This is a genomic window from Citrobacter sp. L55 (genome assembly GCF_002850715.1).
Taxonomy (GTDB): Bacteria; Pseudomonadota; Gammaproteobacteria; order Enterobacterales; family Enterobacteriaceae; genus Citrobacter; species Citrobacter braakii.
In genome coordinates, this window is record NZ_KZ559412.1 from 1 (window position 1) to 110,788 (window position 110,788).

Annotated in this window: 106 protein-coding genes, 7 pseudogenes and 1 other annotated feature; of the genes and pseudogenes, 63 read left to right on the plus strand and 50 right to left on the minus strand. The window is 52.1% G+C overall.

Annotation, left to right across the window (positions count from 1 at the left end):
• The first annotated feature begins 506 nt into the window (after positions 1-506).
• Together B9P82_RS21295 and mdtD are read left to right on the plus strand one after the other, a co-directional pair.
• Positions 507-1,211 carry a FadR/GntR family transcriptional regulator gene (locus B9P82_RS21295; RefSeq protein WP_016157828.1) on the plus strand — a complete coding sequence of 235 codons (705 nt, stop codon included), beginning with the start codon at positions 507-509 and terminating at the stop codon, positions 1,209-1,211.
• Position 1,212: 1 nt separating this feature from the next.
• Positions 1,213-2,640, plus strand: coding sequence for a multidrug transporter subunit MdtD (gene mdtD, locus B9P82_RS21300; RefSeq protein WP_016157827.1), 1,428 nt, complete (start codon positions 1,213-1,215; stop codon positions 2,638-2,640).
• On the opposite strand, the gene rbsR is transcribed toward mdtD, so the two are convergent.
• The 7 genes from rbsR to kup form a co-directional block, all read right to left on the minus strand.
• Positions 2,606-3,598, minus strand: a complete 993-nt coding sequence (gene rbsR, locus B9P82_RS21305) for a ribose operon transcriptional repressor RbsR (RefSeq protein WP_016155093.1) — start codon at positions 3,596-3,598, stop codon at positions 2,606-2,608. The genes mdtD and rbsR overlap by 35 nt on opposite strands.
• Before the next feature lie 3 nt (positions 3,599-3,601).
• Positions 3,602-4,531 carry a ribokinase gene (gene rbsK, locus B9P82_RS21310; protein ID WP_101700888.1) on the minus strand — a complete coding sequence of 310 codons (930 nt, stop codon included), beginning with the start codon at positions 4,529-4,531 and terminating at the stop codon, positions 3,602-3,604.
• Positions 4,532-4,672: 141 nt separating this feature from the next.
• A complete protein-coding gene (rbsB, locus tag B9P82_RS21315; RefSeq protein WP_003023760.1) occupies positions 4,673-5,563 on the minus strand; it encodes a ribose ABC transporter substrate-binding protein RbsB in 891 nt (296 codons plus the stop codon).
• 24 nt (positions 5,564-5,587) lie between these two features.
• Complete coding sequence (rbsC, locus tag B9P82_RS21320; RefSeq protein ID WP_003023762.1) at positions 5,588-6,553, minus strand: ribose ABC transporter permease; 966 nt, start codon at positions 6,551-6,553, stop codon at positions 5,588-5,590.
• Positions 6,554-6,558: 5 nt separating this feature from the next.
• Positions 6,559-8,064: a ribose ABC transporter ATP-binding protein RbsA gene (gene rbsA / locus B9P82_RS21325; protein WP_003023764.1), complete on the minus strand. Its 1,506-nt coding sequence runs from the start codon at positions 8,062-8,064 to the stop codon at positions 6,559-6,561.
• Positions 8,065-8,071: 7 nt separating this feature from the next.
• A complete protein-coding gene (gene rbsD, locus B9P82_RS21330; protein ID WP_016155090.1) occupies positions 8,072-8,491 on the minus strand; it encodes a D-ribose pyranase in 420 nt (139 codons plus the stop codon).
• Between the two features lie 192 nt (positions 8,492-8,683).
• Positions 8,684-10,552 (minus strand): low affinity potassium transporter Kup, encoded by a 1,869-nt coding sequence (gene kup, locus B9P82_RS21335; protein ID WP_101700889.1) that lies wholly within the window; start codon positions 10,550-10,552, stop codon positions 8,684-8,686.
• Positions 10,553-10,882: 330 nt separating this feature from the next.
• Here kup and ravA point away from each other — a divergent pair, with 330 nt between their 5' ends.
• Both ravA and viaA read left to right on the plus strand, forming a co-directional pair.
• Positions 10,883-12,379 (plus strand): ATPase RavA, encoded by a 1,497-nt coding sequence (gene ravA, locus B9P82_RS21340; protein ID WP_016157823.1) that lies wholly within the window; start codon positions 10,883-10,885, stop codon positions 12,377-12,379.
• On the plus strand, positions 12,373-13,824 hold the full coding sequence (gene viaA, locus B9P82_RS21345) for an ATPase RavA stimulator ViaA (protein WP_101700890.1): 1,452 nt from the start codon (positions 12,373-12,375) through the stop codon (positions 13,822-13,824). The genes ravA and viaA overlap by 7 nt, the downstream gene beginning before the upstream one ends.
• A 3-nt stretch (positions 13,825-13,827) precedes the next feature.
• Here viaA and asnA read toward each other — a convergent pair whose 3' ends face one another.
• The gene (asnA, locus tag B9P82_RS21350) at positions 13,828-14,820 is read right to left on the minus strand and encodes an aspartate--ammonia ligase (RefSeq protein ID WP_016155087.1); all 993 of its coding nucleotides are present in this window, start codon (positions 14,818-14,820) and stop codon (positions 13,828-13,830) included.
• Between the two features lie 151 nt (positions 14,821-14,971).
• Here asnA and asnC point away from each other — a divergent pair, with 151 nt between their 5' ends.
• The 20 genes and pseudogenes from asnC (at position 14,972) to phoU (ending at position 35,587) form a co-directional block, all read left to right on the plus strand.
• A complete protein-coding gene (gene asnC / locus B9P82_RS21355) occupies positions 14,972-15,430 on the plus strand; it encodes a transcriptional regulator AsnC (protein ID WP_003023780.1) in 459 nt (152 codons plus the stop codon).
• A gap of 88 nt (positions 15,431-15,518) precedes the next feature.
• Positions 15,519-15,968, plus strand: coding sequence for an FMN-binding protein MioC (gene mioC, locus B9P82_RS21360; protein ID WP_101700891.1), 450 nt, complete (start codon positions 15,519-15,521; stop codon positions 15,966-15,968).
• A gap of 372 nt (positions 15,969-16,340) precedes the next feature.
• Complete coding sequence (gene mnmG / locus B9P82_RS21365) at positions 16,341-18,230, plus strand: tRNA uridine-5-carboxymethylaminomethyl(34) synthesis enzyme MnmG (protein WP_016155085.1); 1,890 nt, start codon at positions 16,341-16,343, stop codon at positions 18,228-18,230.
• A gap of 103 nt (positions 18,231-18,333) precedes the next feature.
• Complete coding sequence (gene rsmG / locus B9P82_RS21370; protein ID WP_049282857.1) at positions 18,334-18,957, plus strand: 16S rRNA (guanine(527)-N(7))-methyltransferase RsmG; 624 nt, start codon at positions 18,334-18,336, stop codon at positions 18,955-18,957.
• A 614-nt stretch (positions 18,958-19,571) separates the two neighbouring features.
• Positions 19,572-19,952 (plus strand): F0F1 ATP synthase subunit I, encoded by a 381-nt coding sequence (gene atpI / locus B9P82_RS21375; RefSeq protein WP_003023790.1) that lies wholly within the window; start codon positions 19,572-19,574, stop codon positions 19,950-19,952.
• 7 nt (positions 19,953-19,959) lie between these two features.
• Positions 19,960-20,775 carry a F0F1 ATP synthase subunit A gene (gene atpB, locus B9P82_RS21380; RefSeq protein ID WP_003023792.1) on the plus strand — a complete coding sequence of 272 codons (816 nt, stop codon included), beginning with the start codon at positions 19,960-19,962 and terminating at the stop codon, positions 20,773-20,775.
• Positions 20,776-20,821: 46 nt separating this feature from the next.
• Complete coding sequence (gene atpE, locus B9P82_RS21385) at positions 20,822-21,061, plus strand: F0F1 ATP synthase subunit C (RefSeq protein WP_003023794.1); 240 nt, start codon at positions 20,822-20,824, stop codon at positions 21,059-21,061.
• 59 nt (positions 21,062-21,120) lie between these two features.
• Positions 21,121-21,591 carry a F0F1 ATP synthase subunit B gene (gene atpF / locus B9P82_RS21390; RefSeq protein WP_003827022.1) on the plus strand — a complete coding sequence of 157 codons (471 nt, stop codon included), beginning with the start codon at positions 21,121-21,123 and terminating at the stop codon, positions 21,589-21,591.
• A gap of 14 nt (positions 21,592-21,605) precedes the next feature.
• Positions 21,606-22,139: a F0F1 ATP synthase subunit delta gene (gene atpH / locus B9P82_RS21395; protein ID WP_006687767.1), complete on the plus strand. Its 534-nt coding sequence runs from the start codon at positions 21,606-21,608 to the stop codon at positions 22,137-22,139.
• A gap of 12 nt (positions 22,140-22,151) precedes the next feature.
• Positions 22,152-23,693 (plus strand): F0F1 ATP synthase subunit alpha, encoded by a 1,542-nt coding sequence (gene atpA / locus B9P82_RS21400; RefSeq protein ID WP_003023802.1) that lies wholly within the window; start codon positions 22,152-22,154, stop codon positions 23,691-23,693.
• A gap of 50 nt (positions 23,694-23,743) precedes the next feature.
• Positions 23,744-24,607 (plus strand): F0F1 ATP synthase subunit gamma, encoded by an 864-nt coding sequence (gene atpG, locus B9P82_RS21405; protein ID WP_016155083.1) that lies wholly within the window; start codon positions 23,744-23,746, stop codon positions 24,605-24,607.
• 26 nt (positions 24,608-24,633) lie between these two features.
• Positions 24,634-26,016, plus strand: a complete 1,383-nt coding sequence (atpD, locus tag B9P82_RS21410; RefSeq protein ID WP_003023806.1) for a F0F1 ATP synthase subunit beta — start codon at positions 24,634-24,636, stop codon at positions 26,014-26,016.
• A 20-nt stretch (positions 26,017-26,036) separates the two neighbouring features.
• On the plus strand, positions 26,037-26,456 hold the full coding sequence (locus B9P82_RS21415) for a F0F1 ATP synthase subunit epsilon (RefSeq protein ID WP_003023809.1): 420 nt from the start codon (positions 26,037-26,039) through the stop codon (positions 26,454-26,456).
• 672 nt (positions 26,457-27,128) lie between these two features.
• Positions 27,129-28,499 carry a bifunctional UDP-N-acetylglucosamine diphosphorylase/glucosamine-1-phosphate N-acetyltransferase GlmU gene (gene glmU, locus B9P82_RS21420; protein WP_019077996.1) on the plus strand — a complete coding sequence of 457 codons (1,371 nt, stop codon included), beginning with the start codon at positions 27,129-27,131 and terminating at the stop codon, positions 28,497-28,499.
• 223 nt (positions 28,500-28,722) lie between these two features.
• Complete coding sequence (gene glmS / locus B9P82_RS21425; RefSeq protein ID WP_016155081.1) at positions 28,723-30,552, plus strand: glutamine--fructose-6-phosphate transaminase (isomerizing); 1,830 nt, start codon at positions 28,723-28,725, stop codon at positions 30,550-30,552.
• Between the two features lie 333 nt (positions 30,553-30,885).
• Complete coding sequence (pstS, locus tag B9P82_RS21430) at positions 30,886-31,926, plus strand: phosphate ABC transporter substrate-binding protein PstS (RefSeq protein WP_016155079.1); 1,041 nt, start codon at positions 30,886-30,888, stop codon at positions 31,924-31,926.
• A gap of 192 nt (positions 31,927-32,118) precedes the next feature.
• Positions 32,119-33,077, plus strand: a pseudogene (gene pstC / locus B9P82_RS21440) (phosphate ABC transporter permease PstC).
• Positions 33,077-33,967, plus strand: coding sequence for a phosphate ABC transporter permease PstA (gene pstA, locus B9P82_RS21445; RefSeq protein WP_016155077.1), 891 nt, complete (start codon positions 33,077-33,079; stop codon positions 33,965-33,967). Before pstC ends, pstA begins: the two are co-directional and overlap by 1 nt.
• Positions 33,968-34,073: 106 nt before the next feature.
• Positions 34,074-34,847 (plus strand): phosphate ABC transporter ATP-binding protein PstB, encoded by a 774-nt coding sequence (pstB, locus tag B9P82_RS21450; RefSeq protein WP_003023821.1) that lies wholly within the window; start codon positions 34,074-34,076, stop codon positions 34,845-34,847.
• A 14-nt stretch (positions 34,848-34,861) separates the two neighbouring features.
• Positions 34,862-35,587: a phosphate signaling complex protein PhoU gene (phoU, locus tag B9P82_RS21455; RefSeq protein WP_003023824.1), complete on the plus strand. Its 726-nt coding sequence runs from the start codon at positions 34,862-34,864 to the stop codon at positions 35,585-35,587.
• Positions 35,588-35,670: 83 nt separating this feature from the next.
• Here the strand turns inward: phoU and yieH are convergent, their stop codons facing one another.
• Positions 35,671-36,336, minus strand: a complete 666-nt coding sequence (gene yieH / locus B9P82_RS21460; protein WP_047358455.1) for a 6-phosphogluconate phosphatase — start codon at positions 36,334-36,336, stop codon at positions 35,671-35,673.
• A 167-nt stretch (positions 36,337-36,503) separates the two neighbouring features.
• On the opposite strand from yieH, the gene adeP reads away from it, so the two are divergent.
• Positions 36,504-37,841 carry an adenine permease AdeP gene (adeP, locus tag B9P82_RS21465; RefSeq protein WP_080859244.1) on the plus strand — a complete coding sequence of 446 codons (1,338 nt, stop codon included), beginning with the start codon at positions 36,504-36,506 and terminating at the stop codon, positions 37,839-37,841.
• 115 nt (positions 37,842-37,956) lie between these two features.
• Here adeP and B9P82_RS21470 read toward each other — a convergent pair whose 3' ends face one another.
• From B9P82_RS21470 to rpmH, 9 genes are all read right to left on the minus strand, one after another.
• Entirely contained in the window at positions 37,957-38,523 is a 567-nt protein-coding gene (locus tag B9P82_RS21470) for an NADPH-dependent FMN reductase (protein WP_003827046.1), read from the minus strand.
• Positions 38,524-38,553: 30 nt separating this feature from the next.
• Positions 38,554-39,300, minus strand: coding sequence for a 4'-phosphopantetheinyl transferase family protein (locus B9P82_RS21475; protein WP_101700893.1), 747 nt, complete (start codon positions 39,298-39,300; stop codon positions 38,554-38,556).
• Positions 39,301-39,466: 166 nt separating this feature from the next.
• Complete coding sequence (gene yidZ / locus B9P82_RS21480) at positions 39,467-40,426, minus strand: HTH-type transcriptional regulator YidZ (RefSeq protein ID WP_016155073.1); 960 nt, start codon at positions 40,424-40,426, stop codon at positions 39,467-39,469.
• Positions 40,395-41,576 (minus strand): MFS transporter, encoded by a 1,182-nt coding sequence (locus B9P82_RS21485; RefSeq protein WP_046276205.1) that lies wholly within the window; start codon positions 41,574-41,576, stop codon positions 40,395-40,397. Before B9P82_RS21485 ends, yidZ begins: the two co-directional genes overlap by 32 nt.
• A gap of 180 nt (positions 41,577-41,756) precedes the next feature.
• Positions 41,757-43,121 (minus strand): tRNA uridine-5-carboxymethylaminomethyl(34) synthesis GTPase MnmE, encoded by a 1,365-nt coding sequence (mnmE, locus tag B9P82_RS21490; protein WP_016157817.1) that lies wholly within the window; start codon positions 43,119-43,121, stop codon positions 41,757-41,759.
• A gap of 135 nt (positions 43,122-43,256) precedes the next feature.
• On the minus strand, positions 43,257-44,903 hold the full coding sequence (yidC, locus tag B9P82_RS21495; protein ID WP_003023844.1) for a membrane protein insertase YidC: 1,647 nt from the start codon (positions 44,901-44,903) through the stop codon (positions 43,257-43,259).
• A gap of 2 nt (positions 44,904-44,905) precedes the next feature.
• Entirely contained in the window at positions 44,906-45,163 is a 258-nt protein-coding gene (gene yidD / locus B9P82_RS21500; RefSeq protein ID WP_003023846.1) for a membrane protein insertion efficiency factor YidD, read from the minus strand.
• Positions 45,127-45,486, minus strand: a complete 360-nt coding sequence (gene rnpA / locus B9P82_RS21505; protein ID WP_003844432.1) for a ribonuclease P protein component — start codon at positions 45,484-45,486, stop codon at positions 45,127-45,129. Before rnpA ends, yidD begins: the two co-directional genes overlap by 37 nt.
• Before the next feature lie 17 nt (positions 45,487-45,503).
• Entirely contained in the window at positions 45,504-45,644 is a 141-nt protein-coding gene (gene rpmH, locus B9P82_RS21510) for a 50S ribosomal protein L34 (protein WP_003023858.1), read from the minus strand.
• Positions 45,645-46,250: 606 nt separating this feature from the next.
• Here rpmH and dnaA point away from each other — a divergent pair.
• The 5 genes from dnaA (at position 46,251) to yidA (ending at position 53,218) form a co-directional block, all read left to right on the plus strand.
• Positions 46,251-47,654, plus strand: a complete 1,404-nt coding sequence (gene dnaA / locus B9P82_RS21520; protein WP_016155069.1) for a chromosomal replication initiator protein DnaA — start codon at positions 46,251-46,253, stop codon at positions 47,652-47,654.
• A gap of 4 nt (positions 47,655-47,658) precedes the next feature.
• Positions 47,659-48,759, plus strand: a complete 1,101-nt coding sequence (dnaN, locus tag B9P82_RS21525; RefSeq protein ID WP_016155068.1) for a DNA polymerase III subunit beta — start codon at positions 47,659-47,661, stop codon at positions 48,757-48,759.
• Positions 48,759-49,832, plus strand: a complete 1,074-nt coding sequence (recF, locus tag B9P82_RS21530) for a DNA replication/repair protein RecF (protein WP_016155067.1) — start codon at positions 48,759-48,761, stop codon at positions 49,830-49,832. Before dnaN ends, recF begins: the two co-directional genes overlap by 1 nt.
• A 28-nt stretch (positions 49,833-49,860) precedes the next feature.
• Positions 49,861-52,275, plus strand: a complete 2,415-nt coding sequence (gene gyrB, locus B9P82_RS21535) for a DNA topoisomerase (ATP-hydrolyzing) subunit B (RefSeq protein WP_101700895.1) — start codon at positions 49,861-49,863, stop codon at positions 52,273-52,275.
• 130 nt (positions 52,276-52,405) lie between these two features.
• Positions 52,406-53,218, plus strand: a complete 813-nt coding sequence (gene yidA / locus B9P82_RS21540) for a sugar-phosphatase (RefSeq protein ID WP_016155065.1) — start codon at positions 52,406-52,408, stop codon at positions 53,216-53,218.
• Between the two features lie 4 nt (positions 53,219-53,222).
• On the opposite strand, the gene cbrA is transcribed toward yidA, so the two are convergent.
• Positions 53,223-54,341: a colicin M resistance lipid reductase CbrA gene (gene cbrA / locus B9P82_RS21545; RefSeq protein ID WP_049271669.1), complete on the minus strand. Its 1,119-nt coding sequence runs from the start codon at positions 54,339-54,341 to the stop codon at positions 53,223-53,225.
• A gap of 99 nt (positions 54,342-54,440) precedes the next feature.
• On the opposite strand from cbrA, the gene B9P82_RS21550 reads away from it, so the two are divergent.
• Positions 54,441-55,667: a DUF3748 domain-containing protein gene (locus B9P82_RS21550; RefSeq protein ID WP_101700896.1), complete on the plus strand. Its 1,227-nt coding sequence runs from the start codon at positions 54,441-54,443 to the stop codon at positions 55,665-55,667.
• Between the two features lies 1 nt (position 55,668).
• Here the strand turns inward: B9P82_RS21550 and B9P82_RS21555 are convergent, their stop codons facing one another.
• Entirely contained in the window at positions 55,669-56,001 is a 333-nt protein-coding gene (locus tag B9P82_RS21555) for a YceK/YidQ family lipoprotein (protein WP_165500175.1), read from the minus strand.
• 239 nt (positions 56,002-56,240) lie between these two features.
• Positions 56,241-56,313, plus strand: a sequence feature (ROSE (Repression Of Heat Shock gene Expression) occurs in the 5'-region of heat shock genes and acts as an RNA thermometer to modulate expression.).
• On the opposite strand from B9P82_RS21555, the gene ibpA reads away from it, so the two are divergent.
• The gene (ibpA, locus tag B9P82_RS21560) at positions 56,307-56,720 is read left to right on the plus strand and encodes a small heat shock chaperone IbpA (RefSeq protein WP_003023882.1); all 414 of its coding nucleotides are present in this window, start codon (positions 56,307-56,309) and stop codon (positions 56,718-56,720) included. (Overlaps the previous feature by 7 nt.)
• Positions 56,721-56,812: 92 nt before the next feature.
• Positions 56,813-57,241 (plus strand): small heat shock chaperone IbpB, encoded by a 429-nt coding sequence (ibpB, locus tag B9P82_RS21565; protein WP_003827096.1) that lies wholly within the window; start codon positions 56,813-56,815, stop codon positions 57,239-57,241.
• Here ibpB and B9P82_RS28325 read toward each other — a convergent pair.
• The gene (locus B9P82_RS28325; RefSeq protein ID WP_137352488.1) at positions 57,230-57,451 is read right to left on the minus strand and encodes a hypothetical protein; all 222 of its coding nucleotides are present in this window, start codon (positions 57,449-57,451) and stop codon (positions 57,230-57,232) included. The two genes, ibpB and B9P82_RS28325, sit on opposite strands and share 12 nt — an antisense overlap.
• Before the next feature lie 71 nt (positions 57,452-57,522).
• Here B9P82_RS28325 and B9P82_RS21570 point away from each other — a divergent pair, with 71 nt between their 5' ends.
• A complete protein-coding gene (locus tag B9P82_RS21570; protein WP_016155061.1) occupies positions 57,523-59,184 on the plus strand; it encodes a putative transporter in 1,662 nt (553 codons plus the stop codon).
• Here B9P82_RS21570 and B9P82_RS21575 read toward each other — a convergent pair whose 3' ends face one another.
• On the minus strand, positions 59,185-59,901 hold the full coding sequence (locus tag B9P82_RS21575; protein ID WP_046276201.1) for a GntR family transcriptional regulator: 717 nt from the start codon (positions 59,899-59,901) through the stop codon (positions 59,185-59,187).
• Positions 59,902-60,124: 223 nt separating this feature from the next.
• Here B9P82_RS21575 and B9P82_RS21580 point away from each other — a divergent pair, with 223 nt between their 5' ends.
• Positions 60,125-61,744 carry an alpha-glucoside-specific PTS transporter subunit IIBC gene (locus tag B9P82_RS21580; protein WP_101700897.1) on the plus strand — a complete coding sequence of 540 codons (1,620 nt, stop codon included), beginning with the start codon at positions 60,125-60,127 and terminating at the stop codon, positions 61,742-61,744.
• Positions 61,741-63,063, plus strand: a complete 1,323-nt coding sequence (locus tag B9P82_RS21585) for a 6-phospho-alpha-glucosidase (protein WP_101700898.1) — start codon at positions 61,741-61,743, stop codon at positions 63,061-63,063. Before B9P82_RS21580 ends, B9P82_RS21585 begins: the two co-directional genes overlap by 4 nt.
• Here B9P82_RS21585 and B9P82_RS21590 read toward each other — a convergent pair.
• Positions 63,060-63,953: an AraC family transcriptional regulator gene (locus B9P82_RS21590; protein ID WP_101700900.1), complete on the minus strand. Its 894-nt coding sequence runs from the start codon at positions 63,951-63,953 to the stop codon at positions 63,060-63,062. The genes B9P82_RS21585 and B9P82_RS21590 overlap by 4 nt on opposite strands.
• 167 nt (positions 63,954-64,120) lie before the next feature.
• Between B9P82_RS21590 and B9P82_RS21595 the strand changes: the two are divergent.
• The 5 genes and pseudogenes from B9P82_RS21595 (at position 64,121) to B9P82_RS21615 (ending at position 69,232) form a co-directional block, all read left to right on the plus strand.
• Positions 64,121-65,835: pseudogene (locus B9P82_RS21595) on the plus strand (solute:sodium symporter family transporter).
• Positions 65,832-67,325 (plus strand): sulfatase-like hydrolase/transferase, encoded by a 1,494-nt coding sequence (locus B9P82_RS21600; RefSeq protein WP_019078011.1) that lies wholly within the window; start codon positions 65,832-65,834, stop codon positions 67,323-67,325. Before B9P82_RS21595 ends, B9P82_RS21600 begins: the two are co-directional and overlap by 4 nt.
• 98 nt (positions 67,326-67,423) lie before the next feature.
• A complete protein-coding gene (locus B9P82_RS21605; RefSeq protein ID WP_016155059.1) occupies positions 67,424-67,771 on the plus strand; it encodes a YidH family protein in 348 nt (115 codons plus the stop codon).
• The gene (locus B9P82_RS21610; RefSeq protein ID WP_016155058.1) at positions 67,761-68,123 is read left to right on the plus strand and encodes a DUF202 domain-containing protein; all 363 of its coding nucleotides are present in this window, start codon (positions 67,761-67,763) and stop codon (positions 68,121-68,123) included. The genes B9P82_RS21605 and B9P82_RS21610 overlap by 11 nt, the downstream gene beginning before the upstream one ends.
• Positions 68,120-69,232: an anaerobic sulfatase maturase gene (locus tag B9P82_RS21615; protein WP_168188454.1), complete on the plus strand. Its 1,113-nt coding sequence runs from the start codon at positions 68,120-68,122 to the stop codon at positions 69,230-69,232. Before B9P82_RS21610 ends, B9P82_RS21615 begins: the two co-directional genes overlap by 4 nt.
• A 12-nt stretch (positions 69,233-69,244) precedes the next feature.
• On the opposite strand, the gene dsdA is transcribed toward B9P82_RS21615, so the two are convergent.
• Together dsdA and dsdX are read right to left on the minus strand one after the other, a co-directional pair.
• On the minus strand, positions 69,245-70,567 hold the full coding sequence (gene dsdA, locus B9P82_RS21620; protein ID WP_101700902.1) for a D-serine ammonia-lyase: 1,323 nt from the start codon (positions 70,565-70,567) through the stop codon (positions 69,245-69,247).
• Positions 70,568-70,584: 17 nt separating this feature from the next.
• Positions 70,585-71,922 (minus strand): D-serine transporter DsdX, encoded by a 1,338-nt coding sequence (dsdX, locus tag B9P82_RS21625; RefSeq protein WP_016157809.1) that lies wholly within the window; start codon positions 71,920-71,922, stop codon positions 70,585-70,587.
• A gap of 229 nt (positions 71,923-72,151) precedes the next feature.
• Between dsdX and dsdC the strand changes: the two genes are divergently transcribed.
• On the plus strand, positions 72,152-73,078 hold the full coding sequence (gene dsdC, locus B9P82_RS21630; protein WP_016155054.1) for a DNA-binding transcriptional regulator DsdC: 927 nt from the start codon (positions 72,152-72,154) through the stop codon (positions 73,076-73,078).
• Between the two features lie 78 nt (positions 73,079-73,156).
• The gene (locus B9P82_RS21635) at positions 73,157-74,239 is read left to right on the plus strand and encodes a cellulase family glycosylhydrolase (RefSeq protein ID WP_085055756.1); all 1,083 of its coding nucleotides are present in this window, start codon (positions 73,157-73,159) and stop codon (positions 74,237-74,239) included.
• On the opposite strand, the gene emrD is transcribed toward B9P82_RS21635, so the two are convergent.
• The 3 genes from emrD to tisB all read right to left on the minus strand — a co-directional run bounded on the left by emrD (position 74,166) and on the right by tisB (position 76,590).
• On the minus strand, positions 74,166-75,350 hold the full coding sequence (gene emrD / locus B9P82_RS21640) for a multidrug efflux MFS transporter EmrD (RefSeq protein WP_075848952.1): 1,185 nt from the start codon (positions 75,348-75,350) through the stop codon (positions 74,166-74,168). The genes B9P82_RS21635 and emrD overlap by 74 nt on opposite strands.
• Positions 75,351-75,543: 193 nt before the next feature.
• Positions 75,544-76,377, minus strand: coding sequence for a DMT family transporter (locus B9P82_RS21645; protein ID WP_016155051.1), 834 nt, complete (start codon positions 76,375-76,377; stop codon positions 75,544-75,546).
• A gap of 123 nt (positions 76,378-76,500) precedes the next feature.
• Positions 76,501-76,590, minus strand: a complete 90-nt coding sequence (gene tisB / locus B9P82_RS21650) for a type I toxin-antitoxin system toxin TisB (RefSeq protein WP_003023909.1) — start codon at positions 76,588-76,590, stop codon at positions 76,501-76,503.
• Positions 76,591-77,112: 522 nt separating this feature from the next.
• Here tisB and ivbL point away from each other — a divergent pair.
• From ivbL to ilvN, 3 genes are all read left to right on the plus strand, one after another.
• Positions 77,113-77,211: an ilvB operon leader peptide IvbL gene (gene ivbL / locus B9P82_RS21660; RefSeq protein WP_003827118.1), complete on the plus strand. Its 99-nt coding sequence runs from the start codon at positions 77,113-77,115 to the stop codon at positions 77,209-77,211.
• 107 nt (positions 77,212-77,318) lie between these two features.
• A complete protein-coding gene (gene ilvB, locus B9P82_RS21665; protein ID WP_016155049.1) occupies positions 77,319-79,007 on the plus strand; it encodes an acetolactate synthase large subunit in 1,689 nt (562 codons plus the stop codon).
• A 3-nt stretch (positions 79,008-79,010) separates the two neighbouring features.
• Positions 79,011-79,301 carry an acetolactate synthase small subunit gene (ilvN, locus tag B9P82_RS21670; RefSeq protein ID WP_003023914.1) on the plus strand — a complete coding sequence of 97 codons (291 nt, stop codon included), beginning with the start codon at positions 79,011-79,013 and terminating at the stop codon, positions 79,299-79,301.
• Between the two features lies 1 nt (position 79,302).
• Here the strand turns inward: ilvN and B9P82_RS21675 are convergent, their stop codons facing one another.
• Positions 79,303-80,088 (minus strand): DeoR family transcriptional regulator, encoded by a 786-nt coding sequence (locus B9P82_RS21675; RefSeq protein WP_016157805.1) that lies wholly within the window; start codon positions 80,086-80,088, stop codon positions 79,303-79,305.
• A 325-nt stretch (positions 80,089-80,413) separates the two neighbouring features.
• Here B9P82_RS21675 and rbsK (B9P82_RS21680) point away from each other — a divergent pair, with 325 nt between their 5' ends.
• The 11 genes from rbsK (B9P82_RS21680) (at position 80,414) to nepI (ending at position 91,518) form a co-directional block, all read left to right on the plus strand.
• Positions 80,414-81,334 carry a ribokinase gene (rbsK, locus tag B9P82_RS21680; protein ID WP_003827124.1) on the plus strand — a complete coding sequence of 307 codons (921 nt, stop codon included), beginning with the start codon at positions 80,414-80,416 and terminating at the stop codon, positions 81,332-81,334.
• A gap of 27 nt (positions 81,335-81,361) precedes the next feature.
• Complete coding sequence (fucP, locus tag B9P82_RS21685; protein ID WP_003023919.1) at positions 81,362-82,678, plus strand: L-fucose:H+ symporter permease; 1,317 nt, start codon at positions 81,362-81,364, stop codon at positions 82,676-82,678.
• Between the two features lie 11 nt (positions 82,679-82,689).
• Complete coding sequence (locus tag B9P82_RS21690; protein WP_101700903.1) at positions 82,690-83,703, plus strand: aldose 1-epimerase family protein; 1,014 nt, start codon at positions 82,690-82,692, stop codon at positions 83,701-83,703.
• Between the two features lie 195 nt (positions 83,704-83,898).
• Positions 83,899-84,492, plus strand: a complete 594-nt coding sequence (gene uhpA / locus B9P82_RS21700; protein ID WP_016155044.1) for a transcriptional regulator UhpA — start codon at positions 83,899-83,901, stop codon at positions 84,490-84,492.
• Positions 84,489-85,991, plus strand: coding sequence for a signal transduction histidine-protein kinase/phosphatase UhpB (gene uhpB, locus B9P82_RS21705; protein ID WP_016157802.1), 1,503 nt, complete (start codon positions 84,489-84,491; stop codon positions 85,989-85,991). The genes uhpA and uhpB overlap by 4 nt, the downstream gene beginning before the upstream one ends.
• A gap of 9 nt (positions 85,992-86,000) precedes the next feature.
• Positions 86,001-87,329: an MFS transporter gene (locus B9P82_RS21710; RefSeq protein ID WP_046276191.1), complete on the plus strand. Its 1,329-nt coding sequence runs from the start codon at positions 86,001-86,003 to the stop codon at positions 87,327-87,329.
• Positions 87,330-87,471: 142 nt separating this feature from the next.
• Positions 87,472-88,863 carry a hexose-6-phosphate:phosphate antiporter gene (uhpT, locus tag B9P82_RS21715; RefSeq protein ID WP_003023929.1) on the plus strand — a complete coding sequence of 464 codons (1,392 nt, stop codon included), beginning with the start codon at positions 87,472-87,474 and terminating at the stop codon, positions 88,861-88,863.
• A gap of 148 nt (positions 88,864-89,011) precedes the next feature.
• On the plus strand, positions 89,012-89,464 hold the full coding sequence (locus B9P82_RS21720) for a DUF1198 family protein (RefSeq protein WP_016157801.1): 453 nt from the start codon (positions 89,012-89,014) through the stop codon (positions 89,462-89,464).
• 100 nt (positions 89,465-89,564) lie between these two features.
• On the plus strand, positions 89,565-89,906 hold the full coding sequence (locus B9P82_RS21725; RefSeq protein ID WP_016157800.1) for a type II toxin-antitoxin system RelE/ParE family toxin: 342 nt from the start codon (positions 89,565-89,567) through the stop codon (positions 89,904-89,906).
• Between the two features lie 8 nt (positions 89,907-89,914).
• Complete coding sequence (locus B9P82_RS21730; RefSeq protein WP_016157799.1) at positions 89,915-90,214, plus strand: helix-turn-helix domain-containing protein; 300 nt, start codon at positions 89,915-89,917, stop codon at positions 90,212-90,214.
• Between the two features lie 119 nt (positions 90,215-90,333).
• Positions 90,334-91,518 (plus strand): purine ribonucleoside efflux pump NepI, encoded by a 1,185-nt coding sequence (gene nepI / locus B9P82_RS21735; RefSeq protein ID WP_047358472.1) that lies wholly within the window; start codon positions 90,334-90,336, stop codon positions 91,516-91,518.
• Positions 91,519-91,573: 55 nt separating this feature from the next.
• On the opposite strand, the gene B9P82_RS21740 is transcribed toward nepI, so the two are convergent.
• Both B9P82_RS21740 and B9P82_RS21745 read right to left on the minus strand, forming a co-directional pair.
• A complete protein-coding gene (locus B9P82_RS21740) occupies positions 91,574-92,956 on the minus strand; it encodes a glycoside hydrolase family 1 protein (RefSeq protein ID WP_016157797.1) in 1,383 nt (460 codons plus the stop codon).
• Between the two features lie 92 nt (positions 92,957-93,048).
• Positions 93,049-93,342 carry a YicS family protein gene (locus B9P82_RS21745; RefSeq protein WP_019078023.1) on the minus strand — a complete coding sequence of 98 codons (294 nt, stop codon included), beginning with the start codon at positions 93,340-93,342 and terminating at the stop codon, positions 93,049-93,051.
• 130 nt (positions 93,343-93,472) lie between these two features.
• Between B9P82_RS21745 and B9P82_RS21750 the strand changes: the two genes are divergently transcribed.
• Both B9P82_RS21750 and nlpA read left to right on the plus strand, forming a co-directional pair.
• The gene (locus B9P82_RS21750; RefSeq protein WP_016155037.1) at positions 93,473-93,889 is read left to right on the plus strand and encodes a GNAT family N-acetyltransferase; all 417 of its coding nucleotides are present in this window, start codon (positions 93,473-93,475) and stop codon (positions 93,887-93,889) included.
• A 171-nt stretch (positions 93,890-94,060) separates the two neighbouring features.
• On the plus strand, positions 94,061-94,879 hold the full coding sequence (nlpA, locus tag B9P82_RS21755) for a lipoprotein NlpA (protein ID WP_016157795.1): 819 nt from the start codon (positions 94,061-94,063) through the stop codon (positions 94,877-94,879).
• A 27-nt stretch (positions 94,880-94,906) separates the two neighbouring features.
• Here the strand turns inward: nlpA and B9P82_RS21760 are convergent, their stop codons facing one another.
• From B9P82_RS21760 to B9P82_RS21770, 3 genes are all read right to left on the minus strand, one after another.
• Positions 94,907-95,809, minus strand: coding sequence for a carboxylate/amino acid/amine transporter (locus B9P82_RS21760; RefSeq protein WP_016155035.1), 903 nt, complete (start codon positions 95,807-95,809; stop codon positions 94,907-94,909).
• Positions 95,810-95,927: 118 nt separating this feature from the next.
• Entirely contained in the window at positions 95,928-96,233 is a 306-nt protein-coding gene (locus tag B9P82_RS21765) for a putative quinol monooxygenase (protein WP_046276186.1), read from the minus strand.
• A gap of 1 nt (position 96,234) precedes the next feature.
• Positions 96,235-97,242, minus strand: coding sequence for a zinc-binding alcohol dehydrogenase family protein (locus B9P82_RS21770; RefSeq protein WP_101700904.1), 1,008 nt, complete (start codon positions 97,240-97,242; stop codon positions 96,235-96,237).
• A gap of 110 nt (positions 97,243-97,352) precedes the next feature.
• On the opposite strand from B9P82_RS21770, the gene B9P82_RS21775 reads away from it, so the two are divergent.
• Entirely contained in the window at positions 97,353-98,255 is a 903-nt protein-coding gene (locus B9P82_RS21775; protein ID WP_101700905.1) for a LysR family transcriptional regulator, read from the plus strand.
• A 35-nt stretch (positions 98,256-98,290) separates the two neighbouring features.
• Here the strand turns inward: B9P82_RS21775 and B9P82_RS21780 are convergent, their stop codons facing one another.
• The 3 genes from B9P82_RS21780 to B9P82_RS21790 form a co-directional block, all read right to left on the minus strand.
• Positions 98,291-99,787: a C69 family dipeptidase gene (locus tag B9P82_RS21780; RefSeq protein WP_101700906.1), complete on the minus strand. Its 1,497-nt coding sequence runs from the start codon at positions 99,785-99,787 to the stop codon at positions 98,291-98,293.
• Positions 99,788-100,130: 343 nt separating this feature from the next.
• Positions 100,131-100,595 (minus strand): hypothetical protein, encoded by a 465-nt coding sequence (locus B9P82_RS21785; protein WP_101700907.1) that lies wholly within the window; start codon positions 100,593-100,595, stop codon positions 100,131-100,133.
• The gene (locus B9P82_RS21790) at positions 100,592-101,365 is read right to left on the minus strand and encodes a winged helix-turn-helix domain-containing protein (protein ID WP_101700908.1); all 774 of its coding nucleotides are present in this window, start codon (positions 101,363-101,365) and stop codon (positions 100,592-100,594) included. The genes B9P82_RS21785 and B9P82_RS21790 overlap by 4 nt, the downstream gene beginning before the upstream one ends.
• 577 nt (positions 101,366-101,942) lie before the next feature.
• Here B9P82_RS21790 and B9P82_RS21795 point away from each other — a divergent pair.
• Positions 101,943-102,560, plus strand: coding sequence for a helix-turn-helix transcriptional regulator (locus tag B9P82_RS21795; protein WP_047358482.1), 618 nt, complete (start codon positions 101,943-101,945; stop codon positions 102,558-102,560).
• Positions 102,561-102,635: 75 nt separating this feature from the next.
• Positions 102,636-105,470 (plus strand): intestinal colonization autotransporter adhesin MisL, encoded by a 2,835-nt coding sequence (misL, locus tag B9P82_RS21800; protein WP_101700909.1) that lies wholly within the window; start codon positions 102,636-102,638, stop codon positions 105,468-105,470.
• Positions 105,471-105,567: 97 nt separating this feature from the next.
• Here the strand turns inward: misL and B9P82_RS21805 are convergent, their stop codons facing one another.
• The gene (locus B9P82_RS21805) at positions 105,568-105,900 is read right to left on the minus strand and encodes a DUF1493 family protein (RefSeq protein WP_075848930.1); all 333 of its coding nucleotides are present in this window, start codon (positions 105,898-105,900) and stop codon (positions 105,568-105,570) included.
• A 296-nt stretch (positions 105,901-106,196) separates the two neighbouring features.
• A complete protein-coding gene (locus B9P82_RS21810) occupies positions 106,197-106,487 on the minus strand; it encodes a SymE family type I addiction module toxin (RefSeq protein WP_047415746.1) in 291 nt (96 codons plus the stop codon).
• A 136-nt stretch (positions 106,488-106,623) separates the two neighbouring features.
• Here B9P82_RS21810 and B9P82_RS21815 point away from each other — a divergent pair, with 136 nt between their 5' ends.
• Positions 106,624-106,815, plus strand: a complete 192-nt coding sequence (locus B9P82_RS21815; RefSeq protein ID WP_003844491.1) for a toxin-antitoxin system HicB family antitoxin — start codon at positions 106,624-106,626, stop codon at positions 106,813-106,815.
• A gap of 70 nt (positions 106,816-106,885) precedes the next feature.
• Here the strand turns inward: B9P82_RS21815 and B9P82_RS29460 are convergent.
• From B9P82_RS29460 to B9P82_RS21855, 11 genes and pseudogenes are all read right to left on the minus strand, one after another.
• Positions 106,886-107,092 (minus strand): annotated as a pseudogene (locus B9P82_RS29460) (DUF6680 family protein); the annotation flags it as partial.
• A 321-nt stretch (positions 107,093-107,413) separates the two neighbouring features.
• Complete coding sequence (locus B9P82_RS21825) at positions 107,414-108,271, minus strand: DUF4942 domain-containing protein (RefSeq protein ID WP_101700910.1); 858 nt, start codon at positions 108,269-108,271, stop codon at positions 107,414-107,416.
• A 122-nt stretch (positions 108,272-108,393) separates the two neighbouring features.
• Entirely contained in the window at positions 108,394-108,555 is a 162-nt protein-coding gene (locus B9P82_RS21830) for a DUF957 domain-containing protein (RefSeq protein WP_101700911.1), read from the minus strand.
• Between the two features lie 29 nt (positions 108,556-108,584).
• Positions 108,585-108,725: a DUF5983 family protein gene (locus B9P82_RS29465; protein WP_371412086.1), complete on the minus strand. Its 141-nt coding sequence runs from the start codon at positions 108,723-108,725 to the stop codon at positions 108,585-108,587.
• A complete protein-coding gene (locus tag B9P82_RS29470; RefSeq protein ID WP_371412087.1) occupies positions 108,713-109,183 on the minus strand; it encodes a DUF5983 family protein in 471 nt (156 codons plus the stop codon). The genes B9P82_RS29465 and B9P82_RS29470 overlap by 13 nt, the downstream gene beginning before the upstream one ends.
• 153 nt (positions 109,184-109,336) lie before the next feature.
• A pseudogene (locus B9P82_RS29475) lies at positions 109,337-109,420 on the minus strand (DUF5983 family protein); the annotation flags it as partial.
• A pseudogene (locus tag B9P82_RS21845) lies at positions 109,417-109,716 on the minus strand (TA system toxin CbtA family protein); the annotation flags it as partial. The pseudogenes B9P82_RS21845 and B9P82_RS29475, both read right to left, overlap by 4 nt.
• A gap of 6 nt (positions 109,717-109,722) precedes the next feature.
• Positions 109,723-109,953, minus strand: a pseudogene (locus B9P82_RS29055) (TA system toxin CbtA family protein); the annotation flags it as partial.
• A 203-nt stretch (positions 109,954-110,156) separates the two neighbouring features.
• Complete coding sequence (locus B9P82_RS29060; RefSeq protein WP_101700913.1) at positions 110,157-110,339, minus strand: type IV toxin-antitoxin system YeeU family antitoxin; 183 nt, start codon at positions 110,337-110,339, stop codon at positions 110,157-110,159.
• A pseudogene (locus B9P82_RS29065) lies at positions 110,325-110,513 on the minus strand (type IV toxin-antitoxin system YeeU family antitoxin); the annotation flags it as partial. The gene B9P82_RS29060 and the pseudogene B9P82_RS29065, both read right to left, overlap by 15 nt.
• 87 nt (positions 110,514-110,600) lie before the next feature.
• Positions 110,601-110,788 (minus strand): transposase (locus tag B9P82_RS21855; protein ID WP_143704275.1); only part of this gene is annotated, 188 nt, incomplete at its 5' end.

Here is a 110,788-nt window from a genome sequence, read left to right on the forward strand (position 1 = left end):
GTTAGGCCTGCCGCCAGCGTTCAATCTGAGCCATGATCAAACTCTTCAATTTAAGTTTGATGCTCGTGAATTAAACTTCGTAATGAATTACGTGTTCACTCAGAGACTTGGTATTCATTTTTCGTCTTGCGACGTTAAGAATCCGTATCTTCGAGTGCCCACACAGATTGTCTGATAAATTGTTAAAGAGCAGTGCCGCTTCGCTTTTTCTCAGCGGCGCGGGGTGTGCATATTACGCCATCCCGCTGCAGAGTCAAGCGTTTATTTTCGCTTTTCTCCGCTGACCCGGCGGTATGTAATCCGTTGTTCCGTGTCAGTGGAGGCGCATTATAGGGAGTTATTTCAGGCTGACAAGGGGAAATTTAAAATAACTTTCCGAGTGCGTGTTTTTTCAGCAAAACCACCATTAACATGCCATAAAATAAGCAAATTGCCGTTTTTGCAGCCGCAATAACACTTCCAGGTGGCATACTAATGAATAAGAAATAAAGTAAGGAAAACCATTCATGCCGTTAAATGCCCAACAGCTAGCCGCACAGAAAAACCTGTCCTACGTTCTGGCCGAAAAGCTGGCTCAGCGAATATTAAAAGGTGAATACGCACCGGGCGCTATATTGCCTGGCGAAATAGAGCTGGGCGATCAGTTTGGCGTGAGTCGTACCGCGGTAAGAGAAGCGGTAAAGACGTTAACGGCAAAAGGTATGGTATTACCGCGCCCGCGTATTGGTACACGCGTCATGCCGCAGGCAAACTGGAACTTCCTCGACCAGGAGCTGCTCACCTGGTGGATGACAGAAGATAATTTCTCTCAGGTCATTAAACATTTTCTGGTGATGCGTATCAGCCTGGAGCCTCAGGCGTGTTTACTGGCGGCGACTATAGGTACGGCAGAACAGAAAGCGCATCTCAACACGCTGATGGAAGAAATGGTCGAGCTGAAAAGAAACTTCAGACGCGAGCGTTGGATTGAGGTTGATATCGCCTGGCATGAACACATCTATGAAATGAGTGCGAACCCGTTCCTTATCTCCTTCGCGTCACTCTTCCATTCCGTTTACCAGACCTACTTTACCTCTATTACCTATAACGACGTGGTCAAGCTGGATTTACACCAGGCCATTGTCGACGCAATAGATGAGAGCGATGGCGATCGCGCCTTCGCTGCCTGTCAGGCATTGCTGATAGCACCGAACGTGCTACCGGATAAATAATATGTCAGAAAAGAAATCACGCAGTATGGCCGGGCTACCGTGGATAGCAGCCATGGCCTTTTTTATGCAGGCACTAGACGCCACGATCCTCAATACCGCCTTACCCGCAATAGCACACAGCCTTAACCGCTCTCCGCTCGCCATGCAGTCAGCCATTATCAGTTACACCCTGACGGTCGCGATGCTGATCCCGGTGAGTGGATGGCTGGCAGACAGGTTTGGTACCCGGCGCGTCTTTATGATAGCTGTTAGCCTGTTTACGCTGGGTTCGCTGGCCTGTGCGCTGTCCAGCTCCCTAAGCGAACTGGTGATTTTCCGCATCATTCAGGGCATTGGCGGCGCTATGATGATGCCCGTTGCCCGTCTGGCATTATTGCGTGCTTACCCCCGCAGCGAACTGCTTCCCGTGCTTAACTTCGTAACCATGCCTGGACTTGTGGGGCCGATTTTAGGTCCGGTATTGGGCGGTGTACTGGTCACGTGGGCCAGTTGGCACTGGATCTTCCTGATTAATATTCCAATTGGGGTTGCCGGTATCTTCTATGCCCGCAAATATATGCCGAACTTCACCACGCCGCGCCGCGGTTTTGATATGACCGGTTTCTTTCTGTTTGGTTTGAGCCTGGTGTTGTTTTCCAGCGGGGTAGAGCTGTTCGGTGAGAAGCTTGTCGAGACCTGGATAGCGCTCAGCATTATTCTTGCCAGCATTCTGTTACTGCTCGCCTACATTCGCCACGCGCGTCGTCACCCAACGCCGCTAATATCGCTTCCTATATTTAAGACCCGAACTTTTTCCGTCGGGATCGCCGGAAACCTTGCCACTCGTCTGGGTACAGGGTGCGTGCCCTTCTTAATGCCGCTGATGTTGCAGGTAGGCTTTGGATACCCGGCGCTGATAGCCGGTTGCATGATGGCGCCAACGGCGCTGGGATCAATACTGGCGAAATCAATGGTGACGCAGGTGCTGCGCCGGCTCGGCTACAGAACCACACTGGTGGGTGTTACGGTATTTATCGGCCTGATGATTGCGCAGTTCGCATTGCAATCTCCCGCCATGCCGGTCTGGATGTTGATCCTGCCGTTGTTCATTTTGGGTATGGCGATGTCCACCCAGTTTACCTCCATGAATACCATCACTCTGGCGGACCTGACCGATGAAAACGCCAGCAGCGGCAACAGTGTGCTGGCCGTTACTCAGCAGTTATCAATCAGTTTAGGGGTCGCCATCAGCGCTGCCGTTCTGCGTATCTATGAAGGTATGGAAGGAACCAATACGGTCGAGCAGTTCCACTACACCTTTATGACGATGGGCGCTATCACGGTAGTGTCTGCGCTGATGTTCATGCTGCTAAAAGCAAAAGATGGACGTAATCTGATTAAAGAGCGACATAATCCTAAACCGACCCCCGCTCCATCAAAACAGGAGTAAGTTGCAGGCGCTGTTGCTGTAATGCGGGCTGCGCCATCCGGTGGATTAATACATCGATGGCCAGTTCGCCCAGTTCATCTTTTGGTTGATGGATGGTCGTCAGCGGCGGCGTCATATAGCGCGCCAGCTCGATATCATCATAACCCACCACCGCCATATCCTGCGGAATGCGCAATCCCGATTGGTACAGAGCCTGATACGCGCCAACCGCCATGGCATCATTGCCGGTAAAAACGGCCTGCGGTCGCTGTTTATGCGACAGCAACGTTTGCATAGCTTCAAAGCCGCCGCCGAACTCAAAGTCACCGGTAATCTCGTAACCTTCCGGGACCGGCAACCCCGCCCGCTTCATTGCCGCCCGATATCCTTCCAGACGTAAACGCGCTGGAGTTTTATCCAGCGGCCCGGTGATGCAGGCAATGCGCGTAAAACCTTTTTCGATAAGATGTTGAGTGGCTAAATCCCCGCCCAACAGGGAGTTATCCTGGATCAGATCGCTTTCACCATCAAAAGGCGACCAGTCCATCATGACGGTCGGTATAGAAGGATAGCGTTGCATGATCTCCCTGGAAGGTTGATGTGTTTCCGTGCAGAGCAGCAGCAAGCCGTCCACCCGTTTTTGCATTAACGTTTCCAGATTACGGTTCATGCGCTGTTCATCACCTTCAGTGTTGCACAGCACCAGGCTGTAGCCGCGTTCAAAACAACTACGTTCAACGCCGCGCACCAGCTCGGAATAAAAGGGGTTGGTACTGGCAGTGATTAACATGCCAATAGTGTGGGTCTGGTTTAACTTGAGACTACGCGCCAGCGCTGAGGGCGCGTAGTTAAGCTCTTTAATCGCCGCTTCAACTTTGTCAGTGACAGACTCACTGACAAAGCGATCTTTATTAATGACGTGAGAAACCGTCGACGTGGAAACCCCCGCCAGGCGGGCGACGTCCTTCATTGTAGCCAAGCGTTACCTCTGTTGACTTAAAAACGCTTCTATTTCTTCGCGCCATGGAACGGAAGGCTGTGCGCCCTTACGGGTGACCGCAATCGCCGCAGCGGCATGTGCAAATCGGATCGCTTCAGGCAGCGGGGTCTCTTCCAGTAACGCTGTAATTAACGCGCCGTTAAAGGTATCCCCAGCAGCGATGGTATCAACGGCGTCCACTTTAAACCCTGGCACACGCTGACCTTCACCATTTACGCTGGCCCACACCCCGCGACAGCCTAAGGTAATCAGTACAGTATGGATCCCCTTCGCGTGCAATGCCTGCGCAGCTTTGGCCGCGTCTTCATCGTTTTCAACCCGGATCCCCGTGAGCTTTTCAGCCTCGGTTTCATTCGGGGTAATAATATCCACCAGCGCCAGCAGTTCGTCAGAAAGTTCACGTGCCGGGGCCGGGTTAAGGGCTACCGTGGTCTTATTTTGATGTGCAATCTTTGCCGCAGCCAGTACGCTTTCGATCGGCGACTCTAACTGCATCAGTAAGGCAGACGCCTGGGCAATACGCTCATGCTGAGCTTCCACCAGCGCAGGCGAAAGTGCCGCGTTCGCACCAGCATGAATGCCGATGACGTTCTCACCTTCACCATTCACAAAAATCAACGCCACACCGGTCGACTCCCCCGAAATTACGCTAATCGGCCCAATATCGATATTATCTTTAGCTAACTGTTTACGAACACTTTCGCCAATATCATCATCACCCGTACAGGCAATAAATGCGATATTCGCGCCACTACGCCCCGCTGCAACAGCCTGATTCGCGCCTTTACCACCAAATGCGACCTGATAATGGTTACCGGTTACGGTTTCACCAGGTGTCGGGAAAGAGTTAAGGTTGAGGATGTGATCGGCATTGATACTGCCAAGAACAACGAGGTTGCCTGCGGTTTTCATATTTGGTGTTCCAAGTCAAAGTGCGCCACCGGATTAGGGTGGCGCGTGCCCTGCTTTTCTTTTTACGCCTTCATCCCCAAAACCCGATACGGGGATGGCGTCTTTATGTCTCCATCAGGCCGCGAGCGACCTGAATCGGTATTACTGCTTGATGACCAGCTTCAGGTCAACCGGATATTTAGCCTGAACCTTCTCGCCTTTCAGGACTTTATCCGCAGTCTCAACGCCTTTCGCGCCGATCTGATCCGGCAGTTGAGCAATGGTCGCAGCCAGTTTGCCATCATTTACTGCTTTTTCGCCATCTGGAGTACCGTCAAATCCAACCACCATCACATCAGATTTACCCGCAGTTTGCAGTGCGCGCAGCGCACCCAACGCCATTTCATCGTTCTGGGCAAATACGGCCTGCACGTCAGGATGCGCGGTAAGCAGGTTCTGCATGACGTTCAGACCTTTGGTGCGGTCGAAGTCGGCCGGCTGGCTGGCCAGTACGTTAAATTTGTGTGCCGCAACAGCCTGCTGGAAACCTTCGCCACGCTCACGCGCCGCTGAAGTACCGGCAATACCCTGCAGTTCGATAACTTTCGCGCCTTCACCCGCTTTCTTCGCGATGTAATCGCCCGCAATCTTGCCGCCCAGCACGTTATCAGATGCAATATGGCTTACCACTTCGCCTTTGGACGCAACGCGGTCCAGGGTGATAACCGGAATTTTCGCCTGGTTAGCCATCTTCACAGCGTTACCAACAGCATCGGAGTCTGTCGGGTTAATCAGCAGAATTTTAGTTCCACGAACCGTTAAATCCTGAACGTTAGCCAGCTCTTTCGCCGGGTTGTTCTGTGAGTCCAGAATCACCAGGTTGTAGCCCAGCTTATCGGCCTCTTTTTGCGCCCCGTCCTTCAAAGAAACAAAGAACGGATTGTTAAGGGTGGAGACCACCAGCGCAATGGTATCTTTCGCCATCGCATTCGCGCTCACGGTGGCGCTCAGCGCAACAGCAGAAACCAGGGTAGCCAGTTTTTTCATGTTCATATTTAAGATGTCCTGTAATCGTTGTTACTGCTTTTTGTTGTCTACCAGTACCGCCAGCAAAATCACCACCGCTTTGACGATCATCTGGTAATAGGAGGATACACCTAACAAATTCAAACCATTATTGAGGAAACCAAGAATCAATGCGCCGATCAGCGTCCCAACAATACGTCCTTTACCACCCGCCAGGCTGGTACCACCTAACACCACCGCGGCGATAGCATCCAGCTCATAGCCAGTACCTGCCGTCGGTTGCGCCGAGGAGAGGCGCGCTACTTCAATGATGCCCGCCAGCGATGCCAGCAGACCACACAGGGAATAAACGATAATTTTGATTTTACTTACGCTGATACCGGACAGGCGCGTTGCCGCTTCGTTACCGCCCAGCGCATAGATATAACGACCCAGACGAGTGTGGTGCAGCATGTACCACGCCGCGAGGAAGACAATCCCCATAATCCACACAGGCGTAGGGACGCCTAACGGACGACCAATACCAAACCAGCCAAACAGATCGGCATTGTCAGTAAACCCGGTATTAACCGGACTGCCGTTGGTGTATACCATGGTTACACCACGCAGCAGCAGCATCATCACCAGGGTCGCGATAAACGCCTGTACCCGGCCTTTCGCGACAATCACCCCGGTTACCGCGCCAATAGCAGCACCGAGCGCCAGGGCCGCAGCGACAGCCACCAGCGCATTGACTTCAATCCCTACAATGGAAGCCGCAACCGCACCGGTAAGCGCCAGCAAAGAACCGACAGACAGATCGATCCCCGACGTCAGGATAACCAGCGTCATGCCAACGGCCATGATGGCGTTCACCGACGTTTGCTGGAGAATGTTGAACAGGTTATTAACGGTAAAAAAGTTAGGGCTCATGGTGGAAACAATCGCGATCAGCACTAACAGAGCGATGAGCGACTTTTGCTCCAGAAGCCATGCTTTAGTGAAATAACGGCGACCAGAAACAGCCTGGGTAGTCATCTTTTTTACTCCTGATTCACGCGATTAAGCTTGCCCACAGCGGCAGCCATTAATACTTCCTGAGTGGCCTGCTCGCGAGTGAACTCACCGCCGAGATGCCCTTCATGCATAACGATAATTCGATCGCTCATGCCTAATACTTCTGGCATCTCAGAGGAGACCAGAATGATGCTCAGCCCATCGGCCTTAAACTGGTTGATAAGCTGATAGATTTCTTTCTTAGCCCCAACGTCAACGCCGCGCGTTGGTTCATCGAGGATCAGGACTTTTGGTCGGGTCATCAGACCGCGCGCAATCGCCACTTTCTGCTGATTACCACCAGAAAGCAGGCCGATAGCCTGTTCCATCGATGGCGTTTTAACATTGAACAGACGAATAAAATCACCTACCGCCTGCTGCTCGTCTTTATGTTTAAGGCTTCCACCAGCGCGACTGAAATAACGCAGCGCGGTTAGTGACATGTTCTCTTTCACCGACATGCCCAGCACTAAACCATCGCGTTTACGGTCTTCAGAAATATAGACGATGCCGTTAGCCAACCCATCCTGCGGCGAACGGGTGACCACTTCATGGCCATCAAGCGTGACGTAACCGCTGGTGCGCGGCAATGCGCCGTACAACACTTTCATCAGCTCGGTACGTCCGGCACCCATCAGCCCCGATACGCCAAGGATCTCGCCTTTACGCAGCGTGAATGAAACATCGTTTACGCCAGGGCCGCACAGGTTATCGACCTTCAGGCGAATATCACCCGGCGCTTTTTCCAGGCGCGGGTATTGATCTTCCAGCTTACGTCCCACCATCATTTCAATCAGCGAGTCTTCGGTCAGCGAGGCGACTTCACGCTCGGCAATAAACTGCCCGTCGCGAAAAACGGTCACGTCGTCGCAAATCTCGAAGATCTCTTTCATGCGGTGAGAAATATAGACAATGCCGCGTCCCTGAGATTTCAGTTCGCGAATGACGCGGAACAGGGATTCGGTTTCGGTATCGGTGAGCGCATCCGTCGGTTCATCCATAATGATGACCTTCGATTCAAAGCTCAGCACTTTGGCAATTTCAACCATCTGCTGATCGCCAATCGACAGTTCACCGACCAGTCTGTCGCTTTTAAAGCGCAGATTCAGTTTGGCAAGCAGCAAATCGGCTTCGGCGTACATCTTCTTCCAGTCAATTTTGCCAAAGCGATTAACGAACTCACGGCCAAGAAAAATGTTCTCGGCGATAGTGAGTTGCGGGATCAAATTCAGCTCCTGGTGGATGATACCGATTCCGGCTTCCTGGGAGGATTTAGGGCCGTTAAAGGTGGTCTCTTTTCCCAACCACAATAAAGAACCGGCATCACGGGTATAGATCCCGGTCAGCACTTTCATCATGGTGGATTTGCCCGCGCCGTTTTCGCCCACCAGCGCCATTACGCGGCCTGGGTAGACATTCAGCGCGGCGCCGGATAGCGCTTTTACGCCCGGGAACGCTTTATCGATCCCTTTGAGTTGCAGTAATGCGTTCATGATGGCCTCAGAACGTGACGCCAGCACAGAGAATGATATTCGCATACGGAGAACACTCTCCGCTGCGAATTACCGCCTGACTGTCTGCGGTTTGTTTTTTGAATTGTTCATGCGTGGTGTAACGAATTTCTATGGTGTTTCCCTGGTGTTGTTGCAGTTGCTCAATGTGGCTGAGCAACGTTTCGTGGAGTTGCGGATTATGTTGTTTAATTTCCGTCGCGAGAATGGCCGCCTCGACCTGCATTTCACGTGTCACCACATCCAGTACCTGCATAAAAGAAGGTACGCCCTGGGTTAATGCCATATCGATACGCGTTGTGCTATTCGGGATGGGTAAACCTGCATCACACACCACCAGCGTATCGGTATGCCCCAGACGGGAGATCACCGATGAAATTTCAGAGTTGAGTACCGTGCCTTTCTTCATTTTCTTTCCCCACTAGCGAAACGTTTCGCTGAAGATAAGTGTAGAGCGAAGAGTGGAGATAAAACCACCGCGAAGTTATGAAAATGTGATCGTCATCGAAACGTTTCGCAAGGATTATCATTCGATGAAATGAAAACTGGGAGGGACAAAACAAAACGCCCCCTTTCGCGATGAAAGAGGGCGTCGATGAGATTAAATCTCGACCTGAGTACCGAGCTCAATAACCCGGTTCGGTGGGATTTCAAACTGGTCCGGGGCGCGCAGCGCATTGCGTTGTAGTAGCAGATACAGCTTGCCGCGCAGACGCAGATACCATGGTCGTTTGCCAACAATCAACGACTCGTGCGACATGAAGAACGAGGTTTCCATCATCCGACAGCTTAAGCCTTCCAGACCGCAGCGATGGAACACTTCTTCAACGTTCGGCGTTTCGCGCCAACCGTAGCTGGCCACCACGCGCCAGAAGGTGGGCGATAACTGCTCAATCTGCACCCTACGCACATTGTGAACATATGGCGCATCTTCCGTGCGCAGCGTCAGCAGAATAACGCGTTCATGCAGGACCTTGTTATGTTTGAGGTTATGCAGTAGCGCAAACGGGATGACGTTCAATGCACGAGACATGTACACCGCCGTTCCCGGCACGCGTACCGGTGGTGATTTCTCCAGAGAGGCAATCATCGCCTCCAGAGAGTTGCCGTGCTCATGCATGCAACGCAGCAGACGGAAACGCTCGCTTTTCCAGGTGGTCATGATGGTGAACATCACCAGACCCAGCGTCAGAGGCAGCCAACCGCCGGAAATCAGTTTATCGAGGTTCGCGGAGAACAGCGGAACATCGACGCACAAGAACGCCACCAGGATCAGGAAGACGAAGTATTTATTCCAGTGCCAGTTTTTGCGCGCCACGGTGGTCGACAGAATTGAGGTCAGCACCATCGTCCCCGTCACCGCAATCCCGTACGCCGCAGCCAGATTGCTGGAGTGTTCAAAGCTCACAATCACAATAACCACTGCGAAATAGAGCATCCAGTTAACGAAAGGAATGTAGATCTGGCCCGATTCCATTTCCGAGGTATGGATGATACGCATCGGCGATAAATACCCCAGACGCACGGCCTGACGCGTCAGTGAGAAGACGCCGGAGATAACCGCCTGTGAAGCGATAACCGTTGCCAGCGCGGCGAGGATCAGGAGCGGTATCAACGCCCAGTCCGGCGCCAGCAGGAAGAACGGGTTTTTAATCGCTTCAGGATGCTTTAACAGCAACGCCCCCTGACCAAAATAGTTCAGTACCAGCGAAGGCAATACCACGGAGAACCATGCCAGGCGAATCGGCAACTTACCGAAGTGGCCCATATCCGCATACAGCGCTTCAACACCGGTAATCGACAACACCACCGCACCCAGCGCAATAAAGGACAACGTTTTGAATTCGAGGAAGAAATGCACCGCCCAATACGGATTGAGCGCCTGCAGCACTTCCGGATTGCCAATAATACTGCGCACGCCTAACACTGCCAGCGTCAGGAACCACAACAGCATAATCGGCGCAAACAGCTTACCGACCATGCCGGTACCGTGTTTTTGAATCAAAAACAGCAGGGTCAGTACGATTATCGAGAGCGGAACAATCCAGGTATCCAGTTGCGGGGCAATGATCTCCAGACCTTCAATCGCCGACATCACCGAGATAGCAGGCGTTATCACCACTTCTCCATAGAAGAAGCTGCCGCCAATCAACCCCATAATCACCAGCATGGAGGTTGTTCGTGCTGAAGTATTACGCCCGGCCAATGACATCAGCGTCAGGATCCCGCCTTCTCCGGCGTTATCCGCGCGCATGACAAACGTCAGGTATTTAATGGAGACAACAAAGATCAGCAGCCAGAAAATCAGCGAGAGAAAGCCAAATACGGCATCACGTTCAACGCCAAAACCAAACTGGCCGGACAAACATTCACGAAGCGTATAAAGTGGGCTGGTACCAATATCACCGTAGACAACCCCAATGGCCGCAAGGGTAATCGCAGACAATGATTGTTTATTATCAGTGCTCATAGACTCGTCTTTCGTTTATACACATCATCTTTCAAGCTACCTCCGCGTGAGCTGCATTCGTTATTCCCCCCATCCCAGAAGAAAACTCCATTGCCGCCTTGGTGCAGCTTGATTGATTTGGTGTATATATAAGAAATGTGTGCGTCGTCCCTTGGCCCACAAAAAGGCGCACAGTATGCACGATTAATCGCAAAATCGTACCCCTAAATGAGACCAGATTAATCTGGCTCAAAGAAAAATAAGCGCACCTTCAGTCTATTACTGCACTGGTGTGAAGCATCTATACTCGCTGTTTATGCAGTACATTTGGCGAAAGGACGCCACTTCATTATGGCTCACCCACATTTATTAGCGGAAAGAATTTCCCGTCTGAGCAATGCGCTGGAAAAGGGACTTTATGAACGTAGCCACGCCATTCGTCTGTGTCTGCTGGCTGCACTTAGCGGCGAGAGCGTTTTCTTATTAGGTCCTCCCGGGATCGCTAAAAGCTTAATTGCCCGCAGACTGAAATTTGCCTTTCAAAATGCTCGCGCCTTCGAATATCTGATGACGCGCTTCTCTACGCCGGAAGAGGTTTTCGGCCCGCTGTCCATTCAGGCGTTAAAAGACGAAGGTCGCTATGAACGCTTAACGGCAGGCTATCTCCCTGAAGCTGAAATCGTCTTTCTCGATGAAATCTGGAAGGCGGGACCGGCGATTCTTAACACCCTGCTGACCGCCATCAACGAACGCCACTTCCGCAACGGCGCGCATGAAGAGAAAATCCCGATGCGCCTGCTGGTGGCAGCCTCCAACGAACTGCCTGAAGCAGACAGCAGCCTGGAAGCGCTGTATGACCGTATGCTGATTCGTCTTTGGCTGGATAAAGTCCAGGACAAGGCCAACTTCCGCTCGATGCTGTTAAGTCAGCAGGATGAAAGCGACAATCCGGTCCCGGCATCGTTACAGGTAACGGATGAAGAGTATTACCAGTGGCAAAAGGACATTGGCGCCATCACGCTTCCCGATCGCGTGTTTGAGCTTATTTTCATGCTGCGCCAGCAACTGGACACGCTACCGAATGCCCCCTACGTGTCCGATCGTCGCTGGAAAAAAGCCATTCGCTTGCTCCAGGCCAGCGCCTTCTTTAGCGGACGAGATGCGGTAGTTCCCATCGACCTGATCCTGCTGAAAGATTGCCTGTGGTACGACGCACAAAGCCTGAATCTGATGCAGCAGCAGCTGGAAATATTGATGACCGGACACGCATGGCAACAGCAAGCCATGCTGACCCGTCTGGGCAGTATTGTGCAGCGCCGCATTCAGCTCCAGCAGCAGCAAAGCGATAAAACAGCATTCACCGTGATCCGTCAGGGCGGCATGTTCAGCCGTCGTCCTCATTATGATTTACCGCCGGAGGCCACGTCTTCCGTCGTGACATTACTACTGCAAAAACCCTTAAAGCTGCATGATATGGAAGTAATCCATATTGCTTTCGAACGTAGTGCGCTGGAACTGTGGTTAACCAAAGGCGGTGAGATCCGCGGAAAATTAAACGGCATCGGTTTTGCCCAGACGCTGAACATGGAAGTGGATAGCGCGCAGCACCTGGTTGTACGCGACATCAGCTTACAAGGCTCTCGCCTGGCATTGCCCGGTACATCACAAGAGAGTATGCCCGCTGAAATAAAACAGGAGCTTGAAGCGCTCGATAACGAGTGGCATCAGCAGCACAGCGCATTTAGCGAGCAGCAAAAATGTCTGTTTATTCATAGCGACTGGTTAGGCCGCATTGAGGCCAGTCTGCAGGATGTCGGGGCACAAATCCGCCAGGCGCAACAATGCTGACCCTTGATACGCTCAACATCATGCTGGCAGTCAGTGAAGAAGCGATGATCGAAGAGATGATCGTCGCCCTGCTGGCTTCTCCAAAGATGGTGGTATTTTTTAACAAATTCCCTCGCCTTAAAAAAGCGATCACTGACGATATTCCCCGCTGGCGTGAATCTTTGCGTAGCCGCCTCAAAGATACCCATGTACCGCCGGAGTTAGCGGAAGAGGTTATATGCTATCAACAAAGCCAGCTCCTCTCTCATGCGCAGTTTATCGTCCAGCTACCGCAAATATTGTCGCTATTGCACCACCTCCATTCGCCATGGGCCGGACAAGCGCAGCAACTGGTCAATGACAACAGCGCGTTTACGCCTGCCCTACATACGCTTTTTCTCCAGCGCTGGCGCCTGAGCCTGGTGGTGCAAACCACAACGCTGAATCAGCAACTGCTGGAAGAAGAGCGCGAGCATTTGCTCAGTGAAGTACAGGAACGGATGACCCTCAGCGGGCAACTGGAACCCGTACTGGCAGAAAATGACAACGCCGCAGGCCGGTTGTGGGATATGAGCGCAGGTCAAATCAAGCGCGGTGATTATCAGTTGATGGTGAAATATGGCGAATTCCTGACGCAACAACCTGAACTCCAGCGTCTGGCTGAGCAGTTAGGCCGTTCCAGAGAAGCGAAATCCATACCGCGTAAAGATGCGCCAATGGAAACCTTCCGCACCCTGGTGCGCGAACCGGCAACCGTCCCGGAGCAAGTAGATGGCATCCAGCAAAGCGACGATATCCTGCGCCTGCTGCCGCCGGAACTGGCCACGCTGGGCATTACCGAACTGGAATACGAGTTCTACCGACGACTGGTGGAAAAGCAGTTGTTGACCTATCGCCTGCACGGCGAAGCATGGCGTGAGAAAGTCACGGAACGCCCCGTGGTGCATCAGGATTTTGACGAGCAACCGCGCGGACCTTTTATCGTCTGCGTTGATACTTCGGGATCGATGGGTGGGTTTAATGAGCAGTGTGCGAAAGCCTTTTGCCTGGCGCTAATGCGCGTCGCCCTTGCCGATAACCGACGCTGTTTCATCATGCTGTTTTCAACAGAAGTAGTGCGCTATGAGCTATCCGGCCCGGAGGGCATCGAACAGGCGATCCGTTTTTTAAGTCAGCGCTTTCGCGGTGGTACCGATATTGCCAGCTGTTTTCGCGCCATTACTGAGCGCATGCAGGGTCGGGAATGGTTTGATGCTGATGCGGTGGTGATCTCAGATTTTATCGCACAGCGATTGCCCGATGAGGTTGTCAGCAAAGTGGAGGAATTACAGCGGGTGCACCAGCACCGTTTTCACGCGGTGGCGATGTCAGCACATGGTAAACCCGGCATCATGCGCATTTTCGATCATATCTGGCGCTTTGATACCGGGATGCGAAGCCGCCTGCTCAGACGCTGGCGGCGTTAATTCTTACAACAGAGAGGCGACGCTTTCACGTACCTGTGCCGGCCATACGCCACACTGAACCTGACCAATGTGTGGTAATTGCAGCAACAGCATGGTCAGACGCGACTGCCCAATTCCTCCACCAATCGTCTGTGGCATTTCACCGCGCAGCAGCGCCTGGTGCCATTCCAGACTCAGACGATCTTCATCTCCGGTCAGAGACAGCTGATGTTTCAGAGCGTCAGCATCCACACGGATCCCCATAGAAGACAGCTCAAACGCATCCTCCAGTACCGGGTTCCAGACCAAAATATCACCGTTCAGACCGGCGTGACCCAACTCGGATGCTGAACTCCAGTCATCATAATCCGGCGCACGTACATCATGGCGGTGACCGTCGCTGAGCTTGCCGCCGATCCCCACCAGGAATACCGCGCCCAGTTCTTTAGCAATCGCACGTTCACGACCTTTTGCGTCAAGACCAGGATAACGAGATAACAGTTCCTGGCTATGAACAAAGTGGATCTGCTCTGGCAGGAACGGTGCCAGACCAAACTCTTTGCTCACCGCAGCTTCGGTAGCCTTAATTCCCGCCCAGATAGCCTCTACCGTGCTTTTCAGAGTGGAGAATTGACGCTCGCCGTCGCCCATCACGCGCTCCCAGTCCCACTGGTCAACATACACTGAGTGCAGCGGGGAAAGGCGATCTTCATCGGGACGCAGGGCCTTCATATGCGTGTACAGCCCTTCGCCTGCGCTAAAGTCGTGTTGTCCTAATGTTTGACGCTTCCACTTCGCCAGTGAATGAACCACTTCGAATTGAGCGTCTGGCAATGCTTTAACCTTCACCTGCACCGCTTTTTCACAGCCCGACAAGTTATCTTGCGTGCCATCTCCTACGCGGCTGAGGATCGGAGCCTGAACTTCGATCAGACCTAAACGCTCTTCCAGCTGACGAGAAAAATGAGATTTTACGAAGCTAATTTGACGTTGTTTGGCAATGTAAGCGGTTTTCATTATGTGTACTCCTGTGTCCTGTTGCCTATGATTAAGCAACAGAATGTAGGTAATATTCAATAATCAACAAACAAAAAGCCGACTTCGATTTTGATTCGTTAAAATTAACGTCTAAAATAGAGGGAATCATTAATCTACATAAGAAAAACCTATGGAAAATTATCAGATCGACAATCTGGACCGCGGCATTCTTGACGCCCTGATGGAAAATGCCCGAACGGCCTATGCCGAATTGGCCAAACAGTTCGGCGTGAGCCCGGGGACAATTCACGTTCGCGTAGAGAAGATGAAGCAGGCCGGGATTATTACCGGCGCGCGGATTGATGTTAGTCCCAAACAGTTGGGCTATGACGTCGGTTGCTTTATCGGCATCATCCTGAAAAGTGCGAAAGACTATCCGTCAGCGTTGGCCAGACTGGAAAGCCTCGATGAGGTGACCGAAGCGTATTACACCACCGGGCACTACAGCATCTTTATAAAGGTGATGTGCAAGTCGATCGACGCGTTACAGCAGGTACTTATCAACAAGATCCAAACAATTGATGAAATTCAGTCCACGGAGACCCTGATCGTCCTGCAAAACCCGATCATGCGTACCATCAAGCCATGATCGCTTTTTTTAATCCCCTATTTTTCCACAGGTAGATCCCAGCTCGCTCACAGCGTACAATACGCCCTCTTTATAAAGGTGGGCGATCATGGCAGAAATCACTCTTATCAGCGGCAGCACGCTTGGCAGTGCGGAATATGTAGCAGAGCATCTGGCTGAAAAACTGGACGACGCGGGTTTTTCCAGCGAAATACTGCATGGGCCAATGCTTGAAGAGGTCCCGACTGATGGGATCTGGCTGATTATTAGCTCCACGCACGGTGCGGGAGACATTCCTGACAACCTGCAGCCTTTATATGATGCCTTATGCGAGCAAAAACCGGACCTTTCACAAGTGCACTTTGGTGCAATCGGGATCGGCAGTCGTGAATATGACACCTTTTGCGGCGCAATCGACAAGCTGGAAGCCGAACTGAAAGCCTGCGGGGCAAAACAGATCGGCGAAACGCTCAGGATCAACGTACTGGAACATGAAATTCCGGAAGATCCGGCTGAAATTTGGCTGGGATCCTGGCATCCATTGCTCAGATATTTGTAAAGATCGTACTTTTTTATGTGGATAACTCTGGTTAAAAGCTTGGATCAACCGGTAGTTATCCCAAGAACAACCGTTGTTCAGTTTTTGAGTTGTGTATAACCCTTCATTCTGCTCCCAGCTTATACGGGCCAGGATCACCGATCATTCACAGCTAATGATCCTCAACAACCTGTTGATCTTATTCAAAGGATCGCCCTTATCCACAGAAAGTTGCGATCCTAATAAGAGATCACAATAAAACAGATCTCTAAATAAAAAGATCTTCTTTTTAATACCCAGGATCCCAGGGCTTTCTCGATCGACTAAAGTTGAGTAGAATCCACGGCCCGGGCTTCAATCCACTTTCACACCGCGTTATGCGAGGCAATTACCATGTTTTATCAGGATCCTTTTGACGTCATCATCATTGGCGGGGGTCATGCAGGCACCGAGGCCGCAATGGCCGCGGCGCGAATGGGTCAACAGACTCTGCTTTTGACACACAATATCGACACTCTGGGACAGATGAGCTGCAACCCGGCGATCGGCGGTATTGGGAAGGGACACCTGGTAAAAGAAGTGGATGCGCTTGGTGGGTTGATGGCAAAAGCGATCGACCATGCAGGTATCCAGTTTAGGATACTAAACGCCAGCAAAGGGCCAGCCGTTCGTGCTACCCGAGCTCAGGCCGACCGTGTGCTCTATCGCCAGGCTGTACGCACCGCACTCGAGAATCAACCCAATCTGATGATCTTCCAACAGGCAGTTGAAGATCTGATTGTTGAAAACGATCGTGTTGTGGGTGCAGTGACCCAAATGGGACTGAAGTTCCGTGCCAAAGCGGTTGTGTTAACCGTAGGGACTTTTCTTGACGGCAAAATTCATATTGGTCTGGACAACTACAGCGGCGGCCGTGCTGGCGATCCGCCGTCTATCCCGCTGTCACGCCGTCTGCGTGAACTGCCGTTACGCGTCAGCCGCCTGAAAACCGGTACGCCGCCGCGTATCGATGCACGCACTATTGATTTCAGCGTGCTCGGCCAACAAAACAGCGATAACCCGATGCCGGTCTTCTCATTCTTGGGCGATGCTTCTCAACATCCGCGTCAGATGCCGTGTTACATCACGCATACCAATGAGAGAACCCATGACGTGATCCGCAATAACCTCGATCGTAGCCCGATGTACGCAGGCGTGATCGAAGGTATCGGTCCGCGCTACTGCCCGTCGATCGAAGACAAAGTGATGCGCTTTGCCGATCGTAATCAGCATCAGATCTTCCTCGAGCCGGAAGGACTGACGTCTAACGAAATTTATCCGAATGGTATCTCCACCAGCTTGCCGTTCGATGTGCAGATGCAAATTGTCCGCTCCATGCAGGGAATGGAAAATGCCAGAATCGTCCGTCCTGGCTACGCGATTGAGTATGATTTCTTCGATCCGCGCGACCTGAAACCCACTCTGGAAAGTAAATTCATCCAGGGTCTGTTCTTTGCGGGCCAGATTAACGGTACTACCGGTTACGAAGAAGCTGCCGCGCAAGGGATGCTGGCGGGTCTGAACGCCGCGCGCTTGTCTGCTGAGAAAGACGGCTGGGCGCCGCGTCGCGATCAGGCTTATCTTGGTGTACTGGTGGACGATCTGTGTACGCTTGGCACCAAAGAACCGTACCGCATGTTCACCTCACGCGCAGAATACCGTTTGATGCTGCGCGAAGATAACGCCGACCTGCGTCTGACCGAAATTGGTCGTGAACTGGGTCTGGTGGACGACGAGCGCTGGGCTCGTTTCAACGAGAAGCTGGAGCGTATCGAACAGGAACGTCAGCGTCTCAAATCAACCTGGGTAAATCCGTTAGCGGAATCTGCAGCAGAAGTGAATGCTCACCTGGCTACGCCTTTGTCACGTGAAGCCAGCGGTGAAGATCTTCTGCGCCGCCCGGATATGACCTATGCTCAGTTGACCTCTTTATCTGCGTTCGCACCAGCGCTCGACGATGCTCAGGCCGCGGAACAGGTTGAGATTCAGGTGAAATACGAAGGGTATATCGCCCGTCAGCAGGAAGAAATCGAAAGACAACAGCGTAATGAGAACACCCTGTTGCCTGCAACGCTGGATTATCGTCAGGTCTCAGGCTTGTCGAATGAAGTTATCGCCAAGCTGAACGATCACAAACCGGTATCGATCGGCCAGGCATCGCGTATTTCTGGCGTAACGCCTGCCGCCATTTCCATTCTGCTGGTATGGTTGAAGAAACAAGGTATGCTGCGCCGCAGCGCTTGATAACACTATTTTGGCGGCGGGCGCTTCGCCTGCCCGCCCTACAAATTTGTAGTCCCGATAAGCTATAGCGCATCGGGAAATTGATTATGAACAGGTAACGACCGTGCTCAACAAACTCTCTCGTCTGCTGGCTGATGCTGGTATTTCTCTTACCGATCACCAGAAAAATCAGCTGATTGCGTATGTCGATATGCTGCACAAATGGAACAAAGCGTACAACTTGACGTCGGTACGGGATCCCAACGAAATGCTGGTGCGCCATATTCTGGACAGTATTGTCGTCGCGCCGTATCTGAAGGGGGAGCGTTTTATCGACGTGGGTACGGGACCGGGCCTGCCGGGTATTCCTCTCTCTATCGTGCGCCCAGAAGCGCATTTCACACTGCTGGATAGTCTGGGAAAACGCGTCCGTTTCTTGCGTCAGGTGCAGCATGAGCTTGCGCTTACTAACATCACTCCTGTGCAAAGTCGCGTTGAAGAATTCCCTTCAGAGCCGCCGTTCGATGGGGTCATTAGCCGTGCGTTCGCGTCGCTTACTGATATGGTGAGTTGGTGCCATCATTTGCCTGGCCTGGATGGGCGTTTTTATGCGCTAAAAGGGCAGTTGCCAGAAGATGAAATTGCTACGTTGCCTGCGGAATTCAGCGTCGAGTCGGTCGAAAAATTACGCGTTCCGCAACTGGATGGTGAACGTCATCTGGTGGTTATTAAGCCAAACAAAATTTAATTTTTATCAAAAAAAATAGAAAAAAAACGGCTATTCAGGTGTTAAAAGCCATAGGGAATAGTGTGGTTAAATGTCGTTACAATTCACTAGCGCCTTACGGTTTTGCATCATAACTATAACGTACCGTTTTTTGTTAAAAGCGAAACAAGTCAGCTGTGAAAATATCAGTCTGCTAAAAATAGAACGTAAGAACCACCCGTTGTGTTAATTTTTTATTATAAATGTCAATGCGTGGTTTTTTTGTTGTTAGCTGTTGTTTTTGAAAAAGTGGCTATTTTTACGCTTAAATATCAAAAAGATGAAAAGGCATCATTTGCCACGTAAATAAATTATGCGAAGGTGAATATGTTCAATATGTGATCTGGTGCACGCTTTGCCGCCAGTATTTACGCGGCATTTGCAGTTTTGCATGATCGTTCACAGTTTGCTTAAAAGTGATAAATGTGGGGTAGCGAAAAATATTTAAACATTTATTCACTTTTTAGCTACTTATTGTTTGAAATCACGAAGGCGCACCGTATAATTTGACCGCTTTTTGATGCTTGACTCTAAGCCATAAAGAACGTTTTATACGACACGCGGCATACCTCGAAGGGAGCAGGAGTAAAAACGTGATGTCTATGTCGCTCTTGAGTCGAAACGTTGCTCGTAAGCTTTTGCTCACACAGTTTCTGGCGGTAATAGCAAGTGGATTGCTGTTTAGCCTCAAAGACCCTTTCTGGGGCATCTCCGCATTGTGCGGTGGATTGGCAGTGTTGCTGCCTAATGTGTTGTTTATGATATTTGCCTGGCGTCACCAGGCGCATACACCAGCTAAAGGCCGAGTAGCCTGGACGTTCGCCTTCGGCGAAGCCTTCAAGGTGTTAGCTATGCTGGTTTTGCTGGTGGTGGCGTTGGCTGTTTTGAAAGCGGTATTCATGCCGCTGATCGTTACGTGGGTTTTGGTGCTGGTGGTTCAGATACTGGCGCCGGCTGTAATTAACAACAAAGGGTAAAGGCATCATGGCTTCAGAAAATATGACGCCGCAGGATTACATAGGACACCATCTGAATAACCTTCAGTTGGACCTACGTACATTCTCGCTGGTGGATCCGCACAACCCCCCAGCCACCTTCTGGACGCTCAATATTGACTCCATTTTCTTCTCGGTGGTTCTGGGTCTGTTGTTCCTGCTTATGTTCCGTAGCGTAGCTAAAAAGGCGACCAGCGGCGTACCAGGTAAATTTCAGACCGCGATTGAGCTGGTAATCGGCTTTGTGCATGGTAGCGTGAAAGACATGTACCATGGCAAAAGCAAGCTGATTGCTCCGCTGGCCCTGACGATTTTCGTCTGGGTATTCCTGATGAACTTGATGGATTTACTGCCTATCGACCTGCTGCCGTACATCGGTGAGCATATCTTTGGCCTGCCGGCTCTGCGTGTGGTTCCGTCTGCTGACGTAAACATCACCCTGTCGATGGCGCTGGGCGTATTTATCCTCATTCTGTTCTACAGCATCAAAATGAAAGGCATCGGCGGCTTCGCGAAAGAGTTGACGCTGCAGCCGTTCAATCACTGGGCGTTCATCCCTGTCAACTTAATCCTTGAAGGGGTAAGCCTGCTGTCCAAACCAATTTCTCTTGGTCTGCGACTGTTCGGCAACATGTATGCCGGTGAGCTGATTTTCATTCTGATTGCTGGTCTGTTGCCGTGGTGGTCACAGTGGATCCTGAATGTGCCATGGGCCATTTTCCACATACTGATTATCACGCTGCAAGCCTTCATATTTATGGTTCTGACGATTGTCTATCTGTCGATGGCATCTGAAGAGCATTAATTTACCAACACTACTACGTTTTAACTGAAACAAACTGGAGACTGTCATGGAAAACCTGAATATGGATCTGCTGTACATTGCTGCCGCTGTGATGATGGGTCTGGCGGCAATCGGTGCTGCGATCGGTATCGGCATCCTCGGGGGTAAATTCCTGGAAGGCGCAGCGCGTCAACCGGATCTGATTCCTCTGCTGCGTACTCAGTTCTTTATCGTTATGGGTCTGGTGGATGCAATCCCAATGATCGCTGTAGGTCTGGGTCTGTACGTGATGTTTGCTGTCGCGTAGTAAGCGTTGCTTGAATTAAGAGCAATATCAGAACGTTAACTAGATAGAGGCATTGTGCTGTGAATCTTAACGCAACAATCCTCGGCCAGGCCATCGCGTTTGTCCTGTTCGTTCTGTTCTGCATGAAGTACGTATGGCCGCCTTTAATGGCTGCCATCGAAAAACGTCAAAAAGAAATTGCTGACGGCCTTGCTTCTGCAGAACGAGCACATAAGGATCTTGACCTTGCAAAGGCCAGCGCGACCGACCAGCTGAAAAAAGCGAAAGCGGAAGCTCAGGTAATCATCGAGCAGGCGAACAAACGCCGTGCTCAGATCCTGGACGAAGCTAAAACTGAAGCAGAGCAGGAACGTACTAAAATCGTGGCACAGGCGCAGGCGGAAATTGACGCCGAGCGTAAACGTGCTCGCGAAGAGCTGCGTAAGCAAGTTGCTATCCTGGCTGTTGCTGGCGCCGAGAAGATCATCGAACGTTCCGTGGATGAAGCTGCTAATAGCGACATCGTGGACAAACTTGTCGCTGAACTGTAAGGAGGGAGGGGCTGATGTCTGAATTTATTACGGTAGCTCGCCCCTACGCCAAAGCAGCTTTTGACTTTGCCGTTGAGCACCAAAGCGTTGACCGTTGGCAGGATATGCTGACGTTTGCCGCTGAGGTGACGAAAAACGAACAAATGGCAGAGCTTCTCTCTGGCGCGCTGGCGCCGGAAACGCTCGCTGAGTCGTTTATCGCCGTGTGCGGTGAGCAGCTGGACGAAAGCGGCCAAAACCTGATTAGGGTAATGGCTGAAAATAACCGTCTGAATGCGCTCCCGGATGTTCTTGAGCAGTTTATTCATCTGCGTGCAGCCAGTGAGGCTATCTCTGAGGTAGAAGTCACTTCTGCCAATGCACTGAGTGATGAACAGCTTACGAAGATTAGTGCAGCGATGGAAAAACGTCTGTCACGCAAAGTTAAGCTGAATTGCAAAATCGATAAGTCTGTAATGGCTGGCGTAATCATCCGAGCGGGTGATATGGTCATTGATGGCAGCGTACGCGGCCGTCTTGAGCGCCTTGCAGACGTCTTGCAGTCTTAAGGGGACTGGAGCATGCAACTGAATTCCACCGAAATCAGCGAACTGATCAAGCAGCGCATTGCTCAGTTCAATGTTGTGAGCGAAGCTCACAACGAAGGTACTATTGTTTCTGTAAGTGACGGTGTTATCCGCATTCACGGCCTGGCCGATTGTATGCAGGGTGAGATGATTTCCCTGCCGGGTAACCGTTACGCTATCGCACTGAACCTGGAGCGCGACTCCGTAGGTGCCGTTGTGATGGGTCCATACGCTGACCTCGCCGAAGGCATGAAGGTTAAGTGTACGGGTCGTATTCTGGAAGTTCCGGTTGGCCGTGGCCTGCTGGGTCGTGTGGTGAATACTCTGGGTTCCCCAATTGACGGTAAAGGTCCGGTTGATAACGATGGCTTCTCGCCAATCGAAGTTATCGCACCAGGCGTAATCGAACGTCAGTCCGTCGACCAGCCAGTACAGACAGGTTATAAATCTGTTGATGCCATGATCCCAATCGGTCGTGGCCAGCGTGAGCTGATCATCGGTGACCGTCAGACAGGTAAAACTGCGATGGCAATCGATGCCATCATCAACCAGCGTGATTCCGGTATCAAATGTGTGTACGTGGCTATCGGCCAGAAAGCGTCCACCATTTCTAACGTGGTTCGTAAACTGGAAGAACACGGCGCACTGTCCAACACCATCGTTGTTGTGGCGACCGCGTCTGAATCTGCTGCTCTGCAATACCTGGCGCCATATGCCGGTTGCGCAATGGGCGAATACTTCCGTGACCGCGGTGAAGACGCGCTGATCGTTTACGATGACCTGTCTAAACAGGCTGTTGCTTACCGTCAGGTTTCCCTGCTGCTCCGTCGTCCACCAGGACGTGAAGCATTCCCGGGCGACGTATTTTACCTCCACTCCCGTCTGCTGGAGCGCGCATCCCGCGTAAACGCGGAATACGTTGAGAAGTTCACCAATGGTGAAGTTAAAGGTAAAACCGGCTCCCTGACCGCTCTGCCGATTATCGAAACCCAGGCGGGTGACGTTTCTGCGTTCGTTCCGACCAACGTAATTTCCATTACAGATGGTCAGATCTTCCTGGAAACCAACCTGTTCAACTCCGGTATTCGTCCGGCAGTTAACCCGGGTATCTCTGTATCTCGTGTAGGTGGCGCAGCGCAGACCAAGATCATCAAGAAACTGTCCGGTGGTATTCGTACCGCACTGGCGCAGTATCGTGAATTGGCAGCGTTTTCTCAGTTCGCTTCCGACCTGGATGAAGCTACTCGTAAGCAGCTGAGCCACGGTCAGAAAGTAACTGAACTGCTGAAGCAGAAACAGTATGCCCCAATGTCTGTAGCACAGCAGGGTGTGGTGCTGTTTGCGGCTGAACGCGGTTACCTCGAAGATGTGGAACTGGCGAAAATCGGTAGCTTCGAAGCCGCTCTGCTGGCTTACGTTGACCGTGACCACGCTCCGCTGATGCAAGAGATCAACCAGTCCGGTGGCTATAACGATGAAATCGAAGGCAAGCTGAAAGCTATCCTCGATTCCTTCAAGGCAACCCAGTCCTGGTAACGTCTGGCGGTCTGCTTTAGGGCGGACCGCAAGGCATTGAGGAGAAGCTCATGGCCGGCGCAAAAGAGATACGTAGTAAGATCGCAAGCGTCCAGAACACGCAGAAGATCACTAAAGCGATGGAGATGGTCGCCGCTTCCAAAATGCGTAAATCGCAGGATCGCATGGCGGCCAGCCGTCCTTATGCAGAGACCATGCGCAAAGTGATTGGTCACCTTGCGAATGGTAATCTGGAATATAAGCACCCTTACCTGGAAGAACGCGACGTTAAGCGCGTGGGCTACCTGGTGGTGTCGACCGACCGTGGTCTGTGCGGTGGCTTGAACATTAACCTGTTCAAAAAGCTGCTGGCGGATATGAAAGCATGGTCCGATAAAGGCGTTCAGTGCGATATCGCAATGATCGGCTCTAAGGGCGTGTCTTTCTTTAACTCCGTTGGCGGTAATGTGATTGCTCAGGTAACCGGTATGGGGGATAACCCTTCCCTGTCCGAACTGATCGGTCCGGTTAAAGTGATGCTGCAGGCCTACGATGAAGGTCGTCTGGACAGACTGTACGTTGTCAGCAACAAATTTATTAACACCATGTCTCAGACGCCAACCATCACCCAACTGCTGCCTCTGCCGGCATCAGATGATGATGAATTGAAGCGTAAATCCTGGGATTACCTGTATGAGCCAGACCCGAAAGCGCTGCTGGATACCCTGCTGCGTCGTTATGTCGAGTCTCAGGTTTATCAGGGCGTGGTAGAAAACCTGGCCAGCGAGCAGGCCGCACGTATGGTGGCGATGAAAGCCGCGACCGACAATGGCGGCAGCCTGATTAAAGAGCTGCAGTTGGTATACAACAAAGCTCGTCAGGCCAGCATTACTCAGGAACTCACCGAAATCGTCGGTGGTGCATCCGCGGTATAACCAGGTTAATTCGTAGAGGATTCAAGATGGCTACTGGAAAAATTGTCCAGGTAATCGGCGCCGTGGTTGACGTCGAATTCCCTCAGGATGCCGTACCGCGCGTGTACGATGCTCTTGAGGTTATGAATGGTAAAGAGAGCCTGGTGCTGGAAGTTCAGCAGCAGCTCGGCGGCGGTATCGTACGTACCATCGCCATGGGTTCTTCCGACGGTCTGCGTCGTGGTCTGGAAGTTAAAGATCTCGAGCACCCGATCGAAGTCCCGGTAGGTAAAGCAACTCTGGGTCGTATCATGAACGTCCTGGGTCACCCGATCGACATGAAAGGCGATATCGGTGAAGAAGAGCGTTGGGCTATCCACCGCGCGGCACCTTCCTATGAAGAGCTGTCCAGCTCTCAGGAACTGCTGGAAACCGGCATCAAAGTTATCGACCTGATGTGTCCGTTCGCTAAGGGCGGTAAAGTTGGTCTGTTCGGTGGTGCGGGTGTAGGTAAAACCGTAAACATGATGGAGCTGATCCGTAACATCGCGATCGAACACTCCGGTTACTCCGTGTTTGCGGGCGTGGGTGAACGTACTCGTGAGGGTAACGACTTCTACCACGAAATGACCGACTCCAACGTTCTGGACAAAGTATCCCTGGTATATGGCCAGATGAACGAGCCGCCGGGAAACCGTCTGCGCGTTGCTCTGACCGGTCTGACCATGGCAGAGAAGTTCCGTGACGAAGGTCGTGACGTTCTGCTGTTCGTTGATAACATCTATCGTTACACCCTGGCCGGTACAGAAGTATCCGCACTGCTGGGTCGTATGCCATCAGCGGTAGGCTATCAGCCGACTCTGGCGGAAGAGATGGGTGTTCTTCAGGAACGTATCACCTCTACCAAAACCGGTTCTATCACCTCCGTTCAGGCGGTATACGTACCTGCGGATGACTTGACTGACCCATCCCCAGCAACCACCTTTGCTCACTTAGATGCAACCGTGGTACTGAGCCGTCAGATCGCATCTCTGGGTATCTACCCGGCAGTTGACCCGCTGGACTCCACCAGCCGTCAGCTGGATCCGCTGGTTGTTGGTCAGGAACACTACGACACCGCGCGTGGCGTACAGTCTCTGCTGCAGCGTTATCAGGAACTGAAAGACATCATCGCCATCCTGGGTATGGATGAACTGTCTGAAGAAGACAAGCTGGTGGTAGCACGCGCACGTAAAATTCAGCGCTTCCTGTCCCAGCCGTTCTTCGTTGCGGAAGTATTCACCGGTTCTCCAGGTAAATACGTATCCCTGAAAGACACCATCCGTGGCTTTAAAGGCATCATGGAAGGCGAATACGACCACCTGCCAGAGCAGGCGTTCTACATGGTTGGTTCTATCGACGAAGCCGTGGAAAAAGCCAAAAAACTTTAACGCCTTAATCGGAGGGTGATATGGCAATGACTTACCACCTGGACGTCGTCAGCGCAGAGCAGCAAATGTTCTCTGGTCTGGTCGAAAAAATCCAGGTAACGGGTAGTGAAGGTGAACTGGGTATTTTCCCGGGTCACGCACCGCTGCTCACCGCCATTAAGCCTGGTATGATCCGCATCGTTAAACAGTTCGGTCATGAAGAGTTTATCTATCTGTCTGGCGGCATTCTCGAAGTGCAGCCTGGCAGCGTGACCGTTCTGGCTGATACCGCGATTCGCGGACAGGATCTCGATGAAGCGAGAGCCCTGGAAGCGAAGCGTAAGGCTGAAGAGCACATTAAGAGCTCTCATGGTGACGTGGATTACGCTCAGGCATCTGCGGAACTGGCCAAAGCGATCGCGAAACTGCGCGTTATCGAGTTGACCAAAAAAGCGATGTAACACCGGCTTGAAAAGCACAAAAGCCAGTCTGGTTGCCAGGCTGGCTTTTTTTATGGTTTTGTTTCAGTGAAAGTGGAACTAAAAAGCTGTTTTATTATTTTGTGATTTGTGTCACAAAAATATTGATCGGTTAAAAAATGAGGCGTAGACTCTTTTTTGTGTGATGTGTGTCACATAATTAACTCAGATAAAAACAGGATACCAACATGAAACTGATTAATAAAATCATCGCCCTTTTCAGCAGCATGGAAGTTTAGTCTTCCCGACATGCTCTGTGGCGCGATGCTTCATACGGTTATCAGCACGCGCCAGCTGTTATTAAATCCCACTCCTCCGCTTTATCGTTTGTCCTCTTCCCTTTTAAAACTCTATTTTCCCTGTCTGTTTTTTCTGCTTCTCGCTGAATCACATTAATAAAATTATACTTTTCTTTTGTAACTCTTTATTCATGCAGTAAAAAAATAGCAAAAACATTAACCTAGGCTTTAATAAGAGCAGCCTCCTGGTTTTTGGGAGACAAAAGACGCCGAAATAGACGAAAATAGAGAGTTATCAGAGGGGAAATTTCCCCGATTGAACGTTTTATCTTCGGTCCATTTCACGATGAAAAAAATGTAGTATTTTCAATGTGAAACGGTATAAATTCGTTCTCAAATTACAGTCAGGACGTGTATGTTGAATAATGCTATGAGCGTCGTGATCCTTGCCGCAGGCAAAGGCACGCGTATGTATTCCGATCTCCCTAAAGTGCTGCATACCCTCGCAGGAAAGCCGATGGTTCAGCATGTCATTGATGCCGCTAATGAATTAGGTGCCACTCACGTACATCTGGTCTACGGGCACGGTGGTGATTTGCTTAAGCAGACGCTGAAAGATGGCAATCTAAACTGGATTCTGCAGGCAGAGCAGTTGGGGACCGGCCATGCAATGCAGCAGGCAGCGCCATTCTTTGGTGATGACGAAGACATTTTAATGCTCTATGGCGATGTGCCGCTGATCTCTACCGATACCTTACGTAGCCTGCGTGATGCTAAACCGCAGGGCGGCATCGGCCTGTTAACGGTAAAACTGGATGATCCATCCGGCTATGGGCGTATTACGCGTGAGAACGGTAACGTCACCGGTATCGTCGAGCATAAAGATGCAACTGACGAGCAGCGCCAAATCCAGGAAATCAACACCGGTATTCTGATTGCCAATGGCGCTGATATGAAGCGCTGGCTGTCCAAACTCACCAATAACAATGCGCAGGGTGAATACTACATCACCGATATCATTGCGATGGCGTATCAGGAAGGACGCGAAATTGCTGCGGTACATCCGGCACGTATTAGCGAAACGGAAGGGGTGAATAACCGTCTTCAGTTATCCCGTCTGGAGCGTGTTTATCAGTCTGAGCAAGCAGAGAAACTGTTGTTGGCGGGCGTGATGCTGCGCGATCCTGCACGTTTTGATCTTCGCGGTACGCTTATTCACGGGCGCGATGTTGAAATTGATACTAACGTTATCATTGAAGGTAACGTAACCGTTGGGGATCGCGTCAAGATTGGTGCTGGCTGTATCATCAAAAACAGCGTGATTGGTGAAGGTTGTGAGCTTAGCCCATATAGTGTGGTGGAAGATGCCCATCTGGAAGCCGCTTGCACCATCGGTCCATTCGCGCGTCTGCGCCCGGGTGCTGAGCTGCAGGAAGGCGCGCACGTGGGTAACTTCGTCGAAATGAAAAAAGCGCGTCTGGGTAAAGGTTCTAAAGCCGGTCATCTGACCTATCTGGGCGATGCGGAAATCGGCGATAACGTGAATATCGGCGCGGGTACGATTACCTGCAACTACGATGGTGCCAATAAGTTTAAAACCATTATTGGTGATGATGTGTTTGTGGGTTCAGATACTCAGTTGGTGGCGCCTGTCACCGTGGGTAAAGGTGCGACGATTGCCGCCGGAACCACCGTAACGCGTAATGTCGCCGATAACGAACTGGTATTAAGCCGTGTACCTCAGGTCCATAAACAGGGCTGGCAGCGTCCGGTGAAGAAGAAGTAAGTGATTTTTGCCGGATGGCGGCCTACGTGCGGTGACGTTCTGTAGGCCTGATAAGCGTAAGCGCCATCAGGCAGACAAGAGATGAGGGGATAACATAATCCTCCGCTCAACAAGCAGTACCATAAAAATAACCCCACTCTCTACAAGGCTCGGGGCGCCCGGAAAGGGCAAATACAGGTCAGCGACAACGACAGGCAAATGCCTAAATTCGGAATCAAAAAATATGTGTGGAATTGTTGGCGCTATCGCGCAGCGTGATGTAGCTGAAATCCTTCTCGAAGGTTTACGTCGTCTGGAATATCGTGGTTATGACTCTGCTGGTCTGGCCGTTGTCGATGCTGAAGGCAACATGACCCGTCTGCGTCGTCTGGGTAAAGTGCAGATGCTGACTGCTGCTGCGGAAGAACATCCGCTGCATGGTGGTACAGGTATCGCTCATACCCGTTGGGCGACACACGGTGAACCTTCAGAAGCGAACGCGCATCCCCATGTTTCTGAACACATTGTTGTGGTGCATAACGGCATCATTGAAAACCATGAACCTCTGCGTGAACTACTGAAAACCCGTGGTTACACCTTTGTTTCTGAAACCGACACCGAAGTGATTGCTCACCTGGTGCATTGGGAACTGGAACAGGGTGGTACGCTGCGTGAAGCCGTACTGCGTACTATTCCACAGTTGCGCGGTGCCTATGGCACGGTGATCATGGATACCCGTAACCCGGAAACTCTGCTGGCGGCCCGTTCAGGTAGCCCGCTGGTGATTGGTCTGGGGATGGGGGAAAACTTTATCGCTTCCGATCAGCTGGCGTTGCTGCCGGTAACCCGTCGCTTTATCTTCCTGGAAGAAGGTGACATCGCAGAAGTGACCCGTCGTTCTGTCTCTATTTTCGACAAGTCTGGCGCACAAGTGAAGCGTCAGGATATCGAATCGAATCTGCAGTATGACGCGGGCGAAAAAGGTATTTATCGCCACTACATGCAGAAAGAGATCTACGAACAGCCGAACGCAATTAAAAATACGCTGACCGGTCGCATTAGTCACGGTGAAGTGGATTTAAGCGAGCTGGGTTCACGTGCCAACGAGTTGCTGTCTCAGGTTGAGCATATCCAGATTATCGCCTGCGGTACGTCCTACAACTCCGGTATGGTGTCCCGCTACTGGTTTGAATCGCTGGCTGGTATTCCTTGTGATGTCGAAATCGCTTCCGAGTTCCGCTATCGCAAATCCGCCGTGCGTCGTAACAGTCTGATGATTACCCTTTCCCAGTCCGGTGAAACGGCGGATACCCTGGCGGGTCTGCGCTTATCTAAAGAGCTGGGCTATCTGGGCTCGCTGGCTATTTGTAACGTACCGGGATCTTCTCTGGTGCGCGAATCCGACCTGGCGATGATGACCAATGCCGGTACCGAAATCGGTGTGGCCTCGACGAAAGCATTTACTACCCAACTGACCGTTCTGCTGATGCTGGTGGCGAAACTGTCTCGTCTGAAAGGCCTGGATGCGTCTATCGAGCAGGAGATCGTTCATGGTCTGCAGGCGCTGCCGAGCCGTATTGAGCAGATGCTGTCTCAGGACAAACGCATTGCCGCTCTGGCGGAAGGTTTCTCAGACAAACACCATGCGCTGTTCCTGGGGCGTGGCGATCAGTACCCGATTGCGCTGGAAGGCGCGCTGAAGCTGAAAGAGATCTCTTATATTCACGCTGAAGCATATGCTGCAGGCGAACTGAAACACGGTCCGCTGGCGCTGATTGATGCCGATATGCCGGTTATCGTAGTTGCACCGAACAACGAACTGTTAGAAAAACTGAAATCCAACATTGAAGAAGTTCGCGCTCGTGGCGGTCAGTTGTACGTCTTTGCGGACCAGGATGCTGGCTTTACCAGCAGCGAAAACATGCACATCATTGAGATGCCGCATGTGGAAGAGGTGATTGCACCGATCTTCTACACCGTTCCGTTGCAGTTGCTGGCGTATCACGTGGCGCTGATTAAAGGCACCGACGTGGACCAGCCGCGTAACCTGGCAAAGTCGGTTACCGTAGAGTAATCCGCACTTAACTGAACTGAAAATGCCCTGCTGCAAGCGGGGCATTTTTTTAGCTTGTTCTGTTTTTAATCAATTACCCCGCCTGTTTTATGTGACAAACCGTCATCTTCAACTACTGTTTTCAGTGTCATAAAAAGAAAATTTCAGCGAAATGTTATTGTCATGATGGTAATTAACATACTGTTTTAAATGTATTTTTAGATAAAAAACTTCCCGAGTTTTTCATTGTCATAAAACTGTCATATTTCGTACATTTAACTGTCACCTGTTTGTCCTATTTTGCTCACAGTAGCAACTCAAACAACGATTTACGAAAACCGTGCAGGAGACATTATGAAAGTTATGCGTACCACTGTCGCAACTGTTGTCGCCGCGACCTTATCCATGAGCGCGTTTTCTGCGTTTGCAGCAGCGAGCCTGACAGGTGCAGGTGCAACCTTCCCTGCGCCAGTGTATGCCAAATGGGCAGATACCTATCAGAAAGAGACCGGTAGCAAAGTAAACTACCAGGGTATCGGCTCCTCCGGTGGTGTAAAACAAATTACGGCCAATACCGTTGATTTCGGCGCCTCTGACGCACCGTTGTCTGACGAGAAACTGGCGCAAGAAGGCCTGTTCCAGTTCCCGACTGTTATCGGTGGTGTGGTGCTGGCGGTGAACATCCCTGGCCTGAAATCCGGCGAACTGGTGCTGGATGGTAAAACGCTGGGCGACATCTACCTCGGTAAAATTAAGAAGTGGGATGATGAAGCCATCACCAAACTGAACCCGGGTCTGAAGCTGCCTTCTCAGAATATCGCCGTTGTGCGTCGTGCTGACGGTTCCGGTACTTCCTTCGTTTTCACCAGCTACCTGGCGAAAGTGAACGAAGAGTGGAAATCTAAAATTGGTTCCGGCTCTACCGTTAACTGGCCGACCGGTCTGGGCGGTAAAGGTAACGACGGTATCGCTGCGTTCGTACAGCGTCTGCCGGGTTCTATCGGCTACGTTGAGTACGCTTACGCTAAGCAGAACAACCTGGCGTACACCAAGCTGGTCTCTGCTGATGGCAAACCGGTAAGTCCGACCGAAGAAAACTTTGCCAACGCTGCAAAAGGCGCTGACTGGAGCAAAACCTTCGCTCAGGATCTGACTAACCAGAAAGGTGATGATGCGTGGCCGATCACTTCCACCACCTTCATCTTGGTGCATAAAGAGCAGAAGAAACCTGAGCAGGGCGCTGAAGTGCTGAAGTTCTTCGATTGGGCGTACAAAAATGGTGGCAAACAGGCTAATGACCTGGATTACGCCAGCCTGCCGGACAGCGTGGTTGAGCAGATTCGTGCTGCATGGAAGACCAACGTGAAGGACAGCAGCGGTAAAGCGCTGTACTAAATACCCGTCATACTTCGAGCCGCAGCTGTGTTGGCTGTGCTTGTTCACCCCAGTCACATAGTGAATCTATGCTCCTGGGTATTCACAAGCTTGCTGCCTTGCTGCAACTCGAATTATTTAGGGTATGGCATTACGTTAGCCGGGAAGCACGATAAAATGCGTGCTTCCTGGCCCAAACTTAAAGAGTGATTTATGGCTGCAACCAAGCCTGCTTTGAACCCACCGGGTAAAAAAGGTGACATGATATTCAGCGCGCTGGTAAAACTGGCTGCGCTGATTGTGCTATTGATGTTGGGTGGCATTATTGTCTCTCTGGTTATCTCCTCCTGGCCAAGCATTCAGAAATTTGGCTTCTCCTTTCTGTGGACTAAAGAATGGGATGCGCCAAACGATATCTACGGTGCATTAGTACCGATTTACGGTACGCTGGTCACCTCGCTTATCGCACTGCTGATCGCCGTTCCGGTGAGTTTTGGCATTGCCTTATTCCTGACTGAACTTGCTCCTGGCTGGCTGCGTCGCCCGCTGGGTATCGCTATTGAATTGCTGGCGGCAATTCCGAGTATCGTGTACGGCATGTGGGGCCTGTTTATCTTTGCCCCGCTGTTTGCGACTTACTTCCAGGAGCCGGTCGGGAACATCCTTTCCAACATTCCGTTTGTTGGCGCGCTGTTTGCGGGTCCGGCATTTGGTATCGGTATTCTGGCCGCTGGCGTGATCCTCGCCATCATGATCATCCCGTACATTGCGGCGGTTATGCGCGATGTGTTCGAACAAACGCCGGTGCTGATGAAAGAGTCAGCCTACGGCATCGGTTGTACTACCTGGGAAGTATCTGGCGCATCGTCCTGCCGTTCACCAAAAACGGCGTGATCGGCGGCGTGATGCTCGGTCTGGGCCGCGCGCTGGGTGAAACCATGGCGGTGACGTTTATCATCGGTAACACCTACCAGCTCGATAGTGCCTCGCTGTACATGCCGGGCAACAGTATTACTTCTGCGCTGGCGAATGAATTTGCCGAAGCGGAATCAGGACTGCACGTTGCCGCGTTGATGGAACTGGGCCTGATTCTGTTTGTGATTACCTTCATCGTGCTGGCGGCGTCTAAGTTCATGATCATGCGCCTTGCGAAGAACGAGGGGGCACGCTAATGGCTACGCTTGAAATGCAAAACACCGCTGCGCTTGCGGAATCCCGCCGTAAAATGCAGGCGCGTCGTCGTCTGAAGAACCGCATCGCGCTGACGCTCTCTATGGCGACCATGGCATTCGGTCTGTTCTGGCTTATCTGGATCCTGATGTCCACGATCACCCGCGGTATTGACGGTATGTCACTGGCGCTGTTCACCGAAATGACACCTCCGCCGAATACGGCTGGTGGTGGTCTGGCGAATGCCCTGGCCGGTAGCGGACTGTTAATTCTGTGGGCGACCGTGTTTGGTACACCGCTTGGTATTATGGCGGGCATCTACCTGGCAGAGTACGGACGTAAGTCCTGGCTGGCTGAGGTGATCCGCTTTATCAACGACATCCTGCTTTCTGCGCCATCAATCGTGGTCGGTCTGTTCGTTTACACCATCGTGGTAGCAAAAATGGAGCACTTCTCCGGCTGGGCGGGCGTTATCGCGCTGGCGCTGCTGCAGGTGCCCATTGTTATTCGTACCACGGAGAACATGCTCAAGCTGGTACCGGATAGCCTGCGTGAAGCCGCCTATGCGCTGGGTACGCCGAAATGGAAGATGATTTCTGCGATCACCCTGAAGGCCTCTGTCTCAGGCATCATTACAGGCGTTTTACTGGCTATTGCACGTATCGCAGGTGAAACGGCTCCGCTGCTGTTTACGTCGCTCTCCAATCAGTTCTGGAGCACCGACATGATGCAGCCTATCGCCAACCTGCCGGTCACTATCTTTAAGTTTGCGATGAGCCCGTTTGCTGAGTGGCAGCAACTGGCCTGGGCCGGGGTACTGATTATTACCCTGTGCGTACTGCTGCTGAACATTCTGGCGCGCGTCATTTTCGCGAAGAAGAAACACGGTTAAGACGAAGTGCCGGATGGCGGCGTAAACGCCTTATCCGGCCTACGATTGAAGACATTTGTAGGCCTGAAAGCTGCGCGCCATCAGGCATGATGAGGAAAAGATTGAAATGAGTATGGTTGATACTGCCCCGGGTAAGATTCAGGTTCGTGATTTGAACTTCTACTATGGCAAGTTCCATGCCCTGAAGAACATCAACCTGGATATTGCCAAAAACCAGGTAACGGCGTTTATCGGGCCGTCAGGCTGTGGTAAATCGACGCTGCTGCGTACGTTCAATAAAATGTTTGAACTGTACCCGGAACAGCGTGCGGAAGGCGAAATCCTGCTGGATGGCGACAATATTCTCACCAACACTCAGGATATCGCTCTGCTGCGTGCCAAAGTGGGCATGGTATTCCAGAAGCCGACGCCGTTCCCGATGTCCATCTACGACAACATCGCTTTTGGCGTGCGTCTGTTTGAGAAACTCTCTCGTGCGGATATGGACGAGCGTGTGCAGTGGGCATTGACCAAGGCCGCACTGTGGAACGAAACCAAAGATAAATTACACCAGAGCGGGTACTCTCTCTCCGGTGGTCAGCAGCAGCGTCTGTGTATTGCGCGTGGGATCGCCATTCGCCCGGAAGTGCTTCTGCTTGATGAGCCGTGTTCAGCGCTCGACCCTATTTCTACCGGGCGTATCGAAGAGTTGATCACTGAGCTGAAAGAGGATTACACCGTTGTTATCGTTACCCACAACATGCAGCAGGCTGCGCGTTGTTCCGATCACACGGCATTTATGTACCTGGGCGAGTTGATTGAGTTCAGTAACACGGACGATCTGTTCACCAAGCCCGCGAAGAAACAAACTGAAGACTACATCACCGGTCGTTACGGCTGATTCAGGAGCTTGTTGTGGATAATCTTAACCTTAATAAACATATTTCCGGCCAGTTCAATGCAGAGCTGGAAAGCATCCGTACCCAGGTGATGACCATGGGCGGCATGGTCGAGCAGCAGCTTTCTGATGCGATTACCGCCATGCACAATCAGGACAGTGAGCTGGCGAAGCGCGTCATTGAGGGCGATAAGAACGTCAATATGATGGAAGTGGCGATCGACGAGGCCTGCGTGCGTATCATTGCCAAGCGTCAGCCGACCGCCAGTGACTTGCGTCTGGTGATGGCGATTATCAAAACGATCGCTGAGCTGGAACGTATTGGCGACGTTGCGGATAAAATTTGCCGCACCGCGCTGGAGAAATTTTCGCAACAGCATCAGCCGCTGCTGGTAAGCCTGGAATCACTGGGTCGCCACACCGTACAAATGCTGCATGACGTGCTGGATGCGTTTGCGCGTATGGATCTTGACGAAGCGGTACGTATTTATCGCGAAGATAAGAAAGTCGACCAGGAGTATGAAGGTATCGTGCGTCAGCTGATGACCTACATGATGGAAGATCCGCGTACTATTCCAAGCGTGCTGACCGCGCTGTTCTGCGCGCGCTCCATCGAGCGTATCGGTGACCGTTGCCAGAATATCTGCGAATACATCTTCTACTTCGTGAAGGGACAAGACTTCCGTCACGTGGGCGGTGATGAGCTGGATAAGCTGCTGGCGGGCAAAGATCCGAAAGAGTGATGTTTGTGGCGGGTGGCGCTAACGCTTACCCGCTCTACGAGACATGCAGGCCGGATCAGCGTTAGCGCCATCCGGCCTTTCAGTTATCGCGTAATATTCCAACCCCGCGCCTTCCATAACGCTGGCAACTGCGCCAGATCGGTAAACGTCGTCACTTTTGGATGATCGATTGGTTTGTTATGCGGATCGGCGCAGAAGTAAAACACTTCCATCCCTGCAGCAATCCCCGCCTGCGCACCTGCGCTGGAGTCATCAACCAGAATGCAGTTCTCAACGTTAACGTCCATCGCTTTCGCCGCATGGAACATCAGGGCCGGATCGGGTTTCCAGCGTTGAATATCGTAGCCGCTGAACAGCAAATCAGGGAAATGGTGCAACATGCCCAGCTTACCCAGAGAGTGCTGCATTTTGCTGACCGGACCGTTAGATACCACGCACATAGGGACGGTCATGCTGTCCAGCAGCGCATTAGCACCGGCAATCACCTCCAGTTCCGTATCGAACAGACGTGCGACCTCTGCGCGGTAAACCGGTTCTAATTCGGCTTTTGCCAGTTCGACACCGTGCTCTTCGTTGATAATGTCGATGATCTCGTACAGCTTTACCCCCTTGAAGCGTTTAAAAGTTTCTTCAAGATCGAGCGTAATGCCGAACGCCTGGAACATGCTGACATACGCGCGAGAACAAATCACTTCACTGTCGACAAGGGTACCGTCACAGTCAAAAAATACGGCTTCTATCTGGGACATGTCATTTCCGTTTTAACAAGTTTAACGTTTTCGTAATGCATTATTGGGCGACGCAATCGTTGCCGTATAAGCAAAATCAATGAAAAAAGTTGCTCATAACCCAACCCTATTGTCGCATTTTGGTATAGGATAGCGACGAATTTTCCCTCCTTGTTCGGAAATTGATAATGAGTCAACAACACACAACCCAGGCTTCTGGCCAGGGGATGCTGGAACGCGTGTTCAAACTGCGCGAACATGGCACGACGGCACGGACCGAAGTGATCGCCGGTTTAACCACCTTCCTGACGATGGTGTATATCGTTTTTGTTAACCCGCAAATTCTTGGCGTGGCTGGCATGGATACCAGCGCCGTCTTTGTGACTACCTGCCTGATTGCTGCATTTGGTAGCATCCTGATGGGCCTGTTTGCCAACCTGCCGGTCGCACTTGCGCCTGCTATGGGTCTGAATGCGTTCTTCGCCTTCGTGGTCGTTGGCGCGATGGGCCTGTCATGGCAGATCGGTATGGGCGCAATCTTCTGGGGCGCGGTAGGTCTGCTGCTACTGACGATTTTCCGCGTACGTTACTGGATGATTGCCAACATCCCGGTTAGCTTGCGCGTGGGGATCACCAGCGGTATTGGTCTGTTCATCGGCATGATGGGGCTGAAAAACGCTGGTGTTATCGTCGCCAACCAAGACACCCTGGTGTCTATTGGCAACCTGACGTCCCACAGCGTACTGCTCGGTATTCTGGGCTTCTTTATCATCGCGATTCTGGCTTCACGTAACATCCATGCGGCGGTACTGATCTCTATCATTGTGACCACGCTGCTGGGTTGGATGCTGGGCGATGTCCATTACAACGGGATCGTCTCCGCGCCGCCGAGCGTAATGTCCGTTATCGGGCATGTTGATCTGGCTGGTTCGTTTAACATTGGTCTTGCGGGCGTAATTTTCTCGTTCATGCTGGTCAACCTGTTCGACTCCTCCGGTACGCTGATTGGCGTCACGGATAAAGCCGGTCTGGCGGATGCGAAGGGTAAGTTTCCGCGCATGAAGCAGGCGCTGTATGTGGATAGCGTGTCATCGGTTGCTGGTGCGTTTATCGGTACTTCTTCCGTTACCGCGTATATCGAGTCTTCTTCCGGGGTTTCTGTCGGTGGACGCACTGGCCTGACCGCGGTAGTTGTCGGCCTGCTATTCCTGCTGGTTATCTTCCTGTCGCCGCTGGCGGGAATGGTACCGGGATATGCGGCCGCTGGTGCGCTGATTTACGTTGGCGTCCTGATGACATCAAGCCTGTCGCGCGTGAGGTGGGATGACCTGACTGAAGCCGTTCCGGCGTTTATTACCGCCGTGATGATGCCGTTTAGCTTCTCGATTACCGAAGGTATCGCGCTGGGCTTTATTTCCTACTGTGTGATGAAAATCGGTACCGGACGTTTCCGCGATCTCAGCCCATGCGTCATCGTTGTCGCACTGCTGTTTGTGTTGAAGATTGTGTTTATCGACGCGCATTAATTGCCGCTGAGACGGTGCTGCGCGAGGCGTGTAGACCTGATAAGCGCAGCGCCATCAGGCAAATTTGATAACCGGATACGGCCCGCTAGGCATTGCAGCCAGCGGGCTTTTTCTTTTAGGCTTTCACACGCTGGATGTAGTCGCCAAATGCGGTCAGCTGGCCGGTTAGATGGTCCAGCGTACTTTGGTCGATCACTTCACCTGTCTGCGGGTCCACTTTGTTCTGAATCACGCCGCCCATAAATTCCGGCTTATTCATTACCATGGCGTCGAGGAACACTAGGATCTGACGCAGATGGTACTGGCAGCGCGCGCCGCCAATGGCGCCCATGGAGCTGGTCTGGATCAGCACCGGCTTACCCGATAATGGCTGATCCGGCAGGCGGGACAGCCAGTCGATGGCGTTCTTCAGTCCGCCAGGCACGGAATAGTTATATTCCGGTGTCACGATGACGACACCGTCAGCCTTCCTGATTTGCTCTGCCAGCGCTTCTACGCTTGCCGGAAAACCTTCTTCCTGCTGGAGGTCGGCATCGTACAGTGGGATATCACCAATTGATGGCAACGCGTTGACTTCCATTCCTGCTGGAGCAATCTTGGGCAGCGTACGGGCAACCATTCCATTAAACGAACCTTTGCGTAGACTTCCCAGTAACGTAACAACATTCAATGTTTCTGACATGGTGACTCCTGTTTCATCATAAAGGTTAAATCAAAGCGTATGGCTCTTCGCTGCGCATAATTGAGAGAACCGGATCAGACGACCCGTAGGCTCATTGGCGCGGGTCTGGATATCAGGCAAACTTTTCCATTCCTGTTTACCATCAAACTCCCAAACCTTGAGTTTTTCAATGGTTGGCGTAACCGCAACCGACCACACCAGAACATCTTCCGCATCGCAAATGGCTTCAACCTGCGCAACATGGGCACATTTCAGACGTCCTGCGCCGGGTAAAAGCTGGAGTTCGTGCGGATCATCATTGCTTACATCGCCGGTGAGTTTGAGTACGCTCTGGCGCAACGTAATGAGCTGCGCGCGTGCTTCGTTGGGGTCGTTTTGGTTATTGATCCACAGATTTTCGTTGCTGGAGAAGCGCCATGTTTCCGTTGAATGCGGATGGTGAAAGCTGCGGGTAGCTCGCTGCAGTTCCATATCCAGCCCGCACGTTCCTTCAGTTGTTAGCGCAACGCCAACGATATTCCCGGCATAAGAAATCGAAAATCCCGGCAGGTTCTTATCGCGAAAAACGGGCTTACCTTTGGCCTGAGTAACAATCTCGGGCAGCGTACTGGTGCCGTAAAGCATAAACATTAGTTCAGCGAGTAAACTTCGGGAAGCCAGGAAACGTGTTCGGCGATGAGCGGGGAGATCTCTTGCTTCGATATGACATGGAGAAGGGAGGCGAGCTGAAACCAGGTGTCCCTCCGTAAGAATCCCTCTGGCAAAATGTGTCGCCATTTTTCGCTCCGTGATTAATGGTCCGTGATAATTACCAGAGTAACATTTACGCGGCATCCAGGCAGGCTTTGCTGCCCAAAAAGTAAGCTGAAATAGAATACATTACGCGATATTTACATTTCTGTTGCCAGAATAGTCGATTTAGCAACAAAGTGGCGGTGCAACGTCAGGACATATCGCGATAAAGCGCCTTGATGGTGTCTTTCAACCAGACGATCTTAGGATTATGACTGTTACGTTTGTGCCAAAGAAGGGTGAACGGTACGCGCATTTTTTCCAGCTGCGCGGCATCAAAAGGCATAGGACGCGCCACGAGCGGAAGCTGGTGGAGTTGGTTATAACGCTGGCAATAAACCGGAGCTGTGGCTATCAGCGCGTGATCCGGCTGGGCGGCCATAAACAGCGACTGCTCAAAACCGGGCAGACATAACGCAATATTGCGCGCGCGCCCCATCTCTTGCAGGACTTCATCCAGCGCCCAGGTATCGCTTTGCTCCCAGCTAATGCTGATGTGCGGATAGCGCAGAAATGTGTCCAGATTCCACTCTTCCTGCAATGCCGGATGATCTTCACGTAGCCAGACGCAGGGGAGATCGGAAAACAGCACTTCATGGTCGATCGACAACGGCAGCAAACTCAACAGTTCACGCGAACGCGGATGGCTTTCCCGGCCAGTAAAGCCGATATCCACCTCGCCGCGAATAATTGCATCCAGCGAATCATAGTCCCAGTTGCGTATTTTGATCGTCGCCTGGGGATAACGCTGATAGATCTGTCGGGAGAGCGCGTTAAACATGATCATCACCAGCGGCGTTTCGGCCACCAGATCAAACTTCAGCCCGCGCGGCGCTTCATGGTGTGGCTTATCCAGCAACTGGTTGCTCATCTGCATCCACTCTGCCAGATTCTGTTCCATGCTGACCATCAGCGGTGTGGGCGTTAGCCCCAGCGGGGTGTTTACAAACAGTGGATCGTCAAACCAGGCCCGCAGTTTAGACAGCGACTTGCTGACTGCCGACGGCGTGACGTTCATCCGTTTGGCTGTTTTGGTAACACTGCGTTCCTGCATCAACAGCTGCAGGCAGAGCAATAAATTAAGATCGAGACTGCTGAGGGATTTCTTCATGAGTTGGCGTGGACCGGTTAGGTGCAACTGTGATAATCAGCATGATACTCACTATGCTACAGCCAATCAGAATCCCGATCAGCATATTCAGCGCATCAAGACCGAGCACCGCCGCCAGCCATATCCACAGCGAGGAACCGCAAACCTGCGCAATACCTAACGCCGAGCTGGCAACGCCCGCACGCAGCGAGAAAGGTCCCAGCGCCTGGCTCATCGCGACACCGAAGCCGACCGAGAACCCGGCACAGATTAAGGTCAGCCCAAACAGCGTCATCATATGCGTACTGGCAAGAGTTAACACCACGCCGGCAGACAGAAACAGCACTTGTGAGGTCAGCATCAGAACGCGAGGTTTAAACACGCTCAGGGCGAATGGCGTAGAGAAAGAGACCGCCATACTGATGCCTGCGGTCATGGCCATCGTGGTGGCGTACTCACCACGGTCAAAGCCCATTACTTCCATCAACAGCACCGGCGAAGTATTCACGAAGGTCAGGATCACCGACACGCTGAGAGTGGTGATGGCCAGACGGCTTAAGAAAAAACGGTTCACCAGCGATTCAGATAGGTGGTTCTTCTCTGCAGATGCCGGGAGCGTCGCTGGGCGCGATTCTCGCAGGATAAACACTGACAGCAGGCAAACGGCCACCCCCATACCGATCATCGTGTAGAACAGGCTCTGCCACGGGTATTTGAGCATAATCAGATGCCCCATCACCGGTGCCAGTACCGGCACGATACAGGTGATACCGTTCAACAGCGACAGTACCTTCGCCCGGCGGCGATCATCGAGCGTATCGCGCAGGATGGCGAAAGCCACCACATAGCAGCAGCCTGCGCCTACGCCCTGAATAAAGCGGCCTGTGAGAAACGGCGTACCGCTTTCGGCGAATGAACACAGCGCAGAGGCGAAAATAAAGATGAGGGCGCCGACAATAGCGACGGGTTTGCGTCCTGACTGGTCGGCAATTTTCCCGGCAAACAGCATCGCCGTCGCCATTCCCGCCAGATAAACCGAAAACGCGATATGCAGTTGCGCCTCGCTGGCCTGTAAATCGGCAGCAATACGGGGCAGCCCCACCAGATACATATCAATACCCGCGGGATAGAGTAACACCAGGGCGAAACTGCAGATTAGAAAGCGTGTCATAGCGACCTCATGAGGAATGTGGCGCTAAGCATACGGGCAGAGAGTCAACTGCACGAGTTGCCATTTGGACAACAGTGATTTCCATATGGGAAATTACTTGTAGCCGGATAGCCGCTTTGCTTTATCCGACTTACGGGTACTGTAGGCCCGGTAGGCATCGCACCACCGGGCAACAGAACGTTATTTGCCAATACAGAAGCTGGAGAAAATCCTTCCCAGCAGATCGTCGGAGGTAAATTCCCCGGTGATCTCACTGAGGTTCTGCTGCGCCAGACGTAGTTCCTCTGCCAGCAATTCTCCGGCCCATGCTCCGAGCAGTTGGGCTTTACCCTGCTCGAGATGCTCCGCCGCTTCTGCCAGCGCCTGCAGGTGACGACGGCGCGCCAGGAAGCCGCCTTCCATATTGGTTTCAAAGCCCATGCTCTGTTTGAGATGGTTACGCAGCACGTCAACGCCTTCACCGGTACGCGCGGATAGGCGAACCAGTGAGTGGCCATTTACTTCGCTAAGGCCCAGCGTCTCACCGGTAATATCCGCTTTGTTACGCACCACGGTAATCGGCAGTTTGGCTGGCAGGCGGGCAATAAAGTCTGGCCAGATGTCAGCCGGGTCCACGGCGTCGGTGGTGGTGCCATCAACCATAAACAGAACGCGGTCGGCCTGTTCAATTTCCTGCCACGCGCGTTCGATACCAATGCGTTCAACTTCATCGCTGGCATCGCGCAGACCGGCAGTGTCGATGATGTGCAGCGGCATACCGTCGATATGAATATGCTCACGCAGTACGTCGCGAGTCGTACCCGCAATGTCGGTCACAATGGCCGCCTCACGACCTGCCAGCGCGTTCAGTAGGCTTGATTTCCCGGCATTTGGGCGACCGGCAATGACCACCTTCATCCCTTCGCGCAGCAGGCTGCCCTGACGCGCTTCGGCACGAACAGCATCGAGATCGCTGATAACGTTGTTGAGCTGCGCTTCAATCTTGCCATCAGACAGGAAGTCGATTTCTTCATCCGGAAAGTCGATCGCCGCTTCCACGTAGATGCGCAGGTGAGTGAGCGCTTCCACAAGATGATTTACCCGTGCAGAAAATGCGCCCTGCAACGAGTTCAGCGCCGAGCGAGCGGCTTGCTCTGAGCTGGCATCGATCAGGTCGGCAATTGCCTCTGCCTGGGCCAGATCAAGCTTATCATTGAGAAACGCACGCTCGGAGAATTCACCCGGTCTGGCAATGCGCAGCCCGGGAATGATCAGAATACGTTTAAGCAGCAGATCGAGAATCACCGGACCGCCGTGGCCCTGAAGCTCTAAAACATCTTCACCGGTAAAGGAGTTCGGACCGGGGAACCACAGGGCAATTCCTTGATCCAGCGTGCTGCCATCCGCGTCTTTAAACGGCAGATAGTCGGCATAGCGCGGTTTTGGTAGTTTCCCCAGTACGGTTTCTGCAACCTCGCGCGCCTTCAGGCCGGAGATGCGCAGGATACCCACGCCACCACGTCCCGGTGGGGTGGCCTGAGCGACGATGGTGTCGTTATGGTTCATGATAGCTCTCTTGTAAATGTAAAAAAGGCGGTCTAATGACCGCCTTCTCTGGCATTAACTTTACCGTGAATACTCGAAATAATTCAAGTGCAGGAAGGCGGCAAGCAAATTCAGCCAACGCCCCTGCGACTAGTATCAGGAGTTTTTCTTCTCGCGGCTATGCAGGCCACGTTTCTCCAGACCACGGTAAATCAGCTGCTGCTGAATAATGGTTACCAGGTTGCTGACGATATAGTACAGCACCAGACCTGACGGGAACCACAGGAAGAACACGGTGAAGATGACCGGCATAAAGGTCATGATCTTCTGCTGCATCGGGTCGGTCACGGTGGTCGGAGACATCTTCTGAATGAAGAACATCGTCACGCCCATCAGGATCGGCAGGATGTAGTACGGGTCCTGTGCAGACAGGTCATGGATCCACAGAGCGAACGGCGCATGACGCAGTTCAATGGAGCCCATCAGCATGTAGTACAACGCCAGGAAGATTGGCATCTGGATGATCAGCGGGAAGCAGCCGCCCAGCGGGTTAACCTTCTCAGCTTTGTACAGGGCCATCATTTCCTGGCTCTGACGCTGTTTGTCATCACCCAGACGCTCACGCATAGCCTGAATCTTCGGCTGCAGCATACGCATCTTCGCCATGGAGGTGTACTGCGCTTTAGTCAGCGGGTACATGATGCCACGAACGATAAAGGTGATAACGATGATGGAGAAGCCCCAGTTACCCAGGAAGCTATGGATCCACTTCAGCAGTTTGAACAGCGGCTGAGAGATGAACCACAACCAGCCGTAATCCACGGTCAGATCCAGGTGCGGTGCAACTGCCGCCATTTTATCCTGAATTTCCGGGCCGACCCACAGGGTGCTGGTCATCGCGCCAGTCTGGCCAGGCTGAACCAGCACCGGCTGTGATTTATAGCCGATAGCGGCAATGCCGTTACCCAGGTTAGCGGTATAGAAGTTGTTGGTGCCGTCGTTACGCGGAACCCATGCCGTTGCGAAATACTGTTGCAGCATTGCGACCCAGCCGTCTTTAGCATTGACGTTCAGGTTTTCGTTTTCAGCAATGGTGTCGAATTTGTATTTCTCATACTTCTCATCCGGCGTGGAGTACGCCGCGCCACGGAAGGTGTGCAGCGCAAAGTTGCTGCTACCGGTGTCGCGATGAGATGGCAGATTGATGGATTGCTTCAGCTGACCAAAGGTGGAGACTTCCAGCGGTTTTTCGCCGGCGTTCTGCACGCTGTAGTTAACGTTGACAGCATATTCACCGCGCTTGAGTACAAACGTTTTAGTGAATGTGTTACCCGCTGCGTCAGTATAGGTCATCGGGATCTGCAGTTCGTTCTGACCGTCAGCCAGTACAAACGCGTCTTTTTCGACGTTGTACAGCGGACGCGGGCCGTTAGCCGGGTTATCCGGGCCGTCACGACCTGTCAGGCCACTCTGTGCCTGGTAGATGAACTGTGGCGTGGTTTCCAGTAACTGGAACGGTTCGGTAGAACCGAGTTCTTTCGGGTAAGCTGGCAGTGAAGCCTGTTCCACATCACCACCACGGGTGTTGATGGTCAGATCAAGCACGTCAGTTTTAACCGTAATCAGTTTCCCCTGGCCACTGGCCGGTACGCCCTGGTCTGCGGCGCTACCCGCTGCGGTGGTCGTTGTCTGCGTGGTCTGTTGGGCCTGAGGTTGCGGGTTTTTATCCTGCTCCCAGGCTTGCCAGATCATGAAAGACACGAACAGCAAAGCGATGACTAAAAGATTGCGTTGCGAATCCATCGTTAGTGTTCTCTGGTATCAAATGGTCCGGGCGGGACGGGATCGTCACCACCAGGGTGTAAAGGGTGGCATTTTAATACGCGTTTCACCGTCAACCAACTGCCTTTTATCACTCCAAACCTGCGCAATGCCTCAATTCCGTAGCTCGAGCAGGTTGGAGTGAAACGGCAATGCGGCCCAAGCAGCGGACTGATCAGGCGTTGATAGACCCGAATAAGGGCTATCAGGACCCGCGAGCCAGGCGACAATGGCGACGCCATAATTTTTCCAACGCTTCCGAGAGAGCACGGTTATCGAGGTCAGCAACCCCTTTTTTCGCCACCACCACGAAATCCATTGCTGGAAGTTCGTGCTGACGTAAACGAAAGCTTTCACGTGTCAGACGTTTAATCCGATTGCGTTCATGCGCGCGTTTAACGTTTTTCTTGGCGACGGTAAGACCGATACGGGGATGCCCCAGCGAATTCAGGCGGCCGAGGATGGTGATTTGCGGCGTGCCAGCCCGTTGTGGCTGCTGGAAGACGAATGTGAAATGAGTGGGAGTTAACAAACGTAACTCCCTGGGAAATGCGAGCTTAACCACTCAGGGGCTAGCTTTTATTACTTAGAAACGGTCAGACGAGAACGGCCTTTAGCACGACGACGTGCCAGAACCTGACGACCATTTTTATTAGCCATACGAGCACGGAAGCCGTGAGAACGGTTGCGCTTCAGTACAGACGGTTGAAAAGTGCGTTTCATGGCGATTTCTACCTAAACTTGAATAAATTCACTGACTTTTGCGTATACCCGAACGAATTTCGAACGACTTACGCCACAGTGTGGGTGATTAAAGAGGCCGGATTGTAATAATTGTACACTCCGGAGTCAATTCTCTTTCCTTATTTCCCGCTTTTTTCCGCATGGTTTCGCGTATAAAACAGGCAGCGTTGACGCCTTAAGGCGACCGTTACTCGCTGGGGGTAAGAATTATACGGGCTGGCGGATAAAGCGCAAGGATCGCTCGGGATCTTTATTAGATCGTTTAAGCAGTAAAGCATCTTTACTCATTAATTTTTTCAATATGCGCGCTAAAACCTGCAGCACTTCTCCAGGATCGTTTACACTTAGCCGATTCTGGATCATCCTGTGGATAAATCGGGAAGAATCTGTGAGAAACAGAAGATCTCTTTCTCAGTTTACGCTATGATCCGCGGTCCTGATCGTTTCAATGGATCCTGATCGGGTAAAAATTGCAGATAGCAATTCGCACGTCACCCTTTGCATAGGGTCTTGTCGATGTGCGTCAACAATCATGAATGTTTCAGCCTTTGTCATTTATCGACTTTTGTTCGAGTGGAGTCCGCCGTGTCACTTTCGCTTTGGCAGCAGTGTCTTGCCCGATTGCAGGATGAGTTACCAGCCACAGAGTTCAGTATGTGGATACGCCCGTTGCAGGCGGAACTGAGCGATAACACGCTGGCTTTGTATGCGCCAAACCGTTTCGTGCTTGATTGGGTAAGGGATAAATACCTTAATAATATTAATGGATTACTCAATAACTTCTGTGGAGCGGATGCCCCGCAGCTGCGCTTTGAAGTCGGTACTAAACCCGTCACGCAAACGCTGAAAACGCCGGTGAACAACGTTGTTGCGCCCGCTTACGTGGCTCAGCAAGTGCAACCGCAACGTGCCGCTCCGGCGGCGCGCTCAGGCTGGGATAACGTCCCGGCACCGGCAGAACCTACCTATCGTTCTAACGTCAACGTCAAACACACGTTTGATAACTTCGTTGAAGGTAAATCTAACCAACTGGCGCGCGCGGCGGCACGTCAGGTGGCGGACAATCCTGGTGGCGCCTACAATCCGTTATTTCTTTATGGCGGTACGGGTCTGGGTAAAACCCACCTGCTGCACGCTGTCGGTAACGGTATTATGGCGCGTAAGCCAAACGCGAAAGTGGTGTATATGCACTCCGAACGTTTTGTGCAGGACATGGTTAAGGCCCTGCAAAACAACGCGATCGAAGAGTTTAAACGCTACTACCGTTCCGTGGATGCGCTGCTGATTGACGATATCCAATTCTTCGCGAATAAAGAACGATCGCAGGAAGAGTTTTTCCACACCTTTAACGCCCTGCTGGAAGGCAATCAGCAGATCATCCTGACTTCGGATCGCTATCCGAAAGAGATCAACGGCGTTGAAGATCGTCTGAAATCCCGCTTCGGCTGGGGACTGACTGTTGCGATCGAGCCGCCTGAGCTGGAAACGCGCGTCGCGATCCTGATGAAAAAAGCCGACGAAAACGACATTCGTCTGCCGGGTGAAGTGGCGTTCTTTATTGCCAAGCGTCTACGCTCTAACGTACGTGAGCTGGAAGGCGCACTGAACCGCGTGATCGCCAACGCTAATTTTACCGGCCGGGCGATTACCATCGATTTCGTGCGCGAAGCGTTGCGCGATCTGCTGGCTTTGCAGGAAAAGCTGGTCACCATCGACAATATTCAGAAGACGGTGGCGGAGTATTACAAAATCAAAATTGCGGATCTGCTTTCTAAGCGTCGATCTCGCTCGGTAGCTCGTCCGCGCCAGATGGCGATGGCGCTGGCAAAAGAGCTCACTAACCACAGTCTGCCGGAAATTGGCGACGCGTTTGGTGGGCGTGACCATACTACCGTGCTTCATGCCTGTCGCAAGATTGAGCAGTTGCGTGAAGAAAGCCATGATATTAAAGAAGATTTCTCCAATTTAATCAGAACATTATCTTCGTGACGCTATGAAATTTACCGTTGAACGTGAACATTTATTAAAACCGCTTCAGCAGGTCAGCGGCCCGCTGGGTGGACGTCCTACACTGCCTATTCTCGGAAATCTGCTGCTGCAGGTTGCTGACGGTGCGCTTTCTCTGACCGGTACCGATCTCGAAATGGAGATGGTGGCGCGCGTGGCGCTGATCCAGCCTCATGAACCTGGTGCGACCACCGTTCCGGCGCGTAAATTCTTCGATATTTGCCGTGGGTTGCCGGAAGGCGCGGAAATTGCCGTTCAACTGGAAGGCGATCGCATGCTGGTGCGTTCTGGCCGCAGCCGTTTCTCGCTGTCTACGCTGCCTGCCGCCGACTTCCCGAATCTGGACGACTGGCAGAGCGAAGTCGAATTCACTTTGCCGCAGGCCACGATGAAGCGCCTGATTGAAGCCACGCAGTTTTCTATGGCGCATCAGGACGTGCGTTACTACTTAAACGGCATGCTGTTTGAAACCGAAGGGGAAGAGCTGCGTACCGTGGCGACCGACGGTCACCGCCTGGCGGTCTGTTCAATGCCTGTCGGTCAGCAGTTACCCAGCCATTCGGTGATCGTTCCGCGTAAAGGCGTAATTGAACTGATGCGTATGCTCGACGGCGGCGACAACCCGCTGCGCGTGCAGATTGGCAGCAACAACATTCGTGCGCACGTGGGTGACTTCATCTTTACCTCCAAGCTGGTTGATGGTCGTTTCCCGGATTATCGCCGCGTATTGCCGAAGAATCCGGACAAACATCTGGAAGCCGGTTGCGATATCCTCAAACAGGCATTTGCTCGTGCGGCGATCCTCTCTAACGAGAAATTCCGCGGCGTGCGTCTGTATGTCAGTGAAAACCAGCTGAAAATCACCGCCAACAACCCGGAGCAGGAAGAAGCGGAAGAAATTCTGGATGTCTCCTATCCTGGCACTGAACTGGAAATCGGTTTTAACGTTAGCTACGTACTGGACGTACTAAACGCGCTGAAGTGCGAGAACGTTCGTATTCTGCTGACCGATTCCGTATCGAGCGTACAGATTGAAGATGCTGCCAGCCAGAGCGCGGCTTATGTTGTTATGCCAATGAGACTGTAATGTCGCTCACCCGTCTGTTGATCCGCGACTTTCGCAATATCGAAAGCGCGGATCTCGCTTTATCCCCTGGCTTTAACTTCCTGGTTGGCGCGAACGGCAGCGGCAAAACCAGCGTGCTGGAAGCCATCTATACGCTCGGCCACGGTCGGGCGTTTCGCAGTTTGCAGATTGGCCGCGTAATTCGCCACGAGCAGGAGTCGTTTGTTTTACACGGGCGTTTGCAGGGGGAAGAGCGTGAGACATCGATTGGCCTGACGAAAGACAAACTGGGCGACAGCAAAGTGCGCATTGACGGCACTGACGGGCACAAGGTCGCGGAACTGGCGCACCTGATGCCGATGCAACTGATCACGCCAGAGGGGTTTACTTTACTCAATGGCGGCCCCAAATACAGAAGAGCATTCCTTGACTGGGGATGCTTTCACAATGAAGCCGGATTTTTCACCGCCTGGAGCAATCTGAAGCGACTGCTAAAGCAGCGCAACGCAGCCCTGCGCCAGGTGAGTCGTTATGAGCAACTGCGTCCGTGGGATAAAGAACTGATCCCGCTGGCGGAACAAATCAGCACCTGGCGCGCGGAGTACAGCGCCGGTATCGCGCAGGATATGGCGGATACCTGTCAGCAGTTTCTACCCGAATTTTCTCTCTCCTTCTCATTCCAGCGCGGCTGGGAGAAAGAGACCGATTATGCCGAAGTGCTGGAACGCAGTTTTGAACGCGATCGCATGTTGACCTACACCGCACACGGTCCGCACAAAGCGGATTTTCGCATTCGCGCTGACGGTGCGCCGGTGGAAGACACGTTGTCGCGTGGGCAGCTAAAGCTGCTGATGTGCGCCTTACGTCTGGCGCAAGGGGAGTTCCTCACCCGCGAAAGTGGGCGGCGGTGTCTCTACCTGATAGATGATTTTGCCTCTGAACTTGATGATGCCCGTCGTGGGCTGTTAGCCAGCCGCTTAAAAGCGACGCAATCTCAGGTCTTTGTCAGCGCAATCAGCGCTGAACACGTTCTGGACATGTCGGACAAAAATTCGAAGATGTTCACCGTGGAAAAGGGTAAAATAACGGATTAACCCAAGTTTAAATGAGCGAGAAACGTTGATGTCGAATTCTTATGACTCCTCCAGTATCAAAGTCCTGAAAGGACTGGATGCGGTGCGTAAGCGCCCGGGTATGTATATCGGCGACACGGATGACGGCACCGGTCTGCACCACATGGTATTCGAGGTGGTAGATAACGCTATCGACGAAGCGCTCGCGGGTCACTGTAAAGATATCGTTGTAACGATTCACGCTGACAACTCCGTGTCCGTTACCGATGATGGCCGTGGTATCCCAACCGGTATTCACCCGGAAGAGGGCGTTTCGGCGGCGGAAGTTATCATGACCGTTCTGCACGCAGGCGGTAAATTCGATGATAACTCCTATAAAGTTTCCGGTGGTCTGCACGGCGTAGGTGTGTCCGTAGTAAACGCCCTGTCACAGAAACTGGAGCTGGTGATTCGCCGCGAAGGTAAAGTGCATCAGCAAACTTACGTGCACGGTGTGCCGCAGGCGCCGCTGGCGGTAACCGGCGAAACAGAAGCGACGGGTACTCAGGTACGTTTCTGGCCAAGCCACGAAACCTTTACCAACGTCGTTGAGTTTGAATACGAGATTCTGGCTAAGCGTCTGCGCGAGCTGTCGTTCCTGAACTCCGGCGTCTCTATTCGTCTGCGCGACAAGCGCGATGGTAAAGAAGACCATTTCCACTACGAAGGCGGCATCAAGGCGTTTGTTGAATACCTCAACAAAAACAAAACGCCGATCCACCCAAATATCTTCTACTTCTCCACCGAAAAAGACGGTATCGGCGTTGAAGTTGCGCTGCAGTGGAACGATGGTTTCCAGGAAAACATCTACTGCTTCACCAACAACATTCCGCAGCGTGACGGCGGTACTCACCTTGCAGGTTTCCGTGCGGCGATGACCCGTACCCTGAACGCCTACATGGACAAAGAAGGCTACAGCAAAAAAGCCAAAGTCAGCGCCACCGGTGATGATGCCCGTGAAGGCTTGATTGCCGTTGTTTCCGTGAAAGTACCGGATCCGAAGTTCTCCTCACAGACCAAAGACAAGCTGGTCTCCTCTGAGGTGAAATCGGCGGTAGAACAGCAGATGAACGAACTGCTGAGCGAATACCTGCTGGAAAACCCGTCTGACGCGAAAATCGTCGTTGGCAAAATTATTGATGCTGCACGTGCCCGTGAAGCGGCACGTCGCGCGCGTGAAATGACCCGTCGTAAAGGCGCGCTGGACTTAGCGGGCCTGCCGGGCAAGCTGGCGGACTGTCAGGAACGCGACCCGGCGCTGTCCGAACTGTACCTTGTGGAAGGGGACTCCGCAGGCGGTTCTGCGAAGCAGGGCCGTAACCGTAAAAACCAGGCGATTCTGCCGCTGAAGGGTAAAATCCTCAACGTCGAGAAAGCGCGCTTTGATAAAATGCTCTCTTCTCAGGAAGTGGCGACGCTGATCACCGCGCTCGGCTGTGGCATCGGTCGTGACGAGTACAACCCGGACAAACTGCGTTATCACAGCATCATCATCATGACCGATGCGGACGTCGACGGCTCGCATATTCGTACGCTGCTGTTGACCTTCTTCTATCGTCAGATGCCGGAAATCGTGGAACGCGGCCACGTTTACATTGCACAGCCACCGCTGTACAAAGTGAAAAAAGGTAAGCAGGAACAGTACATTAAAGATGACGAAGCGATGGATCAGTACCAAATTTCTATCGCTCTGGATGGCGCAACGCTACACACTAATGCCAGCGCACCTGCTCTTTCAGGTGAGTCGTTAGAAAAACTGGTTTCTGAATACAACGCGACGCAGAAAATGATTGGCCGTATGGAACGTCGTTACCCGAAAGCGCTGCTGAAAGAACTGGTTTATCAACCGACGCTGCCGGAAGCTGATTTGGCGAACGAGCAGACCGTTACCCGCTGGGTTAATTCGTTGATTACCGAGCTGAACGAAAAAGAACAGCACGGCAGCCTGTGGAAGTTTGATATCCACCACAACGCAGAGCAGAACCTGTTTGAGCCGATTGTGCGCGTCCGTACTCACGGTGTGGATACCGACTATATTCTGGATCACGAGTTTGTGACCGGTGGCGAATACCGTCGTATTTGTACGCTCGGTGAGAAGCTGCGCGGGCTGATCGAAGACGATGCGTTTATCGAACGTGGCGAGCGCCGCCAGCCGGTTGCCAGCTTTGAGCAGGCGCTGGAATGGCTGCAGAAAGAGTCACGTCGCGGCCTCGCTATCCAGCGTTATAAAGGTCTGGGCGAGATGAACCCGGATCAGCTGTGGGAAACCACCATGGATCCGGAAAGCCGTCGTATGCTGCGCGTTACCGTGAAGGATGCGATTGCCGCCGACCAGCTGTTCACTACGCTGATGGGCGATGCCGTTGAACCGCGTCGCGCGTTTATCGAAGAAAACGCCCTGAAAGCGGCGAACATCGATATCTAACTTGCACCCAGGTCTACAACCGTCCTGCAAAAGGGGAATCTCGATTCCCCTTTCTATCCCCCTTTTCGTAGCTGTTTTTTGAGCGGAATCGCGTTAGCATGAGGACGGACTCATTTAATCCGGGGAACTCATGGCTATCAAACTTATTGCTATCGACATGGATGGCACACTTCTGCTGCCCGATCACACCATTTCACCCGCGGTCAAAACGGCGATTGCCGCAGCGCGCGCGCGTGGCGTAAATGTGGTGCTGACCACGGGGCGCCCGTATGCCGGCGTCCACAGCTATCTGAAAGAATTGCATATGGAAGAACCCGGTGACTACTGTATTACCTACAATGGCGCGCTAGTGCAGAAAGCAGGGGATGGCAGTACTGTCGCGCAAACCGCGTTGAGCTATGATGATTATCGTTATCTGGAGCAGCTCTCCCGGGACGTTGGCTCGCATTTCCACGCTCTCGATCGCAACACCCTGTATACCGCGAACCGTGATATCAGTTACTACACGGTACATGAATCGTTTGTTGCGACGATTCCGCTGGTGTTCTGTGAAGCCGAGAAAATGGATCCCGCAACCCAGTTCCTGAAAGTGATGATGATTGACGAGCCGGAGATCCTCGATAAAGCTATCTCGCGCATACCTGCGGAAGTAAAAGAGAAGTACACCGTGCTGAAAAGTGCACCGTATTTCCTCGAAATCCTCGATAAACGCGTCAATAAAGGGACTGGCGTGAAATCGCTGGCCGATGCGTTGGGTATAAAAGCTGAAGAGGTGATGGCGATTGGCGATCAGGAAAACGACATCGCGATGATTGAATACGCAGGCGTGGGCGTTGCCATGGACAACGCTATTGGGTCAGTCAAAGAAATCGCCAACTTTGTGACGAAATCTAACCTTGAAGATGGCGTCGCATATGCCATTGAGAAGTTTGCGCTGAAATAAGATGTTATGGGCAAATGCCTTGGCGCATTTGCCCTGTTTCAGCAATTAGTTGTGATACTGAGTGGTCACCTTGAGGAATATGCGCCACGCCGCTGCGCATTATCCATTTGCGGGAAAACGCCGACGTCAGGGCCCGACTTTTCAGGATTTTGCCAAACAGTTTGAGACGTAACTTGCGGGTGGCTTTGCGGTAAGCGTGATTCATATCTGGTGCATCCCGCAACAATACAGATTTGAGCGCCTCCGCGCTGTCCAGCGCATAGCTAATCCCCTCCAGTGAGCTGGCGCTGATAAAACCGGCCGCTTCGCCAATCAAAAATGCGTTGTCCTTGCCACAGACGAAGTCTTTCCAGCGTGAAGGAAACAGCACCGTACATTTTTCACTTTTCACCGGTTTTCCGAACTGAAATTGGAACGCTTCCATCTTCGCTTTCAGCGCGTCAAAGCGCGCCTGACCGTCCTTCATCGGGTAGGCACCGCCAAAGATAAAATAGCCATCTTTGCTGATACTCCAGGAATAACAGTCGGTTGCGTCGTTATCAAAAATGCAGGAATAGAACGGGACGGGATGCTTTTCCGCAAACCATTGTTGAATAGCAACATATTTACGGATCTGGTGCCGGGGATAGAGATGACGGCGTACCAGTGAGTTCGCGCCGTCGGCTCCCACCAGATAACGCGCGGTGATCTGCTGCTCCCAACCGTCGGCGCGGAAGATAACATGCCATTTATCGCCCTCGCGCCAGATTTTCCGACACAGGCTGTCGTGGTACACCTGTACATCATCAGGAATGAGAGATTTAAGCCATAAATCAAAAGCATGGCGGTTGATATTAATGTAGCTGCGCTGGTAGTTACGCGTCAAAGAGGCTGCAACATCAACCGTTTTAACGCTAAATATTTGTGGGTTAGCGATGACATCAACGGGTAAGGTTATCCCGTCGCGGATAAACGAACGCTGGGCATCCGGGGCTAACAGACCGCCGCAGGGTTTGGTGAAACCTTCGTTGCCACACTGGTGTTTTTTATCCAACGCGATCACGCGCATTTTTCCACTCAACTGCCGCGCCAGCGCTGCGCCTGCCGGGCCTAACCCGATAATGGCTACGTCAAAATGTTCCATCTTTCTGTCCGCAAAAATGAAGATGGCGATACGCTAAAGCCTGAAAGTGAAGTGCTTGTGAAGTATGATTGCTGAAATCGTCTTGTATCAGGGCATTCCATGAAGCAAATCACCTTTACGCCGCGTAATCATCAGCTTACCAATATCAATACCTGGACACCGGACAGCCAGTGGCTGGTCTTTGATGTGCGCCCTTCCGGTGCCTCTTTTACCGGCGACACAATTGAGCGCGTCAATATTCATACTGGCGAGCTGGAGGTGATTTATCGGGCCATGCAGGGATCGCACGTTGGCGTGGTGACCGTTCATCCAAAGGTGGAAAAATATGTGTTTATTCATGGGCCTGAAAATCCTGATGAAACATGGCATTACGACTTCCATCATCGGCGTGGGGTGATAGCTACGCAGGCAAAAGTGGAGAATCTGGATGCGATGGATATTACCGCCCCATATACGCCGGGCGCGCTGCGCGGCGGTAGTCATGTACATGTATTTAGCCCGAGCGGCGAGTTTGTCAGTTTCACCTATAACGACCATGTGCTGCATGAGCGCTCACCGGCGCTGGATTTACGCAATGTCGGTGTGGCTGCGCCCTATGGTCCGGTGACGGTCTCCGCGCAGCATCCCCGTGAGTACAGCGGGAGCCATTGGTGCGTGCTGGTAACCCAGACGACACCCACGCCTAAACCGGGTAGCGATGAGATTAACCGCGCCTATGAAGAGGGCTGGGTAGGGGAAAACAGACTGGCGTTTATCGGTGATACGTTATCAGTCACGGACGAGAAAGTGCCGGAGTTATTTATTGTTGATTTACCACAGGATGAAAGCGGCTGGAAACAGCCGGGCGACGCTCCGCTGGAGGGCACTGAGGCAACAATGCCTGCGCCGCCATTCGGTATTAATCAACGCCGCCTGACGTTTACTCATGCGCGCGCCTTTCCCGGTCTGGTAAATCAGCCGCGCCATTGGGTGCGCAGTAATCCAAAGGCATCTGATATTGCGTTTTTAATGCGTGATGACGTCGGCATTGTGCAACTGTGGCTGATTTCCCCACAAGGAGGGGAACCGCGTCAGCTTACCCGCTGCGCCACGGATATTCAGTCAGCATTCAACTGGCATCCTTCAGGGAAATGGCTGGGGTTTGTACTGGATAACAAAATTGCTTGTTGTGATGCTCAGACGGGAGAGGTTGATTTTCTAACGGACCGTCACGGCAACCCACCATCGGGCGATGCGATCATCTTCTCTCCTGATGGTCGACAGGTTGCGTGGATGGAAGACGTCGAGGGTTTCCGCCAGCTGTGGGTAACAGAGACAGGGCGTTAACTTAAGGAGCAGGCATTTCAGCCGGAGGGATAACGGCGTTCGTGGCCTGCGTTCTCTCCTCGCTTTTTTCTACACGGGATCTCACCGAGTTATCTTTGCGAAAGAGATCCCACGGAAGTAATACTGTATCCAGTACTGCGGTAAACGGCATATCCAGAATCGCCAGTGACTTGGTTCCCCAGTTTGTATCACTTTCGCTAATCATTGTGGCGCTGGCGCGCGTGCCAGGATACGTCCCTTCTTTGCCTCCGGTATGCGACATAATGCTGGAACAGCCGCTCACAAACGCCATCCCGCTGCACATTGTCAGTGTTACCAACATTTTTTTTATCATCATTTTTTTCATCTGTATTTATTGTGTTTGCATGGTGAGTTAAAGCGATCCGTTGCGAAAATAACATCACCATTTCGTCACACTGTGGCGGCTATCGCGATTTAACGATAACAACTGCTCACACCAGTGTATGCAATAGACAACAAACTGCAAAAAAAGTCAGATGAATACGCTTGAAAAGTTTGTATTAAGACCCATTTTTAGAGTGTAGACAAATGAAGGGCATGCCTGATGGGTGTCCTGGCTACCTGACCTGTCCATGATGGAAGGTCTATTATTCTCGCTGATTTCAGGAGCTATTGATTATGCGTAACTTTGATTTATCCCCGCTGTACCGTTCTGCTATTGGTTTTGATCGCCTGTTTAACCTGCTGGAAAACAATCAGGGCCAGAGCAATGGCGGCTACCCTCCGTATAACGTTGAGCTGGTAGACGAAAACCATTACCGAATTGCGATTGCCGTTGCTGGTTTTGCTGAAAGCGAACTGGAAATTACTGCCCAGGACAATCTGCTGGTGGTGAAAGGCGCCCATGCGGACGATCAAAAAGAACGTACTTACCTGTATCAGGGGATTGCCGAGCGCAACTTCGAACGTAAGTTCCAGTTAGCGGAGAACATTCATGTTCGCGGCGCGAACCTGGTGAATGGTCTGCTGTATATCGATCTCGAACGCGTGATTCCCGAGGCGAACAAGCCGCGCCGCATCGAAATCAACTAATTCTGTGGGCCGCTTCAGGCGGCCCTGTTAAGCAATCGGCTTGCCGTCAGGGAGCCAAAAGGTACTTACTCGCTTCTTAGAAGGAGATTATTATGCGTAACTACGATTTATCCCCACTGCTGCGTCAATGGATCGGTTTTGACAAACTGGCCAATGCCTTGCAAAACACGGGCGAAAGCCAGAGCTTCCCGCCTTATAACATCGAAAAGAGCGATGATAACCACTACCGCATTACCCTTGCGTTAGCCGGTTTCCGCCAGGAAGATCTGGATATTCAACTGGAAGGCACGCGCCTGACCGTGAAAGGTACGCCGCAGCAGCCGGAAAAAGAGACCAAATGGTTGCATCAGGGGCTGGTCACTCAGCCGTTCAGCCTGAGCTTTACGCTGGCTGAAAATATGGAAGTCTCCGGCGCAAGCTTCACTAACGGCTTGCTGCATATCGATTTGACCCGGAATGAACCTGAAACCATCGCTCCACAACGTATCGCCATCAGCGAACGTCCCGCATTAGACAGTTAAATAGCTCCATGCCTTTGCCCCGCCAGAAATGACGGGGCTTTTTTGTGCCTCAGCCCACATGAAACTATTATCTGGGAGGGCAGGATGCCGGAAGCGCTGCCATTGCCAGAAAAAAGCATTCAGCAATTTCAAATCGACGTGAAGAAAAACAGTAAAGAACGCCCTTCTTAAGCGCTCCTGGGCGCTCTGTAGCATGATAATGTGCGCCACTCTGCATTCATGCCTGAACGGTTCAGTCATAATCTTCGTTAAATAAAATGTTATTCACAGGGAACAGGAAAATGAGTGATATAGCATTGACGGTCAGCGTTCTGGCAATGGTGGCAGTTGTCGGATTATGGATCGGCAACATAAAAATACGTGGTGTTGGTTTTGGCATCGGAGGCGTGCTGTTCGGCGGTATTATTGTCGGGCATTTTGTCGATCAGGCAGGGATGACCCTGAGCGGCGACATGCTGCATTTTATTCAGGAATTTGGCCTGATTCTTTTCGTCTACACCATCGGTATTCAGGTGGGGCCGGGCTTTTTTGCGTCACTGCGCGTTTCGGGCCTACGGCTGAATCTGTTTGCCGTGCTGATTGTTATCATGGGTGGCCTGGTCACCGCGATCCTGCATAAGATTTTTGCCATTCCCCTTCCCGTGGTGCTGGGCATTTTTTCCGGTGCGGTCACTAATACTCCGGCGTTAGGCGCGGGGCAGCAGATTCTGCGCGATCTGGGTACTCCTGTTGATGTGGTGGATCAGATGGGGATGAGCTATGCCATGGCTTATCCTTTTGGTATCTGCGGTATTTTGCTCACTATGTGGCTGATGCGCCTTATTTTTCGCGTTAACGTTGATGCCGAAGCCCATCAGCATGAATCCACGCTGACCAACGGACACGCGCTGATTCAGACGATGAATATCCGTGTGGAAAACCCGAACCTCAACAATATGGCGATTCAGGATGTCCCAATCCTGAACAGCGACAAAATCATCTGCTCACGTTTAAAACGTGAAGAAACATTGATGGTGCCGTCGCCGGGGACGATTATTCAGATGGGCGACCTGCTACACCTGGTTGGTCAGCCTGCTGATCTGCACAATGCGCAGGTGGTGATTGGGCAGGAGGTGGACACATCGCTGTCGACGCGAGGTACCGATTTACGCGTTGAGCGCGTGGTGGTGACCAACGAACAGGTGCTGGGGAAACGAATCCGCGACCTGCATTTCAAAGAACGTTACGACGTGGTTATCTCCCGTCTGAACCGTGCGGGGGTTGAGCTGGTAGCCAGCAGCGACGCCAGCCTGCAGTTTGGCGACATCCTCAATCTGGTCGGTCGACCTTCCTCGATTGATGCTGTTGCTAATGTGGTGGGTAACGCCCAGCAAAAACTGCAGCAGGTGCAGATGCTGCCGGTATTTATCGGGATCGGGTTGGGTGTTCTGCTGGGTTCAATCCCGCTGTTCATTCCTGGGTTCCCGGTGGCGCTAAAACTGGGGTTGGCCGGTGGGCCGCTGATTATGGCGTTGATCCTGGGGCGTATTGGCAGCATCGGTAAGTTGTATTGGTTTATGCCCCCCAGCGCTAACCTGGCGCTGCGAGAGTTGGGTATCGTGCTGTTTCTCGCAGTGGTTGGTCTGAAGTCAGGCGGTGATTTTGTTCATACCCTGACGCAGGGGGATGGCCTGAGCTGGGTGGGCTACGGTATTTTCATCACCGCGATTCCGCTGATTACCGTGGGGCTGCTGGCGAGGATTTTCGTCAAAATGAACTACCTCACGCTGTGCGGCATGCTGGCTGGCTCAATGACCGATCCGCCTGCACTGGCATTTGCTAACAACCTGCATGCCACCAGCGGGGCAGCGGCGCTTTCGTATGCGACCGTTTATCCGCTGGTGATGTTCCTGAGAATTATCACGCCGCAACTGCTGGCGGTGATTTTTTGGGGAATGGGTTAGTCACGCTGAGTCTGGGTGGACGCGCCGTAAGTGGTAGTCCACCTGGTACTCGCTGGCGTTTCTGAACATCACCGAATAATTCAAAAACTCCCCGCTATCGCTGTAGGACAGTGAGGTAATCCGCAGCAATGGCGTCTGTTCAGGTACGTTCATCTGCGCGGAAAGCTGTTTATCGGCAAGAACGGGAGTCAGACTTTCATAGTTGCCGCTGATAGTTATTCCGCACTCTTTCTCAATGTAATCGAATTTTGACCCTTCCAGATGCGCCAGCGATAAATTACGGAATAATTTTACCGGCATGTAGCTGTCTTCAAGCATCAGCGGCTTGCCGTCCACATAGCGAACGCGACGTGAGAAGTAGATGCGTTCATTAATCTGGATACGCAGTTGGCTGGCAATTGCTGGTGGTGCGGGCATCACTTCAAATACCAGTACTTCACTGGTGACCTCTTTCCCTTGTCGCTTCAGTACTTCCGCCAGTCCGGTCAGGTTTGTGGTTTCATGATGGACATCTTTGCGCGCCACATAAGTTCCACTCCCATGACGGCGTACGACCAATCCCCAGCCAATCAACATATCAATTGCTTTACGGATCGTCATTCGTGAAACCGCGAACTCTTGGGCAAGCTTTTTTTCACCAGGCAACGGGCTACCGATGTTGTAATCAGAAGAATTCAGGCGAATTCGTAGTCGTTCCGCAATTGATTTGTAGATCACTACCAGACCTCTTTTTTCTTTTAATTACCGCACCATAAACCTTTTGATGTCTAACTTTTACGTAAAAAGTAGACCTCATTGCCGAAATTAAAACCATGAAAGCGATCACGAATCGCAGCGGCATGCCATGTCTGAAGGATCGCAACTTTCTATTCTCGTATCAGGCCAGCAATCACTACAAAAAAGGCCTCTCCCCTACTGGTTGTTATATGAGGATGTGAAAATGCTCAGTCAAATACAACGCTTTGGCGGCGCGATGTTCACCCCGGTGCTGCTGTTTCCCTTTGCCGGTATCGTCGTCGGTATCGCTATTATGCTGCGCAACCCGCTGTTTGTGGGTGAAGCGCTTACCGCTCCCAACAGTTTGTTCGCACAAATCGTTCATATCATCGAAGAAGGTGGCTGGACGGTATTTCGCAATATGCCGCTGATTTTCGCCGTTGGTCTGCCGATCGGTCTGGCGAAACAGGCTCAGGGGCGCGCTTGCCTGGCGGTACTGGTCAGCTTTCTTACGTGGAATTACTTCATCAATGCCATGGGCATGACCTGGGGAGATTTCTTCGGCGTGGATTTTAGCGCAGACCCGACGGCAGGTAGCGGCTTAACGATGATGGCTGGGATTAAAACACTTGATACCAGCATCATCGGCGCCATTGTCATTTCCGGTATTGTTACTGCTTTGCATAACCGTTATTTCGACAAACCCTTGCCAGTATTTCTCGGTATTTTTCAGGGAACATCGTTTGTGGTGATCATTGCCTTCCTGGTGATGATTCCCTGTGCCTGGCTGACGCTGCTGGGTTGGCCAAAGGTGCAGATGGGGATTGAATCTCTGCAAGCTTTTCTGCGTTCTGCGGGTGCACTGGGGGTATGGGTTTATACCTTCCTTGAGCGTATTTTGATTCCGACCGGGCTGCATCACTTCGTCTATGGTCCATTTATCTTCGGCCCTGCGGCGGTGGAAGGTGGCATCCAGGTCTACTGGGCGCAGCACTTGCAGGAATTCAGCCAAAGCACAGAGTCGCTGAAAACGCTGTTCCCGGAAGGGGGTTTTGCTCTGCACGGCAATTCGAAAATCTTTGGTTCATTAGGTATTGCTCTGGCGCTTTACTTCACTGCCTCTCCGGAAAACCGGGTGAAGGTGGCGGGATTATTGATCCCCGCTACGCTAACGGCTGTGTTGGTAGGGATTACCGAACCGCTGGAGTTCACCTTCCTGTTTATCTCACCCTTGCTGTTTGCTGTACACGCCGTGCTGGCGGCCTCCATGGCGACGGTAATGTATCTCTGCGGCGTGGTAGGCAATATGGGTGGCGGCCTGCTTGACCAGTTCTTACCGCAAAACTGGATCCCAATGTTCCACAACCATGCCGGAATGATGTTCACCCAGATAGCGATTGGCCTGGCCTTTACCACGATCTATTTCACCATCTTCCGCGCGCTGATCCTGCGCTTCAACCTGAAAACGCCGGGCCGGGAAGACAGCGAAATCAAACTCTACACCAAAGCTGACTATAAAGCCGCGCGTGGGCAAACCACCGCCACTGCGCCAGACACCAAACTGGGACAGGCGGCCGGTTTTCTGCAAGCGTTAGGCGGCGCAGGCAATATCGAAAGTATTAATAACTGCGCCACTCGCCTGCGGATTGCGCTTCACGACATGGCGAAAACGCAAAGCGATGACGTCTTCAAAGCGCTGGGTGCACACGGTGTTGTGCGTCGCGGCAATGGTATTCAGGTCATTGTTGGTTTACACGTCCCTCAGGTACGCGACCAGCTCGAAACGCTAATGAAATCTACTTTATCAAACGAACAGATCCCCATGACGGAGGCAGTATCATGAAAAAATTCTCAGTGGTTATCGCAGGTGGTGGTAGTACCTTTACGCCGGGCATCGTGCTGATGTTGCTGGCAAATCAGGACCGTTTCCCGCTTCGTGCGCTGAAATTTTATGACAACGATGGCGCGCGTCAGGAGGTGATTGCCGAGGCGTGTAAAATCATCCTCAAAGAGCAGGCGCCGGAGATAGAGTTTAGTTACACCACCGATCCCAAAACTGCGTTTACCGATGTTGATTTTGTGATGGCACATATCCGCGTGGGTAAATACCCAATGCGTGAACAAGACGAGAAAATCCCATTACGTCACGGGGTGTTAGGCCAGGAAACCTGTGGGCCGGGCGGGATTGCCTACGGCATGCGATCTATTGGCGGTGTGCTGGAACTGGTGGATTATATGGAAAAATATTCACCAAACGCCTGGATGCTTAACTACTCTAACCCGGCGGCAATTGTGGCTGAAGCCACGCGTAGACTGCGTCCAAATGCGAAAATCCTCAATATTTGCGATATGCCCATCGGTATTGAAGGACGGATGGCGCAGATCGTCGGCCTTAAAGATCGTAAACAGATGCGCGTGCGCTACTACGGGCTGAACCACTTTGGCTGGTGGACATCAATTGAAGATCTCCAGGGTAACGATTTGATGCCGAAGCTGCGTGAATACGTGGCGAAGCATGGTTATGTGCCGCCATCGAACGACCCGCATACGGAGGCGAGCTGGAATGATACCTTCGCTAAGGCGAAGGATGTGCAGGCGCTGGATCCGGACACCATGCCAAATACCTACCTGAAATACTATCTGTTTCCGGATTACGTGGTCCAGCACTCCAATCCGCAGCGTACCCGTGCCAACGAGGTTATGGATCACCGCGAAAAACAGGTGTTCGGTTCCTGCCGGGCCATTATTGAGGCGGGCCATTCTGCGGCCGGTGAACTGGAGATTGACGAACATGCTTCCTACATTGTCGATCTGGCGGCGGCCATCGCCTTTAACACTCAGGAGCGGATGCTGCTGAGTGTGCCAAATAATGGTGCGATTCATAACTTTGATGATGAAGCGATGGTCGAGATCCCATGCCTGGTGGGGCATAACGGCCCGGAGCCGCTGACGGTGGGGGATATCCCGCAGTTCCAGAAAGGGTTGATGAGCCAGCAGGTGGCGGTTGAGAAGTTGGTGGTCGATGCCTGGGAGCACCGCTCTTACCAGCGTTTGTGGCAGGCTATCACCCTGTCGAAAACCGTGCCGAGTGCGTCTGTAGCTAAAGCGATTCTGGATGATTTGATCGACGCTAACAAAGAGTACTGGCCGGAACTGCGCTAACCCAGTTGACCGGCATCCTCTGGGTGCCGGTCCGCATGTTTCAATACCGCCGACGGCGCATAGCCAAATTTGTGTTTAAACGCCTTGCTGAAATGAAACGAGTCAAAGAAGTTAAGTATATCAGCGACCTGCCCGACCGTATTTCCCTCTTGCTTTAACAGCGATAACGCCAGTTCCAGCCGCGCATCCAGATAGTATTCTTTCGGTGTTTTTCCGGTATAGCGTAAAAAAAGACGACGTAGCCAGGCTTCGCTACAGGGGATAGTGGCTGCCATATCCGCCACGCTCCACCGTTTTTGTAGACTGGCATGTAGAGTGGCAATCAGTTTTTCAATCTGTATTCGCTGTGGGTCTTTTTTACCTTCGGCGTAAATAAGACAAATCCATTGATAAATTATTTTTGTGAGAAAGGCGACTGCCAGATTATTTTTTATTGAGTCTGGGGATGTAATTAATCGCGAAACTTTGGTCAGCTCATGATTATAAATATCACCATTATAAATAATGCTTTGTTGTCGTAGCGGAATATCCATTACGCTGGTTGGTGTGAATTCCATCCAGTATTGTTCCCATACCAACCCTTCACAGTGATAAGACTGTATATCGGTTGGTTTTAAAAAGATTATACAGTTTCCGGTAAGCGTGATTTGTTCACCGCCTTTAAGAAGGATTTTTCCACAGCCCTGGACGGTGTAGACCGCAACCCATGAATTAGCAATCAGCGGTTTTTTCTTATCACGTGGCCAAATAACCCGATAATGTTCGTCGGCATAGGTGTGCCACAGCGAGATCAATGAAATCCCGCTGGAGATCACACTTTCATTAATCAACAGGGGAATATTGTACGTAGTTTCGTTTTTTACATGCGAACTTTGCATCTTTCCATTCATTTTAATTTCCCACCGGAGAATTATGCCCACAACCTGAACTTAACAGAAAAAATCTGTTCAGGGATATGACGTTTTTATTTTAAGAAATCTGACTGCCTGACCCGGCGCACATTACCTTGCATTCCCCCTACAGCTGCCGGGACATAATGAAAAATAAGGGCTATGAGATGAATACGCTACAAATTCTGAGCTTTGTGGGCTTTACGCTGCTGGTGGCGCTAATCACCTGGTGGAAGGTACGTAAAACGGATACCGGATCGCAACAAGGGTATTTTCTTGCCGGGCGTTCATTGAAAGCGCCGGTGATTGCCGCGTCATTGATGCTAACTAACCTTTCAACCGAACAGTTGGTTGGTCTGTCTGGTCAGGCTTACAAAAGCGGAATGTCGGTTATGGGTTGGGAAGTCACCTCTGCGGTGACGCTTATCTTTCTGGCGCTGATTTTTCTACCTCGCTATCTGCAACGTGGTATCGCTACGATCCCAGATTTTCTGGAAGAGCGTTACGATAAAACCACGCGAATCATTATCGATTTTTGCTTTCTTATTGCCACTGGCGTCTGCTTCCTGCCGATTGTGCTTTATTCAGGGGCGCTGGCGCTGAATAGCCTTTTTCACATCGGTGAATCGCTGAATATTTCTCAGGGCGCAGCAATCTGGTTACTGGTTATTTTGCTGGGCCTTGCCGGGATTATTTATGCGGTGATCGGCGGTTTACGTGCGATGGCGGTGGCCGATTCTATCAATGGTATAGGGCTGGTGATTGGTGGATTGATGGTCCCCGTGTTCGGCCTGATTGCGATGGGAAAAGGCAGTTTTTTACAAGGTGTTGAGCAACTGACCACCGTACATGCGGAGAAATTAAACTCAATTGGTGGAGCGAACGATCCGCTGCCGATAGGTGCAGCCTTTACCGGTTTGATTCTGGTGAATACCTTCTACTGGTGTACTAATCAGGGCATCGTACAACGTACGCTGGCTTCCAAAAGCCTCGCCGAAGGGCAGAAAGGAGCATTGCTCACAGCGGTATTGAAAATGCTCGATCCACTGGTGCTGGTATTACCAGGTTTAATTGCTTTTCATCTATACCAGGATCTGCCAAAGGCGGATATGGCATATCCGACACTGGTAAATAACGTGCTTCCTGTCCCTTTGGTGGGGTTTTTCGGTGCCGTTTTATTCGGCGCGGTAATCAGTACATTCAATGGATTTTTAAACAGCGCCAGTACCTTATTTAGCATGGGAATATATCGGCGGATTATTAATCAACACGCCCAACCGGAACAGCTGGTTCGGGTTGGGCGTAAGTTCGGATTCTTTATCGCGGTAATTTCCGTGCTGGTAGCACCGTGGATCGCTAATGCACCGGAAGGACTCTACAGCTGGATGAAACAGCTCAACGGTATTTATAACGTGCCTTTGGTGACCATCATCATCATGGGATTCTTTTTCCCGCGCATTCCTGCGCTGGCAGCGAAAGTCGCTATGGGACTCGGTATCGTCAGCTACATCACCATTAATTATCTGGTGAAGTTCGACTTTCACTTCCTTTACGTACTGGCCTGTCCTTCTGCATCAACGTGGTGGTGATGCTGGTTATCGGCATTATCAAGCCGCGTGCGACGCCGTTTAAATTCCATGATGCTTTTGCGGTAGACATGAAGCCGTGGAAAAACGCCAAACTTGCCTCTGTCGGTATCCTGACCGCGATGCTCGGCGTCTATGCTGGACTGGCGCAGTTTGGAGGGTACAACACCCAATGGCTGACGATTCTCTGCTACTCAATTACGGCGGCAGTGATGATGTATTTAATTTACAGCACCTGGCATACGCGTCGTTTGGCCACTGCACTTTCTGTCTCTGACGCTAAGGATAAAGCATGACCCGCCCTAATTTCCTGTTCATTATGACTGATACTCAGGCGACCAATATGGTCGGCTGTTATAGTGGTAAGTCGCTGAATACCAATAACATTGATAGCCTGGCGGCGGAAGGTATTCGCTTCAATTCTGCTTATACCTGCTCACCGGTGTGCACTCCGGCCCGCGCTGGGCTGTTTACCGGGATTTATGCCAACCAGTCCGGCCCGTGGACCAATAACGTCGCGCCGGGGAAAAATATCTCCACCATGGGACGCTATTTTAAGGATGCGGGCTATCACACCTGCTACATCGGCAAGTGGCATCTCGACGGGCACGATTACTTTGGTACCGGCGAGTGCCCGCCCGAATGGGATGCTGACTACTGGTATGACGGGGCAAATTACCTCGCGGAACTGACGGACAAAGAGATCGGTTTGTGGCGTAACGGTCTGAACAGCGTGGAGGATTTGCTGGATAACAATATCAATGAAACCTTTACCTGGGCGCACCGCATCAGTAACCGGGCGATTGATTTCCTCCGCCACCCTGCACGTGATGAAGAACCCTTCCTGATGGTAGTTTCCTACGACGAGCCGCATCACCCGTTTACCTGTCCCGTGGAGTATCTGCAGAAATATCAGGATTTTTATTATGACCTGGGGATGAAGGCGCACGACTCTTTGAGTAACAAACCTGAACATCATCGTCTTTGGTCTGAAGCGATGCCTTCGCCGGTAGGTGATGATGGGCGCTATCACCATCCGCTCTATTTTGCCTGCAACGACTTTGTCGATGACCAGATTGGCCGGGTTATTAATACCTTAACGCCCGTGCAGCGGGACAACACCTGGGTCATTTACACCTCCGATCATGGCGAGATGATGGGGGCGCATAAGCTCATCAGTAAGGGGGCAGCGATGTATGACGACATCACGCGAATTCCGCTGATTATGCGCTCGCCTCAGGGAGAATCAATGCAGGTAGACACGCCGGTCAGCCATATCGATCTGCTGCCGACGATGATGGCGCTGGCGGGTATTGAGAAGCCACAAATCCTGCCGGGTGAAAACATCCTTACCGTTGAAAAACCACGTGGTGTGATGGTGGAGTTCAATCGTTATGAGATTGAACATGACAGTTTTGGCGGATTTATACCGGTACGTTGCTGGGTGACGGATGACTGGAAGCTGGTGCTGAACCTGTTTACCAGTGATGAGCTTTACGACAGACGAAACGATCCCGATGAGCTACACAACCAGATAGATTCTCCGCAATTAGCCGATGTTCGCTGCCAGATGCACGACGCGCTGCTGGACTATATGGATAAAATCCGCGATCCATTCCGCACCTATCAGTGGAGTTTGCGTCCCTGGCGTCCTGACGCCGTACCGCGCTGGATGGGCGCTTTTCGCCCGCGCCCGCAAGACGGCTATTCTCCCGTGGTACGCGATTACGACACCGGTTTACCAACCCAGGGCGTAAAAGTGGAGGAGAAAAAGCAGAAGTTCTGACTACAATGCCAATTGGCGCAGATACTCATATTTGCACTTACCTGTCGGCCGGATAAGGCATTAGCCGCCATCCGGCAATGACAGCCAGAGGAGTTTGAATGAAAATTTCCCGCCTTGGAGAAGCCCCGGATTACCGCTTCTCACTGGCAAATGAGCGTACCTTTCTGGCGTGGATCCGTACCGCGCTGGGGTTTCTGGCGGCGGGGGTTGGTCTCGACCAACTGGCTCCGGATTTTGCCACGCCGGTAATTCGTGAGCTTTTGGCGCTGTTGCTGTGCCTGTTTGCCGGTGGTCTGGCGATTTATGGCTACCTGCGCTGGCTGCGTAATGAGAGGGCGATGCGCCTGAAAGAGGATTTGCCCTATACCCATAGCCTGTTAATCATCAGTCTGATTTTGTTGATCGTCGCGGTGATTGTCATGGGACTGGTGCTGTATGCCGGATAGCCGTAAGTCGCGACGTATCGCCGATCCGGGGTTACAACCGGAGCGAACATCGCTGGCCTGGTTTCGTACGCTTCTGGGTTATGGCGCGCTAATGGCGTTGGCGCTGAAGCACAACTGGCATCAGGCGGGTTTCCTGTTTTGGGTTTCAATTGTGGTGCTGGCGCTGGTGGCAATCGTTCTGTGGCGCTATACCCGCAGCCGTAATCTGATGGATGTTACGCATAGCGATTTTTCTGAATCTCGCGCGGTGCGTGACAAATTTATGATCTCCCTCGCGGTGTTATCCCTCGCAATACTGTTTGCTGTAACGCATGTCCGCCAACTTATTGCGTTTATCGGGAATTTAGCATGACAGGATGTCAGGTCATGGCCAAACCAGCCAGCTCTCGTTGTAACCTGGATTGTCGTTACTGTTTTTACATCGATAAACCCACTCAACCCGAAATGGACGACGCCACCTTAGAGACGTTTATCCGTCAGCATATCGCCGCACAGCCGGGGGCTGACGTGATGTTCGCCTGGCAGGGCGGAGAGCCAACCCTCTGTGGCATCGACTTTTTTCGCCGCGTAGTGACGTTGCAAAAACAGTACAGGGAAGGGAAGAAAATCCATAACGCGTTCCAGACCAACGGGATTTTGCTCAACGACGAATGGTGTCAGTTTTTGCACGATAACGGCTGGCTGGTGGGGATTTCGTTGGATGGCCCCGCCGAGTTGCACGATGCTTATCGTGTTAACCGCAGCGGAAAACCGACTCACCATAAGGTGGTGGACGCCATTGCCAGGCTCCGTAAGCATCAGGTGGAGTTCAATCTGCTGGTAGTGGTTAATTCTCTGAACAGCCAGCGACCAGGACAGATGTATCGCTACCTTCGCCAGCTTGGCACGCCTTTTTTGCAGTTCATTCCGCTGGTTGAATATGATGAAGACAGCGAGCTTACCGCCGAATCCGTCCCGCCTCAGGCGTGGGGAACCTTCCTGAATTCCGTCTTTGATATCTGGGTCAGAGAGGATATTGGCCGCGTATTCGTCCAGTTATTTGATTCAACTCTGGGCGTATGGTGCGGACACCCGGCGCAGATGTGTTCGCTAAGCTCCACCTGCGGACATGCTTTTGCTCTGGAAGCGAATGGCGATTTGTATCAGTGCGATCACTATGTTCACCCTGATTTTCGCCTGGGTAATATTCATCGCACGTCGTTGAGTGAGCTCAACGCCAGCCCGTGGGCAGCGGCGTTTGGTCAGTCCAAGAGAACCACGCTGAGCGCGGAATGCCAGGCGTGTTCGCTATTACGCTTTTGCCATGGTGATTGCCCAAAGCATCGCGACAGCAGTGGAAAGAGTGCGATTTGCGGCGGATACAGCGCTTTCTTCAATCATACCGCGCCGCATATGCGCGTGATGCGTGACCTTCTGAAGCAACATCGCTCACCGATGGAACTGATGGCGATGCTGCGTTAAGTTCAGCGGCGTTTAACGTCCTTTGGTCAGATACTGCGCCATTTCGGCTTCCGGCACCATGCCGCCGCCGGTCGCCCACACCAGGTGGGTGGCGTTATTGAGCTGCTCCGCGCTGAAGCCGTGCATTTGCTGATAGTCAGCAGAAGCGCAAACGTGCTGCGGACCGGCCATCCCGGCCAGCGCCGACGGCTCAAGGCGAATGCCTTCTTCCTGCGCCAGCCAGCCCAGCATGTCGTACATAGTCTGATCGTCCAGGGTGTACAGACCGTCGAGCAGACGTTCCATTGCCCGGCCAACAAAGCCGGACGCGCGGCCCACCGCCAGCCCATCTGCCGCTGTCAGGTTATCGATGCCAATGTCCTGCACAGAAATTGTATCGTGCAGTCCGGTATAAATCCCCAGCAGCATGCACGGTGAATGGGTAGGTTCTGCGAAGAAGCAGTGCACGTTATCGCCGAATGCCAGCTTCAGGCCAAACGCCACCCCGCCAGGCCCACCGCCGACGCCGCACGGCAGGTAAACAAACAGCGGATGGTCGGCATCCACCACGCGCCCCTGCTGCGTGAACTGCGCCTTCAGACGCTCGCCGGCTACCGCATAACCTAAAAACAACGTGCGGGAATTTTCATCATCGATAAAGAAACAGTTCGGATCGGATTGTGCCGCCTTACGGCCCTGCTCAACCGCCACGCCATAATCTTCTTCATACTCCACGACCGTCACGCCGTGGCTGCGCAGTTTGGCTTTTTTCCATGCGCGAGCGTCGGCAGACATATGAACCGTCACCTTAAAACCGATACGGGCGCTCATAATGCCGATCGACATCCCAAGGTTGCCAGTGGAGCCTACGGCGATGCTGTACTGACTGAAGAACTGTTTAAACTCAGGCGAAAGCAGAATGCTGTAATCGTCTTGCGTGGTCAGCAGACCGGCATCCAGCGCCAGTTTTTCCGCGTGGGTTAGCACTTCATAAATACCGCCACGCGCTTTAATTGAGCCGGAAATCGGTAGATGGCTGTCTTTCTTCAGCAGAATTTCGCCGTTGATGCGCTGCCCATACTCTTTTTCCAGCCGCTTTTGCATCGCCGGGATCACGGCCAGTTCGGATTCGATAATGCCGCCGGTGGCTGCGGTTTCCGGGAATGCCTGCGCCAGATACGGCGCGAAGCGCGTCAGACGAGCGTGGGCATCCTGAACATCGTGCTCTGTCAGGCCAACATACGGTAAACCTTCCGCAAGAGAGGTAGTGCCAGGGTTAAACCAGGTCGTCTCCTTGAGAGCGACCAGATCTTCCACTAAAGGATGCTGGGCGATAAGTGTTTGAATGTTTTCCATAGTCAGTCTCTTTGCGCTTAGATAATAAAGGAAAGCAGGAATGTGCAAACCAGTGCAATAACGGACGCGATAAATGTCGCGGTCGTATAATATTTGAACGTCTCATTTAGGGTGGCGCCGCAGTACTGCTTCACCAGCCAGAAGAGGGAATCGGTGACGATCGTGCAGCCAATCGCGCCGGAACCGATGGCAATGGCGATGATCTCCGGGCTAACGTTGGGGTAGAGCGGCAGCATCGGGGCCACGATTGCCGTCGCACCCATCATCGCCACCGTGGCAGAGCCCACCGCAGCATGCAGGATTAACGCCACCAGCCAAGCCAGCAGAATCGGGTGCATATGCATGTTCGAGAGGATCAGCGCGAGGGTATCCGCCAGTCCGCTGCTCTTGAGGATAGCGTTGAATGCGCCGCCTGCGCCGATAATCAGCAAAATGTTAGCAATGGAGCCAAAACCGTTTTCGGTGTGGGTCAGCAGCGCACCCATGCCAATGTGCTGACGCAGGCCGAGAATGTAATAGGCCACGAAAACGGCAATAAACATCGCGGTGATCGGGTTACCAATAAACTCCAACAGCGTATAAACCGTGCTGCCTTTCGCCATGTTCAGCTCAGCGACGGTTTTTACCAGCATCAGGCCAATCGGCAGCAGTACGGTAAATAGCGTAGCGCCCAACGATGGCAGCGTACTTTCGTCGCGCACCTTGAGGTCGGAAAACTCAGCCGGAACCGGCTTAAACGGCAGACGGTTACCGAGGAATTTCAGATACAGCGGACCGCCGATCAGCGAGGCCATTAAGCCCACCAGTAAGCCGTAGACAATCACGGTGCCAATGTCCGCGCCCAGCTTGTTCGCCACGAACAGGGCGGCTGGATGCGGCGGCACGACGCAGTGTACCGCCATCAGCGCTGTACATAACGGAATCGCCAGCTTCAGTAGCGAGGTATTGGTTTTTTTGGCAATTGAAAAGGCCAGAGGAATCAACAGCACTACGCCGACTTCAACAAACAGTGTGATCCCGCAAATCAGCCCGACCAGTACCATAATGACGTCAGCGGAAAGCCAGCGACAGCGCTGTAGCGTCAGGCCGATACGTTCGGCCGCGCCGGACACTTCCATCATTTTGCCAAGAATGGTCCCAAGACCGATAACCGCGGCGAGGAAGCCCAGCGTACCGCCGATGCCACTCTCAATGGCATTGACCATATCCAGCGGCCCCATACCCATCATCGTACCCACGAAGAAGCTGGCTAACAGCAGCGCCAGAAACGGGTGGAATTTGAACTTCACGATGGTCAAAACGATTAACACGATGCTTATCAGCAGCGTGCTCACAACCCAGATTTGAGAGTGCATAACTCACCTTGCCCTGTGATTAATATAGGGTTATTGGACAAAAATAAGGCATGGTCTGACAAACGATATAAATCCCCTTTCACATGAGCCAGATTGCATCAAGTAGGTGATTTACGTCTAATTACGCTTTGTTTATGCGATATGGTTCACCTTGATTCATCTTTGTGCTGATTTTTGCAGCGAACTTTTTTACACTCCGGCGAATGAATCAGGAGGACAGGAGGTGAACATGGATCCCTTACGCGAGGTCAGAAATCGGCTGCTCAACGGCTGGCAGTTGTCAAAGCTGTATACCTTTGAAGTGGCGGCCCGGCACCAGTCGTTTGCGCTGGCGGCAGATGAGCTGTCACTAAGCCCCAGCGCTGTCAGCCATCGCATTAATCAGCTGGAAGATGAGCTGGGTATTCAGCTGTTTGTTCGTTCGCATCGTAAAGTGGAACTCACCCACGAGGGCAAGCGCGTGTTCTGGGCGCTGAAATCATCGCTGGATACGCTGAATCAGGAAATCCTTGATATTAAAAATCAGGAGTTGTCCGGGACGCTCACCGTGTACTCACGGCCTTCTATCGCTCAGTGCTGGCTGGTTCCGGCGCTCGGCGACTTTACCCGTCGCTATCCGTCGATTTCGCTGACCATGCTGACCGGGAACGACAACGTCAATCTGCAGCGTGCCGGGGTCGATCTGGCCATCTATTTTGACGACGCGCCCTCCGCGCAGCTCACGCACCACTTCCTGATGGATGAAGAGATCCTGCCGGTATGCAGCCCGGACTACGCTCGCCGCCATGACCTTACCGGTTCGCTGGTGAATTTACCGCACTGTACGTTGCTGCATGACAGACAGGCGTGGAGTAACGACTCCGGGACCGATGAATGGCACAGTTGGGCGCAGCATTTTTCGGTGAATCTGCCGACATCGTCGGGAATTGGTTTCGATCGTTCTGATTTGGCGGTGATTGCGGCGATGAATCATATCGGCGTGGCGATGGGCCGAAAGCGGCTGGTGCAAAAACGCCTCGACAGTGGAGAGCTGGTTGCGCCTTTTGGCGATATGGCGCTGAAATGCCATCAGCACTACTACATCACCACCCTGCCAGGCAGACAATGGCCGAAAATCGAGGCGTTTATTCGCTGGCTTCAGGAACAGGTTAAATAAGCGGGCCGCGAATATTTTTTACGCTTTCTCGCTACACGCAAAGTGAAAAAGCATGCTAAATACGTGATATCACTCCTGATGATTTGCGTAAGGACGACCGTGTTAAAGCCGATAGTTTCCCTTTTACTGTTAGCCAGCGCCACCGTGTGTGCCGCGCAACCTGTGCTGACCGCGGCGCAGTATGCGCAGCAGCTTGGCGTTGGGATGGACGTAGACTGGGCGCGCACCGATCGGGGTATTCGTGAATTCGATCCGCTGGTGGTGCGGGATTACAAGGCGAAAGGGTTAACCCACGTGCGCATTCGCGTGGCGGGAGAGCCTACGGAGGCGCGGCTTATACATCTGCGCAAGCTGGTGGAAGCCTGCGAGCAGTATGGCGTGATCCCGATAATTGCCTATCAGGCTGACGAATATAAAAAAGATCCAAGTACCGGTAACGAAAAAGAGGTGGTTAACTGGTGGGTGGCGGTGGCGCATTACTTTGGTCAAAGCTCGCCGTTGCTGGGTTTCGACCTGATATACGAACCCTCTGATAAGCTCAACCATAATCAGGTGTCGCTCAATCGGGTGTATGACAAAACCATTCGTACTGTCCATGCCATCGACCCGCAGCGGATGATTTTTATCGCGCCGCGACTACGCGCCGCGCCGGAAGATTTGCCTGACCTGAAACTGCCGCCGCAAAGTCAGAATACCGTGCTGGCTCAATGGCATATTTTTCCGTGGGGGCCGCTGAAAAATAACGGTAAATATCCGTGGACCTCAGGCACAGCGGCAGAAAAGGCCGCTATTCGCGCCCGTATCAATACCGCCATTCACTGGCAGCAGAAAACGGGTCATGTCAGTTGGGTGGGAGGCTGGTCGCCAGGAGAAACCATCAGGAACGCGCCTTCTGCCTCGCAAATGGCGTTTGCCCGCTTTATGGCGTGCGAACTGAAAAAAGCGAAAATTCCCTATGCTATCAATGCGGATACGCAGTTTTATGATGGCGAGGAAGGTGCCTGGCGTCCGGCGCTGGAGCCGTTACTGACGACGATGATCGCGCCTGAATGCGAAAAGCCCGGCGATAAGCCGGGCCATCATACGCTTAAACCGCCTGCCCCTGATGCGACACGCGTGACGCCAGCGGAAGCCAGCAAACAAAAATCAACAGTCCCATAAGGGTCATCAGCAGGCCCAGACTGGCTTGCCCGGTCTGCGGCAGCATTGCAGAGAACCACGCCAGCACGCCGGAACCAATATTCTGTAATCCCCCAACCAGCGCACCGGCAGTGCCTGCCAGGAATGGGAAAGGCTCCATTGCGCCACTGGTTGCCAGCGGAAACAGCATCCCGGCACCGAAGAAAAATAGTGCGGCGGGAACCAGCAGCGTCCAGACGTTCATCACGTCAAACAGGCCCGGGATCCACATCATTAAACCGGCTACCAGACAGCAGATAACCGACTGCCACATCAGCGTCGAGAAACGCTTATTCGGGCGACCGGCGAACCAGGCGCCGAAAAATGCCGCCGGGATGGGCAGAATAAACAGGATACTGACCACCATGCTGCTTAAACCGAGCCTTGCGCCCAACAATACCCCGGAGCAGGCCTCGAAGACCGCAACGCCCGCCAGGCCGCCGATCAGCATCAGCACGTAACAGGTGAAAGAACTGTTACCAAACAGCGTTTTATAGCTGGCGATAAGGCGTGGACGCGGTGCGCCCGCAGGACGCGTTTCCGGCATCCAGCGCGCCATGCTAAACGTGACGCCCGCGCACAGAACCAGCAGGAAGATGTAACAGGCGCGCCAGTTCCACAGGGTATCCAGCATGCCGCCAATCAGCGGGGCCAGCAGCGGACTCACCAGAATCCCCATGTTTAACAAACTATTCGCGTGGCGCAGCTGCGTGCCTTCGTACAGATCGCGCGGTAAGGTTCGCGCCATTACACCGCCGACGCCTGTGCCCATGCCCTGGATTGCACTGGCGATAATCAGTACCGTCAGGCTGTGGGTGGTAATCGCGACCAGCGTGGCCAGCATAAAAATAGACATTCCGGCGAGGATCACCGGACGGCGGCCAACGCGATCGGAAAGTGGGCCGTAAAACAGTTGTGACAGGCCGTATGTCAGCAGGTAGGCGGCCATTACGCTTTGCACCGCTCCTTCGCGAACGTTCAGTTCACGCGCCATATCAGCAATCGCGGGGATATAAATGGTTTGCGCCATCTGACCTACCGCCACCAGTAATACCAACATCAACAACAAATTGACGCTTCTATGCCTTTTCATTTCGCTGATTACTTTTAAAAAAGAGAAAAAAGAAGAATAAGGTGCTGTACTTTCCCGTAAATGCGCGTGGAATCTACCACAACAGAAAAAGAAGGCCAGATAGTGGGCTGGAATGTTTACGCGATGAACGGCAGGAAATGTAAACAAAAAGCGGCAACAAATGTTGCCGGATTGCATCGGCTTTACGGCGCGATCATGACAAGCGAAGTAAGACAGCGCCTACGGCAATACCGGCGGCCGCGACAAGGCGTATTCCGGCAACCTTTTCTTTCAGCAGCAGCCAGGCGAGCAGAGCGCCAAACAGAATGGAGGTTTCACGTAGCGCTGCGACCACCGCCAACGGAGCCTGGGTCATGGCCCACAGCGCCAGACCGTAAGAACCCATCGTACCAATTCCACCCAGAATACCTTTCTTCCACTGTTGTACCAGATAGCGTGACGCTTCCCGGCGCCGGGCGATCATCGCCCAGCCCAGCAGACAGGAACCGTTCAGAAAGAAGGTCCACAGCGTATAACCGAGCGCGGTTTCTGATAAGCGTACGCCGGTGCCATCAACCAGCGTGTAACCAGCGATAAAGCAGGCGTTAATGAGCGCCAGTACGATCCCGCGTTGTGAGCTGCTGCGTCCGTTAAATGCCATGCCGAGAATGGCCAGACAGATCGTAGCAATCCCCACCCAGGCAAACACAGACAGGCTATCGCCAAGGAACAAGACGCTGATAATCGCAACCAGCAGCGGTGCTGTCCCACGCATCAGAGGATAGGTCTGGCTCATATCCGAAACCTGATAGGTTTTGGCGACCAGGACCGTATACACCACTTGCAACGCGGTTGAGACAGCCAAAAACGGCAGGCTGGCGGTGGAAGGCTGAGGCGCGAAGGGTAAGCAGATCAGTGCCATAATCGCCGCGGAGCCGCTGACGCCAATCGCCGAGTACAGTTTATCGTTTCCAGCTTTAACAATGGCATTCCAACTGGCGTGCAGCAGTGCGGCGAACAGCAAAATGCAGAAAACAGAAAGCGTCATGGTGGCGTTCTTCCCTGAGAATGTCATAAAAACGTAACATATTGGCGCGAGACAAGCACCAGGGAGAAGGTGAAAGGGGAGCGGAGTGTTACCCGCTCCCCTTAGGTGCGACTTGAATCCGAATTACTTAACGTATTTCAGAACGGCATCAAGTAGTTGCAGTGCTGCAACAATGAGTTTGAGGATAAGAATAGCGATATCCACGAGGCTCATACGCTCTCCTTTTGGTACAAGGAGCACGGTGCTGACGTACCTCGCCGCTGCCTGTTGCCAGCACCTTTGTTGACATAACACAGTGTGCTCACACGGGGGTTAAGGCGCTGACGGCACCACCCGTTTCAGCCAGGACTTTGATGCGCCGGTTTACGATGCGGCCCCCGCATAACACATTGCGTACCGAGACATTATAGATAAATACTGTATAAATTAACAGTATTTTATGGACATTGTGCCATTCATGTTCCATACTCAAAACCATCAAAATTCGTGCCGAAATTGCGTGTTCTTCGCAGAACGCGTATACTTTTTCCGTTGACATAACACAGTGTGTTCGGCGGCTACCAACCGCACAGCGCTGAAAAAAACCTCGCTCCGGCGGGGTTTTTTGTTTTCCGACTCTGCACAGCGAAATGTGATCGTTGACGCATTTTTATGCAGATGAAAAATTTTCCATTGTCACGCTGAAAAACCTGTGTTTGTATAAATCCAGTTAATCAACAAACAGACAGGTCCCTAATGAACCCTTCCATGCTGACTGCGACCCTACTAAAAACTGCGCCATCTCGCGCAGCGGTCGTCGTGCGTGTGGTGGTGGTCGTCGGCAATGCGCCGTAGGGTCCGGATCAACACACGATTCCAAAACCCCGCCGGCGCAAACCGGGCGGGGTTTTTCGTTTAAGAGACCTGCCCGAAGCAAAGGCCCAGAATAAAAGGACTGGAGCATGGCAAGTTCGGGCATAACATCCAAGCGTACGCGTTTTACGGGCGCAGAATTCATCGTTCATTTCATGGAACGCCAGGGGATTCAGGTGGTCACCGGTATTCCTGGCGGATCGATTCTTCCCGTCTATGACGCCTTGAGCCAAAGCACGCAAATCCGTCATATCCTGGCGCGCCACGAGCAGGGCGCGGGGTTTATCGCGCAGGGGATGGCGAGAACCGATGGTAAACCCGCCGTCTGTATGGCCTGTAGCGGACCGGGCGCGACCAACCTGGTGACCGCCATTGCCGACGCGCGGCTGGATTCCATCCCGCTGGTGTGTATCACCGGGCAGGTTCCGGCCTCAATGATCGGGACCGACGCCTTCCAGGAAGTCGACACCTACGGCATCTCTATCCCCATCACCAAGCACAACTATCTGGTCCGCCATATCAGTGAATTACCGCAGGTCATGAGCGATGCGTTCCGCATTGCGCAGTCCGGCCGTCCGGGCCCGGTGTGGATAGACATTCCTAAGGATATTCAAACCGCCGTTTTTGAGATTGAAGAGATGCCGGAGCCCGCGCAGAAAATGGCGGCACCGGCGTTCAGCCAGGACAGCATTCGCGATGCCGCAGCCATGATTAACGCCGCACAGCGTCCGGTGCTGTATCTCGGCGGCGGCGTGATTAACGCGCCTGAGCGGGTTCGTGAACTGGCAGAAAAAGCCATGCTGCCCACCACCATGACCTTAATGGCGCTCGGTATGTTGCCGAAAGCGCATCCGCTGTCGTTAGGCATGCTGGGTATGCACGGCGCGCGCAGCACTAACTTTATTCTGCAAGAAGCGGACTTATTGATTGTTCTGGGCGCGCGTTTTGATGACCGGGCGATTGGTAAAACCGAGCAGTTCTGTCCGAACGCCAAAATCATCCATGTGGATATCGACCGCGCGGAGCTGGGTAAAATCAAACAGCCGCACGTGGCGATTCAGGCGGATGTCGATGAGGTTCTGGCACAACTGATCCCATTAATTGACGCGCAGCCGCGAGAGTCGTGGCATCAAATGGTGGCCGATTTACAACGCGAATTCCCCTGCAGCATTCCGCAGGAAAGCGACCCGCTCAGCCACTATGGGCTGATCAACGCCGTAGCGGCCTGCGTGGATGACAATGCCATTATCACCACCGACGTAGGCCAGCATCAGATGTGGGCCGCACAGGCTTACCCGCTGAACCGTCCTCGTCAGTGGCTGACCTCCGGCGGTCTGGGAACCATGGGCTTTGGCCTGCCGGCGGCAATTGGCGCAGCGCTGGTCAACCCGGACAAAAAGGTGCTGTGCTTCTCCGGCGACGGTAGCCTGATGATGAATATTCAGGAAATGGCGACGGCCAGCGAAAATCAACTGGATATTAAAATCATCCTGATGAATAACGAAGCGTTGGGTCTGGTGTATCAGCAGCAGAGTTTGTTCTATAAGCAGGGCGTTTTTGCAGCGACATATCCGGGGATGATTAACTTTATGCAGATAGCCGCCGGGTTTGGCCTCGAAACCTGCGATTTGAATAACGAAGCGGATCCACAGGCAGCGTTGCAAGAGATTATTAATCGCCCTGGACCTGCGCTGATCCACGTGCGCATCGATGCCGAAGAAAAAGTGTACCCGATGGTGCCGCCGGGTGCGGCAAACACAGAAATGGTGGGGGAATAAGCCATGCAACAGCAGACTCATGACAACGTAATCCTGGAACTCACCGTACGCAACCATCCGGGCGTAATGACCCACGTCTGCGGGCTGTTTGCCCGCCGCGCGTTCAACGTGGAAGGCATTCTCTGTCTACCGATTCAGGACAGCGACAAGAGCCGCATCTGGCTACTGGTCAACGACGATCAGCGTCTTGAGCAGATGATAAGCCAGATCGACAAGCTGGAAGATGTGGTGAAAGTGGCCCGCAACCAGTCCGACCCGTCGATGTTTAACAAAATCACGGTTTTCTTTGAGTGAGTTAGTCGCCGTCTGAATCCGGGGTGATGACTTTGACAGAGCCGTTCCGGCAGTGGGTTGCGTAATCTGCCGGCAACGGGCGATCGCTTATCAGTACGTCAAAAGTGGAAAGCGGACCAATGCTGGCGGGAGCAACCTCATCAAACAGGGCGTGGCGGGTTAGCAGAATTTTGCGCAATCCGCGTTCCATCGCTTTGCGTTTGGTGGCCAGATCGTCCGGATTGAACCAGCTAACGCCGAAATGCTCATGGACTCCGCTGGCAGAGATAAACACTTTTCGTGGGTTGAGCGCATCCAGCGGAGAGGGATTGCTGGTGTCGTAAAAGGCATCACTTTTCGCCCGATAGGTGCCCCCGCAAAGAATCACCGTGGCGTTGGGTTTTTCATTTAGCGCCACGAATACCCGGTGTGAGTAGCAAATTCCGGTAAAGGTAATATCGTCCGGGATCATGCTGACGACTAATGGCATTTCCGCACCATTATCAAAAAAGACCAGATCGTTTTCACTGACCAGTCCCGCGGCCAGAATGGCAACCGGTAAATCGTCGCGATGATACTGCTTTTGCACGGGGAGCGGAGCGTTAACGAGGGTGGCGGGCTTGTTCACCATCACGATGTAACCACCGAGTAGCGTAAGCGGCAATGGTTCGTCATCCTGGCTGAGATCCCGACGGATGGTCATCACGGAAACCTCCAGCATGCGCGCCGCCTCTTTCAGATGGATTCTGTCGGTCTTCTTCAACAATTCCATCAGACGTCGAATACGTTCTTTTTGCTTGGTTTCCATGCACACTCTCCACGAATCATGTTTTCATGTTCCTTCAGTAACATTTATGTGTTTCTGGGAACATGATATTGCTGCATTACTATACGTCTGACCATTGGGAAATAAAAGCGTGTTTTTACACGTTTTATTGATTATAAGCAGCGAGTTTTCAGTCAATTGTAAGCAAGTTAATCATTTTGAGTGTGATAGAGATGCAACATTTAGCATAATAAATAAACAATAAAATGATCCTCCAATCGCGATCCTAGTCACAAATGATACGGAAGTAACATGATAATGTTATTTTAATATCATTGTTGTGTGATTGTTTCTGAGAGGTAGTAAAATGGATATCGCGGTTATTGGCTCCAACATGGTGGATCTCATCACCTACATCAACCAGATGCCCAAAGAAGGGGAAACGCTGGAAGCACCCGCCTTTAAAATTGGTTGTGGCGGTAAAGGGGCAAATCAGGCCGTTGCGGCTGCTAAGCTCAACTCCAAAGTGCTGATGCTGACGAAAGTCGGTGATGATATTTTTGCGGATAACACCATTCGTAATCTCGAATCCTGGGGGATTAATACGACCTATGTCGAAAAGGTACCCTGCACCAGCAGCGGCGTTGCACCGATCTTTGTTAATGCAAACTCCAGCAACAGCATTCTGATTATTAAAGGTGCCAACAAGTTTCTCTCCCCGGAAGATATCGATCGCGCGGCGGAAGATCTGAAAAAGTGTCAACTTATTGTCCTGCAGCTGGAAGTACAGTTGGAAACGGTTTATCACGCGATTGAATTCGGTAAAAAACACGGTATTGAAGTGTTATTAAATCCCGCCCCTGCATTACGGGAATTAGATATGTCTTATGCCTGTAAATGCGATTTCTTCGTGCCAAATGAAACCGAGCTCGAAATATTAACCGGTATGCCGGTGGATACCTATGACCATATTCGCGCCGCGGCACGTTCTTTGGTCGATAAAGGTCTGAACAATATTATCGTCACCATGGGGGAGAAAGGCGCTCTGTGGATGACGCGTGACCAGGAAGTCCATGTCCCGGCGTTTAAAGTGAACGCTGTCGATACCAGTGGTGCAGGTGACGCTTTCATCGGTTGTTTTGCCCACTATTACGTTCAAAGCGGTGATGTCGAAGCCGCCATGAAAAAAGCCGCTCTCTTCGCTGCATTCAGCGTTACCGGGAAAGGCACTCAATCATCTTATCCAAGCATCGAACAATTTAATGAGTTTCTTACCTTAAACGAATAATACTCCTGCATTGTAAAAGGTAGCACTATGAACGATAAAAACATCATTCAGATGCCCGACGGCTATCTGAATAAGACGCCTCTGTTCCAGTTTATTTTGTTATCCTGTTTATTCCCTTTATGGGGATGCGCAGCCGCATTAAATGATATTCTGATTACGCAATTCAAAAGCGTATTTTCACTCAGCAACTTTGCTTCGGCATTAGTTCAGAGTGCCTTTTATGGCGGTTATTTTTTAATTGCGATTCCGGCATCTTTGGTGATTAAAAAGACCAGTTATAAAATCGCCATCTTAATGGGACTGACCCTTTATATTGTTGGCTGTACGCTCTTTTTCCCGGCATCGCACATGGCCACCTACACCATGTTCCTCGCGGCAATTTTTGCGATTGCGATTGGCCTGAGCTTCCTGGAAACCGCAGCCAACACCTACAGCTCCATGATTGGCCCAAAAGCGTATGCCACCCTGCGCCTGAACATCAGCCAGACCTTTTACCCCATTGGCGCAGCCGCCGGTATTCTGCTGGGTAAATATCTGGTCTTCTCTGAAGGCGAGAGTCTGGAAAAACAGATGGCTGGGATGAACGCGGAGCAGATCCACAACTTTAAAGTGTTGATGCTGGAAAATACCCTTGAGCCTTACAAGTACATGATTATGGTGCTGGTTGTGGTGATGGTGTTGTTCCTGCTGACCCGCTTCCCGACCTGTAAAGTCGCGCAAACGGCGAGTCATAAACGTCCGTCAGCGATGGATACGCTGCGTTATCTGGCCAGCAATGCCCGTTTCCGCCGTGGGATTGTGGCGCAGTTCCTGTACGTGGGGATGCAGGTCGCGGTGTGGTCATTTACCATCCGTCTGGCGCTGGAATTGGGTGATATCAACGAGCGCGACGCCTCAACCTTCATGGTCTATAGCTTTGCCTGCTTCTTTATCGGCAAGTTTATCGCCAACATCTTGATGACACGCTTCAATCCGGAAAAAGTGCTGATCCTCTACTCCATCATTGGCGCACTGTTTCTGGTCTATGTTGCGCTGGCGCCAAGCTTCAGCGCCGTGTACGTTGCCGTACTGGTGAGCGTCCTGTTTGGACCCTGCTGGGCGACAATCTATGCCGGTACGCTGGATACCGTGGATAACGAACATACTGAAATGGCGGGAGCAGTCATTGTCATGGCGATTGTTGGTGCAGCGGTGGTTCCGGCAATTCAGGGCTATGTGGCCGATATGTTTCACTCGCTACAACTCTCGTTCCTGGTCTCCATGTTGTGCTTCGTGTACGTCGGTATCTACTTCTGGCGTGAAAGCAAAGTGCGCAATAACCTGGCTGAAGCGACTGTTTCCTGAGGAGAGCGATCATGACAACACGTATCACGCTGTGGCGGGAACTCTTTGCAGAGCATCCGCGAATCTTACTGAAGAATAGCGACTTCACGGTTACCGCATTTCGTTACGCCAGCGGTGTGGAAGGGCTGAAGGTAGAAAACAGTCGTGGACATCTGGTTATTCTGCCCTGGATGGGGCAGATGATCTGGGATGCTCAGTTTGACGGGCATGAACTGACCATGCGCAACATGTTCAGTCAGCCAAAACCGGCTGCGGAAGTGGTAGCGACATACGGCTGCTTTGCTTTCCACTCGGGTATATTGGCTAATGGCTGCCCTTCGCCAGAAGATTCTCACCCGTTGCATGGCGAAATGGCCTGTGCCGCGATGGATGAGGCCTGGCTGGAGCTGGAGGGAGAGAATTTGCGCGTGAGCGGACGCTACGAGTATGTGATGGGGTTCGGTCATCATTATCAGGCGCATCCTGCGGTGGTTATGCGCAAAGCGAGTGCGCTGTTTGATATTCAGATGGCGGTCACCAACCTCGCCTCAGTGGCAATGCCTTTACAGTATATGTGCCATATGAACTATGCCTACGTACCGGAAGCGACCTTCAGCCAGAATATCCCGGATGAAGCCATGAAGCTGCGTGAGTCGGTACCCGCGCATGTTAAACCTACCGAGCAGTGGCTGGCGTTTAATCAGCGGATCATTCAGGGCGAGACCTCGCTGGGGCGCCTCAACGAGCCCGATTTTTACGATCCGGAAATCGTTATCTTCGCTGACCAACTGGACCGATACACGGATAAGCCTGAATTTCGCATGATCGCACCTGATGGCACCACGTTCGTGACGCGTTTCTCCAGCGCGGAGCTGAATTATGTCACCCGTTGGATCCTCTATAACGGCGATCAGCAGGTGGCAGCCTTCGCCCTACCTGCGACCTGTCGCCCTGAAGGCTTCCTGGCGGCACAGCGAAAAGGCACGTTGATTCAGCTAGAACCGCAGCACACCCGCACATTTACCGTCACAACTGGCATCGCCTGATCGCTCAAGGCTTAAACAGCAGCGCGTCGGAACACAAAATCCTTCAAGCTGCATAAGGCGGCAAGTCTGCTCACCTCAGAAGCTTACTCAAGTCAGTGACTGGGGTGAGCAGACCAAGCCAACGCAGAGGCTGCTTGAAGGATAAAGTGTATATCGTTAAGGTAAGCACGTTTTTTATCCCCCAGGACAGAACCCATGATCACCGTTGCCCTTATCGACGACCACACTATCGTCCGCTCCGGCTTTGCCCAGTTGCTGGGGCTGGAACCTGATTTGCAGGTTGTGGCTGAGTTCGGCTCAGGCAGTGAGGCGCTGGCGGGATTACCGGGACGTGGCGTGCAGGTATGTATCTGTGATATCTCGATGCCTGATATCTCCGGTCTTGAACTGTTAAGCCAGTTGCCAAAAGGGATGGCGATTATCATGCTCTCCGTCCACGACAGCCCGGCGCTGGTGGAGCAGGCGCTCAACGCGGGCGCGCGTGGTTTCCTTTCTAAACGCTGTAGCCCTGATGAGCTGATCGCGGCGGTGCATACCGTGGCGACCGGCGGCTGCTATTTGACGCCGGATATCGCCGTCAAACTGGCGGCTGGTCGTCAGGATCCGCTGACCAAACGCGAACGTCAGGTGGCGGAGAAACTGGCGCAAGGCATGGCGGTAAAAGAGATTGCCGCCGAACTGGGCCTGTCGCCGAAAACGGTGCACGTGCATCGTGCTAACCTGATGGAAAAACTGGGCGTTAGCAACGATGTCGAACTGGCCCGCCGGATGTTTGACGGCTGGCAATGAACACGCTCTGTTCCCGGTTAATCACCGTTGTTGCCTGCTTCTTTATCTTCTCTGCCGCGTGGTTTTGCTTGTGGAGTATCAGCCTGCACCTGGTTGAGCGCCCGGAGCTGGCGGTACTGCTGTTTCCGTTTGGCCTGCGTCTGGGGCTGATGCTGCAATGTCCACGCGGCTACTGGCCGGTGCTGCTGGGTGCGGAATGGCTGCTTCTTTTCTGGCTGGCGCAGGAAGTGGCGCTGGCTCACTTGCCACTTTTGATGATCGGGAGCTTCCTCACGTTACTCCCGGTGATGCTGATTTCGCGCTACCGCCATCAGCGCGACTGGCGCACGCTGCTGTTGCAGGGCGCGGCGCTGACGGCGGCGGCGTTGCTGCAATCGCTGCCCTGGCTTGGGCAAGGCGAAGAGGCGTGGAATGCCCTACTGCTGACGCTCACTGGTGGATTAACGCTGGCTCCGATCTGTCTGGTTTTCTGGCACTATCTTACCAGCACCACCTGGTTGCCGCTGGGTCCGGCGGTGGTGTCTCAGCCAGTGAACTGGCGCGGGCGGCATCTGGTCTGGTATCTGCTGCTGTTTAGCGTCAGCCTGTGGTTGCAGCTTGGCCTGCCCGACGAACTGTCACGCTTCACGCCGTTTTGCCTCGCACTGCCGATCATTGCGCTCGCCTGGCACTACGGCTGGCAGGGGGCACTGATTGCCACGTTAATGAACGCCATTGCGCTGATTGCCAGCCAGACCTGGCACGATCATCCCGTCGACCTGTTGCTCTCCCTGCTGGTGCAAAGCCTGACCGGGCTGCTGCTCGGCGCGGGGATCCAGCGTCTGCGCGAGCTTAACCAGTCGCTGCAAAATGAATTAGCGCGCAACCATCGTCTGGCTGAACGCCTGCTGGAGACCGAAGAGAGCGTGCGCCGGGATGTGGCGCGCGAACTGCACGATGATATCGGTCAGACCATCACCGCCATTCGCACCCAGGCGGGCATTGTCCAGCGGCTGGCGCCGGAAAACGCAGGGGTGAAGCGCAGCGGGGCGCATATCGAACAACTTTCTCTTGGCGTTTACGATTCGGTGCGTCGTCTGTTGGGTCGTCTGCGTCCGCGCCAGTTGGATGATCTCACGCTGGAACAAGCCATCCGCTCATTGATGCGTGAAATGGAGCTGGAAAGCCGCGGCATCGTCAGCCACCTTGACTGGCGAATTGACGAATCTGCACTCAGCGAAAGTCAGCGGGTGACGCTGTTTCGCGTCTGTCAGGAAGGGCTGAACAACATCGTTAAGCACGCCAACGCCAGCGCGGTGACGCTTCAGGGCTGGCAGCAGGATGAACGGCTGATGCTGGTGATTGAGGACGATGGCAGCGGCCTGCCGCCGGGGTCGAATCAGCAGGGATTTGGCCTCACCGGGATGCGTGAACGTATTACCGCCCTCGGGGGATCGCTCTCGATTTCCTGTACGCACGGCACGCGGGTCAGCGTGTCGTTACCCCAGCGTTATGTGTAAGGAGCGGTCATGTTTTCGTTTTTAAAATCCCCAGTCAGCGCGCCGCTCATCACCGATAAGCGTGAAGTGGATGCCCTCTACCGCTACTGGCGGCGGCATATTCTGACCACTATCTGGCTCGGCTACGCGCTGTTCTATTTCACACGCAAGAGCTTCAACGCCGCCGTACCGGATATCCTCACCAGCGGCGTGCTGACCCGCAGCGACATTGGGCTGCTGGCGACGCTGTTTTACATCACCTACGGCCTGTCGAAGTTTGTTTCCGGTATCGTCAGTGACCGTTCCAACGCCCGTTATTTTATGGGGTTTGGGCTTATCGCCACCGGCGTGGTGAACATTCTGTTTGGTTTTTCCACCTCGCTCTGGGCTTTTGCGGTGCTCTGGGCGCTGAACGCCTTTTTCCAGGGCTGGGGGTCGCCGGTCTGCGCGCGTTTATTGACTGCGTGGTATTCGCGTACCGAACGCGGCGGCTGGTGGGCGCTGTGGAATACTGCGCACAATGTTGGCGGGGCGCTAATCCCTATCGTGATGGCGGCGACGGCGCTGCACTACGGCTGGCGTGCCGGGATGATGATCGCCGGGCTGTTGGCGATTGTGGTGGGGATTTTTCTCTGCTGGCGGCTGCGCGACAGGCCGCAGGCGATTGGTCTGCCGCCGATTGGCGACTGGCGCCATGATGAGCTGGAAATCGCCCAGCAGCAGGAAGGCGCAGGGCTGAGCCGTAAAGAGATCCTCACTCGCTATGTATTGCTGAACCCCTATATCTGGCTGCTGTCGCTGTGTTACGTGCTGGTGTATGTCGTCCGCGCCGCCATCAACGACTGGGGCAATCTGTATATGTCGGAGACGCTCGGCGTGGATCTGGTGACCGCCAATACCGCCGTGACCATGTTCGAATTGGGCGGATTTATCGGCGCGCTGGTCGCAGGCTGGGGCTCGGACAAACTGTTTAACGGCAACCGCGGTCCAATGAACCTGATTTTTGCTGCCGGAATTTTGCTCTCCGTGGGCTCGTTGTGGCTGATGCCGTTCGCCAGTTACGTGATGCAGGCGGCGTGCTTCTTCACCACCGGATTCTTCGTCTTCGGCCCGCAAATGCTGATCGGCATGGCGGCGGCGGAGTGCTCGCACAAAGAGGCAGCGGGCGCGGCAACCGGATTTGTCGGGCTGTTTGCCTATCTGGGGGCATCGCTTTCCGGCTGGCCGCTGGCGAAGGTGATGGAGGTCTGGCACTGGACCGGATTCTTTGTGGTGATCGCCATTGCGGCGGGGATATCCGCGCTGCTGCTGCTGCCGTTTTTGAACGCCCAGGCTCCACGCGAACTCAACGAAGCGTGATGCACCTCACCTTTTTGCCCCGAGTAGGGTAAAACTAAGAAATTTTCCCGGTTTCACCTGGACGCTGTCTCAGGCGCGTCTCCCGGCTGATTTTTACAATGCCTGCCATTCGCAGGTATAAAAATTAGCTCGGGAGTGTCAAATGCTGGCCTTTCTAAACCAGGTACGCAAGCCGACCCTGGATCTGCCGCTCGATGTGCGGCGTAAAATGTGGTTCAAACCGTTCATGCAGTCCTATCTGGTGGTCTTTATTGGCTACCTGACCATGTATCTGATCCGCAAAAACTTCAACATCGCGCAGAACGACATGATCTCCACCTACGGGCTGAGCATGACGCAGCTGGGAATGATTGGCCTGGGCTTCTCCATCACCTACGGCGTGGGTAAAACGCTGGTTTCCTACTACGCAGACGGCAAAAATACTAAGCAGTTCCTGCCGTTTATGCTGATCCTCTCCGCCATCTGTATGCTCGGCTTCAGCGCCAGCATGGGGGCGGGTTCAACCAGCCTGTTCCTGATGATCGCCTTCTACGCGCTGAGCGGTTTTTTCCAGAGTACTGGCGGCTCGTGTAGCTATTCCACCATCACCAAATGGACGCCGCGTCGCAAGCGGGGTTCTTACCTCGGTATGTGGAATATCTCCCACAACCTCGGTGGTGCGGGTGCGGCTGGCGTGGCGCTGTTTGGCGCCAACTATCTGTTCGACGGTCACGTCATTGGTATGTTTATCTTCCCGTCAATTATCGCCCTGATTGTCGGCTTTATCGGCCTGCGCTATGGCAGCGACTCCCCGGAGTCTTATGGCCTCGGTAAAGCTGAAGAGCTGTTCGGCGAGGAGATAAGCGAAGAGGACAAAGAGACTGAAGAAAATGAGATGACCAAATGGCAGATCTTTGTTGAGTACGTGCTGAAAAACAAAGTGATCTGGCTGCTGTGCTTCTCCAACATTTTCCTGTACGTGGTGCGCATCGGTATCGACCAGTGGTCCACTGTCTACGCTTTCCAGGAGCTGAAGCTCTCCAAAGAGGTGGCGATTCAGGGCTTTACCCTGTTTGAAGTGGGCGCGTTGGTCGGCACGTTACTGTGGGGTTGGCTCTCTGACCTGGCTAACGGTCGTCGTGCGCTGGTAGCCTGCGTGGCGCTGGCGTTGATTATCGCGACCCTGGGCGTTTATCAGCACGCCAGCAACCAGTATGTCTATCTGGCTTCGCTGTTTGCGCTGGGCTTCCTGGTGTTTGGTCCTCAGCTGTTAATCGGCGTTGCAGCCGTCGGATTCGTACCGAAAAAAGCAATCGGCGCAGCCGATGGGATTAAAGGCACCTTCGCATATCTGATTGGTGACAGCTTCGCCAAGCTGGGTCTGGGGATGATTGCCGACGGCACGCCGATTTTCGGTCTGACCGGCTGGGCGGGCACGTTCGCCGCGCTGGATACCGCCGCCATCGGTTGTATCTGCCTGATGGCCATCGTGGCCGTGTTTGAAGAACGTAAAATTCGCCGCGAGAAAAAAATTCAACAATTGAAAGTCGCTTAAGTTAAGTGTGCATTGGTAACTTTTGCCCGCCTGGATGGCGGGCTTTTTTATGTCGCGGAACCATCCTGAATCGTGTTGATACGTTCAGTCGTCGACAGAGAGGAATTTGCCGTTATGATGGGCATCCTGTCTGGTAATGGATGTGCGCATGATTTGGATAATGCTGGCCACATTGGTCGTTGTTTTTGTAGTGGGTTTTCGGGTGTTGACGTCCGGATCTCGACGGGCAATTCGCCGTCTGAGCGAGCGACTGAATATTGATGTTGTGCCGGTAGAGTCGATGATCGATCAGATGGGAAAAGTACAGGGTGAGGCTTTTTTACAGTACCTCCACCGCCCAGATGAATCGCATCTGCAAAATGCTGCCCAGGTGTTGTTGATCTGGCAAATCGTTATTGTCGACGGCAGTGAGTCGAATCTGCTGCAATGGCACCGTTGGCTGCAAAAAGCCCGATTGGCCACACCGATTACTGACGCACAGGTGCGTCTGGCGCTCGGTTTTCTGCGCGAGATAGAGCCGGATATGCAGGAGTTTAATGCGTTTCAGATGCGCTATAACGCCTTTTTCCAGCCCGAAGATGGCGTGCACTGGCTGCACTGACAGTCATGCCTGTTGGCGAATTAATTGTGCAAATATAAATTGATTTAATAGCTAATGGGCTATAATTTACCTATAGCTTATTAGCTATGAGGGATCGTTGATGTGGGAAGTGGAAACAACGGATGTTTTCGATAAATGGTTTGACGTACAGACCGAGGCGCTCAAGGAAGATATGCTCGCAGCGATGATGATTTTATCCGAGTATGGTCCTCAGTTAGGCAGGCCGTTTGCTGATACGGTAAATGCTTCTGCTTTTTCAAATATGAAAGAGTTGCGAGTGCAGCATCAGGGCAACCCGATTCGGGCGTTCTTCGTGTTTGATCCTTCTCGCCATGGCATCGTGTTATGCGCTGGCGACAAAACAGGGTTAAACGAGAAGAAATTCTATAAAGAGATGATCAGGCTTGCTGACGCTGAGTACCGAAATCACCTTAATAAGTAAGGAAAATTATGGCGACGCTTAAAGAATTGATGGCGAAACAAAGCCCGGAAAGCCAAGAGCGCATTGCTGAAAAAGTAGAAGTGCTACGTCAGGTGATTGCGTTAAATATGTTACGGGAAGAACTGAATCTCTCTCAGGCGGAACTTGCCTCGGCAATGGGCGTTAAGCAGCCAACAATCGCAAAAATGGAACAGGCGGATAACGATCCTCGTCTGTCGACGCTTAAGCGTTATGTCACGGCGTTAGGTGGCGAACTGAGCATTGATGTTAAGTTACCGACAGGTAAAAGAGTCGCGTTTCATCTTTAAAAATCCGTGTGGCCTGGATTTTGTGTTAGATGAAAGTAGTTGCCAAAACGTTAAATGCGTCACAAATTTAGTGTTACACTGCGTAACTTATTCTGCAATAACCCCACGCAGGTAACAAAATGAGTGAAGCTGTTGAACAAAAATCCCGCGCTGAGGCAAATGCCCGACCGAACTGGTCGGCGGTATTCGCCGTGGCGTTCTGCGTTGCCTGCCTGATAACCGTTGAGTTTCTGCCCGTTAGCCTGTTAACGCCGATGGCGCAGGATCTGGGGATTTCTGAAGGTGTTGCCGGACAATCGGTGACTGTGACGGCATTTGTTGCCATGTTCGCCAGCCTGTTTGTGACGCAAATTATCCAGGCGACCGATCGTCGCTACGTGGTGATCGTGTTTTCGGTGCTGCTGACGCTCTCCTGCCTGCTGGTTTCCTTTGCCAACTCTTTTTCACTGCTGCTCATTGGCCGCGCCTGTCTCGGTCTGGCGCTTGGCGGATTCTGGGCGATGTCGGCGTCGCTGACCATGCGTCTGGTTCCCGCCCGTACGGTACCGAAAGCGCTGTCGGTGATTTTTGGCGCGGTCTCTGTCGCGCTGGTGATTGCCGCGCCGCTGGGGAGTTTTTTGGGCGGTATTATCGGCTGGCGCAACGTGTTTAATGCGGCGGCGGTAATGGGCGTGCTGTGCACGATTTGGGTGGTGAGAGCGCTGCCGTCGTTGCCAGGTGAACCTTCGCATCAGAAACAAAATATGTTCAGCCTGCTGCAGCGCCCGGGGGTGATGGCCGGGATGATTGCCATCTTTATGTCCTTTGCCGGACAGTTCGCCTTCTTTACCTATATTCGCCCGATCTATATGAATCTGGCAGGCTTTGAAGTTGATGGCCTGACGTTGGTGCTGCTGAGTTTTGGTATCGCCAGCTTTGTCGGGACGTCGCTCTCCTCGGTAGTTCTGAAGCGCTCGGTCAAACTGGCCTTAGCCGGTGCGCCGCTGTTGCTGGCGCTTAGCGCGCTGGTCCTGATCCTGTGGGGTAGCGACAAAGTTGTGGCGGCAGGTATTGCGATTATCTGGGGCCTGGCGTTTGCGTTAGTTCCGGTCGGCTGGTCGACGTGGATCACCCGATCGCTTGCCGATCAGGCAGAAAAAGCCGGATCCGTCCAGGTCGCCGTGATCCAGCTTGCCAATACCTGCGGGGCAGCGGTGGGAGGCTATGCGCTCGATAACCTCGGACTGCTTTCGCCCCTGATGCTTTCCGGCAGCCTGATGCTGCTGACGGCGCTTCTGGTCACGATGAAGGTCAGAATACAGTGAGATTGTTGCCTGATGGCGCGCAGCTTTCAGGCAACACCGCTATCTGACGACTGAATCAATCAAAACCATTGTTTTCGGCGGTATGGGCAAACCATTCGCCGCTTTTCTTCACCGTACGTTTTTGCGTATCTAAATCTAACTGGACAAAACCGTAGCGGTTTTTATATCCGTTGAGCCAGGACCAGTTATCAATAAAGGTCCACATATGGTAGCCAAGACAATTACACCCTTCGCTAATGCCTTTATGTAGCCATTTAAGATGCGCAGAAACAAATTCAATACGGTAGCTGTCGTTGATTTGGTCCTGCTGAATAAAACGTTGCTCATTTTCGACTCCCATGCCGTTTTCAGAAATAAAACAGCGCGGGTTGCCGTAGTTATCACGCAGATTAGTAATAATATCGTAAATACCTGGCTCGTAAATTTCCCAGCCACGGTAAGGGTTCATTTTACGCCCCGGCATTTCGTAATAATCAAACAGCCACTCCGGCATAAACGGCGCGTCAGGATTGACGGCAGTATCACGACATTTCACGCGGCGCGGCTGATAATAATTAATACCGAGCAGGTCGATTTTGCCATCGGCGATGAGCTGACTGTCGCCTGGCTGACATGCTGGGAGTTGATCGTACTCTTTTAGCAGCTCTATCAGATCCGCCGGATATTCACCTTTTAGCACCGGGTCAAGGAAGCTGCGGTTAAACAGCAGATCCGCATGGTGCGCAGCTTTTACATCCGCTGGGTGTTGTGAGCGCGGATAAGAGGGCGTTAAATTCAGGATCACACCGATTTCACCGTCATAACTTCCGGCGTGGTACGCGCGTACCGCCGTGGAATGCGCCAGTACGGTGTGATACGCCACGGTGGCCGCGCGTTTGAAATCCACCACGTTAGGGTAATGGAAGTCATACAGATAGCCGCCTTCTACCGGGACAATCGGTTCGTTAAAGGTGAACCAGTGCTTCACCCGATTGCCGAACAAGGTAAAACAGGTTTGTGCGTAGCGACCAAACGCCTCAACCACATCACGGTTTTCCCAGCCACCTTTCTCCTGCATCACCATCGGCATATCGAAGTGGAACAGGGTGATAAATGGCGTAATGCCTTGCGCCAGCAGCTCATCGATGACGTTGTTATAGAAATCAACTGCCTGCGGATTGACGTCGCCAGTACCGTCCGGGATCAGTCGTGACCAACTGATTGAAGTGCGGAAGCTGTTGTGCTTCAGCTGTTTGAGCAGTGCGATGTCCTGTTTCCAGTGCTGATAAAAGGTCGAAGTGTTCGCCGGGCCAACCCCCTGATGGAAACGCCCAGGCTGGCGGTCGAACCACACGTCCCATGTCGTCTGGCTTTTGCCGCCGTTCAGACTATCCCCTTCGGTTTGCAGCGCCGAGCAGGCACTGCCCCACCAAAAGTTTTCGGGAAAACGGTATCGCATTATCTTGCTCCTTGATGTGTTTCATTTCCCTACACAATAGGCGATTTTGCAAAACAGAAACCGGTTACAGCACTCGTTTTTCAATGCGATAGTTACAAATCCGGGCACTCAACTTTGCCCAGCGCTTCCCAGTAGTTGTTCTGATTGTTTCTTTGTATTGCCAGAATGGCTTCGCGGATGTGTTGCTGATTACGGGTATCAGCCATAATCGTTTTTTCCCACACCTCATCCGATGGCGACCCCTGCGGGGTACAAATCTTGCGTAAATCCTTCAATACGGTGTTTTTTTCATGAACGGACTGTAGAGAGCCATAAGCCGAATCGGCCTGCGCCAAACCCGGCAGCATGAAAAGGATGGCAATAAGCGGTAAAACGGCTTGTTTCATGATAATAATCCTTGTTGTCGATGCGCATCATCTCAAGAGTAAGTGTAGACGGCATGCGCCTCACTCATCAGCCTGTGTTAATTTCTAAAAAGAAAATCAGCCAGAAGTTTTAGTTTTTCAGGAGGATAGGATGCAAATACAGATTACAGATACCATTACTGAAGACGATCAAAATGCTCTGCTTGTTGGATTGCGCGCCTACAATCGCCAGTTCCTGAGGACCACCAATTTTGGCGACCTGGCGGTGTACTGGCGCGATGAGCACAATGAAATACTGGGCGGGCTGATCGGTAAAATCAAAGGCGAATGGCTGTGTATTGATTTCCTGTGGATGCATGACTCGCTGCGTAAAGGCGGTTACGGCACAAAGTTGATGCAGGCCGCTGAACAGACGGCGCGTGAGAGAGGATGCCTGCATGCGCTGGTGGACACGATGAGTTTCCAGGCGCTGCCGTTTTATCAGAAAAACGGCTATCAGTTGCAAATGACCCTCGATAACTTTCCAGAAACCGGTTCCGCGCGCCATTATTTGTCGAAAACGTTTTGATGACCGGAAGGACTGCAAAAGGGATGACCTAACGGCACATTCCGACTCATTTTCCTTTTCGCATTATGCTTTTTTCTTCTTGCTGATGCTTTTTCGTTTTTTAAACCGCAGCGGCCTTCCCGCTATAGTCATTTCATTACTCATCAGGCGGTTATTGCAAAAGGATAAAACGTGAAACTGAAAATACCTTATTTCGGGGCTGGGGCGGCGTTATTACTGGCGGGATTATTGCTGGCAGGATGCGATCAGCAGAACAATGATGCAAAGCATATTAAAGTGGGCGTGATTAACGGCGCAGAGCAGGATGTGGCGGAAGTCGCGAAGAAAGTCGCTAAAGAAAAATATGGCCTGGAGGTGGAATTGGTGGGGTTTAGCGGTTCTCTGCTGCCCAACGATGCCACTAATCATGGTGAGCTGGATGCCAACGTCTTCCAGCATCGTCCGTTCCTTGAACAAGATAATAAAGCGCACGGCTATAAGCTAGTAGCGGTGGGCAATACCTTTGTGTTCCCGATGGCGGGTTATTCGAAGAAAATCAAAACCGTTGCTGAACTAAAAGACGGTGCGACGATTGCGATACCTAACGATCCGACCAACCTTGGGCGGGCGCTGTTGCTGCTACAAAAAGAGAAGTTAATCACTCTGAAAGCGGATACCGGCCTGCTGCCAACGGCACTGGATATTACGGATAATCCGCGACATCTGAAAATTATGGAACTGGAAGGGGCGCAGCTACCGCGCGTGCTGGACGATCAAAAAGTGGATGTGGCGATTATCAGTACCACCTACATCCAGCAAACCGGGCTTTCTCCGGTACATGACAGCGTATTTATCGAAGACAAAAATTCACCGTACGTGAACATTCTCGTGGCGCGAGAAGACAATAAAGATGCCGAGAATGTGAAAGAATTCCTGCAATCTTATCAGTCACCGGAAGTGGCGAAGGCGGCAGAAACTATCTTTAACGGCGGCGCAGTTCCGGGCTGGTAATCGTCACCCGTTGCCGCGCCAGTTGGGTTAAACCGCTCTGGCGCGGCGACGTGAGTCCATTGAGATAAGCACTACCGATGAGAGGATCAAAAGCGTACCCAGCCAGTCTGGCAGAGTAAAGGTGATGCCTAACAGCAAAAGGGACAGCAACGCACTGCTCAACGGTTCCGCGCAGCTTAAAATGCTCGCTTTCGGTCCGCCAATCATCTGCGCGCCTTTCAGGTACAGGCTAAACGTGAGTGACGTGCCGATGACCACCAGATAGAAAAACGCCAGAATTAAACTGCCATTCACCACGAAATGAGTTCCCTGCCCGGCATAGAACGGCAGTAGGATCATTCCACCGATTAACATACTCCAGCCGACGACCGGCAACGTGCCGTAGCGCGCGATGAGCGTTGAGGGGTAGGTGGTATAGAACGCGGCAGCAAACGCCGAGGCTATTCCCCAAAACAGCGCGGCAGCTGAGATAGATAACGACGTCGGGTTACCGTGGGTGACCAGTAAGAAAGTACCGATGAGCGAGGTGAAGATCGCCGTCAGCACTAAAACCCCCGGCCGCGCTTTGCGCACCACGGAGAACCACGCCACGATAATGGTCGGTGACAAAAATTGCAGCACCGTCGCGGTGGCGGCGTTGGATTTTTCGATGGTCAGCAGGAAGGTTAGCTGTACGGTGAGTGCCCCGACCACGGAAAAAATCAGCAGGCTGATGGCGTCCTTGCGGTTTTTGATAATGGAGAACACGTTGTCGCCATGAACGAAAGAGAGCATCAGCAGAATGAGCCCCGCGAAAATCAGGCGCGTCATGGTCAGAAACTGCGACGACATCTGGCTTTGTTCCATGATGTACTGCGCGCAAACGCCTGAACTTCCCCATAATACGGCGGCAATCAGGACGTTCATCATCCCTCTTCTGGTGGAACTCATCTTTCCCTCTGCATGCTGTTTTGTTTTATTTGTGTGCAGGCATCATAGCAGAGATAGCGAAGCGAGTGAGACATGACGGGCACAGCCCCCCACACCGCAGAGGGCTTCGGCAGTCATCTTACGGCGCAATCGGCGTCAGATAATCCAGTCGTAGCGGTTCGGCCAGCAGCTCGTTCATTTGCAGAATAAACGCCTGGAAATGGGGCAGGGCGATATGCTCGTCCAGACCGGCCTGACCGCGCCAGGATTCACGAACGTAGAAGACATCCGGTGTGTCGCGCAACTGGAACAGGGCATACTCAATATTGCCCGGCTCCTGGCGCGTGGGCAGCAGCAGAGCCTGCAGCGCCTGTTTTAGTGCGTCGATTTTCCCCGGTCTGGCTTTCAGTACCGCAATAATTGAAATCACCTCTGAATCAGACATGTTAAAACCCCTCCAGCACAATCTTGCCGACTGAACGACCGGTTTCAATTTGCGCGTGCGCTTTTTGCAGATTCGCCGCGTTGATTGCGCCAAAATGCTCGCCCAGCGTGGTGCGAATGGTGTTGTCATCGATCAACCGTGCCACGCGGGTTAATAGTTGATGCTGCGCAATGATGTCGTGGGTGGTAAACATCGAACGGGTAAACATAAATTCCCAGTGTAGCGAAATGCTTTTGGCCTTCAGTGGACGTGCATCGAGGGTTTGCGGATCGTCAATCAGCGCCAGTTTGCCCTGCGGCGCCAGGGCGGCAATAATTTGCGGGTAGTGCTGCTCGGTATTGTTCAGGCTGGCAACGTGCGTCACCTCTTTAATGCCTATCTGAGCCAGCTCTTCCATCAGCGGCTTGCTGTGGTCAATTACATGATGAGCGCCTGCTTCACGTACCCATTTCTGGCTCTGTGGACGTGAAGCGGTACCGATGACAGTCATTTTGGTCAGCTTACTGGCCAGTTGCGTCAGGATAGAACCGACGCCGCCAGCAGCGCCAACAATCAATAACACATCATTTTCATTGCCATTTTCCTCAACGCCCAGACGGTCGAACAGCATTTCCCAGGCGGTGATGGCGGTCAGCGGCAGTGCCGCAGCAGAAGCGTTGTCCAGCGATTGCGGCTTCAGCGCGGTAATACGTTCATCAACCAACTGAAATTCACTGTTACTGCCAGCACGACCCAGCGCACCGGCATACCAGACTTCATCGCCAGGTGTGAACAGGTTGACTGCTTCACCCACGGACTTCACCACGCCAACGGCGTCCCAACCCAGCACGCGGGGCACATCAGCGTTAAAACCTTCGCGGACCTTGGTATCAACAGGGTTGACGGAAATGGCCTTCACTTCAACCAGCAGATCGTGCCCGGAGGCGACGGGCATGGGCAGGTCAATCTCTTGTAAAAATTCAATGTTACGGCCGTCGGTTGCGGCGCGGGTAATAGCGATGGCTTTCATAATCTCTCCGGTTAATAAACCTTCTATCTGTTGAATAATTCGATGGTAAACCGGTAGCAGAACGGGAAAAATAGCCCTTCGGCGACAGGACTTATACTCGGGGAGTGAAAATGTTCCGGCTTGAAGATCTCACGTTGTTTGTCCGCGCCGCGGCGCTGAATAGTTTTAGCGATGCCGCACGCGAAGTCGGCGTTCAGCCTGCTCAGGTCAGTTCTGCTATTAAGCGCCTGGAGTCTACGCTGGCTATCCGCTTGTTCGCCCGCTCCACGCGCAGTCTGCGCCTGACGCCTGAAGGTGAGGTCTGGCTACCCTATGCCCGCCAGATGCTGGACGTGATGCATGCCGGGCTGCAAAAAATTCAGACCCCGGAAGATGAAGTTTCAGGCACGCTGCAAATCGCCGTACCTTCCGATCTCGGTCGGAACCTACTGCTGCCGGTCTTTCAGTCGTTTCGACGCCGCTATCCCGCGCTGCGCCTGCGGATTTTTTTCTCCGACCAGGTGACGGATGTCTTTAAAGACCCCGTCGATGTGGCGTTTCGCTATGGCAACACCGAAGACGCATCTTACATTGCGCTACCTGTCGCACCGGGTAACCGACGCGTGCTGGTGGCATCACCGGAATGGGTTGTGCAAAACGGCGCGCCGCAAACTCCGGATGATTTAACACAGCTCAACGCCATGACCTTCGTCTTACGCGGACGCCTGCACGATCGCTGGACGTTTACGCATAACGGTGAGGTTAGCAGTGTGCAGGTTAACGGCACCATTATGAGCGACGATGCTGAAGTAATCCGACGGCTGGCGATTGCCGGAGAAGGCATCGCATACAAGTCGTGGCTGGATGTCAGCGAGGATGTGCGTGATGGACGATTGCAGCTACTGATGCCTGATTACCTGGGCGAAAAAGCCCCGCTAAATATGATTTGCCCACATCGTAAGCAGCTTTCAACGGCTGTCCGTCTGCTGCATGACGCCGTGAAGGCGCGGTGTGACACGTTGACGCAAAGCTAATAAGTACTTTGCGCCAGCATGTATCGTGTCGTTACTCAGTCTTTTTTCGCAGCGTTTGCGAAGAAGATATCAGACTGAATGTCTTTAGTGCGGATGGTAAACAGCTGATTAGTCAGATCTTCCGTCAGCTTCTCGGCATCGGCCATGATGCGCAAGTTGAAGTCATTCAGCATCTTATCTGCGGCAGGTTTATCGGTTTTTGCCATCTTCAGATATTTTGCTTCGACCTCTTTTTGCTCCTTCGCCACTTTATCTTCCCATGCTTTGTAGGCTTTTTTGACGATTGGCGCGAGCTTCGGATAATCGGTCATCGTCAGCGTCTGTAACTTACGGTATTTCCAGTAAATGGACTGATCGTCCGCTTTATCGGTACCCATCGTATAGTTTGCCGGATACGCTTTCAGGCCGCTGTAGTACGGAACAAACGCGGTGAGGTCGGCCATACCCAGACCAATGTAGGTCGTTTCACCAATCTCTTTTGGCAACCACGGACGGACCTGCATCACGTGTGCTTCATAGGTGCGGAAGACGCTAATCGGACGCCATGGCTCTTTGCCGTTCAGACCGTTGGTATACGGGTCATGGCTGGTGCCTTCGTAATGGTTACGCAGCACGGCCTTCACATCATCCAGCGTCATCTTCTTCTCTGGCGTCATGAACACCGGGAATTCGCGCCCTTTGGCCATATCCTGATTTACGGAAGGATTGAACTCTTTCTGGATGGTCCATACGCGAGGATCGTTATACGTGCGGTCACGCTCATCATCACGGGTATAGGCTTTGGAGAAGTTGAATTTGCCATCTTTTGCCGGTTCGTAGAGACCTTTTTCGGTCGCAAATTGAATCAGGTTTTTTGACGCCATCATGTCCGGGTTTTTAGGATCGTAATCCTGTAAGCGGCCCTGATTACCAGTGGCAAAATACTGGTTATTCGGCAGGCGTTGCGCCATCCACTGGTGACCGCTGCCGGTTTCCAGGTACCAGATTTCGTTATCGTCGACGACGGCCACGCCAAAACCTTCCCCAGCGCCGACGGTCTCAACGATATGACCCAGTAACGCCACGGCTTCACGCGCGGTTTTGCTCTGGGACAACAGAATATCCGGGATATCATCTTCGGTGATCCCTTTATCTTCAACGTAGGGGTCGGCAGCCAGCGCTTTTGCTGAGGCAAAAATAGATTCTGTACCGCTCACGCCAACGCCCAATTCGTTAAATCCGGTCGCGCCGTGCAGTTGGGTTTTCCAGTTTGGAACGGTGGTATAACGCAGAGAGTTTTTGGGTAGCGGCCAGGTAAAGTCATTCGCGCCATTATGTGCTTTGGTGCTGTATATCCCGGTCTGATTCTGCTTGGCCGGATGAATGACAAAATGCTGCGCTTTCAGGGCATCGCTGTCAGCGCTACGGGCTACCAGCATGGAGCCGTCCGCTGATGCTTCATTACCGACCAATAGGGTCGTACAAGCAAAACCTGATGAAACAACGGCCAAATTTATAGAAAGTGCAATCAGGCACTTTTTAAAAGTAAACATTACGTATCCCTCATATGTACGCCAAAAATACACCGGAAACACACCGTTTCCTGAAATGCGATAACGCCTGAACGCTCAGACATTGCTCGCGAGAGAGATAAACGCCCCTGTCCACGTCTTCTCCAAATATCCATCCGTAGGTTGAAGTCTTCTGGGCAAAATAAAACGCCCATTTCGCTTAATTATTGCGCAATGGATATCGTGGTATTCAGGATGTTTCCTGATTCGGGATGAAGAATAGCAATGGGATATGAGTGGATTCAGTGACCCATGTCGCGTAAGTCGATGATGGCAAATATGAATTCTATTGAAGGGGGCGTGCTTTTTGTATCCGGATATGACGTTACCTTTTGCGGCAATACAGCGAGGGGACATTTGAGCTGGCAAAAATCCATGCGCCCTTATACTCCTCCATGACCAGGCTCAGGTTTCGTCCGCTTTGACGGTAAAATCCGGGTAATGTGTTGTTAATATCAGCTTCATCGGCGCTATCAGCGAAGGTTTTGACCACCTGCATTGCCTGTAGCACTCGGGCTTCGTGCTGCCGGGTATAACTGAAATAGATGTTCCTGCTAATGTCTGAGGTATTACGTCCGTACAGTTTTCCGGTAATGGTCGCTAGCCCTGCATCTTTGTACATCCGAAATGAAACCGTACCTGCAAAGCGGTTGCTGCCAATATTCCATTCGACATTTCCAACGCAATTTAGCTGCTTTTCGGCATAGCGTGAATGCCATAGCCATCCGCCTGAGCCGAGCAATGTCGCCACGCCGATTACGATTAAAACAAGGTGGTGTATTTTTTTCATTGCCCGCGCATCCAGTAATAATGGGTAGTACAAAACGCGTGCGCATCTACCCGTGCATCTTTATCACAAACAAATGCCACGATCCTCTCCGCTTTACGGTAGCCGGAAAGGAAAACATGCTTGTTGTTTTCACAGAGAGAAGGGTGCAGTTGCATCAGATTGAAATAATTTTCCTGATCGTGATCATTCAGTGAGTAATAAATTTTACAGTTTTGCCGAGATGGGACCTGCATAGAAACAGAAATGAATTTACTAAACGGCATAACAGGACGTGTCTGATACCACACCAGCCAGATAATCAAAGTGGCAATAACGATGCCAGCGCTAAATATAATATTCCACCAGGGGACCCGCGTCGTTTGTTGTGCCGCGGGAGGAATTATCTTTGGGGGCGCGTATTCCTCTATTAGCGGTGACTGGAAAACTTCACTCTGAGGATGCGTTATCGCCTCTACCTCCGTATTTCCATTTAATCTGAGTCCGCGTCGTGAAATAGTTTTCACCGTATCACGTGGCAGACCCACATCCGCCAGCGCGTTACGTAGCGTCAGAATAGCCTGGTAAAATGTGTTGGTTGTGGTCACATTATTTCTCTCACCCCAACCCACTTTTATCAATGTGTTCTGCGAAACAATGTCACTTGCGTGAGTAATTAAATAGAGAAAGCAAAGCGAAGCTGGGAGCTGAAGTTGTATTGCGCGCCCGGTCTGACGATTGACCAGACTTTTGCTGTCAGGATTAAATTCGACCAACTGATTGATAAGGTACAATTGCCCAGCCCTCAGTAACTATAACGTATCACCGCGTGTGCCTACACATACCTTAAATTTTACATCCAAATCGTGAATATGCCTCACTCTTTGTACGTGATCGAAGATAAGAATTTCACTTAAAGATTAAAAATACTTTAAATACAACGTGTTACGTGTGTAAATTCTTAGGTGAGTATTAACTAATGTTAAATAATGAGAATTCATTACAGTTTTATCTGAATTCTCATTATATTTATCAACAGCACTTCAAGGGGGATTGAGTTATCAGGATTGTGTAATTAATAAGAGCCCCTTTCATTGGTTAATTTTTAGCAAATAGTGCTTTTTTAATTTTTATTCTGGGATTTGGATTTATGCATAAAATTCCTAATACCCAGACTGTTATTCTGAGATAAAGCAGAAAAAAGCTTAGCGCAATCGCATTGCTTACAGCCTATTCATAATAGCGTATCAGGAGTTTATTACATTTTTTAAGTGTCACTGTTATTAACTGACAAGGAATGTCATACGTGTCGGATTGACACATTTATTTACCAATGAAATATTTATGGAAAAATAACAGGAGTCATTTTTGATGAAGAGATCACCATCACAGAGTGTTCGTTGCATAAGCTGTGAATTATCCTGTCAATTATTTCCGGATACTGTGGTACGCGCCAGCTACTGTCACCGAGCCACTTTTGCGATCTGGCCAGAGGGAAATAGTTTTCTGCAAAAAGGAATTATTGAAAAACTTCTCCTTAATAATCAAAATCATTTGTCGCGTGGGTTTATTTTTGTGGACTTTTCCTTCCCAAACCTGCGCCTGTTCGCCGATCCGCAATGGGTTGACCGGCTGGCCTACAGCGGTATGTATATTGTGTTGATAGCGGACAGGAATCTCGCGCCGTTAGCCAACTACTGGCTGTCGAAAAGCAATAAAATACAAGGGATTATATATTCCGATGATGATGATGAAGTTCAGCATCAAAAAATTCGCCGATTATTTACCGGCCACCTTGCGAACAGTAAACGCGGACGCACACTCAACTATACAGAAATGATATTACTGAAGCGATTTGTGTCAGGGAAAAGTATTCAGCAAATTACCAAAATAGATAATATAGATATTAAGAAAATATATGTCTACAAGCTCAGGCTTGAAGATAAATTAGGCCATAGCATTCATCAAATACTGTCGAATATTTTATAACGTATTTTTGATTTTTACTATTTTCACATCTTTGCGATGTGGTGGACGCCCTACGCCCGAAAGCAGGAGGCTATTATGAAAAAACCTAAGCATTACTCACGCATTGCGATAGCGGTATCAACCGCGTTAACGTCAATGGTATTTTCAACCCACGCGGCCTGGATTGATATTGATAGTCTTCCTGCCAGTGGAATGGTGAGCAGTCTTTCGCCGGAGTTGCAGGCTTTATTTCCTGCACAGGCAAATGGCAGTTTCGAAAAAAAAAGCGCTACACCGAATTATGTTTATCAGTGGAGTGCCGGCACCATTCCCGTTTATGGTCATGGATTAACGCTCAATGGGCCAGGAGGAGAAGCCTTCGAACACACCATTACCGTTATTCAGAACAGCGCGACGGGTAGCCCGGGCGTTATTTTCGGTGACGACCTGACGATTCGCACACAGTCAAAGAATGCCGCTAATAATGGTAAAGATGTTGACGGTATCCGCACGCACGGGGCTAATACGCCGGATAATCCAGTCTTTATTATCACCGGGGATCGCACAAGTATTTATGTAGATGGCCAGGATGGTGACGGTATTAACGCCGGATACAACGCCATCGGTCAGGGTGGGATAGGCTCAGCAAACATCTACGTCGGCGACGATCTGTATATTCAAACCACCGGTAACCAGGGACGTGGCATCACCGCCAACGCGTTTAGAGACGCAACGCTTGCCAAAAATACGATTATTGTCGGCGATCGTGCCCACATTGTGACTACCGGTAACAGCTCAGAGGGAATCCGCTCCGGACAGAGCGGGTCCTCAATCCGCCTTGGCAATGACGCCACCATCGAGACATCGGGCACTTCCTCAATAGGGGTCTACGCCGCCTCATCTTCCAAAACGGAACTGGGCAATAACGCCACTATTTCGGTGAGCGGAGCCAGCGCCCATGCGGTCTATTCCTATAATGCGACGGTGAATCTGGGTGATAATGCGACGATTCGTGTTAACAGCATCGATAAAGTTTACTCATTCAGCAAGGCCCCACGCGGCCTGTATGCGATTTCACGCGGCACGGTAAATCTCGGTGGCGGCGCTACTATTGCTATGGCGGGCAATCACAGCAATGAAAGTTATGCCATCAGTACAGAAACGGGCGGTATCGTCGACGGTTCTGCTGGCGGGCGTTTCCTTATCGACGGCGATCTTCACGCAGCCGGTGCTATTGCCGCAAACAACACCCAGCCGCAGCAAAACAGTACCATCAAACTCAATATGACCGACAACTCGTTGTGGAGTGGGGCGTCATACGTCACCAGCGCCACTGCCGGGACGGGGGTTATCTCGCTGCAAATGAGCGATGCGACCTGGAACATGACCAACAGCTCAACGCTCACCGACCTGACGCTGAACGGCGGGTCAGTGGTGAACTTTGGGCATGCTGACGGCGAACCGTGGCAGACGCTTACTATCAATGAAGATTTTACCGGCAACGGCGGAAAACTCGTTTTCAATACCGTCCTGAATGACGATGCCTCTGAAACCGACAAGCTGAAAGTGCTCGGCAACACCGCGGGTAACGCATTTGTGGCAGTGAACAATATTGGCGGAACCGGGGCGCAAACCATTGAAGGTATTGAGATCATCGAAGTGGCCGGTAATTCTGACGGTACTTTTGAGAAAGCGGGCCGTATTGTTGCCGGTGCGTACGACTATAACGTGGTGCAAAAGGGCAGCAACTGGTATCTGACCAGCTTTATTCCTGCTCCGCCGGATCCGGAAGAGCCGGACCCCGTCGATCCGGACCCGGTTGACCCTATTGACCCAGATCCCGTTGACCCGGACCCGGTTGACCCTATTGACCCAGGTCCTGTTGACCCGGACCCGGTCGATCCTGTCGACCCGATTATCCCTGAGCCGGAAGAACCTGTTGCGCCCCCTGTCACTGAGCAGCAGTACCGCCCGGAAGCAGGCAGTTATCTGGCGAACAACTACGCTGCTAACACGCTGTTCATGACCCGACTCCACGATCGTCTGGGCGAAACGCAGTACGTCGATATGCTGACGGGCGAGAAAAAAGTCACCAGTCTGTGGATGCGTAACGTCGGGGCACATACCCGCTTCAAAGACGGTAGCGGGCAGTTGAAAACCCAAAGCAACAGCTATGTCTTGCAGTTAGGCGGTGACCTGGCGCAGTGGAGCAGCGACGGTCTCGACCGCTGGCACCTCGGCGCGATGGCTGGTTATGCCAACAGCCAGAACCGCACGCAGTCCAGTCTGACCGGCTACCATTCACGTGGTCAGGTCACTGGTTACAGCGTGGGACTGTACGGCACCTGGTATGCCAATGACGCTGACAAGACCGGCACTTATGTAGACACCTGGGTGCTGTACAACTGGTTTGATAACAAGGTGATGGGTCAGGAGCAGGCGACGGAGAAATATAAATCCAGCGGGATCACCGCTTCTGTTGAAGCCGGTTACAGCTTCAAACTGGGTGAAAACGAGCGCAACAGCTATTGGCTGCAACCGAAAGCTCAGGTGGTGTGGATGGACGTGCAGGCCGACAGCCACCGCGAAGCGAACGGCACCCGCGTGAAGGACAACACCGATGGCAACCTGATGACCCGTCTGGGGGTAAAAGCCTTTATTAACGGTCACAACGCCATCGACGACGGTAAATCTCGTGAGTTCCAGCCGTTTGTTGAAGCCAACTGGATCCACAACACGCAGACGACTCGCGTGAAGATGGATGATGTGAGCAACGACATGCGTGGCACCAAGAACATTGGCGAGCTGAAAGTCGGTGTTGAAGGTCAAATCACTCCGCGCCTCAACGTGTGGAGCAACGTGGCCCAACAGGTTGGTGACAAAGGCTACAGCGATACCCGCGGTATGCTGGGTGTGAAATATAACTTTTGACGTAACTGCAGGTGACAGAAAGCCGCTGATTAATGGGTCAGCGGCTTTATTTTTTGGGGAAGCGGTAGGTCGGATAAATGGCATCCGTCAATAAGGTTCAGTCATAAAGCCATTTACCCGCTTTTGCAGACTCTGCCAGCATGCGGAGTGTTAATGGCTGTGGCTCATCGTCATCTCTGCTACAGGTAAACATTGCATAAAGTATGAATGTCTCAATAGGCCAATATTTATAGAAATCGAAATTGGCGCAATCAACATTGAAAGTTGCAAAGTAAGTATCCATGATGTCTGCACCCGTTTCACTGGCCCACACATAATCTCCCGTTGAAAGGCTGGTATCGAGAGTGACTGGCCAACGCTTTTTAAAGAATAAGCTGGGTTTATTAAATGTTTCATCGTACCAGGCGATGATATCATCATCACTTACCATAGCTTATCTTTACCTCTGACGTCTTTGAGACAGAGGTAAACAGTAATTGCCATTTTAACAACTCATTTTGTTGAAAAATAATATATGAGGGTTTTTACGATTGGTTTGCAATAGTGAAAACATTAATAATAGAGAAAAATAAATAAATCATTCCACAGTTAAATTTAAAATAGCCATATATAATTAGGATGATTGGTTATGGAAGAGTGATTCATTTTGAAAGTAGGCCGGATAAGCGTTAGCGCCATCCGGCACCTGGTAAACCTATAAGTAACGCTTACAGGTTCAGTTATATGTTACTGAAGAGTCGCCAGCGTGCTCCCAATTCTATTCAGCTTCTGATTTGCCTCTTTCAACTCATCCTGCAACCGTTGCTCCTGCTCACCATAGACCATCAGGACGATGCAGCCATTCATCACTTTTACGGTAATCTGTTGCCCGGTATCAAACCCCGCTTCGCGTAGCCACTTGCCGGAAAGAATAATTTTGGGTGTGGATTTGTCGAAAACATTCGGGCGATATCCCACAATTACCGAACGCTCGGTTCCAGATTGGTCGGTGTCTGGGGTAGAATGCGAATCAGCCATAATCAACTCCTTGATAGTTGGTGAGGTTAGCTCTCGTCGGGTACTGCGAATACCGGGCGAGAGCGTTTATGAGTCAGGTCGTCAGATATAAAGGTACGTACCTGATTGGTGATATCTTGCGCTTGTAGGTACGTATATGTCAACGGCTAAACGCGACCCAAATCAGTCCAAATCTGGAAAAGCACCGACTTTCCAGATTCGTATCACTCCGGAGTTAAAGGCGCAATTTGAGGCTGCCGCAAAAGCAGAGGGGATGAGTTTGGGGAATTGGCTCAAAACCTTGGGGAGAAATGAATTACGTAAATTAGGTATTGAGCCAGAAATGTAGGTTAGTTCTATTAAGAATTTTGAGCGTCAGAGGATTCGGGAAAAGAAACTACATCCATTTTCAATGCTGTTTAACCAGAGAAAATTGAAGCCATCCCTTTGCGAATTTTTAGATTATCTAAATTTATTTGCCCGTGAGCAACAGCTATATAAATAGTATTCTGCAAATGAACTCGATCAAAATCGTAGCCTATATCTTTAGCCATAACAGAAAGTAAATTCGCAAAAAGTCTATGGCTAGTCTGATCCCATATCGTGTTACCACTCTCACTTTCTGGAAAGTGTGTGCATAAAGGAGTGTTTTTCGATAAGTTTTTGTACTCGGACTGCGAGCAAAGGACTTAAAAGTGTAGCAAAACAGTAGCGGCAGTTAGTGCTAAATTTATTGTCTTTTCCTTAATTCTGAAGGTTATGACAATTGAGACGAAATAAAATCTTTGAGGATGATATGAGCATTTTGGCGGAAGATCACAGGAGTCGCATTTGGTGGTTAACTTATTGATTAAACGTTGATGTTCCGTGTTGGATAAATGATTAACCCCCATAAGCACCCCCAAATGATTTTACTTGTGGGAATGTGGGCTAAATAGCGATTGTAATCAATTCGTGGCGCTAGATTGTGAAGATAACATTCCAGGATAATGTTTAGCAATGATGTCATTGAGCTTATCAACCAGCTCTGGTCGTTTGAAGCTGATATGTGCGGTTCCCTTCTGAAAGTATTTAATCGCAAACATCTCGTCCTCGTAACAATTGCTATGCCTGTTCTCATGAATATGGTCGCTGAGACGATGGGTAACATCAGCGCGGTTGTCAGGTACAGGCTTTTCGTCAAAGATCATCAGCATCCGCTCAAGGTCAGCTAATCGATCGCGCTGCCAGCCCCAGTTAAGCCCAAATCCCCAACGATCATGTTTCACCAGCCCTGTCACGATGATCTTCTTCCCGAACTTGCAGGGGCTGTTGCTCTTGTAATCCCAGCTTAGTCCTTTAAACACGTTAATGATCCCACGCTCGAACACCTCCGCTTTACTTTGATGTAGCTGCTCAAAGGTGCTGAGAATATTCTCTTCACTGACAGCGGGAATATCGTCCTTTTCCAGACTGTTGTACCACTCTTCGCGTGCCTGTGCGTCCATGAGCGCCAGCATTCCCGACTTATTCATCAGGTCTTTCCAGATGCTGCGATCGATATTTCGGGTGATGGCTTTTATCGCTGTTTCTGGTTTATCCATCAACCAGCAGTCGTAACGGTATTGCCGTACTCCCCATTCATTCGATTTACCTGCGCCGACACTGCTTGTCAGGGCAGAGATATCGTCAAGTTGCTGAATAAGAGCTTCAATCTGTGCCAGCGCGACATTCCGTCCGGTGACAATACGCTCAATACTGGTGGAGCAAATCACATCGGTATGGTTGGTCAAAACTTCAGGTTCGGTGAGAGTTAGTTCTGCCATCAGTAATTTCCTTTATATAAAGCGAAACGCCAGCCGGTGAGGGCTGGCTCTGTATGTGGGTGATGAGTAAGGTTCGGAGGCTAATCTGTACTGGCTTGTTGCAGAAGCTGAAGATAACGAAGTTAGCGAACATTCCTGAGTGCCTGTTCAATCTTGGGCAACAGTACCGCTGAATCGGTATTGTCTTCGTCGTTATCGAAGATAATTTCGCTGCCACAATCGACATTGTCCTGGAGCCAGCCAATCAGAATGTTGAGAGCTGGTTCGGTGGTTAATTCCGGCATGTGAAAACCTTGTGATTACTGAGGAAGCATTACCAGTCAAACGTGGCGAAGCCCGGCAGCACTTCGCCACAGGCATCCAGATGAACAATGTCGACCGAGTAACGGCGCATAAGCGTTACCACCAGGCGACGACAGTCTTTTGACAGACCGAGGCGTTTTAGCCGCAACACCGGAAATGACCACGCATCCAGGTGAAGCAGATAGCCCGACCCGGTGTACAGAATCCATTCACTGTCACCAAAGTCTTCATGCTGATGTGAAAGGGCAAACAGCAGGGTGTTGTCGGCTTCGGTGATGTGAGAAGTACTGCACTGGATGCCGCTGAGACGTGCGACAGGCGGGAGNCCAGGTGAAGCAGATAGCCCGACCCGGTGTACAGAATCCATTCACTGTCACCAAAGTCTTCATGCTGATGTGAAAGGGCAAACAGCAGGGTGTTGTCGGCTTCGGTGATGTGAGAAGTACTGCACTGGATGCCGCTGAGACGTGCGACAGGCGGGAGTGGATATTCATCAACAATCACCTTTCCGGGGACATCAGCAACACGAAGCGAATAACCGTTATCGCAGACCACATTGATCAGGTCAGCCAGTTCAATCCCGTCGATATCAACAGCGATTCGGCCCATGTTGAGGGCCAGTATATTGACGGCATCAGCTTCCACGGTCAGAGACAGCTTCATTGCTGCACCTCTTTGTATTTACCGGTGGTGATATCGGTCACCACTTTGTAATCGTTGNCCGTTATCGCAGACCACATTGATCAGGTCAGCCAGTTCAATCCCGTCGATATCAACAGCGATTCGGCCCATGTTGAGGGCCAGTATATTGACGGCATCAGCTTCCACGGTCAGAGACAGCTTCATTGCTGCACCTCTTTGTATTTACCGGTGGTGATATCGGTCACCACTTTGTAATCGTTGCGGGTCATCAGCCCGATGGCTTTGCGGGCGCGAAGAATATCGATACTGGTGAGAAGCGGCGACTGTGTTTCTGCGTTAAAACCGCGACGGTCTGTACGTACCAGATCGTACTTTTCCACGATAAAATTGATGGCGTCGCATAGCGAGATACCCGCGTCGATATGTTCCTGGATGACGCTGTCGTTGCCAAACGGGGTGTCGTTTAGTGCCAGACCATAGTGACGGTCCAGCAGGTGACTNCCGCGACGGTCTGTACGTACCAGATCGTACTTTTCCACGATAAAATTGATGGCGTCGCATAGCGAGATACCCGCGTCGATATGTTCCTGGATGACGCTGTCGTTGCCAAACGGGGTGTCGTTTAGTGCCAGACCATAGTGACGGTCCAGCAGGTGACTCAGAAGCCGGTGCCAGATCTCCACCGGCGACTGGCGTGGCGTAACCTCCTGCGTGGAGGATAGTGGCTGGGTTTGCATAGTTGATCCCTTTGTTGATGGGTTAAAACGAGGGAAAGCAGTTCGAAGGTTTACGCAGTTGCTGCAGGTGTGGGGNAGAAGCCGGTGCCAGATCTCCACCGGCGACTGGCGTGGCGTAACCTCCTGCGTGGAGGATAGTGGCTGGGTTTGCATAGTTGATCCCTTTGTTGATGGGTTAAAACGAGGGAAAGCAGTTCGAAGGTTTACGCAGTTGCTGCAGGTGTGGGGTAAATTGCCATGTATACGTACCCATGCGAGCCGAGGCTGTCGGCCTCGCAGGTCAGCCCTTTTGCGTAGAGCGTGACGCAGTGCTGATGGCGGGGATTGATTTCACCGGAAACCAGCATTAACTCGAGCTGTTTGAGCAGTACCGGANAAATTGCCATGTATACGTACCCATGCGAGCCGAGGCTGTCGGCCTCGCAGGTCAGCCCTTTTGCGTAGAGCGTGACGCAGTGCTGATGGCGGGGATTGATTTCACCGGAAACCAGCATTAACTCGAGCTGTTTGAGCAGTACCGGAAATGCCTGGTCAAGGTGGCGTAAATCCGCGTCGCTGAATGTTGTCAACAACGGGTAAAAAGTGATCCACTTACCGTCACCACCAACGGTCTAATATTGGGTCTTCCGCAACTTGGGTGGAGATTTTCATGCCAGAGGACTCATCACCCGTCGTCTCAGTAGCTCGAACCCGGCTCGGCCATACATTTGCCGTTTCAGCATCTTCAGACGATTTACATGGCCCTCGACAACACCATTACTCCACCTGCTGATTATGGCTTCACATATTGCCGCTGCATCGGTTTCCATCCCCGCAGATACACGTTGAAGTTCTG

Coding starts and splice junctions, on each gene's coding strand:
- B9P82_RS21775 (WP_101700905.1), top strand. CDS start 97,353: ATGTTCCGGCTTGAAGATCTCACGTTGTTTGTCCGCGCCGCGGCGCTG.
- ilvB (WP_016155049.1), top strand. CDS start 77,319: ATGGCAAGTTCGGGCATAACATCCAAGCGTACGCGTTTTACGGGCGCA.
- kup (WP_101700889.1), bottom strand. CDS start 10,552: ATGAGCACTGATAATAAACAATCATTGTCTGCGATTACCCTTGCGGCC.
- B9P82_RS21485 (WP_046276205.1), bottom strand. CDS start 41,576: ATGACACGCTTTCTAATCTGCAGTTTCGCCCTGGTGTTACTCTATCCC.
- ravA (WP_016157823.1), top strand. CDS start 10,883: ATGGCTCACCCACATTTATTAGCGGAAAGAATTTCCCGTCTGAGCAAT.
- atpH (WP_006687767.1), top strand. CDS start 21,606: ATGTCTGAATTTATTACGGTAGCTCGCCCCTACGCCAAAGCAGCTTTT.
- cbrA (WP_049271669.1), bottom strand. CDS start 54,341: ATGGAACATTTTGACGTAGCCATTATCGGGTTAGGCCCGGCAGGCGCA.
- B9P82_RS21795 (WP_047358482.1), top strand. CDS start 101,943: ATGAAGAGATCACCATCACAGAGTGTTCGTTGCATAAGCTGTGAATTA.
- pstB (WP_003023821.1), top strand. CDS start 34,074: ATGAGTATGGTTGATACTGCCCCGGGTAAGATTCAGGTTCGTGATTTG.
- uhpA (WP_016155044.1), top strand. CDS start 83,899: ATGATCACCGTTGCCCTTATCGACGACCACACTATCGTCCGCTCCGGC.
- glmS (WP_016155081.1), top strand. CDS start 28,723: ATGTGTGGAATTGTTGGCGCTATCGCGCAGCGTGATGTAGCTGAAATC.
- B9P82_RS21635 (WP_085055756.1), top strand. CDS start 73,157: ATGATTTGCGTAAGGACGACCGTGTTAAAGCCGATAGTTTCCCTTTTA.
- tisB (WP_003023909.1), bottom strand. CDS start 76,590: ATGAGCCTCGTGGATATCGCTATTCTTATCCTCAAACTCATTGTTGCA.
- rbsA (WP_003023764.1), bottom strand. CDS start 8,064: ATGAACGCATTACTGCAACTCAAAGGGATCGATAAAGCGTTCCCGGGC.
- rbsK (WP_101700888.1), bottom strand. CDS start 4,531: ATGAAAACCGCAGGCAACCTCGTTGTTCTTGGCAGTATCAATGCCGAT.
- B9P82_RS21605 (WP_016155059.1), top strand. CDS start 67,424: ATGAAAATTTCCCGCCTTGGAGAAGCCCCGGATTACCGCTTCTCACTG.
- emrD (WP_075848952.1), bottom strand. CDS start 75,350: ATGAAAAGGCATAGAAGCGTCAATTTGTTGTTGATGTTGGTATTACTG.
- dsdA (WP_101700902.1), bottom strand. CDS start 70,567: ATGGAAAACATTCAAACACTTATCGCCCAGCATCCTTTAGTGGAAGAT.
- B9P82_RS21745 (WP_019078023.1), bottom strand. CDS start 93,342: ATGAAACAAGCCGTTTTACCGCTTATTGCCATCCTTTTCATGCTGCCG.
- rpmH (WP_003023858.1), bottom strand. CDS start 45,644: ATGAAACGCACTTTTCAACCGTCTGTACTGAAGCGCAACCGTTCTCAC.
- B9P82_RS21780 (WP_101700906.1), bottom strand. CDS start 99,787: ATGTTTACTTTTAAAAAGTGCCTGATTGCACTTTCTATAAATTTGGCC.
- adeP (WP_080859244.1), top strand. CDS start 36,504: ATGAGTCAACAACACACAACCCAGGCTTCTGGCCAGGGGATGCTGGAA.
- B9P82_RS21720 (WP_016157801.1), top strand. CDS start 89,012: ATGATTTGGATAATGCTGGCCACATTGGTCGTTGTTTTTGTAGTGGGT.
- yidZ (WP_016155073.1), bottom strand. CDS start 40,426: ATGAAGAAATCCCTCAGCAGTCTCGATCTTAATTTATTGCTCTGCCTG.
- B9P82_RS21810 (WP_047415746.1), bottom strand. CDS start 106,487: ATGGCTGATTCGCATTCTACCCCAGACACCGACCAATCTGGAACCGAG.
- B9P82_RS21750 (WP_016155037.1), top strand. CDS start 93,473: ATGCAAATACAGATTACAGATACCATTACTGAAGACGATCAAAATGCT.
- B9P82_RS21770 (WP_101700904.1), bottom strand. CDS start 97,242: ATGAAAGCCATCGCTATTACCCGCGCCGCAACCGACGGCCGTAACATT.
- B9P82_RS21785 (WP_101700907.1), bottom strand. CDS start 100,595: ATGAAAAAAATACACCACCTTGTTTTAATCGTAATCGGCGTGGCGACA.
- B9P82_RS21765 (WP_046276186.1), bottom strand. CDS start 96,233: ATGTCTGATTCAGAGGTGATTTCAATTATTGCGGTACTGAAAGCCAGA.
- misL (WP_101700909.1), top strand. CDS start 102,636: ATGAAAAAACCTAAGCATTACTCACGCATTGCGATAGCGGTATCAACC.
- dsdX (WP_016157809.1), bottom strand. CDS start 71,922: ATGCACTCTCAAATCTGGGTTGTGAGCACGCTGCTGATAAGCATCGTG.
- rbsB (WP_003023760.1), bottom strand. CDS start 5,563: ATGAACATGAAAAAACTGGCTACCCTGGTTTCTGCTGTTGCGCTGAGC.
- B9P82_RS21550 (WP_101700896.1), top strand. CDS start 54,441: ATGAAGCAAATCACCTTTACGCCGCGTAATCATCAGCTTACCAATATC.
- rbsD (WP_016155090.1), bottom strand. CDS start 8,491: ATGAAGAAAGGCACGGTACTCAACTCTGAAATTTCATCGGTGATCTCC.
- B9P82_RS21825 (WP_101700910.1), bottom strand. CDS start 108,271: ATGGCAGAACTAACTCTCACCGAACCTGAAGTTTTGACCAACCATACC.
- glmU (WP_019077996.1), top strand. CDS start 27,129: ATGTTGAATAATGCTATGAGCGTCGTGATCCTTGCCGCAGGCAAAGGC.
- B9P82_RS21570 (WP_016155061.1), top strand. CDS start 57,523: ATGAGTGATATAGCATTGACGGTCAGCGTTCTGGCAATGGTGGCAGTT.
- B9P82_RS21815 (WP_003844491.1), top strand. CDS start 106,624: ATGTCAACGGCTAAACGCGACCCAAATCAGTCCAAATCTGGAAAAGCA.
- yieH (WP_047358455.1), bottom strand. CDS start 36,336: ATGTCCCAGATAGAAGCCGTATTTTTTGACTGTGACGGTACCCTTGTC.
- mdtD (WP_016157827.1), top strand. CDS start 1,213: ATGTCAGAAAAGAAATCACGCAGTATGGCCGGGCTACCGTGGATAGCA.
- B9P82_RS21675 (WP_016157805.1), bottom strand. CDS start 80,088: ATGGAAACCAAGCAAAAAGAACGTATTCGACGTCTGATGGAATTGTTG.
- B9P82_RS21470 (WP_003827046.1), bottom strand. CDS start 38,523: ATGTCAGAAACATTGAATGTTGTTACGTTACTGGGAAGTCTACGCAAA.
- yidC (WP_003023844.1), bottom strand. CDS start 44,903: ATGGATTCGCAACGCAATCTTTTAGTCATCGCTTTGCTGTTCGTGTCT.
- mnmG (WP_016155085.1), top strand. CDS start 16,341: ATGTTTTATCAGGATCCTTTTGACGTCATCATCATTGGCGGGGGTCAT.
- pstS (WP_016155079.1), top strand. CDS start 30,886: ATGAAAGTTATGCGTACCACTGTCGCAACTGTTGTCGCCGCGACCTTA.
- nepI (WP_047358472.1), top strand. CDS start 90,334: ATGAGTGAAGCTGTTGAACAAAAATCCCGCGCTGAGGCAAATGCCCGA.
- uhpT (WP_003023929.1), top strand. CDS start 87,472: ATGCTGGCCTTTCTAAACCAGGTACGCAAGCCGACCCTGGATCTGCCG.
- B9P82_RS21615 (WP_168188454.1), top strand. CDS start 68,120: ATGACAGGATGTCAGGTCATGGCCAAACCAGCCAGCTCTCGTTGTAAC.
- asnC (WP_003023780.1), top strand. CDS start 14,972: ATGGAAAATTATCAGATCGACAATCTGGACCGCGGCATTCTTGACGCC.
- atpB (WP_003023792.1), top strand. CDS start 19,960: ATGGCTTCAGAAAATATGACGCCGCAGGATTACATAGGACACCATCTG.
- B9P82_RS21415 (WP_003023809.1), top strand. CDS start 26,037: ATGGCAATGACTTACCACCTGGACGTCGTCAGCGCAGAGCAGCAAATG.
- B9P82_RS21740 (WP_016157797.1), bottom strand. CDS start 92,956: ATGCGATACCGTTTTCCCGAAAACTTTTGGTGGGGCAGTGCCTGCTCG.
- atpA (WP_003023802.1), top strand. CDS start 22,152: ATGCAACTGAATTCCACCGAAATCAGCGAACTGATCAAGCAGCGCATT.
- mnmE (WP_016157817.1), bottom strand. CDS start 43,121: ATGAACCATAACGACACCATCGTCGCTCAGGCCACCCCACCGGGACGT.
- atpG (WP_016155083.1), top strand. CDS start 23,744: ATGGCCGGCGCAAAAGAGATACGTAGTAAGATCGCAAGCGTCCAGAAC.
- atpD (WP_003023806.1), top strand. CDS start 24,634: ATGGCTACTGGAAAAATTGTCCAGGTAATCGGCGCCGTGGTTGACGTC.
- B9P82_RS21760 (WP_016155035.1), bottom strand. CDS start 95,809: ATGAGTTCCACCAGAAGAGGGATGATGAACGTCCTGATTGCCGCCGTA.
- rbsK (WP_003827124.1), top strand. CDS start 80,414: ATGGATATCGCGGTTATTGGCTCCAACATGGTGGATCTCATCACCTAC.
- mioC (WP_101700891.1), top strand. CDS start 15,519: ATGGCAGAAATCACTCTTATCAGCGGCAGCACGCTTGGCAGTGCGGAA.
- B9P82_RS21690 (WP_101700903.1), top strand. CDS start 82,690: ATGACAACACGTATCACGCTGTGGCGGGAACTCTTTGCAGAGCATCCG.
- yidD (WP_003023846.1), bottom strand. CDS start 45,163: ATGGCGTCGCCATTGTCGCCTGGCTCGCGGGTCCTGATAGCCCTTATT.
- ivbL (WP_003827118.1), top strand. CDS start 77,113: ATGAACCCTTCCATGCTGACTGCGACCCTACTAAAAACTGCGCCATCT.
- B9P82_RS21725 (WP_016157800.1), top strand. CDS start 89,565: ATGTGGGAAGTGGAAACAACGGATGTTTTCGATAAATGGTTTGACGTA.
- pstA (WP_016155077.1), top strand. CDS start 33,077: ATGGCTACGCTTGAAATGCAAAACACCGCTGCGCTTGCGGAATCCCGC.
- uhpB (WP_016157802.1), top strand. CDS start 84,489: ATGAACACGCTCTGTTCCCGGTTAATCACCGTTGTTGCCTGCTTCTTT.
- B9P82_RS21710 (WP_046276191.1), top strand. CDS start 86,001: ATGTTTTCGTTTTTAAAATCCCCAGTCAGCGCGCCGCTCATCACCGAT.
- B9P82_RS21600 (WP_019078011.1), top strand. CDS start 65,832: ATGACCCGCCCTAATTTCCTGTTCATTATGACTGATACTCAGGCGACC.
- dnaN (WP_016155068.1), top strand. CDS start 47,659: ATGAAATTTACCGTTGAACGTGAACATTTATTAAAACCGCTTCAGCAG.
- viaA (WP_101700890.1), top strand. CDS start 12,373: ATGCTGACCCTTGATACGCTCAACATCATGCTGGCAGTCAGTGAAGAA.
- recF (WP_016155067.1), top strand. CDS start 48,759: ATGTCGCTCACCCGTCTGTTGATCCGCGACTTTCGCAATATCGAAAGC.
- dsdC (WP_016155054.1), top strand. CDS start 72,152: ATGGATCCCTTACGCGAGGTCAGAAATCGGCTGCTCAACGGCTGGCAG.
- atpI (WP_003023790.1), top strand. CDS start 19,572: ATGTCTATGTCGCTCTTGAGTCGAAACGTTGCTCGTAAGCTTTTGCTC.
- B9P82_RS21645 (WP_016155051.1), bottom strand. CDS start 76,377: ATGACGCTTTCTGTTTTCTGCATTTTGCTGTTCGCCGCACTGCTGCAC.
- gyrB (WP_101700895.1), top strand. CDS start 49,861: ATGTCGAATTCTTATGACTCCTCCAGTATCAAAGTCCTGAAAGGACTG.
- ibpA (WP_003023882.1), top strand. CDS start 56,307: ATGCGTAACTTTGATTTATCCCCGCTGTACCGTTCTGCTATTGGTTTT.
- B9P82_RS21585 (WP_101700898.1), top strand. CDS start 61,741: ATGAAAAAATTCTCAGTGGTTATCGCAGGTGGTGGTAGTACCTTTACG.
- asnA (WP_016155087.1), bottom strand. CDS start 14,820: ATGAAAACCGCTTACATTGCCAAACAACGTCAAATTAGCTTCGTAAAA.
- B9P82_RS21610 (WP_016155058.1), top strand. CDS start 67,761: ATGCCGGATAGCCGTAAGTCGCGACGTATCGCCGATCCGGGGTTACAA.
- B9P82_RS21555 (WP_165500175.1), bottom strand. CDS start 56,001: ATGATAAAAAAAATGTTGGTAACACTGACAATGTGCAGCGGGATGGCG.
- B9P82_RS21295 (WP_016157828.1), top strand. CDS start 507: ATGCCGTTAAATGCCCAACAGCTAGCCGCACAGAAAAACCTGTCCTAC.
- B9P82_RS21830 (WP_101700911.1), bottom strand. CDS start 108,555: ATGCCGGAATTAACCACCGAACCAGCTCTCAACATTCTGATTGGCTGG.
- B9P82_RS21475 (WP_101700893.1), bottom strand. CDS start 39,300: ATGGCGACACATTTTGCCAGAGGGATTCTTACGGAGGGACACCTGGTT.
- B9P82_RS21805 (WP_075848930.1), bottom strand. CDS start 105,900: ATGGTAAGTGATGATGATATCATCGCCTGGTACGATGAAACATTTAAT.
- yidA (WP_016155065.1), top strand. CDS start 52,406: ATGGCTATCAAACTTATTGCTATCGACATGGATGGCACACTTCTGCTG.
- B9P82_RS21730 (WP_016157799.1), top strand. CDS start 89,915: ATGGCGACGCTTAAAGAATTGATGGCGAAACAAAGCCCGGAAAGCCAA.
- B9P82_RS21580 (WP_101700897.1), top strand. CDS start 60,125: ATGCTCAGTCAAATACAACGCTTTGGCGGCGCGATGTTCACCCCGGTG.
- rbsC (WP_003023762.1), bottom strand. CDS start 6,553: ATGACTACCCAGGCTGTTTCTGGTCGCCGTTATTTCACTAAAGCATGG.
- ilvN (WP_003023914.1), top strand. CDS start 79,011: ATGCAACAGCAGACTCATGACAACGTAATCCTGGAACTCACCGTACGC.
- atpE (WP_003023794.1), top strand. CDS start 20,822: ATGGAAAACCTGAATATGGATCTGCTGTACATTGCTGCCGCTGTGATG.
- B9P82_RS21590 (WP_101700900.1), bottom strand. CDS start 63,953: ATGAATGGAAAGATGCAAAGTTCGCATGTAAAAAACGAAACTACGTAC.
- fucP (WP_003023919.1), top strand. CDS start 81,362: ATGAACGATAAAAACATCATTCAGATGCCCGACGGCTATCTGAATAAG.
- ibpB (WP_003827096.1), top strand. CDS start 56,813: ATGCGTAACTACGATTTATCCCCACTGCTGCGTCAATGGATCGGTTTT.